We start from the raw sequence: 85,719 nt of genomic DNA, 5'->3' as shown, positions 1-85,719 counted from the left end.
GAGACAGTTTGGTCCCTATCTTCCGTGGGCGTTGGATATTTGAGGAGATCTGTTCCTAGTACGAGAGGACCGGAATGGACGAACCACTGGTGTTCCTGTTGTCGCGCCAGCGGCATAGCAGGGTAGCTAAGTTCGGTACGGATAACCGCTGAAAGCATCTAAGCGGGAAGCCAACTTCAAGATGAGATATCCCCTGACGTTAAGTCAGCTAAAGACCCCTTGGAGACTACAAGGTTGATAGGCCGGGTGTGTAAGTGCAGTAATGCATGGAGCTTACCGGTACTAATCGGTCGTGAGGCTTAGCCACAATATTGGTGATCTTTGATTGCAGACCAGCGCTTTGGTTTTGTTTTGCTTGCATATAAATAAAATAAAAAAATAACTCGACGCATGAATGAGTAAGGTGTAAAAGCCTTCAGTTCTTTTTTTATATTTATACATCGAAATACAATTTTCGGTGGCGATGGCGTCAAGGTCACACCCGTTCCCATCCCGAACACGGAAGTTAAGCTTGACTGCGCCGATGGTACTGCATGGGTGACTGTGTGGGAGAGTAGGACGCCGCCGGATTCTTTTAACGCCCTGTCTTTAAGGTGATTTCACCTCGAAGACAGGGCGTTTTTTATTTGGAAAATAAAATCAGGGTTTTTTATGCCTCATGTCTTCTCTGTCTTTTTCATAGGTTTTTGAAAGGGGACCTCTGTCCAGGCGGTCAAAGCATCTGTCCTGCTCAGATTCATGGAGTTGATAGCAGTCTATCCGCTGATCATCGAACTTTGTTTCAAAGGTAAATTTTTCACCGCATCCGCTGAAAACCATGGCAGTAACCAGCAAAGATCCCAAAAAAGTTCTTTTTTTATTCATGATCCAGTCTCCTTTCTGTAAAGCTTTCAGGTATTTACGTTTTTCATTTTTTACTGGCAATATTGAAAATCCTGTGGATTTCTTCCAGAGTCGGGCGCAGTTTCTGCTGGAATGCAGGGGGGATCATGAGCATGGGGATTTTCCGGTTTTGCGGCATGGACGAATTCATGCTTCCCGGAAAAGACGTTTCCATAAGAAGATCCAGAAGGTTCCCACTTCTGCCTTCCGCATCCAGATGCTCTGTGGCCTGCAGAAAAAGGGTATGAAGAACTACCTGAACTTCTTCCATTTCTGCGGCGTCGGAGGTGTCACAGCGTGTTTTTGAAATCATACAGCGACATGCCATGGGCCGGTGGGTGTAAACCGTGCATTTTTTGTTTGAGGTGTCCAGAAGAGGACAGGGCCACCAGGAGGGATCAGCTTCATCTTCCGGGGGATTTTTTCCATCCATGTAGAGGGCTGCCATGCTATTCAGGCTAAGGCTGGGGTGCAGGCGAGGAAGTGCAGGATCTGTTTTTGCTGCTGCACTGATTTTTTCTGCTGTTTCAGTATTTATATGCGAAAGAATATATTCTGCCTCAAGGCTTGTGATTATGACATTGCGTGTGCAGCACAATGCGCAGCCCGGTGCGCAGGCTGAATGGAAATCATGAAAGGTTTTCTCCTGCAGGGCGTAAAGTTCGGCTAGGGCAGGCAGTGCTGGATGGGAGGTCATGGAAGCTCCTTGTTATGAATGAAGTAAAATAAGATGAAGCTTTGATGCTTTTATGGTAAAAAGTCAAGGCGGTTGCGGATACGGTTTTCTTTTTCCTTGACCTCAAGGGTTAAAGGAGGTAAAGAAAAAACCTGTTTCAGGCGCATAGCTCAGTTGGTAGAGCGCTACCCCGACACGGTAGAAGTCTCCGGTTCAAGTCCGGATGCGCCTACCATAAAATAATGAAAGCCCGGTATGGTGAAAACCTGCCGGGTTTTTTTGTCTGTGTGACTTGTATACATTATTTTATCTGAAATTATTTTGATTCCGTACAGCATGATCTTAATTAACTTTTTCACCACTTTGATGTCTTATGCAGTATTTGTATTCCACAAGTACAGTTTTTTCTTTTTGGGGACGGTTATTTGTTTTTTTCATCCTGTTCATCCGGCAGGGCCTTTATATTGAAAAGAGCCTTTTTAAATGGACTTTTCCAGTATGTTTGGATAAGATTTCAAAACTTAATGAAATGTTTTTTGCTTGTCATGATTATTATTCTGCTCGGAGGATTGTATACTGCATAAGTTTAAAATAGACAGCAGCCTTATACAGGGTAGTCTAAACCCGGTTCAAAGGAGATACCAATGCATTTTTTAAACAATCTTAAAGTTGGAAGGCGCATGGCTCTGGCCTTTGGCTTATTGACGCTCATTATCTTTTTTCTGGGTGGGCTTGGCTATGTGTCCTCCATAAGAACCGATAGTTCCGCAGATGAAATTGTGATGGTGCGCCTGCCCAGTCTGGATTCTGTGCTTGTCATGGAATATCAGCTGGAAAAGCTTATTTCTGCTCAGCGTATGCTATTAAATCCCAGAAATACTATGGAAGTTAGAACAATTGCCTATTCTAACATTGATGCAGCACGAAAAAGCTATGGAGAGGCTGCTGATCTCTATGCTCCTTTGCCTCAGACACCCGAAGAAAGTCGGGAGTGGCAGTCTTTTCTCGATGTTCTTTCTAAATGGCGAAGTGTCAATGATGTGTTTTTGTCCCAGTCCCAGGAGATCGATGCTACGGGCATTTTGAATGCTGATGAACTCCTTGGATATATACAGATGTTTCGTTCGGATCATTATGCTTTGATGAACCGGGTGGCAAATTATATTTTGCTTGGAGAATCCTTTGACGGCGGAGAAGATCACAGGGAATGCAATTTTGGTCGCTGGCTGGTCTCCTTTTCCACATCCAACAGAAACCTGCAGTCAGCCCTAAAATCGATGAATGAGCCCCACAGGAATTTCCATGAAAGTATCGTAAAAATCCGCAAATCCATGGAAGAGGGAGACAGGGACGGGGCTTTGAGGATTTTTAATGGGGAGATGCAGCCTGCTGCTGAAAGTGTTTTTGAAATTTTTTTTGTTTTTCTGGATGAAGCTTTTCAGGTTCAGGAGATGCAGGATGGCATGACCCGAATGCTGGTGGAAGAGATTTTGCCTTTACAGGAAAGGGCCATGGCTCATCTGGACAGGGTTGTGGAAATTAACAGAGAGATTGCCACACGGGAGGGGGCGGCACTGCAGGCCCTTTCGGAAAGAAACAAAAGACTGACCCTTGTGGCCCTATTTGTTGCCCTTGGTCTGTCGTTAAGCTTTGGTGTGATTATCACCCGCAGCATTGTGCTGCCTCTGGGGCAGAGTGGACGGATGTTTAAGTCCATTTCCGATGGAGACATGACCCGAACCGTACCCCCGGATCTTTTGAATAGAAAAGATGAGCTTGGGGATATGGGGCGGCAGATGGGAGAAATGGCAAACTCTCTTCGGGAAGTTTTTAGTCGCTTGAATGGCGGCGTAGAAACTCTGGCATCTTCTTCCACGGAGCTTTCCAGTATTTCCGAGCAGACAGCCCAGAGTGCCCAGGAATCCAGCACGCTTTCAGAAAGCGTGGCTGCAGCAGCAGAGGAAATGACCACTTCTGCTAAGGCCATGGCCCATAAAATGGAAGTTTCTTCGGGAAATCTCAACTCCGTGGCTTCGGCAATGGAGGAAATGACTTCTACCATAGGAGAGATTGCCACCAATACGGCAAAGGCCAACACCAGTACGGAAGAGTCCGTTAAGAGTATTGAAGGCTTTGCCCGGATGATGCAGGAGCTGGGAGGCGCTGCCCAGGAAATCGGTAAGGTGACGGAAACCATCAATGGGATTTCGGATCAGACCAACCTTCTGGCTTTAAATGCCACCATTGAAGCGGCCCGTGCCGGAGAGGCTGGTAAAGGTTTTGCCGTGGTTGCCGGAGAAATCAAGGAGCTTGCCGGTCAAACGGCCAGAGCTACCGGTGATATCCGGGAAAAAATTACGGGTATTCAGAGTGCTTCGGAAAGGGCTACGGCAGACATAGAAGGAATCGTCAGCGGCATTCAGAATGTCAATCATATTGTGGGAACCATTGCTGCGGCCATTGAAGAACAGTCCTCTGCCATCCGTGAAGTGGCGTCAAACATTGCGTCCGCATCTTCCATGGTGGAGGAGGCCAATGGTCAGAGTGGTGAAATGAATCAGGTGTCAGGAGAAATTGCCAGAGACATGGCTTCGGTGAGTGCGGCGGCCAGTCAGGTGGAAAGTGCCAGCAATCAGGTACAGGAAACGGTGCGGGAGCTTTCTGCGCTTTCCGAGGAAATCCGTGAAATGATGCGGCGTTTTAAGGTTTAAACAACAAGGGTCCGGCAATGCTTTGGGTCTGTTTACGCCTTTGACTGCCGGAAGTAAAATAAAGCGAAAAAGGCTGTTCCTTTAAAGGGGCAGCCTTTTTCTATTCTTGCATCGCTATTGTTTTTTTCTATCGCTTTTCTCTTTTTCATAGAAATACAGAATTTGCCCTGCCCTATTCCCCATGTTATCCCCGACCTGTCATTCATTATTTATTCAAAAATAAGGAGTTTCAATGCGTTACATTCAAAAAATCTTTATGTTGTCTTTTGTTATGATTTTTTCCTTTGTGGTTCAGGTGTATGCGGGAGAGTCCGTATCTTTTAAAGGAAAAAGTGGCACCCTGCAGATAGCCGGAGGAACGGCCCACATACCCGTTATGCGGGATCTTGCCCGTCTGGTCATGACAGAGGCACCCTCGGTTCGCATTGCCATTGCGGGTGGCGGGTCCGGCGTGGGCATCCAGAAGGTGGGAGAGGGCCTTGTGGATATCGGCAATTCAGGGCGAAGACCCACGGAGCGGGAAATTGAAAGCTATGGGCTTGTCCTCTACCGCTGGGCGCTGGATGGCGTGGCTCTGGCCGTCCACCCTTCCAATCCCGTAGATGGTCTGGATGCGGCCAGCCTTGCTGCCATTTACAAAGGGGAAATCAGGAACTGGAAAGAAGTGGGGGGGGCTGACAGAGCCATCACCCTCTATACCAGAGATGCTGCATCGGGCACCCGGGAAGTTTTCTGGACCCAGGCCCTTAAAAAGGGGGAGATCGTGGACACTGCCCATGTGGTGCCTTCCAATGGTGCCATGAAAACGGCCATAGCACAGGATCCCGGTGCCATTGGCTATGTATCCGTAGGTCATCTGGAACCGGGTATCAAGGGGCTTCGCTTTGACGGTGTTATGCCCGGAGTGGATACGGTGCTTTCCGGAGCCTACACCGTTTCCCGTGGTCTTTACAGCAGCACAAAGGGAGAGGCCACAGGACTGGCAGCAGATTTTCTGAATTATCTCTATACGCCTGAAGGACAGGCGATTATCCGGGAAAAGGGCTTTATCCCCGCAGGCAGGGACTGATTCCGGGCTGTTTAATAAAGGAACGCTCTTCTGGCATCCTGTGTACCGGATGCCCGCTGGACAGTCCTCTTATTTTTTTCGGATTCCGGTATAAATGGAAAAAATGCCCGGAAGGCGAAGCCGCCTTTCCGGGTAGAATTTTAAGCAGGGACAGTTTTTCTTAAAAATTGCGGTTTGAGAATCCTGTCCGGGGAGAAGGCATCAGGCAATGGCTAACCATTTTTTTCCAGCAAGGGAAAAGGGAGAAAAAATTTTTCTGCATTTCTGCGGATTTTCAGCATATTTCACCTTCTGTCTTGTGCTGCTGCTTTTTGGTTTTTTTCTTTTTTTTGCCTTTCCGCTTCTGAAGAGCGGTGGGTATTTCCTTTTGCTGGTGACACCCTGGCAGCCTCTGGCCGGTAATTACGGCATTGCCCCCATGATTGCTGGAACGGGTGTAATCAGTCTGCTGGCGGTATGCATTGCCTTTCCCGTATCACTGGGAGCGGCAGCTTTCTGTGAGGCGGATCTTGCCCATAAAAATCTTGTCCGCTGGATACGGCCTGTTTTTCAGCTCATGACGGGTATTCCCACGGTTGTTTATGGTTTTCTGGCGGTCTTTCTTCTGGTGCCTTTTCTCCGCAAGGCCATGGGAGGGTCCGGTTTTTCCATTCTTGCCGCATCCCTCATGCTGGCCCTTCTCATCGCCCCTACCATGATCCTCTTTTTTTCCGATGCCTTTCGTGCTGTCCCCAAAGAAGATCTGCGGGCCATGACAGCCATGGGAGCCCGTCCGGAAGAAAAGCTGGTTTTTTTGCTTCTGCCCCGGGCCAGAAGCGGTATTGTGGCGGGGCTGCTCCTTGCCGCAGGCCGGGCCGTGGGGGATACCCTCATCGCCCTGATGCTGGCAGGCAACAGTCTGGCCTTTCCTTCTTCCCTTACGGAACCGGCCCGCACCCTGACAGGCCACATTGCCCTTGTGATGGCTTCGGATACCCAAAGCCCTGAGTTCAGGTCCATTTTTGCCTGCGGCCTGACCCTTTATCTGATTACCACCCTGCTGATTTTTTTCTGCAGAAGGCTGATGGTTGCTGAAAGGGAAAATGGATGAAGGCTCCCCTGCGCATGGCCATAAGAAGTGCTGCCTTTGCTGCGGCACTGGGACTTTTTTTTATTGTTATTTTTCTGCTGGCAGCCCTTTTTGTGAAAGCACTGCCTGTGCTGGATATGCGCCTTCTCTTCGGGGATACGCCGCCCATGGAAGCCATCATGGGAGTACGGCCCGTATTTGACGGTCTTTTTCCTGCCATCTGCGGCACCCTGCTTCTGGTAATCTGTGCTGTGGTTCTGGCCCTTCCCATGGGCATGGGAGCCGGTATTCATCTGGCCCTGTCCGCCAGCCCCGGAACCCGCCGTCGCATCGGTTTCTGTGTGGATCTTCTTGCGGGGATGCCTTCCATTCTCATCGGGCTTCTGGGATTTTCCATCATCCTCTTTCTGTACCGTTACTTTCCCTTTATCACGCCGGGACTGCTGCCTGCAGCGGCTTCTCTGGCCTGCCTCATTCTTCCCTATCTCATCAGGGGAACCTGGCAGGCCATTCACACCCTGCCACCGGAACTGATGCGTACAGCCCTTTCTCTGGGTGCCAGCCCTGTGCAGGCGCTTCGTCATGTACTGCTTCCCGCTGCAAAACCCGGCCTTACGGGCTGCATCCTTCTTTCTGTTGGGCGTGCTGCCGAGGATACGGCCGTCATCCTTCTTACGGGCACCGTTGCTGCCTATGGTCTGCCATCGGGCTTCTGGGATCCCTTTGAGGCCCTGCCCTTTTTCATCTATACCACCGCTGCTGAATACTCCTCCCAGAGGGAGCTTGCCATGGGCTTTGCCGCATCCCTGATACTGGTGGGGCTTTGTGGCGGACTCTTCGGCCTTGCAGCATTGATCCGCAGAACCGTGCAGCTGAAAATTTTTACCGGAAAGTTGTCATGATGAACCAGAATATCAAAATCCGTATCCGGGACCTCCGTGTGGCCTATGGAAAAAGCCATGTTTTTTCAGGTGTCAGCCTTGATATACCGGAAGGCGCCATCACAGCGGTTACGGGACCGTCCGGAGTGGGTAAGTCCACCTTTCTTTTCAGCCTTAACCGTCTCCTTGAGGCAGAAAGTCAGGTGAGGGTTTCCGGAAGTATTCTTCTGGCCGGGGAAAGGGGCTGGCAGGATATCCATGCAGCATCCACGGATGTGTATGAACTGAGGCGGAAGGTGGCTGTGGTGTTTCAGAATCCCAATCCCCTTCCCATGGGCATTTTTGCCAATGTGGCCCTGCCCCTCAGGCTGAAGGGCATAGGGAGAAAGGCGGATCTGGAGGAAAGGGTTGTCAGGGCGCTGAAACAGGCCCATCTCTGGGAGGAGGTGGGACACAGACTTGGTTCCGATGCCCGCACCCTTTCGGGGGGGCAGCAGCAGCGGCTGTGCATTGCCCGAAGCCTTGTGATGCAGCCGGAAGTGCTGCTGCTGGATGAGCCGACATCTTCTCTGGATGCGGCGGCAGAGGCTGCCATTGAAAGCCTGCTTCTGGATCTGAAAAGAACCTGTACGCTGGTGCTGGTTTCCCATTCAAGAAGGCAGGTGGAAAGCCTTGCGGATCTGGAATTTTCCATGGGGCAAAGGGAAAAAAAGCCTGTTTTTCCTGAATGCTGACGGGAGCTCCAGGATCCTTTTGCCCTCACCCCGGCACTCGGGCCAGCAAGCTGCAGCACATTTATCAGACCCGGCTTACAGCCTGTGTTCCGGGTAAGGCCCCGGCCCTTCTGGCTTCGGGAGCCTCAGCCACCGCCCGGAGGAAGAGGGGAAGAAAAACAGCCATCCCCAAGGCACACAGACGGCGTACGGAATTTGCTTTAAGCTGACAGGTTCTTCCCGTCTGAGTGCCGGAGGGTGAGGGTCCATAAAGAATTTTCTTACAGGATGACACCTTCAAGACCCGCCTTATACCGTTCATTCACGGCAGGCCAGTGAATGATTTCAAAGAAGGCTTTGATGTAATCCGGTCGCCGGTTCTGGTATTTCAGGTAATAGGCGTGTTCCCAGACATCAAGGCCCAGCAGGGGGATTTTTTTGTACATGATGGGGCTGTCCTGATTGGGCAGGGGCAGGAGAGCGGGTTTGCCTTTTTCATCCAGAACCAGCCACATCCAGCCGGACCCGAAGAGACCGGCTGCACCTGTGCTAAAGTCCCTTTCAAAGTTTTCGTAGCTGCCGAAGGTGTCCTCAATGGCCTTGAGGATTTCTCCGCCGGGTTTTTCCCCGGTTTTCAGAATCTGCCAGAAAAGAGTATGATTGGCATGGCCGCCGCCATGGTTGCGGACGGCAGTTTTTATGGTTTCCGGAACGGTATCTATTCCTTTAAGGAGCTGGTGCAGGGTTTTTTGCTGAAGCTCCTTGTGGTTTTCAAGGGCAGCGTTGAGTTTGTCCACGTAGGTCTGGTGATGTTTTGTGTGGTGAATTTCCATGGTCCGTGCGTCAATATATGGTTCAAGCGCATCATATGCGTAGGGTATTTCAGGAAGTGTATGTAGCATGGTGTACCTCCTTGCCTTTGATGTTGACGTTCTGCATACTTTGTAACGCAAGAACAAGATAGGTTTATTTTTAGGCTTGTCAAAAAAAATTCAAACAAGAAAAGGATGGGGTATGGGAAGGGAGAATGATACAGGTCATCTGATCCGCAGCCGTTATGGTGCTGTGGCGCAGGGCAGGGAAAAAGGGTGCTGCGGGGAAGGCAGTGCCTGCGGAGGAGGTCTGGCGGCCATTGAGGCTTCCCGTCTTGGATACAGCAGAGAAGATGCCGCATCGGTTCCCCATGGAGCCGATCTGGGCCTTGGATGCGGCAATCCTCTGGCTCTGGCCGCTCTCAGGCCGGGGGAAGTGGTGCTGGATCTGGGGAGTGGCGCAGGGTTTGATGCCTTTCTGGCGGCAGAACGCGTGGGTAAAACGGGTTTTGTCATTGGGGTGGACATGACCCCGGAGATGGTGGAAAAGGCCAGATCCAATGCAAAAAAAGCCGGAAAGGTGCAGGTTTCTTTTCGTCTGGGTGAAATTGAATATCTGCCCGTGGCCGATGCTTCGGTGGATGTGATCATATCCAACTGCGTGCTTAATCTTTCTTCACATAAGGGGCAGGTTCTGAAGGAGGCTTTCCGGGTGCTGCGTTCGGGAGGAAGACTTGCCATTTCCGATGTGGTGCAGGTGAAAGCCTTTACTTCGGCCATGGAAGAGCATCCCGATGCCCTCTGCGCCTGAGTAACGGGCGCCATAGCGCCGGAGCTTCTGGAGAAGCTCCTTGAAGATGCTGGATTTACGGATATAGAGATTGTGGTACAGGAAGAAAGCCGGGAATTTATCCGGGACTGGGTGCCCGGCATGGATGCCGCAGCCTTTGTGCGTAGCGCAGGGATTCAGGCGAAAAAGCCCTGATCCGTAAGGAGTGCCGTGTCACCAGCAGACAGCCATGGTGCCTTGCACCTTGTGTTTTCATGTAAAATTTTTGGCATCCAGAAGGCTGTCGAATTTCACATGGATGGAATATTCGTAATCCATGTGGCAGAGTACACCCGTGACCTCTCCCTTGCAGACGACGGGCTGGGGATTGCCGGTATGGGGCAGCAGGAATTTCATGCCCAGACGGTTTCCGAGGAGCTGGCGGACGGCCTGACCATTGGCGGTTTTTACATAAAAGGACAGACCTCCCTGGGAAATGTCCGCCATGCGGCCCTGGGCAGGGGCCGTATCTTTCTGGCCAAGGGGCTGAAAAACGATGCTTCCCTGAACGGGAATGCGTTTATGGCTTCTCCGGTTGATGCCCTTGGCCTGTACCGTCTGGCCTTCCGATGGGGCAGAAATGGTGAAATCCCGCAGCTTGGGGCCAAGGCCCGGCAGGGTTTCGCTTAAAGAAAGCAGGGCATTTCTTGTGAATATTCTGCCTTCACCCGGCATCAGGGCCACAAGGGAGCTGGTGCAGACGCTGCTTTTGTAAAAGGTTTCTTCACCGGCAAAACTTCCCGGCCCGACCCGGCGCAGCACGACTTCCTGACCCGTATCGGATACGGAAACCAGATTCAGTGCCCCCTCATCCACAAAAAACAGGGTATCATTCATCTCTCCTTTCCGGAAAAGGACATCTCCCGGTGAAAAGGAGAAGGGGCTTGTGGCGAAGAAAAATGCGCTGCGTTCTTCCTGTTTGAGCTGGTTATACCAGTTTTTCCAGAGGTGAAGGTGTTTTCTGTCTATGGCCCTGTTCTTCTCTTCTTCTATAAGTTCTGCAGCCCGGACCACCAGATCAATGGCAAGGGCATCCACGTCCATCATCTGCTGGTACAGTCTTTCCGCATGATCAAACTTATGGGCCGCAGCACAGGCCTTGACCAGGGCGAAGAGAAGGTTCATGGCATCTTCCCTGCGGTCTGCGGCAAGCAGGGCTTTGACCTGATCTTCCTTTGTTTTCAGGCTTGCTTTCATGATTCGTCCTTGAGGGGCTTTCAGTCAGTTGCAAGCTTCAGTTTATAGCATATTTTCAGCCCTGAAAACATATTATTCCTCAGTAAATTTTGAGCCATCCCTGCTTAAAAAGGTGACGGCAAAACAGAAAAGGCTGACACCGAGGCTGACCCATATAATGGTGTGAAAACCCTGCTGGGAAGCGGCCTGCTCCATGATGCCCCCGGCACTTTCTCCCGTACTGTAGAGGGTGGCGTAAATGCCCACGCTGATCATGCCAAAAATAGATGGCAGCACGGATTTCACCGAGGAAAGAACGCCGGAGGTTTCCGGTCTGGCGTGGGACATGGTGAGGGTAAGTGGCCAGCCTCACCGCAGCCACCAGCTTCCCCTCACATCCAGATTGACAAGGCCTGCTTTTTCCGCAGCCCTGACCACGTCCCTGTATTCTTCCGTGGAAATGCGCCGTGCAATTTCAGGATGATCAAAGGCCCGGTAGGCAGGATTGTACTGGGCCATGATATTGACATAGGTGTTTTCCGGAAGATTCCTTGCAATCCACTCTATAATTTTCACAGAATCCTTTGTGTGCCCCGGCATTACAAGGTGCCTTATCATCAGGCCTTTTTTCATAATACCATCGGATTCAGGAAGGGCCGTTCCCACCTGCCTGTGCATTTCCAGTATGGCGCTGGCCGTTATTTCCCCGTAGCTGCCGGCACCCGCAGCATACTCCGAAGAGACGGAACTGTCCTTGAATTTAAAATCCGGAAGATAAATATCAACGGCTCCGTCCAGCAGAGAAAGCACTTCCATCCTTTCCCACCCGGACGTATTGTAAACCAGAGGCAGGCGAAGCCCCTTTTCTGCTGCCAGATCCAGCGCCCTCAGGATGGCGGCCGAGTAATGGGTTGGTGTAACAAGATTGATGTTATGGCAGCCTGCCCTTTGCATGGCAAGCATTCTGTCCGCCAGATTTTCATAGCTCTGACCCCTCCCCCGCCCGGCATGGCTGATTTCCCAGTTCTGACAGAATACACAGCGCAGATTGCAATGGGAGAAGAAAATGGTTCCGGACCCTCCCCTTCCCACAAGGGGCCTTTCTTCTCCGAAATGGGGACTGGCCGATGCAATGACCGGCAGCATACCCGGAGCCTGACAAAAGCCCTTCCCGCCACCGATGCGGTCTGCCCCGCACTGCCTCGGACAAAGGCGGCATTCTTTCATCAGGGACTCAAGGGCAGCGGCCCTTTCAGAAAGCTCTCCGCTCCTGTGCAGCCTGAGGTATCCCGGCTCTGCAACGGAAAATTTTTTTTCGTTACTCCCGGAAGCAGGAATTTCATCTGCCTCCGAAGCCATGGCAAAGGAACCCTTAAGGAAAAAAAGTGAAAGCCCCGTTTTCATACAGGCCTTTGCCGTTTTTTCCATAAAGGCCCTTCGGGTAAGCCGGGTGAGGAAAAAATTTTCCATGTTTCACCTCCAGGAAATATGGAAGAATTTTAAAAACACAGCCGTCAGAAAAAGCCCCAGTTTCACTGCAAACATGACCATGCAGGTGGCATACAGCCCGAGAACGGGAAGAAGCAGCACGCCTCCGACCATCCCCCCCAGCCAGCCGCCCATAAGATCGGCACCGTAAAAGAGTGCTGCCGTTCGGCTCTCGTCATTTTTTTCTTCCAGATAGAGCCGGTTTGCCAGTGGAAACTGAATTCCAGTAGTAAAACCGCAGAGCAGGGCAAGCAGAAGAAAAAGCCAGCTTGCCAGATGAGCGATTCCTCCCTGATTCACCAGAAACTGCACCCCTTCAATAAAAAAAGGAAGAAGACAGAGAAGCCCTGCCACTGCCACTTCCGTTTTAAAAAACAGGGAAAAGGTCTGTGAAGCGGATGTCATCCATTTTTCTGCAAGGGGTACGGCAAGTGCCGATCCGGCCATGAAAAAGGCCACCATGAGGCCGATCCATGAAAAAATATAGCCATAAATTGACTGAAAGGCAAAAATAAGAATAAGGGTGAACAGCATGGCGCATGTGCCGGTGGAAAAAACCGCAAGGGGGATGAAGGCATACATTTTTCTGCGGGACAGGGCCATGTAAAGACCGGAGGCCAGCAGCAGGGGAAAAAGAAGGAGAATGAGGCCACCCATGCGGATATGCTCCAGTTTACCATAAAATACGCCAAAGGCGGGGGCATAAAGGGAGTTCCAGTAGCCAATGCTGTAAAACATGCCAAGGGGCCTGAAATCTTCATTGATTGCCGTGCTGGCATCTTTGATGAAATGCTCAAACCAGTTTTTCCAGCCTTCATGCAGCGGCTGCTCCATGTGCCATGGCAGGGCCTGCATGGCTCCCATGCCCCTTTTATCCAGTACTTCAAGGGCCTTTTCTGCATCAAGTTTCAGAATGTCCGGGGATGCCGATGCCAGAAAAATCTTCTTCCCATCTCCGGGAAAGACCCGGATAAAGGGAAAGGCCTCACCAAGGGTATGGAAAATGCTGCTGCCAAGATCCCTGAGCTCCCGGTTCTGGTAGCCCATGGAACCGGGCAGGGTCAGCACCAGTATGCCGCCGGGTTCCAGCCTGTTTCGGGCAAGGGTAAAGAATTCTTTTGTGAAATAGCGGTTGGTCTGAAGGGTACCGGGTTCTGGAACACCAGAAAAAATAAGATCATAAAGGGTTGTGGATGAGGCCAGAAAGAGGCGGCCGTCGGATGCGTGAACCCTGACTTCAGGACGCTGAAGCTCTGCCCTTGTAAGGGGGGTGGTGAATATTTCCAGAAGCTCAAAAAGCATGGGATCAAGCTCTGTATAATCAATGGCTGTAACAACAGGATGCTTGAGAATTTCCGTAATCAGGCCTCCTGCACCGCCCCCCAGTATCATGACACGGGATGGAGAAGGATGGGCAAGAAGGGGCAGGTGGGCAAGTTTTTCCACAAAGGGGATATCCGGAATGGGCGTAATCAGAATTGGAGCACCGTCTTGAAAAAAAAGATACTGGCCCCTGTTCTCCAGCACGCAGAGGCTGCCGTAGGGAGAATTCCGGCAGATTTCAAGCCTGTGGGGCTGCCACTGGGCCTGAAGGCTTACATCATGGATGCGCTGGATCTGGCCGCCGGATATCAGCCAGATCAGACAAAAGAAGACGGGAGTGACCCAGAATGCTGTTCTTCTGCACAAAGGATCTTTTTTATACCACAGGAACACAAGGGCAAGGCAGAGAACCATATTGAAAAGAAAGATAAGGGAAACAGCCCTAAGGGTATGCCCCCAGGGGATCAGAAGCCAGGTGCAGACCAGGCCTCCAGCGATGGTTCCAAGGATTTCAAGCCCATAGACCCGTCCTCCCAGATTTTTCCTTTCATCATGGAAATGGGAAAGCAGTCGGCAGCTCTGGGTGAAAAGTGCGCCGTGCAGCATTCCGGCGGGCATGAGAAGGAAAAAAGAGGCCATGAACATGGCATAGAGGCCCATGCTTTCACCAATGGCAATGCCCATGATGCTTTTCAGCATCCCTGTCAGAGGTATGGTTACCAGAAGTGCGCTGCAGAATAAAAAGGTCAGAAGCACAAAGGTCTGTATGGTCTTTCCCGCCTCCGCCCCTTTTCTTCCGGCCAGAAGACACCCGGCAGCCTCAAAAAGCAGCCAGTTTGCCAGCACCATGGCAATGGAAAGCTCATTTCCTGAAAAAACACTGAGAAGTTCGCGGATAAGGAGTATTTCTGCCGTTATTCCGCTGAACCCCATGAGCAGGACTGCGCAGTAAATAAGGTGTTTCATGGAAAAGGCCTTGCTCCCTACTTAATTTTCTATGGATTCTCAAGCAATAGCTCCTGTATTATTGGCTTTTTTCCTGTGGCGTTCTCATAAGATCACCTCACCGTTTTTGATGTAGCCAGTCCGTGTACTCAAATAACTTTTTTGTCTAAAATAGCTTGTACAGCAGTAAGAAACATATTGAAACTGCCAGATCTGTTCTGATGAATATTCATATGCAGGGCAATCTCCCGGGCACATTCTGCCTTGCGTAAACCAGTTGAAAAATACCCTGCCTGTTTCAGCACACGTTCCAGGGCCTCCCAGGTACCACCGCTTATCGCATCAGGATTGCGATAGGGAGCTTTTTGGGGAATCGTAACCGGAACCTTTGGATAAGCGGCTTTGACTGCGTTCCAGTCTCCAAAATACCATGCTTCCAGTTCTTCTATGACAATACGGTTGGTAACATTAAAACGCTGTCCCTTGGCTGCGCTTGTTTTGGTAACAAAACCAGAACTGATGGCTGCTTGTTCCAGTTTGTGCTTAAGAACCGAACAGTCATCATCATCTCTGTCTACCAGCACTAGGACAGACCAATTTTCCGGCATCCATGAGCTATAGCCTTTCAGCCGTACAGGCAGTTGTTTCAGGAGATCGTCTTTGCATTGAAAACGAATGATCTGATAATCTGTTGCGTCAAGCATTTTGGGAAGCAGAAGCTCCAATGCTGCTTCCATGGAATATTCTTCCACAAAAACAAGCAGTTTTTCCAGCATTACTTGCCCCCCTTCCGCTTCTTTTTTCTGGGGGCACCGAAGTTGATAAGGGGATCACCAAAGCCAAAATGACCTTCCATCCAGAGGTGGCCAAGGCTTGTACCGGCTTGAAGCATTTCAGGAATTCCCTGTATCTCCGATGCTTTAACAGCATGGGTGAAGCCTTGCTCATCCCGGTAAAGAACCCGCACCTCTTCAGCTCTCATTGCATTAAGGAAGAAGGGAGAATGGCTGGTTACGAGAAGCTGCGTTTTTTCAGAAGCAGCCCTGCACTCCTCCGCCAGTTCAGGCAGCAGTCGGGGATGAAGGAAATTTTCCGGTTCTTCGATCCCTACAAATTGAGGGGGCTCAGGGTCATAAAGTACCGTTAAATAGGCCAGCATTTTCATTGTGCCATCAGATGCAAACTTTGAAAGTACCGGTTTTTCGAACGGGGCATCCTTGATCTGAAGGAGCAATCGTCCATCCGGCATCAGATCGGCATCCACCCGTTCCAGGCGAGGAATTCGCTTCCTGAGTATGGCAAATATCTGCTCCAGCCTTTCCGTATGGTTTTCCTTCAGATACTGGATGACATTGGGCAGGTTGTCACCATTCTTATTCAAACGATCCTGGGGCCCGGCTTCCGGCTGATTTCGGGTTTGATCAATGGATAAATAAGAGACATACCAATCCGTAATAAACTCACGCAATGCGGCCACACGGGGATGGTCTGAAAGCTGTCCCAGTGTATTCACTGCAATGAGATCCGGTGAACGCAAATTACTTTCTGCTCTTACATCATCGGCATCGGGTACTTCACCACTGACGGCACGTCCAATGCCTTTTTTAAACTCCAGAAAGCGAAACGGCTGGCCTTTGCTCCCCCGTCGCCATTGAAGCCACTCCTCCACCACCTCCGGCCCTTTGATTCCTTCATCTATAGCCAGGTGATAAGTAATAACAGGAGTCTTTGGAGCTTCACGATATTTCAGTTCAAAAACGATGGGGCCGCTTGCGCCACGGCTTTTCAGTTCCTTGCTCCTGCCCCTGCGATCCCATGCATGGCGCAGTCCATACTGGAAGCATTCAGACAGAAAATTAAATACATCAAAAATTGTTGATTTACCGCTTCCATTTGGCCCAAGAAGAACTGTCACGGGTGTCAGTCTGTCCAGGGTAATTTCTTTTAAAGCCCTGTAGTTCAGAACCTTTAAAGATTCTATTCTGGGAATGCCTTTTTCTTGATCCGCCATATCACTCCCGCTTTTTTTGGGTTTGTAAGTTGCAATTTCTGTATCCCTTTAGATTCTGAGCCATCCTATCGTATTCCATGCCCGGCAGGCCTTCAGGCCATTCCCGACAATTACCCGAAAATGATTCTCACCATGGATAAAACCATACCCAATGACTATGAAGGCATCAGGATTGTTTATCTTCTTGATTTTCTTATTGAATAGCTTTGGAATCCGGCAAAGGAAACAGATTGTCCCAAGTTTTCAGCTCCTTTGTCATCCTGCTGCCAACTTTGCGGCATCACTCCATAGGTATGGCGGGAGGGGTTCTTGCAAACGCCAAGTGATGCTGATTGGTTGACTTCCATAATGAGATTCCAGATTAACCGGGCCAAGATTTACAAATCCCATTGCCCGTTTATACTCATCTGTACTGTCTTCTCGAACAAATAAGATGATCTTTTTATTGCTTTTTTTGTGTTGCAGATAGGATAAGCCTTTTCCCCTATCTGGACGTGCCGAGTTCTGAGATTGCCAATGGAATAAAATTTCATTGATTGCATAATCATGGTAAAAAGTGGTTGGTGAAAATTTTTTATCTGTTTTTTGAAGGGTTACAAAAAGAAGTTCACAGTTTAGATGTTTGATTTCTACAACGCCTTCCCGACTCCCTGATTTTTTATCAAATCGGTTTATGCCAAAAGCTGCTAGAATTTGATCACGCGTGTATCTGGAGTGAATGTTTAAGGCGGATGGGAACCCTATATCCATTGGAAGTTCAATAGTTTCAATGTTTTTTAAAAGGTGATTTATGACATCTAGGCATTCTAAGCGTAGCTTATTGTCACGGATTAGTGCAGAAAGTGATTTTTCAAGAGTATCAAATCCAAAATCTTTGCCAGGTTTTTGCCAGAAATCATAATGGGCCATAAGCGCCATCTGATTTTCTATTTCATTAGAAGTATCCCATGTTCCACTTTTCATAAGTTGTTGAATAAAAAGTAAGTAAGAATGAGAACTGCATTGTAAAAGTCTATTCGATATACTACGAAACATTGCTTGTTCAATTTTTTTATTCAGGGTGTCATCCGCAAATCCTGCTTGTACACAAAGGCGTGACCAACCACCTCCACCATTTATTTTGATTTTATAGATATCTTCTAGGGAAACCTGTGGGTAGAGGGTCATGAAATTGGATAGAGTTAATTTGAGGTTTGTTTGACTAGGGTATCCACGTATCCACTTGATAAGTTTTTGTTTGTTTACAATAGCATTGCGAATGTTTTTAAGGATAACCTCTTTTGCTTGTTTCTGAAGAACAATGGAACAACCCAGAGGAAGATGGGGGAAATCATCTTGAACTTCATCAATGATCGAAATATGTTTTTTTCCAATAAGAGCTCTGAATTTATGGCTAAAATCATATTCTGCATGTGCGTTTCCTACAAAATCTAAAACTGTCAGGCAATCTTTTCCTTCAGAAAGTCGAAGCCCACGACCTAATTGTTGAAGAAAAATAGTAAGACTTTCTGTTGGTCGAAGAAAGAGAACTGTATCAATTTCAGGTATATCTACGCCTTCATTAAAAATATCGACGACACAGAGAATGTTTATTTCTCCTTTAACCAATTTTTCCCTTAGGCAGACGCGATCCTGAGAATTTAAACTGGTAAGCACTCCAGCCTTGAGCCCTTTCAGGCAAAATTTTTCTGCCATAAATTGAGCATGGTCTTGGGAAACACAGAAGGCAAGGGCTTTTATTTTGTGAATATTCCCGAGAATGTCCTCCATAGTACGGAGAATATGCCCAACTCGCTGGTCATTTGCCATGTAGATTCTCGTCAGCTCCGAGGGGAGATATTTTCCTTTTACCCACTTGACGTTGGACAGATCAACTGTATCGTCAACGCCAAAATATTGGAATGGGCAGAGGTGGCGTAGGTTTATTGCTTCGGGCAGGCGGAGTTCTGCAGCAATCGTGTTGCAAAAATCTTCACTAATGTCGGTTCCATCATGTCGCTCAGGTGTAGCCGTAAGGCCAAGAAGAATTTTTGGGGTAAAACGATTCAGTATAGGACGGTAACTATTTGCTGCAATATGGTGAACTTCATCCACAACAATATAGTCAAAATAGTCATGAGCTATATTCAGAGAATCAATACGGTTATTTAGCGTTTGCACCGATGCGAAGAGTTCTTTGTAATGGTCTGGCTCTACACCACCAACCCAGAGCTCACCAAAAGATCTTGTGCGTAAAACAGCTCGGAAGGTGGCCAGCGCCTGTCTAAGAATTTCTTCACGATGGGCAACAAATAGGAGTTTTGCAGAAGGATTTTTTTTATAAAAAGAGCGAAAGTCAAAGGCTGAAATAACAGTTTTTCCCGTGCCTGTTGCAGCTACGATTAAATTTTTATGACGGTGATGTATGGTTCGTTCAACAAAGAGGCGTTCAAGAATTTCTTTCTGGTAGGGATGGGGTTCAATATCAAAGAAAAATTGCGTTTCTTCAGAGTATGATCCGCTACCACGCTCGCTTTGAAGGGCTTTTTTGAGACGGGTACGGTGGGTTTCATTTCCTGCATGGTAAGTTTCAAAATCGTGAGATTGCCAATAAGTTTCAAAGGTGGATTTAAATTTTTTTATAATATGGGGAATTTCTTGTGTTGTTACTTTGAGATTCCATTCTAGGCCGTTTGTTAATGCGGAACGAGAAAGATTGGATGAACCAATATAGCCTGTATCAAAACCGCTTTTTCTATGAAAAAGGTAGGCTTTGGCATGAAGGCGTTCACGATCCGTGTTGTAACTGAGACGAACTTCTGTATTTGGTAGGCTGGCAAGAAAGTCTACGGCTTTTTGATCCGTTGCCCCCATATATGAGGTTGTAATGATTCTTATTTTTGTTCCGTTTGAAACAGCTTCTTTAAGAGTATCGGAAAAAATTCTAATGCCAGTCCACTTGATAAATGAAACCAACCAGCAGATTTCATCAGAAGATAGAATTTCACGCTTTAACTCAGATTCAAGAGAAATTCCTGTATTACTTCCCGTAAAAAGTTCACTTTGAGTAAGTCCCGTTTTTGGAGTAATTTTTAATACATGGGATTTTAAATTTGCTGAAATTGGATTAGACGTTTCAAAAAGAGCTGTGAGTATTTCTCCTTGTGATGCAAGGAGATTTTCTGAAATTTCAGCATTATTCAAATACTCAGCAAGCCATTTGACCAGTGCATTAGAAAGATCAATTTGTTTTAATACTTTATCTTCATTGCTGGGCAAATAATCAAAAGCAATCACCAGTACACGGGATAAAAAACGAGATAAGTATTCTGCCGCCTCAGCAGGGTCAAGTTTCTGTTTTTCGATGAAATAGGAGCCTTCAAGCTCTGCTAATCGTTTTTGAATTAGGCGTGTGACAAGAGATTCATAAATTCCAGATACTGTCATTCCTAGAGGCCTCGTGTTTCTAGTCTGATTTGTGCATAAATATGTGTTTTCAATTAAAATGGAATACCATCCTCATCTTCCTCCACACAGAGAACCGGAGTATATGAATCGGAAAGGGACTCTTCCTCTTTGATAAGCTCCCATAATTGATTTCTGTGCAACCACAGGGGATCGGCATTGTTCGCTATGAATTCATCCACAGGGATTCCGTCTATGGTTTCAGGTCTTTTGATTCTGACCTGTTTTCCATTGATGAAAATCCACTGGTATTTTTTCTGGCGCTCTTTTTTGGCTGCATTCCTTGCCTGTTTCTGTGCCTTTGTCAGTTTTTTCTTTATTTTTTTCACAGCAGAATGGACCATTATTTGATTGATAACAGAGCTTTTTAAAATAAATCATGGGGTCTTTTTGAAATCCCATCCCCCCTTCAAGCGGGTTCCTCAGCCAGTTTTCTTCCGGGCTATGATTCTTGCGTCTGGATTCTGTCATAGGATGCTCAGAAAATTTTTTCAAGGCTCTGCCCATGAAAAGCTTATTTCCGGCAGGACATGGCATTTTGGGAGGGGCAACCTTTGGTTTTTGTTTCCACGGAATAGCGGGGCACTGTGCATGGCGGCGTCTTGTCATAGAGTCACTTATCAGGTTGCTCAGAAGAGAGCCGCTTGGTTCAGAACTAAAATGAATACATATTCAGAATAATGGAAGCTCTGGTGATTTCACCCGCAAGTTTTCCCTTGAGAATCACGGGTAGAAGGCCGGTTTCGGAGCGGGACATGAGAAGCAGGGCATGGCGCAGGGTGTCATCAGGAGCAACCGAAGGCACATCCCTGTTCAGCATGGCGGTAACGCGCTGCTCCCATTGCCGGTCCTGGCGGATGGATGCAATGGTTTTTTCGGAGAAGGTGCCGAGAAAGCTGTTTTCATCATCCACCACAGGGAGTGCGGTTTTTCCGGTTTTTTTAAGGATATCTGCCGCCTGCCGGACGGAATTTCCGGCAGAAAGCAGGACAGGAACAGGAGTCATGAGGTGACGCACGGAGGCTTCATCCACCTTTGTACTGTGGATACATTCCAGAACCTGCTGATGGACGATTTCAAGACTGCCCTTCAGGATGGCCGATCCTGCTCCGGGGTGTCCGCCGCCGCCCAGTCTGCGCATCATGGCACCCAGATCCAGCTCCCTTGCGCTGCTGCGTGCAATGATGGCCATTTTTTCAGGCCCCATGGGAAAGATGCCGAAGGCCGCATCCAGCCCCTGAATGTCTTTGAACTGATGCACTACCGAGGGCAGCATGGTCAGTCCCTTTTCCACTTCAAGGGAAGAGATTCCGATTTTCAGGCTTCCGAGAGAAATGGTTTGGGCTTCGCCCAGCATACGCTGGAAAAGAGCCATGTGCCGGTCATCCAGCGCACTGTCCTGATAGGCGGCCACCACATGGAGGTCTGCCCCGTTTTCCAGCATGAAGCCCGCCATATGCACATCTCTGGCTGTTGTGGAAGGAAAGGAGAGGGAGCCTGTGTCATCATAGATGCCCAGAAGAAAAAGGGTAGCGTGAACGGGTGAAAATGCGCAGTCTCTGGCTTTCATTTCTTCAAGAAGAAGGGTAACAGCAGCCCCCGTTTCTTCCTGATGCAGCTCCGAAGCTTCGATGCTGCCCCGTCCGGGGTGATGATCCCATACGATGGTGCGGAGATCTTTTTGTCCGGCAAGGGTCTTCATGTTGTCAAGGCGCTCCCAGTTGGCAGTGTCCGTGACGGTGAGCTGACGGACATGGGAAAGATCAAGGCCTTTACGGGATTGCAGCCGGAGTATGTCCCAGTGTACGGAAACAAATTCCTGCACACCGGGCTGGAGCTGGGTTGGCAGAATCCGCAGGGCTTCCGGGTAGATAAAGGAGGCCGCCACCATGGAGGCCAGGGCATCAAAATCCGTATTGTTATGGCAGCTGATGATGTGCATGGGTCTCCGGTCTCCGGATATCTGAAAAAATGTTTGCAGCTGTTAATCAAGCCATGGTTGGCTTTGCAGCATGTTTAAATATTTAGAAATAAAAACTGCCTGGTTGTATCAGATTTTTTATCCTTGGCTGATGGCCCAATTGTATCTCAGTGCCGCTGATTGAGAAGCATTGCCAGCTCGTCTTCTCCCACACCGGCCACTTCCCTGGCCATGTTTTTGGCATGATCCGTAGTTTCATTGATTTTTTCATCCGCCTCCTTGATGCCTTCGGAAACATTTCCTAAATTGGCAGCCACATTCTCTGTGACAGTGGCCTGTTCTTCAATGGCGGAAGCAATGCTCAGAACCGTTTCACTGATGCTGTGGACGATGGCTGTAATTTTTTCCATGTCATCAATGGCATTGCCCGAAGACGTCTGCACGCTGCTGATCCTTGCCTTGATATCTTCTGTGGCCGTGGCGGTCTGTCTGGCAAGGCCTTTGATTTCATCGGCAACAACGGCAAATCCCTTTCCTGCCTCACCGGCCCTTGCCGCCTCTATGGTGGCATTGAGGGCCAGCAGATTGATCTGTGCGGATATATCCGTAATGATTTCCGTAAACTTTCCGATTTCCTGCGATGATGCACCCAACTGCTGCATCATCTTTCCTGTGGAGACAAGCTGATTTTCCGCATCCTGGGCGGTGCTGCGGGCCTTTTCCGAACTGCGGGCAATCTCTGAGATGGTGGCACTCATTTCTTCCGTTGCACCGGCTACGGATGAAAGATTTTCCGATGCCCTGTCCATGAGACCCGCCACATGGCCTGTGTCCTGAACCATGGTGATGGCGATTTCCTTTGCCCTTTTCTCCAGTTCTGCCTTCAGATGGTAATGGCAGTTTTCCGGTTTGTTCAGGCCGTTTTGGAGGGCAACGGCCATGGCATGGCAGGTTTTGTAGCCGCAGGAGTTGCAGTTGTACATGTCTTTGGTGCTGTGCTTGCCCATGCTGGCGTAGGCATCCTGTAGTTTTGCATCGGGAATATCCAGTTGAAAGGCGTGGCTGTTGCTTCTGTCTTCATATTTTCTGTCATAGAGTCCCTTTTTCCAGTAGCGGTTCAAAAGGGTTTCCAGATTTTTTCTGGTGCGCTCATCCCCACGAAAACCCTGCTTTTTGTATTTCTCCTTCATTTTCCGGCTGCGGGCTTCCACAAGGGATTCAATTTCATCGGGATGCAGGGTTTTACCCCGTGTTGCCGTGCCGCCATTGCAGCCCGTGTCGCAGTTCAGGCAGTCGATGAGCAGGGGAGCCTTGCCCGAAGCAATCATGGGAGCAAGGCCTTCAAGGTAGTGATAAACAACATGGGGGCCTTCGATTTTACGGGCTGCGGAAGCAATGTCCGGATTCCAGCGTTCCGCCGTGCGGAGAAGGCCACCGGGTGTGGAGAAAAGAACGGCCCGTTCTGCGGGCGGATTGTCGTATTCAAGGGCAGGGAAGGAGGAAAGGGAAATGCTGTTCTTCCGGAGATAATCCGCAATGGAGGAGAAGGTAACATTGTAATCCCCAAGGCCCGTTGCATGGAATTCCCGTTTTTTGGCCCAGCATGGAGAAATAACAGCAAATTTTGCGCCCCTGTATTCGGGATAGAATTCCTGCACCATCTTTATGGTATGGAGCATGGGGCTGTGGGCCGGAGCGAGATACGGGAGCAGTTCCGGATGGTAAATTTCAATGAAGGAAACAATGGCGGGGCAGGGCTGGGAAATGACGGCCTTTGGTTTTTTTGCTTCCATGTGTTCAAGGTAGCTGCGTATGGTGAGTTCCGCCCCGAAACTGACATCGAAAAAGGCCTGAACCCCAAGGGATTTCAGCCAGCCGTTGAGATTCAGATATTGTTCAGGAAAATTGGCGGCCACACCGGGGGCTACAATGGCAACGGTTTTTTCTTTTCGGGAAAGGGCTTCCATAAAAGGCGTGAAATCATCTACGCCATGGCGGGCATCGTGGGTGCAGGCAGTAAGGCACTGTCCGCATCCGATGCACAGATCCGGGATGCATGCCACATGGTCGCCGCTGGCATCATTGCAGTAATATACGGGGCAGACATAGACACAGGCATGACAGTTCACGCATTTTTCACTGTCCACCTCAATGATAGCAGGCAGTTTTTTCATAAAAGTATCCCTTTCCGTCTGTTTTTTTGTCAGGAGATGAAACCGCCTGTGGATCGGGCAGTTATCCATGATCTGCAGGGACAATATCCTGTGTCTGATGAAAAAAGGCAAAGGGTTTCTGGCAGGGGCCTGACTGGCAGTGAACGCTGTTTTGTAATCTGCCTGTCATGCCAGTGGTTTTCAGGGTAGATCCTCTGGCGTATGAAGCGGTTCTCTTGGTTTTTTATCTGAAAACGGATGTTTTTATTCAAAGACACCCGAAAAACGTCTTGATGCTTAAACGCTATGGCCTTATATTTTTGTTAAACGAATGGAGGTAATCAGATTGCCTTTTAAGTCAGGGCTTTGTGGATATCTTCGGCGGTCAGACCCTCCTGGGGCCATCGAAGGTTCTCTGTCTTTTCAAGATAAATGCCTGCCAGTTCATCCCCCAGCCATTGCCTTGCATCCATGGGATTGTGATGTTTGCTCTGGGAGCCGTCATAGGCTGTAGTGAGGTTTTTTTCAAGGAGGGCCTTGTAAAGGGAAAGGGCAGGCCGAAGCGGGGGAAGGTTGTTTTTTTCCCTCGTGGCATTGATACCCACGGGAATGGCGATGCCTGTGGGATCAAGGTCGCCAAAATAGAGAATTTCTGAGGCTTTAAGATCTGCTCTGATCTGCTCCAGCCCGTCATTGGCGGATTCGTTTACAGCTATCCTGAAGCCTTTACCGTACACCACGGCGGCAAAGGTGCTGAGGGTGCCATTGGCCTGACAGCAGCTCCAGTAGGTGTTGGCGTTCTCCACAACGAGAAGGGGTTTGCCAGAAAGAAGGGCCTTGTCCGGTGAAGGGCTCTGGAAGGGAAGGGGCTCCGGGCAGTAAAAGCAGTCCAGATCTTCAAGGGTGATTCTGCCACCAAAAAGTCCTTTGCGGGTGTGGCCATCCAAGGCCTTTTCATCTCCAAAAATCTGCAAAGCCCGCTCCCTGTGGGGGATTTTTTTTGCATCGGATTTTCGGTTCAACAGATAATGGTTGATCTTTTTTGCCAGCTCCAGTTCTGTTTCTTTTTTCAGACGAGGGGCAAAGGCGATCATGTGTCTGGGTTCCCAGGCGGTCAGGTTACGTAAATTGTAAAGATTGCTCTTTTTTTGTTCCATGGCCGCATCCTCTTCCGGCTTTAAGGCGGTGATATAGTCGGGGAGTTTGCTTATCTTATCAAAGGCTTTCTTCCCTTTGGGCATTTGCAGCCGTTTTTCTTTTTCAAGGGCCTGCAGAATTTCTAAAAGGCGCTTGGGAAGATCAAAATCTCCTATGGGGCTAAGGGACTCTTTTTTGATGACGTCAAGGAGAGGACGGGTCTTTATGCGTTTAACCTTGCTGGATTGTATCTCTTTCAGAACAGCTTCCTGCAGGATGTCTCCCATGGATAGCCTCCTTTATATTTTCTGATTACCACGAACTTTTGGCCGAAAAATTCAAGATTTTGCCACAGATATTGCGCTATGCTGCCCGCCAGAGTTTCATTTTATGAAAACAGGAAACCCTGGAGGAAGATATGGAAATTCAATCCGTCAGCACAACCCTTGTCACGCAGAAGCTTAAAGAAACAAAGGCATTTTATCTCTCGCACTTTGATGCCCGTCCGGCCTTTGACTGCGGCTGGTACGTGGTACTTCGCCTTGGAGCTTCCCCATCGGGGCCGGAAATCTGTCTTATGGAGCCCCAGGAAGGCATGGTGCCTTTTACCGGAGGAATTTTTCTCAATATCCTTGTGAGGGATGCGGATGCCATGTACGAGCGTCTTCATGATCAGGCGGGGCTGCCTGTCATCATGCCTCTGGAAGATCATCCATGGGGAGACAGGGGCTTTGGGCTTCTGGATCCCTCCGGTGCCCTTGTTTACTGCTACCACCCCATTCCCCCGGCAGCGGAGTTTCAGCAGTATATTCTTGACTGAGGATGGGGGAATGCATCGGGAGCTGTCAGCCGGGCTGCGGACAGCTCCCCGTTCACACGAAGCATGTTGGGAGTGCAGCCGAACCAGCGTCTGATTTCCCTGTTCAGATGGGCCTGATCTGAAAAACCGTGGTCAGCGGCAATATGGGCCAGGGGGATATCGGAGGAAGCGATGGCATATCCCGCCTTCCGGGCCCGGGCCAGACCCTTCCAGTAGCTGGGCGATGCCCCCGTGAACTGAACCATCTGCCTCCTGATGCTTCGCGGACTGAATGCCGTGGCCCTTTTTTTTCCCTCTGTCCCCAGTTCCGTCAGGTAGTCTGCAATCCAGCGGGGGGCAGGGTTTGCCAGCGAAACCATCTGCAGAAGCACACGCCCTATGGCATCGGGATCGGCTTCAAAACCGCAGCTGTGCGGATCTGGCAGGTATGGGGAGATGGACTGATCCCTGCACTTTGAGCCGGGGGCATCCTTTTCCCATGGAAAGGTGAGGCCCGGTGCAAGGCGGATGCCCACAAAACAGGTTTCTTCCGGGCAGGTCACAATTCTCGGAGAGGCATCCAGTCCGCTGCAGATAAGCTCTGGAGCCTTATTTTTCGGAATAATGGCAATCAGATCCCTGCAGCCATCGGGCCAGACAAGGGATCTGCCTTGGGGAAGGCACACCTTCCACGAACAGAGAACATCATCCATGGCTCACCTGTCTTTTCATTTTTTCCACATGCAGCTCCGTGATTTCAAGGCAGTTTCAGGAAGAGTCGTTGATCTTAAGGTTTTTTGTCTCCAGTGCGCCGTTTAAAAGCCATGCCTGATGAGGGTTCAGCTTTTAGGTTCATTTGATGCCGGAAGGGGGGCCGTATCAAACACCCTGAATCCCCCATTGCCGAAACAGTAAATCACATGCTGGCTGACCCTTGCCTCCGGGTATTCCTTTTGAAGCCCTTCCACATAGCCTGCCATCTGTTCCGTATCTTCAGGAATCAGGGTGAAGTTTTCAATGCTGGTATTGAATTTTTTAAAGGCGGCATTGGAAAAGTATTTGAACTCGATGACCATGCGAATGCCCGCAAAACATTCATTGAATTTGCCCACAAACTCCAGATCCGTCCTGCCTTTGGGGTAGGAGCGTTCCACATTCCAGGTGAACCAGCGGGAAAGATAGCGGGAACACAGCTCATAAAAGGTGGTGCGGTAGAAGTTCTCATTTACCTTGGTGAAAACGGCTTCGGGAAGCTGGGAAACGTATTCCTGCCAGTAGCCCGCAAACAGGGCTTTCAGGTCAAGGGTTTTAACAAAATGCTGCATCATGTCCCCGTAGCCGGTGGAAACGTCAATGCGGTGCAGCTCATTGAAGTATTCCACAAAGATTCTTCTCATGTTGAGGTTGGGGAGAGTGAGGGAAAAATCGTTTTTCCGGGTGAGCATGCCCAGATAAAAAAAGGAGATGGGGAAAAAACCCTTTTCAAAAAATTGGGACATGTTGAATTTCTGGGTGAGCAGGGTGTCGTCATAGTCAATGCTGTTTTCGGTTGTCAGCCGGGTGACAAAATCTTCTGTAAGCTCAGGGTTGGAGCCGGTGATTCTTTTGATCCACAGGATATCCGTTTTGAGGTTCATGTCCGTCAAGTGTTTGGGCATGGTTTTAAATTCACAGAGCCAGCTCAGAAAATACTGGAGAATGGTGGAATTATAAACGGCCTCACCTTCCGGGTTGATAAAATGATAGCCATTGTACTGATTTTTAATGACATCCTGGACCTCATTGCGGGTATCCGGGCGGATGTCATAGTCTTTGTAAATGTCATCGAGAAGTAAATCCACTTCAGACTGGGTGAAGCCGATCATGTTTTCAAACTTGGGGTTCAGGGTGATGAAGGTGGCAATGTTGAAGCCCGAAGCCAGTTCATCCATGGTAACGGGCAGAACGCCAGTGATGAAAACATTGTGGATGGCTCCGGTTTTTCTGCCCTCTTTTAAAAGCTTGAAAAAGGTTTTTAAAAAACCGTCATCGGCCATGAGCTGCTTATAAAGAAGGTCTTTATGACCTGTGATGAGCTGGTTGGCAAAATTGTCGTACTCATCAATGATGACATAGAGGGGATGGGGCCAGTCGGGTGAAAAATGATCCAACAGGCTTTGAAGATTGGCTGTGGCACTTGCCTCTGGGTCAAATGGCGGGCTGTTTTTAAGCCATGCATGGCAGTTTCGTATGAGGCTTTTAAGTTTTAAGTTAACAGTATGGTTGAAACTTTTTTCCATCACTTCCAGCTCACCCGTCTCAATGGTGGAAAAATCCAGATGCAGCACAAGCAGGGTATTGTGCAGGGGCGTTGGGTTTTTGCCTATCCATGTGTGGCCGAAAAGCTCTTCAAAGTTATCTTTGTATAAAACCGAATAGTAGGACTCCAGCATGGTGCAGAGCAGGGATTTTCCAAAACGCCTTGGACGCAGAAATACGGTATTTTTGACGGATTCCAGTTTTTCGATGTAGGCGGTTTTATCCACAAAGTATCCGTTTTCACGAACAATGGCCGCATAATTGGCTTCGCCGTAGAGGATTCTTTTTTTCATATTTTGCACCTTTTGGGGGTGAGGCAAAAGCTGTTTTTTGATTTGGTACGCATGGGATTAACGTTCGTCTGGTTCGGTATTCCGAGGGGAGGTGTTACGTACTAAAAAGATCATTTGCCATTCGACGTAGATAAAAATACCTGATCATTTTCATTAAGCCTGAAAGAGAAGATATTCTGTCGAGTGCGTTTCGATTTTATTAGTAGCTGTGGCCTTCCCGGAACTGAGACCAAAGGCCTGCCCCCGCAACAGGCTTTACAGTCCTGTGTTGCAGGGGCAGGTAATCTGTACTGTCCTTCAGATTTTTATTTTGCCTAAACTATAAGTCTTTGAAAAGTAAATAAATTAAGGTTGTGGCATAACTGTTGCCAAGCAAAAGGCTGAAATCAAAATCCCATTACTCGCTGGATTCAATATAGCCCGGATATGGAGAGGGGACCACCCATGGGCAGCTACCCTCGTGCCGGGTAAAGTTATTATCAACATAGTCTGTTATTGCGCACCATGGTTGATTTGATTCAAGGTCCCTTTGATCAAGCACGTATAGGTGTTTGTTTTCTCTATAGAGAATTTCCGCGGTTTGAGTTCCGTCACTTAACCAGATTCTGGATACGCCATGCTTGAGCGAACCATAATAATTGCCATGATCCACATTGGCATTTTCAATATCTGGATGTACGTGCCAGCAAGTCTGTACAATTTCAAACGGCGAAGACTGGTAGTCTCTCAGTCGAATATGTACTCCATGCTGTACAGTATAAAGATATGGAACTCTATACCAAAAACCCCCCTCTCCACGATCATCGCCAGCATATTCCAGTATCGAGTAATCCACATCCCAGCCGCAGTCTATACTCTGCAAGAGTTCAATTCTTTCCATATCATGGTCTGATTCCTTTTTTTGCTCTACATGTATGGAGACAGTATCTTCTGCGAGTTTTTTACCCGTCAAATCCCAAAGCTCTATGCGAGGGTACAATTTGTCGCCTGCACTAAGATTTGCATAAGTATGACTGACACTTGAGCGTTCTCCTGGCAGGGGTTTGTCTATTTGAGTATTACCGTCTCCAAAAATCCATCTGTATTCATAATAAGCTTCAGGAACGGCCATCGCTTCAAAATTCTGGGTAACTTCGCTGGCTCCACCGGTAAGTTCCCATACGAGTATGCGGGGGCCGGTTATGGTTACTTTAAAAGGAAACATTATGGGGACGGTTACCCGGGCGAGTTCGCTGGCTGTCTCTTTATCCTGTACTGTTACAAGCAAACTTAACCCTTCTTCAGCTACTTCTTTGAAAGTGTGCCTGATGGTGTATGTAGCCGTGCCGTTTTCACTGACAGGAACACTCGCCTGATCTTGGCTGATCTCGCCGTCAGCGCCGGTAAAACTCCATAATATTTCGATTTTATTTGTGTTTTTTGGTATGTCTTCAATGTTTAGGTAAAATGCGTACTCTTCATCCGGTAAGGCTTCATTTAAAGTATCCGGGTCAATACTGAGTGTTGCCTGACCAATTTGAACGGCCCAGAGTTTAGCTGAATATTTGCCGGGAAGATAAAACTGATGACTGACCAGGGTTTCGCTACCCTCTTCAGTGCTTTTCTGATGATCCACCATTATACTGGCGTTAACATAGTGCTCTTCACCATAGAATCCATCATTGGTTGCCAGTATATAAATGGTGTCTCCGGGGTTTAGGCTGTTGATTTGCCACGTCTGTAATTGCCACTGTTGGGGGGGACGGCCAGAAAGAAATGTGGTAAAGTCGGCTTCAGCAAACTCTTTTCCATCAGGAATCACAACAATATCGACTATAGACGGATCACCATCGACTGCTATTTCCATAAAAGCTTCTTCTGGAAGGTGCAGGATGTCATTGGCCTCTGCAACCTGAAAATTATAAAGGTACTCAGCACTCGCTGATGGTGGCAAATTAAAGTTAGCTGGTGGAAAAGAGCTGAGGTACATATTGGTAAGGGCAGTATCACGGGCAAACTGATGATACCACCAACCGAGGCTGCCACCAGTTTGGCTGGATGCGGCAAACTGGTTAAGCTGTGCTTTAGGTTCTCCCCGGGCTACAAACTCAATCAGTTCTCCAAAGTCCACACCCTGTTTACGCACAAGATGGTCAACAAAAGTTGCGCTCACATATTCATAGTCCCTCCCCCAGTCTGCTTTGATGCCGGTGGAATCAATGGGATAGCTGAGTAAATTGCCCTGTACGAGGGCGTCAAGGCCATCAAGGGTGAGATTGCCCCATGCTACATTATGTCCGGCGTATTCGGCGGTTGCTTCGATCCACCAGTAATCTCCGGTATTTTCCCAGCTCAGAAAACGGCGAATAGTGTAGTATTCGGCCTGGAAACGGTGAAAGAGTTCATGTCCGATGATAATGAGATCATTATTATTAATCGACCCATCAGTGAAAATTGATAGAGGAAGATGTACAGCACGGAATATTTTACCATATTGTGGTTGGTCACCATCGCCGATGCCACGCCAATCCTTAAGCAAATCTCCAGTAGCTGTCTGCCACACGCCACTTATTTTGACAGTGGTAGCCTGTGGAATGTCGAGAATTCTTGAGCCTGGTCGTTTTAATCCAGCATGGATATAATTTTGGTAAGCAACTTCAAGCAGCTCACCTGCATCCTGTACATATTTAGGATACTTGCTGTTGTAACCGGTCAGTCCAGCAGCAAGCGCAGGCTTTTGCCAGTTGTCTATATCACTACTGTCAGGTGTAGCATAGTTGCGGTACACGATACGGAAATTACCTTGAGGGGTCGTATAGGTACTGTAGGCAATCTTCTCTGCTATCCAGCCACTGGCTGCGACTGCACCAGTAACACCTACTCCGGTGGCGACTGCTGCTGGGCTGTATGCAGTCATTAACCCCGCTGCAGTGCCGACAAGGGCAATGTAACTAAGATGATCGGTATAAATATAAGCTGTTTGGGTTTCTTCATCTACCTGAAGCGGCAGGTCAACCCATAGGCCAGTATCGCTATCAAAGCGCTGGGCAAAAAGTTGCTCACCTGGACCATAGTCCGGATTGAGTCCATTTGTATTATACGCCATTGCTATTTCAATGGTTTTGTCAAGCTGAGTGAGCCCGTCTATGGTAATGTCTACTGCTACCCGGTTAAAGGGGTTAAGGCTGCTTGGTGGAGCATTATCAATAACATCAATGGTCAGATTGCGTGGTTGGTCAATAAGTCCTGCGGGTATGGTGAGCTTCAGAGTGTCCTCATACCCTATTACCTGCTCTGTACCGGATGGCTCAATGGTTTGGCTGGTTATGCGAATGGCTTTGGGTTTAGTTACATTGAAAGTAATGCGTGGTGCTTTGGAGTCTGTCGTTTGGATTTGAATAATGCCAGTGCTGCCTGGCACGGCGTTGGGTGGGATGAATATTTCTGCAATATCTTCTGTATATCCTTTTATAACAACAGGTTCTTCGTTAAATGTAGCCTCCAGGTTTGAAGATATTTGAATGAGCGACTCGCTGAATTGAAGGTAAACGGCACTTCCAGCCGGCCCACTGTCTGGAAAATACTGAACCAATGAAGGCAGAATTACTTTTTCTGGTTTGGATTCACTGTCTTTTGAAGTTGGTGAAGATGATCCACCATCACAAGCAATCATGACCAAAGCAAGGATAACTAATAAGCCTGTCCGTATGACTTGATCAGAAAAACTTCTGTGCGAATTAGAATCACTCATGGTTTTTCCTCCTTTTTGGACATTTTTTCTCATTTTCAAAAAAAATGAATTAAGCATACCTTATAGGAAGCTTTCAAAGCAACCCTCAGATCCGATCTGGAGGCTGATTTTTCGGAATAATGGCAGTCAGATCCCTGCAGCCATCGGGCCAGACAAGGGATTTGCCTTGGGGCAGGCATGTCTGCCATGAACAGATGACATCACCCATTGTTCACCTGTTTCTTTGTTTTTTCCACATTCAGCTCCGTGATTTCAAGGCAGTTGTAGGAAACGCCGTCGATCTCAAGTTTTTTATCCCCTTTGCGGATGGCGGTACGCAGTTCAAAAAGCTCTAAGGATTCCCGGTCATGGATGCCGGTGAAATAGACGCACTGAAGCCCCATGTTTCCCGCCACCTTGAGCTGGGCATCCACAAAGTCCGAGCGGTTGCAGACCCCTAAGGGATTGTCCAGAACGAGAAAGGCGGGAATTCTGCCCTCGGAAGCGCTGCTGCGTTTTTTTCGCATGGAGATGAGAAGTGTATAGAGCATGACGGCGATGGTAAGGGCCTCGCCGCCGGAACCGAGATCCTTTCCCACGGGCTCGTAGGTGCTGCCGGAGTCATCGCATTTCAGCATGCGGATGCCGAAATTCTCTTTGCCGGATGCGGCCCCCAGAAGCTGGTAGAGCAGTTCAGCGCCAAGGCCGTTGCCTGCTTTTGCATTGACTTCCGGCAGACGGTTCTGCTGCATGAGCTGGTGGAGCCAGTTTTCCACAGACTGGCGGAAGGCATCCTGATAACGGGCAAAATCCAGGCGGACACCGGCACGCAGAATGGGTTTTCCGCCGTAAATAAAAACGGTTTCCGGCAGAAGCTCTCTGGTTGCGGCCTGCAGTTTCTGGTGATAATCCCGGCTGTACTGAAGCAGCATATCCACAAGGTTGTCCATGAAGCGCTGGGTAATTTCCAGATCCGTTTCAATGTTACGGCCGATATCTTCGCAGCGCCGGATCAGGTCGTCGGCCTGATGGCCTAAGGATTCAGCATCGTGGCTTCTCAGGGCATCCACCACAGCGGGCAGTTCATGGCGACAGGCGTCATCCTGAAGGTGGGTCTGGAGACGGTCAAAGGCGCTCCGCATCCGCCTGCGGGCGCTTTCTCCGGCCTCACGATCCTTTCTTTCGGCTGCGGCCATTTCCCTTATCTCTTCCAGCAGCTTTCCGATGGAAGCCATCCTGTCTCCGGCCGGTTCCAAAAGGTCCGGCCATGGATGGCGGGGAGAATTTCCATCCCAGAGGGGCTCAAAGGACTGGTTTTCCGCCATGCCAATGCGAAGTTCCTGATGCCATTTTTCAAGATAGCGGAGTTTCTCTTTGAGGCGATGACTGCGGGAAGAAAGGGCTTCGCAGTCCGACTGCCGCTTTCTTTTTTCACTTTCCAGCTGGTACAAAAGGGCATCTGTATCCTGATCCTTGAGCTCTTCTTCCCCAAGATCCGGAGAAAAGCCTTTGGCTTTGCGTTCTGAAAGAAGGGCCTCGCTGCGGGCCTGATCCTTTTTTTTGTGTTCCAGTTCCGTTTCCATGCGGATGCGACGCTCTTTCAGTGCTTCCAGCTTTCCGGAAAGGATTTCAAGGTCTTCCTTCCGTTCCCTGAAGCTGCGCGCTGCCCAGTCTTTTGCTGTTTTTTCATCATAGGTATGGCTGCGGCCAAAAGCTCCGAATTCGGACTGAAGCCTTGCTATGCGTCCCTGAAGATCCTCAAATTCTTTCGTCAGAAGATCAATGCCAAGGCTATGGCCCATCTGCCTCAGGGTTTCCCTTGCCGCATGATGAAGATGATGCAGGGTCTGAAGGTCCATGGACAGGGCTTCTTCCTGCTCGGCAGCCGTAAGTTTTTTGTCCTCGGGCTGACTTATTTCTGAGGCCTTTTCGTCCAGCCTTTTGAGATCACTTTTGCATATGTGGATATCCATAAGAATTTGGCGGGTTTTTTCTTTCAGCTCCTCCAGAAGATTGCCTTCTGCTTTTATGGTTTTTTCCAAAGTTCTTTTTTCAAGAATCTTTTTTTCCCTTTCCTCCTGCCATGCTGCGAGATCCGCAAAGGATGTGAGCCAGGTGTTTACCTGCTGGTGTATCCGGGAAAGGTCTGCAAGCTGGTCTTTCAGATGGCGGTATCGGGATTCCAGATCGGCCTTTGAGACATTGAGGGCTTCCATGCCCGCCTCCGTTTCAGCGATGGCATTTCTGATGGCGGAAAGATTTTTTTCCTCCCTGCCCACCCGTTCACGCAGGGCCGCCACAGCTCCGACATCGGGAAAACGTTCCTGATAGGCGTGGAGATTTCGGCTTACGCCTTCCATGGCTTTCAGGGTGCTCCGGGTTTCTTCCCTTTCCCCTACCATCTTTTCCAGCGTTGTTTGGTAGTCATCCCTCACTTTTTCCATGTGCTGCCTGGAATAGACCTCGGGTGTCAGGGGGCGGATCAGGGTCTGTTCCACGGCATGGACCGCCTCGGGAGGGCATGGGGTGGAGATCACCACGGGCCGGTGCAGCCAGAAAGGCACCGGCATCTCAAGGATGCGTTCAATGATATCCGGACTGGACGCCATCATGCCCGTGAACCGGGCCGGATCGCCTTCGATGAAGCTGGCAAGGGTTTCCGGCGAAGGGTAGAGATCCGCAAGGTATTCGGGATAGGATTTAAGCTCTCCTGGTGAAATGCCCTTTTCATGGTAATGGGAAAGAAGGCGGCGGGTAAGGTCATCGGCGGCAAGGCCCCCTCCCTGCCCTAAGGCTTCCAGTTTTTCTTCCAGCTGAAGGGTTTGCCTTTCTTTTGTTCTGAGACGCTCCTCGCTGCGTGTCAGGGCAGCATCCAGCCTTGAAAGAAGCTCTGCGGAGCTGACTTCCATATCAAGGGTTCCGGAAATGCGCACAAGATGGGGATCTTCCAGAAGACGCCGCCGCAGATCCGCTTCTTCCTCCATGGCCCTGAGGGCTTCGGTCCGCTTGCTTTCTGCTTTGGAAGAGGCTTCCAGCAGGCTGCGCCATTTGCCGTCCATGGCCTTCAGGGCTTCTTCCCCGGCCCTCATTTCCTTTTCAACCATGGAGATGCGGTCTTCAAGGGCTGCTTTTTCCCCATGAAGACGGCTCAGGGCATCGGAAGGTCCTTCTCCGGGCTGAAGGGGCAGCAGGATAAGGCCTGCTTCGGCCCCCCGAATTCTGTGGTTCAGATCCTCAAGCGCCCTTTCAAGGGCTTTCTGAAGGCTTTCTTCTGTCTGCAGCTTATTTTCCAGAGACTTCTGATGCTGCCTTCTTTCTTCCTCTTCCCTGCACAGATTGTCCATGATTGTTTTCAGCCCGTGGCGGTCTGCACCGAGACGCAGATGGTACTGGGCCGCAAGGGTTTTCACCTTTTCCTGCAAGGGAGTGATTTCTTCGCCTGCTTCGGCGAGGGCTTTTTCCTTTGTGGCTGCTTCGGCCTGATTCTTTCGGATATCGGCCATGAAATCCGCAGCAAGAAGGGCGCTTTTTTCAGCCTTAAGCTCCTCGCTTTCCTTCATGGTATGCTGAAGGCTTTTTTCTCCCTCTTCCATTTCACAGGAGAGGTTGAAATGTTCCAGATAAAGGATATTGCTTCGGGTGGTTTCCAGATCGGTCTGAAGGGTTTTCAAAGAGCCTTCGGTTTCCCCCTGCTCCCTTTCAAGGGCTTCCATCTCTGTCCGGGAAGAAGCCTCTGCGCCATGGAGAAGGTGGCTGGCTTCTCCCAGCTGCATCCGCCATGCTTCAATGGCTTTTCCTGCGCTGCGCCAGAGGGCGGCGAAGGTGTCAAAATCGGCGATGCGTTCCTTTAAGCTCCGTACGGCCTGAAGCTGGGCCCGTTTTCTCGGCCGGTCCTTCATCTTGCTTAAGTCCTGATCCATGCGCTCACGCAGGTCTTTGGCCGCATCCATATCCGTCACGCAGCCAAGGAAGAAGCTTAAAAAATCCCCTTCGGATTTAAAACGGAAGGCATCCTTGATGCCCCCTTCCGTGCGGGCAAAATCCACCTGACGGTCAATGAGCCAGGGATCAAGCCCAAGCCCTTCCAGGGTTTCCTCCCATTCCTTCTGGCTTGTGGTCTGCTGGACAAGGGGGGCCATGAAATCCTTTAAGGCCTGATAGGGCTTTTCCTGATCTAAAAGTCCATCCCACTGGCTGCGGAGGGTGTCAAAAAAATCAGCGGACTGGGCCAGAAAAAAGCTGCGGTCCATGCGGTCCGGCGTGCTGCGGTGCCGGTAGAGAAGCTGGCCCAGAACCAGATGATCCACGGGTTTTGCCTCAAAGAGGGTGGGTTGCAGCACCATGGCCAGATCCAGCATGACAATGGCAGGACGGCCGGGAATCAGATACTGGTCCAGGCTTTTATCCCCGCCGGATTGCAGATGCTGTACAAAGCGTTGCTTTGAGGGGCTGAATACGCTGAGGATAAAGGATAAGAGGGTGGTTTTGCAGGTGCCGTTGGCGGCAAAAAGCACCCCATGGTCCGCATCGCCATCCTCCCGGAACACGGGCACAAAGCCATTGCGCAGAATGTTATCCCCTGCCTTGATATCGCTTACAAAAAACCTTTTGAGTCTAAACATGGGATTCTCCTTCCCCGGCCGCACTTCCGGCGGTGTTTTTTTCCTCCAGGGAAGCGGCCTTCACAATATCCCGGAAGGCATGGAAGGCATAGACAATACCTTCCCGAAGGGCGGTCTGATAGGCAGGGGTTGGTCTGTATTCCACCTCCCCCGGTGTTTCTTCAAAGGCCAGCAGATAGCCCGTTTCCACCATGTGATCCAGTACGATGGTGATCAGTTCCACCCAGCTCGTACCGCTGCCTGCCCTTTGCCTGTCCGGATTGTCTTCGGGCAGAAGCCGGAGGCGTTCGGCAACGCTTTTCACCTGGGGATGCAGCCTTGTTTCTCCATCGGGCAGGGCCAATTCCGCAAGGGCAAAACGCTTGAGGATATCCATGACATCCACAATGACAATGGCACCCAGATCCTCCACAGGAGCATCCAGATCCGCCTCCGTCGGAAAAAAGGCCGTGGCAATGGCGCAGTGAACGGGAAGGATTTCTGCGGCTTTGAGGTCACTTCTGGCAAGGAGCTTTCCGTAGTCCGTGAGGGTGGCGGCAAAAAAACTGTCCGAACGCCGGGCGGAAAGGCGAAGGCCTTTGTCTTCCAGGGCAAGGAGCCGCAGTTCCATGGCCTTCAGGCCCGTTTCCACCATCTGGCGGAAGCTTTCCTGGGACTGAAAACGCTGGAGGAGTTCGGCCATTTCGCTGGCAAAGGGGGCCATGGCCCTGCGGCTGCCGCTGCTGTGGATGAGGCTTAAATAAATCAGGCGGCTGGCCGCATGGAGGGATTCCGTATGGTTTTCCATAATGCAATGGATCCTGACTTGACTGGGCTGGTGATGAGGGTAAATCCGTTACAGCTTTATCGGCCAAGGGCAAGGGCTGTTTTCTGAACGGATTCATTGGAAGCATGTTCTTTAATGATTTTTTTAGCGATACTGGTTCTGGCAAGGGCGAGACATGCTTTTCTTAACTGGCTGACGGTTTGTAGGCGCTCGGTAATGGCTTTGGAACTCATATCAATTTTCATCAATCAACTCCTTCAGATAAAGGATATCATCCAGTGAGATTGGAAACCCGCTGCCTCAGCCGCAGTTCATGGCCCCGGTAGCGTCTTCCGCTTCCGAGATCCATGGTGATGCGGCTTTGCGGGTCGGGCATGTCCACATGGATGCCATACCTGTCTGCAATGCGTTTTTCCACAAGGCACTGAAATACGGCCATGGCCGCAGCCACGGGGAAAAGACCTTCTTTGGATTCTGTCAGGGCCTGTTCCAGAATCTGACTCAGTTTCATTTCTTTTTTGCGGTAAACATGATCGTGGATCAGATGAAAGGCCTCAAGCATCAGCTTTTCATTCAGTTCCGGCTGAAAACGCAGCATGGGTTCGCCGTCCACCTCGAAAATGACCTGATTCTGATCGCCCGGCGGGTTTTTCCGTTCCAGGGCGCGGTCGCAGGCCTCAATCACCGATGCCGGATCAAAAAGGGGTCTTCTTGCCGGAGGGTTCATGCGGGCGATGAACTCGCTTCCCATGCGGGCGGCGTTTTCCTCATCTAAAGAGAAAATCCTCTCCATGACCTCATCCATGCCGGGAAATACCCCTGGGGCCTCTTTTCTGAAAAGTTTGTGGCTGTGCTTCTGGTAGTCTTCGGGCAGGCTCTGTAACTGGCCGGAAAGCTTCATCAGCTGGTGGCTTAAGGCCTCAAGCTTATCGGCCAGCCTGTACAGGGTGCTGCTGTGGCCCCTGTATCCGCTGCCATGCAGGTTTTCGATGACAAGGTTGTGCAGCCGGTTGCCTTCCTTCTGGATATCCATGACCTGGTTGACCCCCTCTTCGGCCAGAGCCTGAATTCGGTCAAAGGCAAGGGCCTTGATGTTCCGGCTGATCTGACGGCGTACCGTTCGCACTTCTCCGGCTTTTCTGGCGCACTGCCTGCGGTTGCTTTCAGCCACGGCTATGGCGTCATCCAGATTGCCCCTTTCAATGAGCAGCTTGATGCGCAGGTTGCCGATGGCAGCGGCATCCAGGGCACTGGTTTCGTGCAGGCCGAAATAGGCGGTGTAGCCTTCTTCCGTGAGGGCAAAGAGGGCTTCGCTGCCTTCGCCCGTATAAACATTTTTGATGAGCCAGAAACGGCGGGTGCGGTAGCGTCCGGCATCTGCGTCAAAAAAGGGGCAGGAAAAGGGCAGGTAGCGGTGGGTCCGGTTGGTGAGATGATCAAATATTTTTGCGGTGACTTCCCCAAGGGCCTCATCGGAAAAAGATTTTTTCCCAGGGGTCATCTGCTGGCGGAGAAGGGGAAGGATTTTCTGCACCACCTCGCTGCGGGTGGCGCCGATCTGGTATTCGGTAAGCTCAGAGATGACATCCAGAATGGCGAATGCCGTCCACAGCAGATCCACCTGCCCCCAGATCTCCCCGCTGAAGGCCTCCTCCCCCTGGGCAAAACGCCGGGTTTCCAGCTCAAAAACGGGCCTGAGGATCAGGGCGGAATGCACAGCCCGGCTGACATCCGGCCCGAAACCCGGAGAGGAGGGGCCTTTCGATGCCTCAAAAGCCGCCGGGTCATCGGGTGTATCCGGAAGATTTTTTTTAACAAAGTCGATGAGTTCAAGCTGAATGGACATGGTTGTCTGCTTGCTTCCTTTCTCCTCAGGCAGGCATGGAAGATCACAGGCCTGTCCCTGCAGGCCAGGGGGCAGTCAGGGGCCTGATCTCGCAGGAGGCATGATATCATCGCAGCAGTCGAAAAAACATAGCCATCAGGCAACTTTTTTTACGTCATCCTCTGCTTCCAGCCAGACAGGTTCCATCATTCGGGCAAGGAGTATATCCTTTTCTTCCCATATGGCATTCAGCTCCTTCTGAAAGGATTCCCTGAAATCCCTGTCATTGAAATAGTCCCCCCGCAGTTCTTCATGGATGGCAAGGGTGCGGATGTGCATGCGGATCAGGGGAACATTACCGCAGATGAACTGCCAGAAAGAAGGCACGCCATGGGGATAGGCAAGGGTAACATCCACGATGGTGTTCATCTCCCTGCCCATGGCGGAAAGAACAAAGGCCGTTCCTGCGGACTTGGGCCTGAGCAGTCTCCGGAAGGGACTTTTCTGGCGGAGATGCTTGGCTTCGGTAATGCGGGTGCCTTCCACAAAATTCATGACAGAGACCGGGGTTGTGCGGAATTTTTCACAGGCTTTCCGGGTGGCTTCCAGATCCTTTCCCTTTTTATGGGGGTTTTTCAGGATATATTCCTTGGAGTAGCGTTTCATGAAGGGATAATCCTGTGCCCACCACACAAGGCCCATGACAGGCACCCAGATCAGTTCCTGTTTTAAAAAGAATTTAAGAAAGGGAATTTTGTCGTTCAAATTTCTCTGGAGTGCAAAGATGTCCACCCAGCTCTGGTGGTTGCAGAGAACCAGATACCAGCCTTCGGGTGAAAGGTTCTCACCGCCACGGATTTCCCAGCGGGTTCTGTGGAAAAGGGAAAAGATGAGGTTGTTCACCTGAATCCAGGAGGTGCTGATGCCGATGATCATGCGGGTGCAGACAAGGCGGCTGAGTTTAAGGGGGATCAGCACCTTGACAAGGGTGACGGCAATCAGGGGAATAAAAAGGATGAGGGTTGAAAGGGCAATGGCCGTAATAACCATACAGCCTTTGAGACGGGCAAGGGGGGTATGCATGGGGTATCCTTCATTTAGACAGTTTTTTTTGTCCCGCAAAATAAAGATTTCAAGGGAGGCTATTGATAGCACTGAAGGGCAGGTTTCTCAAGGTTTTTCAGGTGTTTTTTTATTTTTTTACGACAGGTTACGGGAATGTGGATAAACGCGGCAGTCCTTGCAGACCGTATAAATCACAACAAGGATGCCGGAAATATCAGCATCCTCGGGATGCGGCTCCTGCCATCCATCGCCACGTATCCGGCCACAGATGCTGCATCGTTGTCTGAGGTTTTTTGTGGTTTCTGAACCGTATTGAATATGCACGGATGCCGGGCGTTTTTCCGTTGCCAGAATTTCATGGCCTATGCGCAGCAGGCCCCCCTGTTCCACAGCGATGCGCATACGCATGAATCTTTTTACGTCGGGAGAGTCGCAGCGGTAGGGCCGTTCTATTTCTGTCCGGCGCAATCGGGCAAGCTGGAAGAGGGCCTCCAGCCACATTCTGGTTGCATCACCTGTTACATAATCCCAGACAGATCGGCCGCAGACATCCCCTGAAAAAACCTTTGCGGCCCCGTTTTCTTTTGCAAAACTGTCCCAGGCACCACCAACGGAGACAATACGATCTCCTTTATCCAGCAGATATTCCGTATCCGGTATGCTCATAAGGTCTCCTTTCTGGCCGGTGGTTTGTCGAAGTTTCTGTATACGGGTTCGGGGTCTGGCTCTCAGGCCTGTCTTTTATCGGATTGGGTTTTTCATATCCAGAACCATCCCATAAGAAAGTGTAATGTCACAGGTGAGGGAAATGAGGGGGCGGGTAAAAGGGGCTCCCTTTTGTAGAAAAAACGCCCTGTTTTATTCTCAGGAATCTTTCTTATCTGTCTTTTTGCAGAAAGACAATGCCCGGCCTTTTCGTGAAAGGCAGCTTTTTTAAAAGGGCCGTTTGCAGGGTGGTATTCCAGCGGAAAAGGGTATAAAAAAGATTTTTAAGTGTTCGGCATTCAGGCTGTGGAGGTTGTCTGTTGCCAGGTGAATGGCAGCGGAAACAGCGGCTGCGACGGATCAAACACTGGCGGACCCGCAGGGATTAACGCAGCACAAGCAACCCAGCTTGCATTTTATGAAATGCTGGAAATGGAATAACGAGGCATATCATGAGAATAGAATCGCTTCGCCTGAAAAATTTCAAGCTGTTTCAGGATGTCCGGATGTCTGGCATCTCCCCTTTCTGTGTGGTTGTCGGTGCAAACGGAACCGGTAAATCAACACTGTTTCAGGTGTTCGGCTTTCTGAAGGACTGCGTCTGGTCACCTACTTCCTTGAGTTGCGTAATACGGGGAGAAAGGTGGAAGTAGCGAGGGAAATCCTGCGCTAGGGGGAAGAAAATTTAAAAAAAATGGTAACTGTTCAGCACAGTTTTTCATATCATACCTGCAAGACAGATGCACAGGCTCCAAGCTATTTGCCCGTGACGCAATCTTATTCGGGAGCTTCTTGCCCTGTGCGGAAGCGGCAAAAACTCCCCGCCACAGGCAGGATAAGCTTTTTGATTGCCATAGCAGGCTTAAGCACGCTGCCTTTGTGGCGGCCCAGACAGTTTGCCGCTTCTTTCGCACAGGCCTGCAAAGCTCTGATCCGAAACGATTGCAATGTCACTTTCAAATAGCCCCGGAGCCTTGCAACAATACGAAGCTGCTGCAATTACAGCATTGGCAGTTCGAAATAAATTGTGCTGAATAATTACAAAAAAAATGAACCGATGAAAAAAGAGATAGTGTTCATTCTCAGCGAGGTTTTTTGATGGAAAATAAGGAAGAAAAACGGCCCCAGGGGGAGTTATTGCTGTATCAGGGGCAGGGGGCAGGCGGTCCGGTTCAGGTGCGGCTGGAAGGTGAGACCGTCTGGTTGAGCCAAAAGCTTATTGCGGAGCTTTTTCAAAAAGATGTTCGTACTATAAATGAACATATACAGAATATTTTCGATGATGAAGAATTACTGCCAGAGACAACTGTCCGGAAATTCCGGATAGTTCAAATGGAAGGTACAAGACAGGTAGGGCGCCTGATTGATCATTATAATCTGGAGATGATCCTTGCCGTTGGTTTTCGGGTTCGGTCCAGACGAGGTGCCCAGTTCAGAAAATGGGCAAATGAACGGATCTGTGAATATCTGGTCAAGGGCTTCACCATGGATGATGACCGGCTTAAGGGAACTGCGGGCATTACAGATTATTTTGATGAGCTTCTGGCTCGTATCCGGGAAATCCGTTCCAGCGAAGCAAGGGTTTACCTGATGATCAGAAATATTTTTGCTCTGGCCAGTGACTATCAGGAAGGGGAAAAACAAACACGGCTTTTTTTTGCTACCATGCAGAATAAGATGCACTATGCCGCTACCGGTCTTACAGCAGCGGAAATTGTAAAGAAGCGTGCCAATGCTGAATTGCCTAACATGGGGCTTACCAGCTGGAAAGGCTCACGGGTACTGAAAGCCGATGTGGGAACCGCCAAAAACTATCTGGACAAAGAAGAAATAGATACTCTGAATCGTATTACGGTCATGTTTCTGGATCAGGCTGAATTCCGTGCCCAGCGTCGCCAGACCATTCGAATGGCCGACTGGGAGCTTTTTCTCGATAAGTTCTTGAATGATGTTGAATTACCCGCTCTGGAAAATGCAGGGAACATGAAACATCAGCAGGCTCTGGATTATGCCAGTAGCCAATATGATCACTTTGCTGCAAAACGCCGCCTCGAAGTTCAGCAGCAGGCTGATCAGAACTACATCGAGGATCTGAAACGGTCCGCAGAGTTGCTCGTCAAAAAAAGAAGTAAAGGGGTCTGAAATCATGGGGGATGAAGTGGAGGTTGTTATTGCTGATTTTTCATAAACTTCCCTTACAGTAAGCTATCAGTATTATCCTTAATATCAAACCTCAGATTTGGAATGGTGGGGTATATTTCGATGCCTTATTCCACCACCGTAAGTCCGATTGCACAGATGAATGGATCTGGTGTATGATAAGTCCGTTATTTTTTTGACTTCCTCTCCCTCCCTTTTTCCGGCGGCCACAAAAGGTCTGCATCATTAAAGGTCTGCAATGGACGAAAAATGGCAGAACATTTCAGGGTATCAGATCCGGGAGCTTCTGTTTCAGAGTGCCCGTTCGGTCATTTTTCGTGCCACAAGGGAGGCGGATGCCCTTCCCGTCATCCTTAAATGCCTGAACCGGGACTACCCGTCCCCCGATGAGATCGCCCGCTTCAGACGGGAATATGAGATCGGGCTGAAACTCTCCGACCATGGGGGTATCCGGGTTCTGGGCTTTGAAAGATTCGGGAACTCCCACGCCATGGTGCAGGAGGATATGGGGGGAGAGACCCTGGAAGCCTTCCTTGCCTCCCGCAGCTTAAGCCTTGAAGAGCTTCTCTCCCTTGCCATCCGTATCGCACAAACCCTGGACCGCATCCACGGCCAGCAGGTCATACACAAGGATATCAATCCTTCCAATATTCTCTACAATCCGGAAACAGACAGCCTGCGTTTGATGGATTACGGTGTTTCCACGGAACTTTCCCGTGAGCATCAGGCCATCCTGAATCCCAATGTGCTGGAGGGAACCCTTGTCTGCATGTCGCCGGAGCAGACCGGACGCATGGGCCGGGCAGTGGATTACCGCAGTGATTTCTACGCCCTTGGGGCGACCTTCTATTTCATGTTTACGGGCCGTTTTCCCTTTGACTCCGAAGACCCCTTAGGGCTTGTGCACAGCCACATCGCAAAAATGCCGCTTCCTCCCCATCAGCTGAGACCTGAGATTCCCGAGGCCGTCTCCGCTGTCATCCTGAAACTTCTCGCAAAAATGGCGGAAGACAGGTACCAGTCCGTTTCAGGGATTGTTGCAGACCTTCAGAACTGTCTGGATCAGTGGCAGGCAAAGAAGCGTATCGATACCTTTCTTCCCGGTGGAGAGGATCTTTTTGAAAGGTTTGAAATTTCCCAGAAACTCTACGGACGCAGCGAGGCTCTGGGAAAAGCCCTTGAGATCTTCAGTGACCCTTACCAGAGAACGGGCATCCTGCTTGTGAGCGGGCCTGCCGGTATGGGAAAATCCGCCCTTGTCCGTGAAATCCGGAAACACGGGCTGGAGAAGGGGGGATTTTTTATTGAGGGTAAATTTGATCCTTTAAAACGCAGTGTGCCCTATGCCCCCATACTGGAGGCCCTCCGTGCGCTGATTATGACCCTGCTTGCCGATGGGGAGGATGCGCTTAGTATCTGGCGGGAAAAGATTCTGGAAGCTTTGGGAAACAATGCCGGTGTAATGAGTGATGTCATTCCTGAGCTGGTATGGCTCATTGGTTCCCAGCCCCCTGCTCCGGAGCTGTCTGCCTCTGAAACCAGAAACCGTTTCTGCCATGTGTTTCAGGACTTTCTCCGGGTGCTGGTCCGGGAAGGTCAGCCCCTTTTCATCTTTCTGGATGATATGCAGTGGGCCGATGCCGCATCCTTAAGCCTTTTGGAATACCTGATGACCGGCCCCGGCACCCGCCATCTTTTTTTCATTCTTGCCTACCGGGACAAGGATGTGGATGAAACCCATGCCCTGTCAGCCGTTCTGGAAAAAATCCGGAAGGCGGGTGTGCCTGTTGGGGCTGTGGTCCTCAGTCCCCTGAGTCCTGCCTCCGTGGAACAGCTCCTTGCCGATACCCTCCATTGCGAAAAGAAGGAGGTTCGCCCCCTTGCGGAGCGCTGTCTGGAAAAGACCCGGGGCAATCCCTTTTTTCTTAATCAGTTCCTTGAAACCCTCCACCTTGAAAAGCTGCTGGTCTTTGACAGGGAAAACAGGCGCTGGGTCTGGGATCTTTTTGGGATAGAAGGCCTTGGGATGACGGATAACGTCATTGATCTCATGGTGGCAAGGCTTGGGAAACTGCCCGAAGAAACCCAGGAAATTCTGCAGCTTGCCGCCTGCATCGGCAGTAGCTTTGACCTTGACGTCCTCTCCATTGTCCGGGAAAAACCCCTGACCAAAACCTTTTCGGAGCTGTGGCCTGCACTGAAGGCGGGGCTTGTGATGGCAACAGGGGATATTCCCGGTCCATTTACAGGAAGCGTGCTTCCGGTGGAGGGGCTTTCCCATGAAAGGGAAGGTGTTTCCAACCGCTACTGTTTCCTCCATGACCGGGTGCAGCAGGCCGCAGGCTCCATGATCCCGGAGAATCATAAAAAAACGGTACATGCCCGGGTGGGGCGTCTGCTGCTGGGCTCCCTTTCTTCCGAGGGGCAGGAGGAACACCTTTTTGAGATTGTAAACCATTTTAATCTGGGTCGTGACTGTCCGGAGGTTTTGGAAAAGGAAGGGGAAGGGCTCAGTGCCTTAAACCTTGCCGCCGGACGCAGGGCCAGAGCCTCTGCGGCCTTTGATGCGGCCTCGGACTATTTTCAACATGGAATCTCCTGGCTTCCTGAATCTCCGTGGGAAAAGCACTACGACCTTACCCTTGACCTTTATACGGCAGCCGCAGAGGCCTTTTACCTTACAGGCCAATATGAAGAAATGGAAGCCATGGCCCGGACAGTCACCCGCAATGCCCGCAGTTCGCTGGATCGGACCGGCGTGGTGATTACCCGCATGCATGCCTGTGCAGCAAAGAATCAGCCCCTTAAAACCATAGAAATTGCCCTTTCCTTTCTTAAAGATTCAGGCGTGAAGCTTCCTTCAGATCCGGGAGTCCCCCACCTGCTCGTGGGCCTTATAAAGACCCGCTACCTTCTGGCGGGCAGGTCCATGGAGGATCTTCTGGCCCTTCCTGCCATGGAAGATCCTGTAAAGGAGGCCGTGCTCCGGATCATGACCATGCTGGCTCCCACCGCCTATCTGGTAATGCCCCGGCTTTCTCCCGTTCTTTCCTTCAGAAGAATTGCTCTTCTTCTGAAACATGGCCTCTCACGGGAAGCCCCCTATGTCTTTGCCGGTTACGGGCTTATTCTCTGTGGCGTGATGGGCGATGTGGAGAAGGGCAATGATTTTGGAAAACTTGCCCAAAGGCTTGTGGAAAAGCTCCATGCCACCGAGATTGAGGGTCGGGTTGTTTTTGTCTGCAATGCCTTCATCCGCCACTGGAAGGAGCCTTTGGATGCCACGCTGGATGAATTGGCCAAAGCCTCCCGGCTCTGCCTTGACAGGGGAGATTTCGAATTTGCGGCCCTGTCCGCCATGGTCTATTGCCTGCACCTTTATGCCGCGGGAAAGCCCCTTGAAATGGTGGTGCATCAGATACAGCAGTACCGGGCCATGACTTCGGGCATCCGGCAGACCATTCCCCTCCATGTCATTGATGATTACTACAGAACAGCCCTGCTGCTCATGGGAAGGGATGCGGATACCGACGAGAGCTCCTGCGGAAAAAATCCTGAGCGAGGGCAGCCGGAAGGCAAAGACATCATGCCCCTTTTCCACAGGCATCTGAATCTTACCGTACAGGCCTATTTTTCCGGTGACCTTTGCAGGGCACTGGAGAGTGCGGAAATCGTGGAAAAGAACCTTGCGGGTGCCCGTTCTACCTTTGCCCTGCCTTTTTTTTACTTTTATGAATCCCTGATCCGGCTGGGCAGGCTGCCCTTGCTTTCGGGATCAGAAAAACGGCGTTTTTTAAGGAAGGTGGCTGCCAGTCAGAAAAAAATGAAGAAATGGGCAAAGCATGCTCCCATGAACCACCTTCACCGCTGGCATCTTGTGGAGGCCGAACGCTGCCGTATCCGGGGCAGCGTTCTTAACGCCATGGGCCATTACAGGGAGGCCATCGGGCTGGCCCGTGCCAGTGGTTTTCTTCAGGATGAGGCCCTTGCCAATGAGCTTTATGGGGAATTTCTCATGGGTGAGGGAGATGAGAAGCCTGCGGCCCTGTACATGAAAGAAGCCTATTATGCCTACACCCTCTGGGGAGCCAGAATGCGGACCGGGGCCATGGAACGCCGCCATCCCGGACTTCTGGCAGGTCTTGCGGTATCGGAAAGGCGTTTTGGGCCGATGACTTCCATCTCTTCCAGCTCTCTGGATACGGGAGGGGAAGCTCTGGATCTGATGAGCATCGTGAAAATTTCCCAGGCCCTTTCGGGTGAGGTGGATTATGCGAAGCTTTTGAAAAAAATCATGGGCTATCTCATTGAAAATGCCGGGGCGCAGCAGGGAGCTCTGATCCTGAAAGAAGGGGACAGTCTCATGGTGCAGGCCCTTGCGGCTTCCGATTCCGAACCTCTGGTTTTTCCCGATGGCCTTGCGCTGGATGCCTGCGACGTCCTTGTCCCTTCCATTGTGTATTACACGGCACGGACAGGCAGGGAGCTTGTGCTGGAAAACGCCTCGGGCGAGGGAATTTTTGCCCATGATACCCAGGTGGTTTACAAAAAGATCTTATCCCTTCTCTGTATGCCCATTATCCAGCAGGGAAAGCTGACAGGGCTTCTCTACCTTGAAAACAACGGGGCCAAAGGGGTTTTTACAGGGGATCGTGTGCAGGTTCTGAACATCCTTTGCGCCCAGGTGGGTATTTCCATTGAAAACGCGAAGCTTTACAGAAAACTCCATGAGTCCGAGAAAAAGTACCGGGGAATTTTTGAGCATGTGGCCGTGGGGATTTTTCAGGCATCCATGGGGGGACGTATCCTGACCATCAACCCGGCCATGGCAACAATCTGTGGCTATACATCCATGGAAGAAGCCCTTGAAAAGCATGGGGATGCGAAAAAGCAGTATGTGAATCCTGAAAAACGCAGCGAGTTTGTGGGACTTATTGAAAAACACGGCATTGTGCACAATTTTGAGACGGAAATGTACAGAAAAAACGGGGAGATCATGCAGGTATCCCTGTCTGCGGGCATGATTTATGACGAACATAAAAACCCCCTCTATATTCAGGGGATTCTGGAGGATGTCACCGCAAGGAAGGAGGCCGAGGCCTTCAGAATTGCCAAGGAGTCCGCTGAAGCGGCCAGTCAGGCCAAGACCCGTTTCCTTGCGGACATGAGCCATGAGATCCGAACACCCATGAATGCCATCCTCGGTATGGCCGACCTTCTGTGGGAAACCAGGCTGGATCATGAGCAGAAGCGCTTTGTGGATATTATCCGCAACGCCGGGGAAAGCCTTCTCCATCTTGTCAATGATATCCTTGATATCTCAAAGGTGGAGGCAGGGAAGCTGGAGCTTGAAAGAATTTCATTCCACCTTCCGGACCTGGTTGAAACGGTGTGCGAGGTGCTGGCCCTCAAGGTGCATGAAAAGCAGATCGAGTTTCTCTGTGACATCCACCCGGATCTGCCCTGGCAGCTTGTGGGTGATCCTGCCCGTCTGCGTCAGGTGCTGACCAACCTGATCGGCAATGCCATTAAATTCACCGAAGCGGGTGAGATTCTGGTGGCGGTGCGGGAAGAGAGCCGGGGAGAGAGGCTGGAAATTCTTTTTAGCGTTCAGGATTCAGGCATAGGGATTTCTGAGGAAGCCCAAGGGAGGCTGTTTCAGGATTTTCAGCAGGCCGATGCTGCCACCACCCGCAAATACGGAGGTACTGGCCTTGGGCTTGCCATCTGCAAGAAGCTTGTGGAGGCCATGGGTGGAAGGCTCTGGGTGGAAAGTGAACCCGGAAGGGGCAGTACCTTTGCCTTCACCTGTATTTTTGATCCGGATACAGTCGTTCACAATGTCAGGGATTTCCGGGCAGCAGGTCTTTCGGTTCTCCTTGCGGACGACCATGATGGCAGCAGAAGCATCCTTGGGAGAATGCTTGGGGAGTGGGGGGCAGAGGTGCTTGGCGTTGAAAGCGGAGAAGCGGTGCTGGAAGCCCTTTCCGCGAGATCCTTTGACCGCATTCTTCTGGATGCCCGGATGCCGGGCATGGACGGGTTCAGGACGGCGGAGAAGATTCTGGAGCTTTATGGAGACCTTGGCAATACGGTTATTCTGCTTACTTCCGATGGAATTTCTGAGCAGATATCAAAGGCCAGTCATTTGGGAATTCCCGTAAAACTGGTCAAGCCGGTGAAAGGCTCTGATCTGAAAATCATTTTTTCAGGGGCAGATATCTTAAAGGAAAAAGCTGCTGCCTCCCGGGCAGGGGAGGGTGCTTCCGAAGAAGGCCTGCGCCCCCTTTCCATTCTGCTGGTGGAGGATCATGTGGTCAATCAGACCCTCTTTGCCGTTAATCTGAAGAACATACCCCACAGGCTTGAGGTGGCGGCCAACGGGCGAGAAGGCTTTGAAAAATTTAAGGAAAGCGTCTTTGATCTGGTTTTTATGGATAAGGAAATGCCCGTCATGGACGGACTTGAGGCCGCACGGCATATACGGCAGTGGGAAAGGGAAAATGGAAAGCATGAAACCCCCATCATTGCCCTGACGGCCCATGCCCTGAAGGAGATGGAAGGGGAGCTTCTGGCTGCCGGATGCACCGCATACATGAGCAAACCCTTTAAAAAATCGGAGCTTCTGGGAATTTTGAAAACATATGCCCGATAAGCCCTTGGAAAAGGGGGCAGGGTGGGGGCAGAAAGCTGTAAAAGGTATTTTTTTTGAAACGATTGCAGCAGACGATCCGGGGAGGTGAGGGGATGATCGTGAGACTTTATGCCTATGCCCGCCTTCTTCTTTTTATGGGAGGGGTGCTTTTAGGCGTCCAGATTCCCGGCTTTCTGGACGCCTATGGTAAAAGTCTGGAGTCTCGTCTCCAGGAGTCCATGCGCAGTCTTGCCCTTTTTCAAAGGGATGCGGATCGTTATTTCGAAGGGGATCTTGGCCGCCTTATTGATCACTACGAAAAAACAGGAGATCCGGTTTTCCGGGATGGCGGTGCCAATATTGCTGCCATCAGAGAAAGGAAAAAGCTGCTTGAAAATGCCCTGATTGATTTCAGAAAAAGCGGGTTCAATGCCATTTGTCATCTGATCCTGCGTCCTGTAAAGGATGTCCGGGACAGTGTTTTTGAAACCTACACCCATGTGATCCGGCTGGATAGGGATGCTGTTTTTGCAGGCCTTGCGACGGGTCTTCTCACAGCCCTTTTTCCGGAAATGCTTTTGTCTGTTTTTCTTGTTTTTTTTGGAAAGCTCCGGAAGGGAGCAGGGAAAAAGCACTCGCTAATTTAGAAAGAGAGGTCTTTTCAGGTGTTACATATCTTTGTGGATGCCGATGCCTGCCCGGTAAAGGAAGAAATTTACCGGGTTGCCCGCCGTTACGGTCTTCCGGTGACTCTGGTTGCCAATGCTCCCATGCGGATTCCCCGTGAAAAGGGAATCGCTCTTCAGGTGGTGGGGGGGCGGTTTGATGAAGCGGATGACTGGATCGTTGAGAAAATTGAGGCCTTTGATATCCTCGTGACCGCCGATGTACTCCTTGCCGCCCGTTGCATTGCAAAAAATGCCTCCGTCCTTGGTCCTTCTGGAAAACCCTTTACGGAAAGCAATATCGGGGATGTGGTTGCCAGCCGCAACCTCCTTGCGGAGCTGCGCGGAGCCGGAGAAATCACAGGCGGACCAAAGCCCATGGGACCAAAGGACAGATCCCGCTTTCTCCAGAAACTTGATGAGATGATTCAGGCGATCCGGCGTCAGCCCACCACAAAACGGCCCATCCTGTGACCCAGATCCAGAGAAAGGGTTTCGAGAATACTGACGGAGTTGCCCACGGCATTGCTGTTTTTCTGGAGGTGGGCTGCGGTATGGCTTACCTTTTCCACCTCTTCTGCCATTTTTCCCGTATTTTCAAGGGTGCGGCCAATGCTTTCCTTCACCCTGTCAACCCCCTGACCAATACCTGCCATGGCTGTACTGAGATCCACGGCCTGATGCTGGCGGTTCTGCATATCCGCAGCCATGGCCTGCATCATGGTTTCAAGTTCTTCTGCCACAGCCACAATACCACCGATCTCTTCACCGGCTTCCCCTGCTGTACGGAGGATTTCATTGAGCCTGCCCCGGATTTCTCCGGTGGCTTCGGATGTTTTTCTGGAAAGCTCCTTGATTTCTGAAGCCACCACGGCAAATCCCCTGCCTGCGGCTCCGGCCCTTGCAGACTCTATGGTGGCATTTAAAGCCAGCAACTGGGTTTTATCCGCAATGTCTGTGATCAGATCCACCACACGATGAATACTTGCGGCAGCTCCTCCCAGTTTCTGCATACGCTGGCTGGCGGTTTCCGAACGGGAAAGGGTGGTTTTTGTTGTGTTCAGCACCTTTTCGCTCTGGGCTGCCACAAGGCCTACGGCTTCTTTCAGTTTGTCTGCAATTCCACGAACTTTATGGGTATCCGATTCCACGGAAAGGATGGCCTGCGTTACGGAGGCCATTTCATCGTCCAGATGGCCCATCTGTTTTGCAAGCCCGCATGTGCCCTTTTCAACGGCCTGGGATGTTTCAGCAAGCTCCCGGCCCACATGGCTGAAGGCCACGGCTTCCTTCTGAATGCCCTGTGCAATCAGCCCGATGGCTCCCACCTGTTTACGCAGCATCCCGAGAAAGGCATTGAAGGCCTTTGCCATCCGCCCCACTTCATCATGGGTCCATACCCTTACGCTGGCCGTAAGATCGCCGCCCCCTTCGGCTATTTCACGGAAACGGTAAGCCGTTTCCCGGAGGGGGCCGAAGATGCGGGATGTCATCCAACGGACAAAAAGAAAAAGCGTTATGCCCAGTACAAGACCTGTTCCGGCCATGGATTTTCCTGTCTGGAAAACGGCATCGGCATGTTCCATGCGCCGGGCATCCAGATGTCCTTTGATATCATCCATCCACAAATCGGCGCAGACTATCCAGTCCCACTCTGGAACCAGCCGGTAGGCCAGCAGTTTTTCCGCAGTCTCTCCGTCCTTTTCAAAGGAAAAGGAAAGGAAGCCGGTTTCCGAGGAGGCAGCCGCTTCCAGAATTTCATCCACCATATACCGGCCATGGCTGTCCTGAAAATGCCCCTTCTGCATCTTGCCCGTGAGTTCCGGAAGGCTGGCAGAAACATACATCATGCCCGTCGTATCCATTACCCAGAAACCATCCTGACCCTGTGCGCCAAAACGCATGGGCGAAAGGGCATTCACCGCATCCGTATAAAAATTGGCAGTGGATACAATGTGGGCAGCGGCAGCGGTCAGATCCTTAAGCTGTCGCTGTCTTTCATCCATGAGCTGGGATGCCATGGCATCAAGGGATATGGCTTCAAGGGAATGGAGCCCCCGGAAGGTCAGTCCGGCAGCGATTGCGAGGCAAAGTACCAGTACGCTTCCCACAAGAAGCTGAATTTTTCCTGCTATCCGCATTTCTTCTCCTTACATTCATGAACATATCATCAGAGCATCCATAGGAAAGAGCTCTGCGGACACTTAGGCTATCAAAGAGCAGGAAGGATGAGAAACCTGTTAGAAGTTTGTGAAAAGATCCCGAAGGCTGCTTCCATGGGTGGGCAGGAAAGAATGCAGGAATGACCAGATTTTAATCAGGCCCTTATATTCCCTGAACATGGTTTTTCTATCTTTGCGGCGGCAGAATCGGGAAAATAATTTTAAGGAAAGGAGCATGAAGATGGGTTTATCCATGATTGTTCTCGATGTGTATCAGCCCCACGAAGATGAACCTTATATGAATGCCCGGCAGAAGGCATGGTTCCGTGACCGTTTGCTGGAGCAGCGGGAATCGCTGGTGCAGGAGGCCCGCAGAAGACTCCGGGAGATCCGTGAAGCGGATATGGTAAGGGTTCCTGATATGCTGGACCGCAGCGTATCCGAAACATGGCGGGAGCAGGAGCTTCGGGTACAGGCCCGTTTCCGGGAAGTGCTGGACAGAAACACCGAAGCCCTTCGTCTTCTTGAAGAAGGCGATTACGGGTACTGCTGCCTGACGGGAGAGCCCATAGGTATTCCCCGGATGCTGGCCGTTCCCGATGCCCTTTTCAGCATTGAGGCCCAGCAGTTCAGGGAGAGAAGCGCAGGACAGATGGACCTGCTTTGTGGCTGATTCTTCAGGCCGCCGGATTCCGTAAGGCCCGGATTTCAGTCCCCTTGGTTTCAGCCAGCCCTTTTTCCATGGAAAAGGGCTTTTTGCTCACAAAAAACAAACAGAAATCATATTTTATTCTGACACTCCCTGCGTAAGGTGCCTTCCGATACTGGTGGAAAAAAACGGACAGAATGTCTGTTTTTTCCTGATAAAAAACCTTTACATCGGAGTGTCCGGATGAAGTTCTGGGGAATAAAATCCTTTATGGTATGTCTGTTTGCGGCTGCTGGAATCATGGGTGCCTTTCTGCCTGCCACCGGAGTACATGCGGGTGAAATCACCGTATATACTTCCTACGAGGAAGATGAGGCGGCAGCCTTCCTTGCCGCTGCCCGGCGGGATCTGCCGGATATCAAGGTGAACCTGCTGCGCCTTTCCACAGGAGACCTCCATGCCCGTATGCTGGCGGAATCCGCCAATCCCCGCCATGATGTGATCTGGGGCTGGGCTGTCACCAATATGGTTGATCCCCGGATTCTTAACATGCTGGAACCCTATCGGCCGCAAGGCATTGAAAAGGTGCCCGCACGGTTTCGGGATACAGAGAACCGCTGGTTTGCCACCACAGGATACATGGCTGCCTTCTGCGTGAACAATGAAGTGTTGAAGCGCAGAAATCTTCCCATGCCCACCTCATGGGAGGATCTGCTGAAGCCTGAATTCAAGGGCGAAGTGGTCATGCCCAACCCTGCCAGTTCCGGCACCGGTTATCTGCAGATTGCCTCCATCCTGCAGATGAAGGGAGAGGACAAGGGCTGGCGCTATCTGGAAGATCTGGATAAAAATATTGCCCAGTACATCAAAAGCGGTTCCCGGCCCTGCAATGCGGCCAGTGCCGGTGAATTTGCCGTGGGTGCCTCCTTTGCCCTCCGGGCCATCAAAAATATTGATGAAGGATTTCCCATTACCATGGTGATTCCTTCCGAGGGCGCGGGCAATGAGCTGGAAGCCACAGGTCTCATGAAATCTTCCCGCAATAAGAAGGATGCCAAGCGTTTCATTGACTGGGCACTTTCTGCCAATGCGGTGAACGAATACTACAGGTGGAAGGAAATTGTTACCGTAAGTGGCGGCACCATGCCGAAAAACTTTGTGGCTGCAGGCCTTCCCGAAGACATTGGCTCCGTGATGGTGGATATGGATTTTAACTGGTCTGCAACCAACAGGGACCGGATTCTCAACACCTGGCAGCAGCGTCTGGAACGCTAGAAAAAACAGGGCTGTACGGGCTTATTGCCTGTGCAGCTTTTTTGTTTTGCAATGGAAGGGAGAATGGGAGGGAAAAGCATGTCTCTGGAAATACGGAAAATAAGTAAATCCTTTGGTGGGGTGAAGGCGCTGGATGATGTCTCCCTAAGCGTGGAAACAGGAGAGATGATCTGCTTTCTCGGGCCTTCGGGCTGTGGAAAAACAACCCTGCTGAGAATCATTGCCGGTCTTGAGTATCCCGATGGAGGCAGTATGTATCTGGATGGGAGGGATTTATCCTCCCTTCCGGCAAGAAAACGCAATTTTGGTGTGGTATTTCAGTCCTATTCCCTTTTTCCCAATCTCAGTGCTGCCGCCAATGTGGCCTATGGCCTTGAGTGTCGCAGGTGGCCGGGTGAGAAAATCCGAAAAAGGGTGGAAGAAATGCTTGCCCTTGTGCACCTTGGGGACCATGCCCGTAAACTTCCTCACCAGCTTTCCGGCGGTCAGCAGCAGCGGGTGGCACTGGCAAGGGCACTTGCGCCGGAACCCTCCCTTCTGCTTCTGGATGAACCCCTTTCCGCACTGGACGCCCAGGTAAGGGAAGAGCTGCAGGAAGAAATACGGCGGGTGCAGCAGCATCTGAAAATTACCACGATCATGGTAACCCATGATCAGGAGGAAGCCCTCTCCATGGCCGACAGGGTAATGGTGATGAAAGACGGTACGGTGATGCAGACGGGACCACCCATGGACATTTACAAGAGGCCGGAAAATTCCTTTGTGGCCCGGTTCATCGGTAAAATGAATGTTCTTCCTGCCCAAAAGGAAATACCCTTTCAAAGCCATGTGGCCGCAGAAGGCAGCCGGCCGAGGATCATTGGAATCCGTCCTGAAGATGTGCAGATTGCCTGCTGCGGCAGGGAAGAGGGTACATTCAGCGGTGTTGTGGATCAGGTGGTACGGCTGGGTAACCTGACCCGTGTGAGCCTGCGGGTGGAAAGTACCGGGGGCAGGGAAAAAGATCTTCTGATTCTGTCGGAATTACAGGGCATGGGAGAGGGACTGGAAGTGGGCGCCAGCCTGCCCCTCTGCATTCAGCCGGAAAATGTGAGGGTACTGGAATGGCATTGAGCCGACAGGAAGATGAACCTTCCCCAAGACTGCTTTTCCGCAGGATGCTGACGATGATTTCTCCTGCTGTGTTTGTACGGAAAATGAAAGGGGCAGATGGAGAAGCTCTGCTCAGGGGACTGATGCCTTTGCTGGTGGCACTGCCCCTTGTTCTTTTTGTTCTCTACCCCATGGTGCATATCCTTGGCCGCAGTTTTCAGACTCCCGAAGGGGCAGGCTTTGGCAACTATATTTCCGTTATGGGAACATCCCGCTTTCTTGGGCTTGTGTACAACAGCTTTGCCGTTACCCTGATGACAACGGGAATTACCCTCATTCTGGCCTATGTTTATGCCTACGCCATACAGAGAACCCGCATTCCCTTTAAAAATGCCTTCCGACTCTTTGCCCTGATACCGGTTTTTGCCCCTTCTCTGGTGCAGGCCCAGGGACTGGTGCTGCTGCTGGGCCGCAATGGCCTGATCAACCGGACCTTTGGCACGGATTTTTCCATTTACGGGTACTGGGGTATTGTCATTGCCAGCGTTCTTTATGTGTTCCCCTATGCCTTTCTCATTTTTTCCGCCTCCCTTGCCATGGCAGACAATCGTCTCTATGAGTCTTCCCGCATTCTGGGAGCGGGCAGTGTAAGAACTTTTTTAAAAGTAACCCTGCCCTCTACCCGTTTTGCCGTTATGGCGTCGGGTTTTGTGGTCTTCACTCTGGTAATGACGGATTTTGGAAACCCCATGGTCATTGGCGGAGATTACAGTGTACTGGCAACGGAAGTCTATAATCAGGTGATAGGGCAGGCAAACTTTGAGATGGGAGCAGTGATCGGCATGGTTCTGCTGCTGCCCGTGGCACTGGCTGTTGCACTGGAAAAATGGCTGACCGGAGGCCGGAACATGGAAATTTCCGACCGGGCACAGCCCTTGCGCATCCAGCCCCATCTTCCAAGGGATCTCGCCTTTGGCAGCCTTGTCCTTCCCATGGCCTCGGTCATTATTGCTGTGGTGGGGGTGGTGATTTTTGCAAGCTTTACCCATCTCTGGCCCTATCGCATGGAGTTTTCCCTGCGTCATTACAATTTTGATGTGCAAAATGGCATTGCTCCCCTGTGGAACAGCATTTATATCGGGCTGATGGCAGCCGGTATCGGCGTCATTGCTGCGGGTCTGGGTGCATGGGTTACGGAACGCTGCCGTACATTCATGGACGGACCCTTGTATTTTCTCTGCATCGCGCCCGCAGCCATTCCCGGTATGGTGCTGGGCCTTGGCTATGTGCTGGCCTTCAACCATCCCTCCAGCCCCCTTGCCATGCTGTATGGATCGCTGCTGCTTCTGGCCGTCTGCAATGTTTACCATTACCATGCCCAGGGGTTTCTCATTGCCTCCACCAGCATGAAACAGATTGCAGGCACCTATGATGAGGCTTCCGCTGCTCTGGGCGGGTCTTTCATACGGACCCTGCGCAAAATCACCCTGCCCCTGATGTGGCCCACCCTTGTGGGCGTGGCCGTGTTTTTCTTCATGCGCAGCATGGTGACCCTGAGTGCGGTGATTTTTCTCATAACTCCTTCCACCCAGGTGGCGGCCGTTTCCGTTCTGATGCTGGAAGATCGGGGGGCTGTGAATCAGGCGGCTGCTTTTTCCGTGTGCATCATGGCCGTTGTGGTGGGTGTGCTTCTGGTGGCAAGGCTTCTGCTCAATGCCTTTGGGTACAGGCATATTTCTTTGATCCGTTAAGTTTCCGGGCATAAAATAAAGACAGAGCCGTGAAAACCATCCAGCATTGAAGATGAAATATTTATTTCATTTAAAGTAACTGTTCAGCACAGTTTTTCAGGTACCATACCTGCAAGGCAGATGCACAGGCCCCAGGCTATTTGCCCGTGACGCAATCTTATTCGGGAGCTTCTTGCCCTGTGCGGAAGCGGCAAAAACTCCCCGCCACAGGCAGGATAAACTTTTTATTACCATGGCAGGCCCTGGTACGCTGCCTTTGTGGCGGCTCAGACAGTTTGCCGCTTCTTTCGCACAGGCCTGCAAAGCTCTGATCCGAAACGATTGCAATGTCACTTGCAAATAGCCACGGAGCCTTGCAGCCGTAAGACGCTGCTGCAACTACAGCATTGGCAGTTCGGAATAAACTGTGCTGAATACTTACCATTTAAATACAATTCTCATATTCAGAGGATAAAGGATGTCCGGGTAACGTAAAGATCAGGAGGTTCTGTCCATGAGCCCTGTCAGGGGAATGATAAGAAAAGAGATGATCCCGGAAATGACGTCCATGTCTGCCCCAGATTCTTTACGGCAGGGGGGTATCCGATTTTATCCCCTTGCAGATACCATCACAGGGCGTATCCGGCTGTGGATTGTCCGTAAAGAAAGCGTTTCAGATCTTCTGCCCGGCAGACAGGGCTGGCTGGAAAATCTGGAAAATAAGGATTTAATATTAAAGAGCGATATGATGGACTTTGGCGTGGCTCTGGATGCCTTTGCCCATCTGCCCGAAGAAGGACGGCTGGTTTTTTTTCTGCACCCGGTAAGCATGGGGCATCCGGATTTTCCTGAATTTATGGCAGCCATTCTGGAAAAAAAAGCCGTTTCTTCCCGGCGCATTGTACTGGGGATTCAGGAAGAGGATCTTGAAACCCTCAGGGATATGTCCTTCACCGCCCTTTCCATTCATGCGGGAACAGGTCTGTGTATCTGCGGCGGTGGTGAAAAAAGCCTTTCTTTGCTCCACCTTGCAGGCCTGCGTCCGGATCTCTTTCTTCTGGAATCCTCGGCATTCAGGCAGCATGCATCGGGGCAGGACCATGCGGCGCTGATGGTGGGCATGCTCTCGGATGCCTGTCGCCGTATACAGTGCGTCTCCGGTGTGATCAATGTGAATAAAAAAAAGGACAGGCGTTATTTTAACGGACTTGGCTTTTCTCTGATGCAGGGAAATGCCGTTGCGCCGGCATCCTCCCTGCCTTCCGTGCACCATGTGGAAGAAAGCGGTGGCAGTCCTGACTGGCAGGTTTTTCCGGGCTGTCAGGGTTCCGGCGTGGGCCATCTGGCCAGCCCCGGAATCACTGCCCAGGCATCGGATACCGTTGAAGAAATCAGCCGGATACTGAAAAAACGTGCGCCAACGGACAGTATCTGTCTTCTGAAGGAAAAAAGCCCTGTGGGCCTTCTCATGCGCTATCATCTGGACAGGCACCTGAGCTCGCCCTACGGCAATGCCCTTTTTCTCAAAAAAAGCGTTGCCCGGATCATGGACACGGAACCCATGATCCGGGATGCAGGGACACCTCTGGATGAAGTGGCCCGTGCTGCTATGTCCCGCTCTGCGGAGCGTCTTTATGATGATATTCTGATTACGGAAGGCGGGCTTTATAAAGGAACGGTATCCGTTCGCAGCCTGCTGGATGCCATGGCCCGGATTCAGGTAGAAACCGCAAGGGGGGCAAATCCCTTAACGGGTCTGCCCGGCAATACCAGCATTGAAAAAACCATGGAGACATACCGCCGGGATCAGGTACGCATGAGTCTGATTTATGCGGATCTGGACCATTTTAAGGCCTATAATGACTGCTTTGGCTTTGAGGCCGGTGACCGTATGCTCAAGTTTACAAGCCGCCTGATACGGGAGAGCGTATCCCTCTGCTGTGGCAGAGATGCCTTTATCGGCCATGTGGGTGGGGATGATTTTGTCATTTTCACCCATCCGGCGGAGGCGGAAGCCTTTGCAAAGGATCTTACGGAAAAATTTGAGAGGGAAACACGGGTACTCTACCCGGATAAAATTTCTGATCATGGTTTTTTTCAAAGCAAATCCAGAGAGGGGGTCATCAGGCAGTATCCTCCTGTATCCATTTCTCTGGGTATTGTGGACTGTCAGTTTCATCCGGGCATGGATTCTTCGGAACTCAGTCTCCGTGTGGCCCAGATCAAAGGGTATGCCAAATCCCAGAAGGGAAACTCCTGGGTCCGCGACAGAAGACAGATTGCCTCTCCCGGGAAACCTTTTCTGGATAAAGGGGTTGCATGAGTTTTTTATCCGGATTGTTTTTAATGGGCAGCACCCTGACCGGCGTGCTGATTTTGGGGGCAGGCATCCTTTCGGATTCCTGGAATATCTCCTTTGCACCCCGTTTTTTTATGTTTTTTTCAGCGGCCTTTTTTCCATTGTTTTTTTATCACTGCATGGCCCTTCGCCAGCACCGGAAAGGGGCAAGGCTTCTTGCACGGAAGGAAAGGAGAATACGAAGCTGGCTTGCATCCATGCGGCAGCAGGAAAAGGAGCTTCTTGCAGGAAATCAGGCCCTGCTGCTCGCAGGACCGGACGGCCGCATTCAGAAAGCCTCTCTGCTGGCCACCCGCATGATCGGAAAAGATCCTTCAGGTCGTTTTATTTCCCAGTTTCCCGGTGCAAGGCCCGATCTTCAGGGCAATACCATCACGACCCATGTCAGGCCCGAAGGGAAAAAGACCCTCTGCTGGATTCCCCTTGCCATCACGAACAGAAAGTTGCGGATGGGGCTGGACATCACTGCCTATGCAGAAAAAGAAGTCCGCCTGAATACGGAAACCACACATCTCCGTGAACTGGCAGAACATAAATCCGATGAACTCATGATCCTCAGACGCCGCTTTCAGGAAATTTCCCAACTGGCAACACTGGGCCGCATGACAGCGGGCATATCCCATGATTTCAATAATATTCTTGCTTCCATTCTGGGAGCTTCCCAGCTGGCTGCAATGATAGAAGATGAAAAGCGCAAAGCCCACCATCTGGATACCATTGTCACCGCAGGATACCGGGCAAGGGATCTGATTCATCAGATACTTCACTTCAGCAGGCCCGATGGAAGGGGATTTCATACCTTTTCTTTGAAACCCCTCATCACGGAAAGCCTGCGTCTTATCCGGGCCTCACTTCCTGCCCACATCGCTGTTCGCTGTCAGAATGAGGCTGCGGATGCCTGTATCCATGGCAACCCCACCCGCCTTCACCAGCTCCTCATCAATCTTATGACCAATGGCTGCCACGCCATGGAAGATAATGGCGGTGTTCTTCACCTGAATATTGAGGGCTGTACAAGGGACGGGGCAGGGTGGGTGCGCATTTCCGTAAAAGATTCAGGCCACGGCATTGCAGAGGAGATCCGTCAGCGGATATTTGAGCCCTTTTTTACCACCCGTGCCAACAGGGAAGGCCATGGGATGGGCCTGTCCCTGGTCAGGGAAGTGGTTGAAGAGCATGGCGGCCTGATTACGGTGGAAAGCAGCCCCGGTGCCGGAGCCCTGTTCTGTATTGAGCTGCCCCATGCCGCAGAAAAGGAAGAAGGCAGGGAGATGGATCAAAAGCCCGTACAGGGCAGGGGCTTTGTTCTGATTGTGGAGGATGAGGGCTCACTGCTGGAAGTTCTCAAAGAAATGGTGCGTTCTCTGGGCTACGGGGTACACGGTGTCCAGAGTGGCGGAGAAGCCCTGTCATGGCTTCGGGAAAACAGCAGCCTTGTGGATTTTGTACTTCTGGATTACTCCATGCCCGCCATGAACGGTCTGAGGCTGGCCACCCAGATACGCAGGCTGTACCCGCACCCTTCCCTGATTCTCACAACGGGCTGCCCCCACTGGATCAAGCATAAGGAAATACCTGACTTCATATTGGAAAAACCTTTTTCCATGCATGAGCTTTCCTCTGTCCTGATGCAGGCCGGAGAGAAGGATGCCGTGATCCTGCATGCGGGATAGTTTACGGATCAGGACTCATGGTTTTGTAAAAATGGAAAGTTCTCCTGTTCCCGGCCAAAAAATCCAGACCACCCCATGCCGATTAGCCGGTCAGATTGGTACAGCACCCATGGTGTCCATTTCATATGAATAAATACGATCGGAATCGGTAAAGATCGTTTGACTTAGAGCGAATATTCCTCGTATATCGAGTAAGTTTTTTTAATATGGGAGGAGTGCGTTCAGCGTCCTCCCGTTTCGTCTCTGGCGGACGAGGTTGCAAAGCCAATACGTTTGTGGAGTTTTGAACATGAACGAAATGGCAGACCGCTGGTGGTCCATAAATGAGATCTGCAAAAACCACGGGGTCAGCAACGACAGCGTGTACAAGTGGATCGACAGGCATAACATGCCCGCGCACCGCATAGGACGCCTCTGGAAGTTCAAGAAAAGTCAGGTGGATGCATGGGTTGAATCCGGCGCTGCGGCGGAACCCGGATCGGGGGCTTCTCCCGCGCCAACCTCATGTATATGCGTGCCTTTGCCGAGGCCTGGCCGGACGAGCAAATTGTCCAACAGGCTGTTGGACAATTGCCCTGGGGCCATAACCTGGTGCTGCTGACCCGGCTGAAGCAACCGGAACAGCGTCTTTGCTATGCCCGGGCCGCCATCGAACATGGATGGTCGCGTAATGTGCTGAATATCCACATCGAGACCCGTCTTCTCGAACGCACCGGCAAGGCTCTTACCAACTTTACCGAATGCCTGCCTGCGCCGGGTAGTGATCTGGCCCGGGAATCGCTTAAAGATCCCTACCTGTTCGATTTTCTGGATGTCGGTAAAGAGGCCGAATGACAAGAAAGCCCTCCCGGAAAAAACAGCCCAAGGCCATCGCTTCCACCCAGTCGCTGTCTGCCTTTGTGAAATCCATACCGGCGGATTTCTGGCCATCGCCTATGAGCACATTGCCCGCAAGCTGGGGCAGAGCGCCGCAAGCCTTGATCTCGCCACCCTGAAGCATGACACCTTTTTCGGTCGGGAAAAGGAAAATCTGGTCTTTCCCATCGCCTTGGCCAATCTGGTGCTGCACGGCATCGACCAGCCCAACCTCTGGCACGGCAACACCCTCACCGGTCGCGCCACCTATGCGGCCCTGTTCGAGCAGGCCCCGAAAGTCTTCGACTACATCCTCACCAACCCGCCCTTCGGCGGTAAGGAGGGCAAGGATGCCCAGAAGCATTTCGCCTTTGAAACCAGTTCCACTCAGGTGTTGTTCGTGCAGGACATCCTGGGCGAACTGGCCCCGGATGGCACCTGCGCCATTCTGAAAACAGCCGGAGCAGCAAACTATGGCTGGGTCAGGGTCGTAAGATTTTCTTTTGGCTTGTCCTGTTCTTCTCTTCTGATCTTCCGCGTTAATGACCGGTCTCCGGGAACCAGAAAAAAAGCACCGGCCAGAGCGGTGAAGGGGGCCACGGCCAGAAGTCCGAAGCTTCCCAGTATGGTGTTGAGAAATTCTGCTGTCACGTAATTGAGGTTGAGCATATTTGCCATGGGAATGCCCTGGGCCATGAAGACCATGAGCAAAGAGAGGTAGCTGCTGGAGTAGGCCAGAAGCAGGGTGGTGCTCATGGTTCCCATGACGGCCCTTCCCACCCGGAAGCCGGAAAACATGGCTTCGCTGCGGCTGATCCGGGGATTCTGGGACACCACCTCATCCATGCTGGCGGCAATGTCCATGGCCAGATCCATCACCGCACCGGAGGCGGCCATGATGATGGTGGCAAGGAAGATGCGGGTGAGATCGAGATGGGCATAACCTGTGTACATCAGGGTTTCCGAAAAGGGCTTGATGGCACCGTGGAGCTGAAAAGCAGGGGCTACAAAAAGGGCAAGGAGGGCGGTGCAGAAAAGGCCCAGAAGGCAGCCCGCAAAGGCAGTGAAACCTTTTCGGTTCCATCCGGCCACAAGGAAAAGAATGGCCGCACTGAGCAGCATGACCACAAAAAGGGCCGTGATCATGGGATCCCAGCCCTTTAAAAAACCGGGAATGAGAATTTTCCAGACCATAAGACCCGTAAAGACAAAGGAAAGCAGGGCCCGCATTCCCGTCCATCCGGCAAATGCCACCAATAAAAAAGCAAAGCTACCCGCCAGCCAGGCCTGCATATCCAGACGGTAATGATCCATGACCTGGGCATGACGGATGCGGTCTCCATCCAGGGTCAGAACCAGAAGCACCCGGTCACCAGCCTGATACAGGCGGTCGAGATCCAGTTTTCCAAGGAGATGGTTGGCAGAATGCACACGTTCTCCCTTCATATCCCCGGAAACAATGCGCAGGACAAGATTCTGGCTGCCCGTACGCACCATGCCGTACTGACGCAGAAAGGCATTGTCCACCTCCACCACTTCCCCGCGGCAGCGCAGGGAAGTGGGATCTTTGCGTTCCTCAAAGCCCGTTGGCAGAAGAAAAAGAAGGAGAGTCAGGAGGAAGAAAAAGCTCACAAGAAGGATTTCTGAACGGGTTTTGCTTTTGTGCATGGTCGTTCTCCGGTACTGCGTATTCAAAAAAGGCAGGGAATGCCGCACATTCCCTGCCATGATCATTTTTTATCAAAGGGGATAAGGTATCAGAATCCGGCTGCCGCAGCCTGACGGATCTCCCCAGTTTCGGGAGCTGCATCCGCATAACGGGGGCTGAAGCCCATGGTGGAAAGCAGTTTCTTTCCAAGATCGGACTGGTGATAGTAGCCGTTGAACACCTCTTCCCCAACACCCATGGCCGAGGTGATAACCGGCGCACCCGTGTGGGAGTAGGAGGTCCAGGCTATGCCTGCCTTCTGGTTCAGGATGTGGGTTACCTTGATGCTGAAGGGATCATAGTCACCATAAAGAAGATAAGATTCGCCCTTCCCCTTTTCCCGGAGTCCGGCCATGCTGTGCACAAAGGCTTCCCTCAGACTGCGGATTTCGTAGTCTTTCAGTCCCATGGGGCCGGTGCCGTCAAACTTCAGGCCGAAATTGGCCTCCACAAGGGGAATCATGTCTTCAAAGGAGGCTTTGCCCTGATGGCTTTTTCTGTAGTCCGCAAGCATATCTTCAAAACGCTGGAAGGATATTTTCTGATTTTTCAGGATTTCGTGGGCAGACTCGTATTTGGTTCCTGCAAAGCCGATGGTCATGCCACCGCATTCATGGTCGCCTGTCACCACAATGAGGGTGTCTTTGGGATGTTTTTTGGCAAAGGCAAGGGCTTCGTCAATGGCCGCATCAAAGGCCAGGGTGTCGTGGATGGTGGCTGCGGCATCGTTGGCATGGCTGGCCCAGTCGATCTTGCCGCCTTCCACCATCATGAAAAAGCCCCTGGAGTTGTTCAAAAGCTCGATTCCCTTGCGGGTGAATTCCGCAAGGGAAATATCTTCTTTGGTAGCATCCATGGCATAGGGAAGGGCTTTGCCATCGGGCAGGTTTGCATTCCAGGCGATGAGTTTCTGGCCGGGCTTGGCTTTTTCAAAGGACCTACGGTCTGTGGCGATGGTGTAGCCGTTTCTGCGGGCTTTTTCCAGGGCATCTCCCCTGGGAGCCTTGGATCTTGTCCCTTCCGGATCTCTGAGTCCTCCGCCACCGAAATAATCAAAACCGCTGTCCGCAAGGTCATGGGCGATTTCGTGGTACATGCTGCGGTGGGGCTGGTGGGCGTAAAAGGCCGCAGGCGTTGCGTGGTCGATGGAAACGCTGGAAACGATACCCACCTTCATGCCCCTTTCCTTCGCCATCTGGGCGATGCTGCGGACGGGTTTGAGATTCGGGTCCATGCCGATAAAGCCGATGTTGGTGGTGAAACCCGAAGCAAGGGCGGTGGCCGAAGCCGCGGAACCGATGATGAAGCGGTCGTTGGCGTAGGTGGTGGTGACACCCTGGGCCGGAAAGGTATTCATGGTCATTTTCACATCGCCATAGGCCTTTCCTTCCATGGCGGCAAGGAAGGCTTCCGGCGCCTGGCGGTGGGGAATGCCGAGGCCGTCTCCCACAAACAGGAAGACATATTTTGCGGGTTTTCCCCTGTGCAGGGGGGAGTCTGCCAAGGCAGGCAGACTGAGGCAGAAAAGACAGCAGGCCAATGCAGAAAGCAGGCAGGATACTTTTTTCCCTCCGGCCTTTCTGGAACGAAAAATGGACATGGTGATTCTCCCTTATGGGTCATTAAAAATGAAAACAGCCTTGAGAATCAAACACCAGTAATGTTGTGCGAATGTTTGAAGAAGGTTTTTTTTGCATAAGGTAAGGTTTTAAATAATCATGACTGCCTTTTTCTTTGATCAGGATTCTTTGGATATTTATCTGGAAAAATCTGGAGGCATGAGGATGAAGAGATGAGCTACCGCACCCAGATTTCCACCCGCCGGTTTCTGGCCCTTCCTGAAGGCGTTTCATTGGAAGCCACGGGCAGCTCCTGACCGACACCAAGGGCCTCAACCGTGTACACTCCCCGGGCTTTCAGGGCATCTGCCACCACCTGAGCCCGTTTCAGGGACAATTCCTGATTGTAGGCATAGGCGCCATGGCTGTCAGCAAAGCCCGCAAGCAGTACTTCCCTGCCATGGTTTTCCGGTTTTTCAAGGAAGGCAATCACCCGTTGCAGATCCCGCATGCCCCGGCTGTCCAGTTCAAAAACATTGGATCGGAAGCGGAAGTTGAGGGAAAGCCGTAACCCACCCTGAACAGCCTTGGCATAGGCTTCCACAGGAGGGCTGATCTGGGTCGTGGCATCTCCGGGCGGGACAAGACCAGCAAAGGTTTTGATGCTGAGATCCACAAAGCCCGTATCCGCAGCTTTTTTCTGGCCTTCATCGGAAAGGGCGTAGTGGATGAAATCCAGCACATGGGGATTGGCCGGGGCCGCAGCCGTGTACAGATACAGCCTGCGGGACAGGGGATAGTCTTCCGTGGCTACGGTGAAGAAGGTGGGAAAGATGGCTCCCCCGGCCTCCGTACCCACGGCAAGGGCTTTGGCGCGGTTGACATAGGGCAGGCCCGTAAAGCCGATACCGTTGATATCTCTGGTCACGGAATCGGAAAGAAGGGCATTGGATTCAAAACGTCTTGCTCCTTCGTGAAGTTTTCTTTTATCCAGCACCAAGCCCTTGAAGGTGTCGTAGGTGCCGGACTTATCGTCTCTGGCATAGACTTCGATCCCACCGTTCAGGCGGCTTCCCGTTTCTTCCCATCGCCTTATCCGTCCTTCAAAGATATCGGCAATGGCATCCACGGAAAGGGTTTCCAGGCTGTTGGCCGGATGGGTGATGATGGCAATGCCGTCCAGCCCCACCACATGCTCCGAAGCCACGGCCTTCATGTCTCCCAGATGCTGAAGGGCAAGAATCTCACGGTCTCTGATTTCACGGGAGGACATGCCGATGTCGCAGCTTCCATCCTTTAAGGAAGCAAAACCCGTGGAAGAACCATGGGCTTTGATTTCCACCGTAAGCCTTTTTCCTGCCAACATGCCGGAAACCTCCTGCTCCTCCGGAGAGTTTCCTTTTTCCGTACGAATGTTTTCTGCACCCAGTTTCTCAAGATACCCGACTGCCAGATCCGGAGCATACTTTGCTCCGATGGTGTTGGAGCCGTGGAGACGCAGGATCACTTCATGTTTTGTAATATCAGGCTCAAGGGTGAGGATTTCAGAGCTTCCTGACATGAACCATGCGGATTTTTCTGTGAATCCTTCGGCCTTTGCCGTTAGGATAAAATGCTGCACACGGATATCGGAAAACCGGGCTCTGCCGTCTGCATCCGTGCTTTTCCGGAGCTGTACGTTTTTGTCTGTGAGGGTGATTTCTACCCCGGACAGGGGCAGGCCTTCCGGTGTGACAGTCCGGATACTGAAGTGTCCCGGTGTTTTGGCCGGGTCTTCCGTTGCGGAGATGGATCTGGCTTCGGAAGAGCCTCCCTGAATCTGAAAAAAGATAAGACCTGTAAAGATCAGGACAGCAGTCAGAAAAATGAGTATGGTCAAAGATTCTCTGTCGCGCAGCATCATGTTTCTCCCCGTACGTGAGCATTTTTTCATAAAAGCACACAAGCACCGCAGGCTTACAGGGGCAGTATTCAGTTTTTATGAGCGGACCGTTTGAAGTTCATGGACCCTGTCTTTGGTTACCTGTCAGATAAAGTATTATGGTTTCGTAACTGTTCAGCACAGTTTTCCAAGTACCATAGCTGCAAGACAGACGCACAGGCCCCAGGCTATTTGCCCGTGACGCAATCCGGCACTCAAGCTGAAAAACGCAAGCCCCTTTACGGGAGCAGAAATGCCTATGGATCTTGAGTGCCGGATTGGGGAGTTTTTTGCCCTGTGCGGAAGCGGAAAAACCTCCCCGCCACAGGCAGGATAAGCTTTTTGATTACCATGGCAGGCTTCAGCACGCTGCCTTTGTGGCGGCTCAGACAGTTTGCCGCTTCTTATTAGCACTCCGGCACTCAAGCCTGAAAAAGCTTATTGTTTTTTATAGTAGGCTTTGGGTTTTTGGCTTGAGTGCCGGACAAAGCTCTGATCCGAAACGATTGCAATGTCACTTGCAAATAGCCGCGGAGCCTTGCAACAGTACAAAGCTGCTGCAACTACAGTATTGGCAGTGCGGAATAAACTGTGCTGAATAATTACATGGTTTCAAGGTTTTTTTAACTATTGTAATGTTTTTGCCAGATCGTAAAGGAGGTTTTTTTGAACAGACAGAAAAAAGTAATTTTATCCTCCCAGCCTCCACAGCCAAAGGGGAGGCCCCGCCTGGAGTTTTCACGCTCGCCCGCCCGCTGGGTGACAGCCTGTCTTTTTTTGCCTTCACCCTCTGGATGACCTTACGTTTCGGCTGGACAGCGGAAGACGTCTTCTGGGCTTTCTGGGTGACATCCTTTCTGTCAACGCTTCTGATTCTGCTTGCCTGCCTTGGTCTCTATCCCTTCTTTCCCCATGCCTTTACCGCAGAAGATCCGGCAGGAGAACGTCTTACGGGCTCCCAAAAATTTCAAGCTTTTGCGGTTCTTTTTTTCATCTGCGCCGTCTGTTTCACATGGGTGCATTATATGGCCGCCCTCCTTGCCGAAGCCTTTACGGAAAACCCCCAGGATCGTTTTACCCCTCAGGCCATTTCAGCCATGGCAACAGCATACTGGCCCGTTCTTTTGACGGGGCTTTTTCTCAGGCTGGAGGATTTTTTTCTGATCTGCCTGCGTTTCATGGAGGAAAAGGACGTCCCTGATCCGGAAGACCCTTACGCCGTATTCCGTTTTTTCCAAAAATCCGCAAAACCTGAACTTCTGCCCCTCCGGAGCAGGAGACCTCAGGAAATCCCACATCCCACAAAAGGAGAGTCCCCATGGAAGAACAACCGGCAAAGGTGTTTAACGAATGGGGCATGCTGATTTTCACCCCCCTACTGATATCGGGCTTTTTTATGGGTACATGGTGGTGGATGGCATGCTTGTTGGCATGTGGCCGTTTTGTTGGCGGTAGTAAGTCTGCCCTTTCAATGATTCGCAGGGTCATTTCTCGTAAGGACAGGCAGTCTCAATTCTGGTATGCTTGTTGCTAAAGTCTTAATTTTATCAGCGGAGATGGCCCATGAAACTGTTTTTTAAGTCAGAATTTAAAGGGTTGATGGTGAAGGAAAGTATTGCAGAAACATTCTAAGAAAGGAAAAGGTCATGAAGAAAAAACGGGTTCAGGTGAAGGGGTGTTTCAGAAAAAATATGGTGGTACTTCTGGGGGTAATGATGGTTTTTTGTGTTGCAGGAGCTGTTCAGGCAGCCCAGAAGCGAGAACGGTTTCAGGAGGTAGAAGGAAGCAGTGGTTCCATTGTCCGGGACAATAACACAGGTCTTGAATGGCAGCGCTGCCCCCATGGTCAGAGCTGGACAGGTTCAGGATGTAGCGGAACTCCCTGGCAAGGAAAGTGGGATGATGCAGTGCGGATAAAAGCTCCGGGTGGATTTCGGGTTCCGTCCATTGATGAGCTGAAAACTCTTGCCCCATATGATGAAAGTATTTTTCCTGGAGGTGCCTTATTTTGGTCTTCCTCGCCCGACGCCGGCCGCAGTGACGGTGCGGTGTGGCACCTCCATTTCGGCTACGGCGTTGTCGCCAGCGGCAGCAAGGGCTACTACGGCCAGCTCCGCCTCGTGCGTGCCGGACAGTGATTCTGGCTTTTGGCCAGCAAGGGTAGGATTCCCCCATGAAATTATAAAAGGCAAGGGAATTTATTGATAAAAGAAAGGTTTTACGGTTTTTTCAGGACTGTAGAACCTTTTTTCTTCAAAAAAATTGCCTTTTTTTCAGGGGGGTCTTACAAAACCTGATAAGACCATAAGCATATCTGTTTCGAAGATATTTTTAACAATAAAGGCGGTCGGATCTTTTTCCCTATCATGGCAACTTTGTTGTCATATGTGCTTTTTTCTTGGTGGCAACGAGGTAGTCTTTTTTATTTATCACAGGGCCATAATCCGCAGGAACAGGCAATCCTCATTCTGGTATGCTTGTTGCAAAAAATCTTAATTCTATCAGCGAACATGGCCCATGAAACTGTTTTTTTAAGGGTCAGAATCAAAAGCTTTGATGTCGAAACTGCTGAAGAATCATTTTTAAAAAGGAAAAGACCATGAAGAAAAAAACGATTCAGGAGAAGGGGGCTTTCAGAAATAATTTACTGCTTTCTCTGGGAATACTGGTGTTTTTCTGTATTGCAGGAGCCGTACAGGCAGCGGAAAAACCCCAGCCGCCTCCCCGGTTTCAGGAGGTAGAAGGAAGCAATGGCTCCATTGTCCGGGACAATAACACAGGTCTTGAATGGCATCGCTGTGCCTATGGTGAGAGCTGGACAGGTTCAGGCTGTAGCGGAACTATCTGGGAAGGAAAGTGGGATGATGCCGTGCGGATAACAGCTTCGGGTGGATTTCGGCTCCCGACCATTGATGAGCTGAAAACTCTTGCCCCATATGATCTAAGTATTTTTCCTGGTGATTACTACTTTTGGTCTTCCTCGCCCGATGTCGGCCATAGTAACTTTGCGTGGGGCCTCCATTTCAACGATGGCCGTGTCCACTACTACGGCCGCAAGCCCAACTACGGCCAGGTGCGCCTTGTGCGTGTCGGCCAGTGATTTTGGTTTTTTTGCAAAAAAAAATGACTTCCAGAGAGTTGTAGGCATGCCCATGGTTACCCCATATCCCGGAGATTATCGCAATCATGCTGCGGGGTGAGCAGCCGGAATCCGTCATCAAGATATCGCTGTGGCCCTTCTGATCGGGATACATTTCTTCCATTCACCGCGTATCAAAGGAGAACGTGATGACAGCAGCCATGCAGTCCGCCCCCCGTAATGACCGGATCTACTTCTGTGCCCCGGTTAACGCACTGGTGGAGGGGATCTACCAGCAGAAAATTCCCCTTGCCGAGATCAAGCAGCACGGCGACTTTGGCCTGGGTACCTTTGACCATCTGGATGGTGAGATGGTGATGCTGGATAACGAGATCTACCAGATCACTTCTGACGGCAAGGCTGCACAGGTGTCTGACGACGCCCTGACCCCTTTTTCCTGCGTGGCCTTTTATCGTCCGGTGAGTCATGACCGGCTTGAGAAGGCCTGCAATTATCCCGCATTTCTGGACTGGCTGAACAGCCTGCTCCCTTCCCCCAACATCTTCTACGCCATCCGGGTAGATGGCCGCTTCAGCCGGATCAGGGTCCGTTCCGTGCCCCGTCAGGAAAACTACCGTCCGCTGGCTGAAGTGGCAAAGGATCAGCCGGTTTTTGAGTACACAGATACTGAAGGCTCCCTGGTGGGCTTTTACACGCCGCCCTTCATGGGATCGCTGAGTGTTCCCGGCATGCACCTGCACTTTCTCTCCGCAGACCGGAAAAGCGGCGGTCACCTGCTGGAATGCTGCCCCGACGGCATCACCGCAGGCATACAGTTTCTGACCACGCTGGAGCTGGGGCTGCCGATGAGTTTTGATTACCTGACCTGCGATTTTCAGCGGGATACGGAAAAGGATCTGGAGAGTGCGGAGCGCTAAGATGGAAGGCATGAGGTTCAGGTGAATTTTTATTGGTCTTCCAGTTTCCAGTGCCTGCGCTCAGCAGTATGGCGCTTGTCTGGATCGTGTTCGTGGGCTGCGGTGATAAGATCTTTAATGATGACGTTTGGCCGGTTCGTGCCAGACAGCAGGATATTTGGTTTCCTGGTTATTTCGTCTGAATCAGCGAGTGCCAATGCCATTCGGGTCATATTTTAATCGGAATGCAAAGCGGTAAAGGGCAGCCTTCACGTTGTTAGTTTTACTCCGGCCTTTGTCATGGGCAAATGGTGGTGGATGGTAAGCTTGTTGGCATGTGGCAGCTATGTTGGCGGTAGCAGGTCTGCTCGTTCAACCTTAGCAGGGCCATTATCCGTATATATAGGCAATCCTTATTATGGTATGCTTGTTGCAAAAGCTTATTATATCAGCGAAGATGGCCTATAGAATTGTTTTTTAAGGGTCAGAATTAAAAGGTTTTATGGCGAAGGAGAGTATTGCAGAAACAATTAAGAAAGGAAAAGACCATGAAGAAAAATACGGTTCAGGTGAAGGGGTGTTACAGGGAAAATATGGTGGTTTTTCTTGGGGTGATGATGGTTTTCTGTGTTGCAGGAGTTGTGCAGGCAGCCGGAAAACCGGATTTTTCCCGGTTTCCAGAGGTTGCCGGAAGTAATGGCTCCATTGTTCGGGACAATACCACAGGGCTTGAATGGCAGCGCTGTCCCTATGGTCAAAGCTGGACAGGTTCAGGCTGTAGCGGAACAGCTTGGAGAGGAAAATGGGATGATGCAGTGCGGATAACAGCTTCGGATGGATTCCGGGTTCCAACCTTTAATGAGCTGAAAACCCTGGCCCCACATGATACAAATATTTTTCCTGGTGGTGGCTGGTTTTGGTCTTCCTCGCCCCATGCCAACTATAGTAACTCTGCGTGGTTCCTCTCTTTCTGCAGCGGTCATGACCACTACGGCAGCAAGAGAGGCAACTACCGGGTCCGTCTCGTGCGTTTCGGACAGTGATTTTGGTTTTTTTCCAGTGAAAATTGGAATCTTCATGAATTTATACTCTGCACGGTCATTTTTGAAATAAAGTGATGAGCATCGTGGTTGTTTATTACTTTCTGCCCTCACCCCTGGCCCCTCTCCCACAGGTGATGGCTTCATTAAAAAAATCAGAACAACAGTCCAATTTTCAGATGTTTCACCGATGGGCATCTGGAGTATATAAGGGGCAAGGGAGCTTGTTAACAAAAGAAAGGCTTTACGGTTTTTTAAGAACTGTGGAGCCTTTTTTTTAGGTGTGTCCGTCACCGAATTCCGGCTCCCCCATCTGGCCTATGCTCCGGAGATTGCCGGAACCATGCTGCGGCGTCAGCAGACCGAAGCCATCATCACATGTCGGCCCGGAATCTGCGGTGCGGGTCAGGAGGGTGTCTTTTCCGGGTGCAGGCCTTACCTGGGCCGGTCTTGTGTACCGTTTTGGTTCAGAGGAAACGTGAACGGTTCCCACGTGGAGAAAGGGGCGGGATATTTTTAAGCTTTTTTCTGACAGAAGAGCTTTTTATAATTATTTTGCCATCAAAAAAAGCCTTTGATTACCTTTTTCCACACCCAATCCCAACTTTGTGCCAATACGGATCAAACATATTTCCTTTACCTTTTCATGGAACAGGGGCTTATGGCCCTTTGCTGAAAAATTCCGGTAAAAAAAGATTCACCCCCTGCTCCATGAAAGGAAAGACCATGGCCAGAGCCGATCTCCATGTCCACTCCATGTATTCCGAACGCCCTGCCAACTGGTTTCTTCAGCGTATCGGTGCTTCCGAATCCTATACCCGGCCGGAAAGTATTTATGAGCAGGCCATGGCAAGGGGTATGGATTTTGTCACGGTAACGGATCACAACTGCATGGAAGCAGCCCTTATTCTTAAGGAAAAATACCCGGCAAAAGCCTTTACAGGAGTGGAATCCACCACCTATTTTCCGGAAAACGGCTGCAAGATCCATCTGCTGCTCTATGGCCTGACGGAATCGGATTTTAAGGATGTGCAGAAGGCCAGAAAGGATATTTATCAGCTTCGGGAACTGGTTCGGGAAAGGAATATCGCCCATTCCGTAGCCCATGCCACCTATTCCATCAATGGCAGGCTTTCGCTGGATATGCTTGAGAAACTGATGCTTCTTTTCAATGTTTTTGAGGGTGTCAATGGTGCCCGGAGCATGGCATCCAATACCACCTGGACGGCGGCATTGCGTTCCCTGACACCGGAGCGCATGGAAGGCCTGAAAAAAAAGCACGGCATTCTTCCCATGGGAGAAAAATCCTGGATCAAGGGCTTTACGGGTGGCTCCGATGACCATTCCGGACTTTTCATCGCCAAGGCCTGTACCTGTGCGGATGGGTCCAGTCCCGAAGCCTTTCTGCAAGCCCTGAAAAAGCGGGAGAGTCTGGCCGAGGGAAAGCACAATGATGCCAAATCCCTTGCCTTTGCCCTGTATAAGATCGCCTATGATTTTTCCATGACCGAAAGCACGCCCCTGCACCGTTCTGCCCTGTCCCGTCTGGGGGATGCCATCCTGCGGTCTGAAACAGGGCCGGGGGATGAGGCGGGATTGGTGGATAAAGGCGGAGAAGAAGGGCAGATCCGTCTGCTCCTTGCAGCCCTCAGTGAAGATCCGGGGCCGGATATGGGAGATCCCGATCCCGGCCTGTGGCTTGAGGGTGTTTATGATAAAATAACCAAGGTTTCCGATGCTTTTTTCAGAAACATTCTCCTTTCCATCGTCAATGATCTGCGTCAGGGGAATTTTGATCACTGTATCCGTAATTTTTCTTCCCTGCTTCCCGGCATCTTCCTGTCCATTCCCTTTTTCATGACCTTGCGTCACATGCAGGATGGCCGCAGGCTGCTGGAAGATCTCAGGGGAAACTACCTTGACAGCCGGGATTACGGGAAAAAAATTCTGTGGTTTACGGATACCTTCCATGAAATGAACGGGGTGGCTGCCACCCTGCGGGAAATAGCAGGAAAAGCACAGAGGGAGGGGCTTCCCATACGCATTGTGACAAGTCTGCCCTCCGGGTCTGCCCGGACAGGGTCTGATTTTTCGCCGGAGACCCTCACGGATCTCAGCACATTTCTGCGTTTTCCCCTGCCTTATTATGAAAATATAGAAATCCGGGTGCCTTCCATCCTTAGGGCCATCCAGAAACTGGGGGCCTTTGAGGTGGATGAAATCTGTATTTCCACCCCCGGTCCGGTGGGTCTGCTGGGGCTTTTGCTGGCGAAGCTTCTCAACCTGCCCTGTAAGGCCGTGTACCATACGGATTTTGCGGCCCAGACAAGGGCCATTACAGGCAGTGAGTCCCTTTGTGACGTTGTGGATAATGCCGTGCGTCTCTTTTATTCCTTTGCCGATGAGATTCTTGTACCCAGCAGGATCTATATGGATATCCTTGCAGACAGGGGGCTGGAACCTTCCAGAATGCGTCTTTTTCTCAGGGCCGTGGATACGGAACTCTTTGCCCCGCACGACGAAGCCCGCAGCAGAATGATGCGGCAATATGGCATTGGGGCAGGAAAAATACTGCTCTATACGGGAAGAATTTCCAAAGACAAGAACATTGGGGAAATCCTTGAAATGCACAGGTGCATGCAGGCAAAGGGTCACAATGTTCATATGCTGCTGGCAGGGGATGGTCCGGACCTTGAAAACCTGAAAAAAGAGACCGCTGCAAATCCTGCCATTACATTCACGGGCCGTATTCCAAGGGAGGAACTGCCAGTGCTTTACAGCGGGGCAGATCTGCTGCTTTTCCCCAGCACCACGGATACCTTTGGCATGGTGGTGCTGGAGGCTCAGGCCTGTGGCCTGCCGGTCTTTGTATCCGATAAGGGAGGTCCCATGGAGATTGTGCTGCCGGGGAAAACCGGAGAAGTGCTTCCTGCAGGAAATATGGATGCATGGGTGATGGCCCTGTCCTCCTTTTTGAGACGCATGGATATTCAGCCCCTGACCCATGCCCGCATGCGCAGTGCTGCCCGTAAACGGGGCCTTGAATATTCATGGGAAAATGCCCTTGAGACAATTTTTTCCGGAGAAAATACAGAGGTATATGAGAAAGCGGATCTTCCTGCGGCATGAATTTCTGGCAGGGTAGGGCGGGGAGTCGTTCTTATCTGTTTTTCCAATAATCAGGCTTTCTGCGAAGATGCATTACCGCCATAATCTGGATCTTATTTTCAAATATTCGGTAAAGAATTCCGTATGGGAATCTGCTTGTGACACAACGCCTTGTTTTTGTGTCAAGTTCTGTCCAGGCATATGGATGATCACATATTAACCTGATTGTCGCATAGACTTCTTCGGAAAATCTTAAGCCTAAACCCGACTGACAATTTTCATAGTATTCAATTGCAGCAAAGAACTCTCTTTCAGCGGCTTCATGAAAACCATATTTCATTGTGTAAATCTTTTCTTTATTTTTTCAAAGACTTCTTCGCCGGGAATGAGCTTTGCTTCCCCACGTTTTAATTCCTGACATCTTCGCTCGACTTCTTCAGACCATGCCTGATCTATATCGGAGCGGGCCGATAAGTTGGTGCTGATAAGCAGTTTGTCTATCAGCAGCAGTCGGTCATTGATTGGAAGATTAAGGGCCTGCTCGTATATTTTTTCAGCGGATTCTGTCATGTGCCGATCCTCCTTTTGAAGTCATTATATTTTTTTAATGATTTCAGTTCAAGCTGAAATTTTCAGGAAGACTGTCATAACAGAAAAGCCATGAAAATTTCATTAAAGAGCAATGAAGGAGGTGTAAAAGATGAGGTGATGCAGTTCTGACCCATCTTCATGAACGGAGGTTTCTTTGTACTGCCTCAAGAATCCCCCCGGCCTTTTTATGGAAAAACCCGCCGGAGACCTTTCCCCTGAAGCCCTTCGCCAGCTCCTTGAAATTCCCCCCGGAGACGAAAACCTTACCGCGTTTCAGCCCTTTGCTGCGGGCGATATTAGCTGTGGCGTGGAAAATGAGTTTCAGGCTCTGGTGGAAGGAAGGGCCGAAGACGTGGATCTCGCCTGCATGATCCGGGAATCCAATTTCTATAAGAATATCCTGAAAAGAAGTCTTTCAGGGGAGGTTCCGGAAGAATATGCCCAAAGCATGGAAAGGTTTCTTTCGGACAACAGGGATCAGATATGGGAAAACTCCTGGGTCCGCTTTCCTGAAAAAAAACTTTCCGCCTATGCCCTGCACCTTTTTCACATGGATCTGCGGGCGGATAAGAAAAAAAGCGACAGCCCCCTGCGCAGTGATGTCCATCACTTTGTTTTCACCCATAAACAGGAAAGCTGGGTAAGGGTTCCCATCAGCTATCTGCTTAAACTGGCGCTGGCGGATATCATCGGCAGATCACCGGACATGCATCCCATTCTGAAGGTTACGGCCAGCAGAATGATGGATCATTTTTTAAGCGATAATACCTCACCGGAAGTCCTTTCCTTTCATCCTGTCAATCTCACTTCGGGCAAAGGTGCGGCAGATGCCCTTGCGGGAGAAACCCTGAAACGCTTCCTTTTGTGCCAGCTGCTTCTGGCCCATGCCAATGAGGCCTTCGGACTTCTGGAAACGGGGCAGAAGGCGGCCCTGTATTTTGCCTCCCACCCGCCCCTCAGGCAGAAAGCCCTGAATGATATGATTTCCGATGGCTTTTACCGGGAACTTTTCATGAATCCCTGCCTTTCCGGCTGGGATCAGGGCGAATCCAAAAAAGGTTATATGGGACTCTGCCATGAGGTGCTTTCCCGCAGTCAGCTCAATGCCGTTAAAAAGCTCAAGGAATGCGGTATCATTGCAAGAAATCTTGTGGTTTTGCCCAATACCTCCAACATCTGCCTTGCCAACAACGGCACCCACATTTCCATGGGCAGCCGCAGGCTCTCGCGGCTCATGGCCGATCCCGCCGTACCCCTTGGGCAAAGGGATGAAAAATGGATGGGTGATTTCATCACCAAAATAACAGAGCATTTTCTGCCCCTTTTCGTAGGAACCTATTCCGCAACGCCCTACCGCTTGGAGTTTGAGGATTTTCATCCTGAGCAGGTTCTCGGTTTTCTGCCCCATGAGCTGGATTTCACCCACCTGCGCATGCTCTGGCGGCGCTGGAAGAAAAAGGCAAAAAATCATATTGCGGGCAGGTCCCTTACCCCCTTCGGACCGCCATGGCTGGACAGAAATATCCGTAAGGCATTCCGCTTCAAGGGGGATCTTGTACCGGATTTCAGGCTTCTGGATTATCCCGTGGCCCTGCTCAGTACGCCCAGTTCGCCTGCACTGGACGGCAGATCCGGCAATCAGGAGCTTTTACTGAAGGATCTTGGGGATTCCGGAGCCTTTGATCCGCGCATGTCCATGTACCTTCCCTATCGCATCAGGCACTTTGATAAAATGGGTTTTTCCGGATTTGAAGGCCGCCTGTACAGCACCTTTCCCGCCATCGGCCACGACATGGGCAAAGCCGCCCTGATCGAGGCCCATGGTGCAGCGGATCTGATGGAAGATCTCCGCATGCGCCTTGCCCATCCGGGGTTTTCTGCTTCTGCGAGGCTTCAGACCCTCATTCAGGAAGATACGGGAGGGAAGAGGCCGGAAAAACAGCCTGCGGAAGTTTTTAACCGTGCTGCGGAAACCTGTTACCGCACCCGGCTGAAAGAGGCCCATATCCGTGAAGCTGTCCGTTATTTTGCAGAAGATCTGTCCCGCCTTGAAAACTGGGCCTTGTTCAGGGATGCCGCCTCAAGGGATGCCCTGGCCTCCATCACCAGCAAGGGGAGTGTTTCCGGCATCATTGCTTCCCTGAACCGCAGGCAGGACATCAGTCTTTTTACATCCAAAGAGAGGCTGGCCCTGATTCAGCTCCTCATTCTTTCCACATACAACGATAAAAAACACTTTGAGGCTTCTCCATGAGTTTCTCCCACCACTATCTGGAACGCCATACGGGAAAGAAAATAAAGGAAAAATTCTTTGCCGATCCTCTGGTGCGTTTTCTCTACCATGAAGTCCGGGAGAATGCCCCGTGGCTCTTTTCTGCCTTCACCTCCCCTGTGGCAAGTCGCATTCTGGGGGCCGTGAATTACGACCTTCCCTTTTCATCGGCAAAAAGGCTTGGGCAGATGATCCGGGATCTTGAAATAAAAATGGAAGAATGTCTGGAACCGGCCTCCCTTTGTAACCCCAGAGCACTTTTTGAAAGAAAGATTCTCTATGAAATATACAGGCCCATGGTCGAAGATCCTTTAGCCATTGTTTCGCCTTCGGACAGCCGCATGCTGCCCCTGAATCTTTCTCCATCGGCCCTGATTCCCGTGAAGGGAAAATTTTTTGACTTACCGGAGCTTTGCGGAAACCGGCCATGGCATGCTGTTTTTTTGGACGGGAAGGCCGCCGTCTTTCGCCTCACGCCGGATAAATACCATTACAACCATGTACCGGTCAGCGGGCGGGTGGAGGAAATATTCATGACGGACGGGCGTTGCCATGCCTGCCATCCCGATGCCGTGGTGCGGGAGGTCAGCCCCTTTTCCCGAAACCGCAGGCTCATTACCCTCATCAACACCGATGTACCCGGTGGCAGCGGGATGGGTCTTGTGGCCATGGCCGAAGTGGTGGCCCTCATGATCGGTGGTATCCGTCAGGCCTGCAGCGAAAGGGCTTACGATCATCCCAAAGCACTTCTTCCCGGCATGTTCGTCCATAGGGGGTGCCCCAAAAGTCTGTTTTATCCGGGCAGCTCCACCGTTGTTCTTTTGTTTGAAAAGGATCGTATGGAATTTGACAGGGATCTTGTATCCAACAGCCTGCGCAGGGATGTAACAAGCTGTTTCAGCAAAGGCTTTGGCTTAAGCCTTGTGGAAACCGAGGTTAGGGTGAGGGAAAGCATAGGAAGGGGTTTACAGGCGTAGGTCTGTTTTTTTCACCTTGGGTGAGAATATTTTTATGGACCCCTCACCCCCCCCGCACACAGGCAAAAGAAACCATGGCATTATAAAAAGCTATGCAGAAGGCCTGTGTGCCGGGCAGGCAACCCTCCCAGAGGGAGAGGGGGCCTTGAGGATGGCAGTTTTGCTCCCCGTTCCAGCGGACGGTGGTAGAGGCTTTCATTGAATGTCGAAAGGAAGATTCATGTTTTCATTGTTTTTTATGCTTGTTCTGGCCATTATCCTGCTGGTTCCTGCCATCTGGGGGGTGCGCAGTCTGCCATCGGAGAAGTATCAGATGCTGGCTGCCTGTCCTGTGCAGCACCTTGAAAACGGTTTGTGGAAGGGCATGAATCTTACCTGGTACGGATTGCTGAGCGCATCGGCCTATGTTCTGGGTACGGCTCTGGGGCTTGTGCTTCTCCGGGCATCGGGAGCGCCTTTGTGGGCCTGCGGCCTCACTGCCATGGTGCTGCTTTGTATCTGTGTTCCCGCATCCCGCTGGATTGCAAGGATTGTTGAGGGCAAGCGCCATACCTTTACCGTTGGGGGAGCTTCCTTTCTGGGAATACTTCTGGCTCCATGGGTTCTGGTCTGCGTGAATATGCTGATCACCCGTTACGGGTATCCGTCAATTCCGGCGGTTTCCGCACTGGCTGCCATGGCCCTGGCCTATACCTGCGGGGAAGGCATGGGAAGACTTGCCTGCCTGAGTTTCGGCTGCTGCTATGGGAAACCCATCCGCAGTCTTTCTCCTGAAATGGCCCGGTTTTTTAAGCCCATGGCCATCATTTTTCATGGGAAAACCAAAAAAATCAGCTATGCCCACCAGTCAGACGGAGAAGCTGTCCTGCCGGTTCAGGCCCTCACCCTCTTTATCCATATCTTCCTCTGTCTCGCAGGTCTGGGGCTTTTTCTTGGCGGAAAGCCCCTGTGGGCACTCTTTCTGTGCCTTGGTGGTACCCAGATCTGGCGTGTGCTTTCCGAATTCCTTCGGGCGGATTACAGGGGAGAGCAGGTTTTTTCTGCCTATCAGATCATGGCCCTTTCCACGCTTCCCTATATCTTTTTATGCCTGAAACTCCCTGTTTTTTCTGAAAAGATGGTCTTTGTACCGGATCTTAAGGCCGGGGTGGCCCTGCTCTGGACACCGGAAGTATTGACAGGACTTTTTATCCTCTGGATTCTTACTTTTTTCTATACGGGCCGCAGTACGGTCACGGGTTCTGAGTTACGTTTTTTTGTTCATGGAGACAGGGTATAAATTTTTTTGAATATCAATTTTATACTCTCTGTGGCATCTCTCCAGCTTTTTTCAGGCAGAGTACAGTTTCAATAGTTCATCATCCAGACCATAACGAATTAGTTCGATCCGGTCATAGCTCCGGGAGATAGAATCACCGGTAACGACCGGAACCTGAAACGGGAAAAAGGCAGGGTTGTTTAAAAGGAGCCCCATGGGTATTTTTGCCTCAGGTGTTGCCAGAAGTGCGGATTCGAATATGAGGCCTGCAGACCTGGCATCTTCGATTTTTAGCACAGGGTTTTTTCCATAGCATCCTTTGACCTGTAAATCCTTCAACACACCCCATGCAACAAAGGAGCGTATGACGTAGCGGGCATAGCGGCTGACGGTTTCTCTGTCTCCATACTGTTCTTTTAAACGGGTAGAAATCTGTTTATGGGTCACCTGATCCTGCAGGGCCAGAAGGCGACCCGTCTGGCGGGCAACATTAAACCAGAAAGGATAGGCGGCAGAGATCATTGCCCAGTGTGCTGCAAGTTCAAGGGATGGATGTTCACGAAGAAAGGTAAGGGCAGCATCTCTGAATAAAAGCAGTTCCTGATCCGGAGAAACCCAGATATTCATGAGTATATTGACAGCCTGTGACCTGGAGGTCTTGCCCCGCTCTTCTTCAGCCCCGCTTCCTTTTTTTTCAGAAAGGTAATCATGGAGTTCCTGCCGGACAGCTTTCTGGTCAAGCCCTGCCATCAGCAGATTAACGGTTTTCTGCATCCAGTCGAAACGGATTGTCTGTTTGATACCGATGGTTTCGTGGCGCTTGCCCATTAACTTGTCTTTCTTTCAAATTTTATCAGGGGAACGATGACTTCTTCAATGGATGCACCGCCATGGCCTACAATCTTATCCCCCTGCCTTACAAATGCATCACGGCCACCCGCTATCAGAGGAAAATAACCCGACGGCAATCCGGTCGGTTTCCATTCATGAGCAAAGGGAAAGCTTTCTGCTACCCGATACCTCAGTTCTGGTGTGGGATAGACACGAACCCGCTCTCCACGGGTTTCGGCAATCGCACCCTCAGAAGGTCTTCCTCTGCCTTCACACTGGATGTTGCCGTGATCGGAAGTCAGCCAGACTTCATAACCATCATCCTGTAACCGGTCGATCAGGGTCGCAAGAAATCCGTGCTGGCACCATTGTCGGATCTGGTTGTGCATCCCGGCTGAACCAAGCTGCATACCGTGCATAATTTTATCCACCTTGTCCACAACAAGCCCCACCACTCGGGTTTTGCCCGGATGGATCAAATCTTCAAGCAGGGCAGATACATCTCCGTCTCCCAGCCCACGCTGGTAAACCACATCCTGACGGGAGATTCCATGGTTTTCCCAGAACTGCTTCCAGAGCTTTTCCTCATTGCCCGTTGAGTGTATGGATGTTGGAAAAAAGATGGGTGGTTTTCCTGAAAAAACCGCCTGCCTTGATACGGATGTCAGAGTTGGTATCCACGCAAAGACTGCGGATTCACGCATGAGCAGATGATTGTTTTGTGCTTGCAGAACAGGGCGGATACTTACCCACTGATCCAGAGGTAGGCCATCAACTACAAGCAGGGCAATGCGCCCCTTGGCCGATACTTCAATTACCTGTGCCAGACGACGGGGTACATGGTGCAGCATGGCGGGCTGTGTTGGTGGCAGGGTGCTCAGGCCGGAATAATGTGCATCCAGCCAGCTCGCAAAGCAAAGATTCAGGGTATCCCCCAGCCCATGAAGCCGTGCCTGATAAGATTCATTGCAACTACAATGAACCAGTGAAGAGAGTTCTGCCCATTTCAGGGCAAAAGCAATCCAGCCGGAGTGCCGTGTTTCTGCTGTGGGCCATTCTTTTTCGATGAGCTCAAACAGACGGGAAAACCGAAGGTCGGTATCATCATGACCGGGTATGACAATGCCGCTTCGGATCCATGAACCGGCATCCGCTTCCATACCCTGGGCTTCTATGGGTGACAATTTTCCTTCCAGAAAAAGATTGTCAATGTAAATCCTGATATCCTGATGACCAAAGGGCAGGTGGGCAGGCCCGGAATAAAGTAAATTTAATGGTTCACTGATAAATGAAGACAATTTTTCAGAAACTGTTTTGATACCGTGTTCATCGACTTTTATCCCTGCCAGAAACACCGGCCAGCGTTCCTGAAGAAAAGCAAAAAAAGCCTTATCATCGGGCACCACTTCTGAAAGGGGCCAGCTCCTGAACGCATCATTTTTTAGAATCTCTATGAGCCTGTCAGCAAGTTCTTCAGGCATTCTGACCTTGCCATAATGCAGCCTGAGAAGGGTATGAAACAGCGCCACATCTTCTGTTATAAGCTCTGGGGCAATACCAAAGACATGGCGGAGGATAAAATCCTTTGTGGCCCTATCTCCCATGCGCTCTGGCTGCAATCTGTGCTGGGCATCAAAGAGTTTATCAAGAAGTGTTCTGTCAAGTTTTTCAATAACCGGGTAGCTCATGCTGGGAAAAAGATCACCAAGATTGAAGGCAAGCTGTCGCCCTGCCTGGAGCAGGTCATAGGGCAAAGATTCCAGATCCGCATCATCAAGACGAAGAATCACCACAAGATCGGTGTGCTCTCCCCGGTCCCAAATGGAGCGGAACCTTGATTCATAGGCATATCTGAACTCAACGGGGTCATTGAATTCAATCAGCTCGAATCCACGATCACGAAGTTCCATCCCCATTTTTTCTTCTGTCAGCAGGCAATCCGGATCAGCAACCAGGGTCAGCCTACTGACATGGGGAATAAAATCTTTTAGTATAGAGTCTCTCCAGCTTTTCATTTCTCAGTTTTTCTGTGTTTTTTCAATTTTCATCATCAGCAAAGGCCTTACTTCCGGTATTGTCTCCTGCGCTGAGAGCAGTTCCTCTTTCCATTGATTTTCTTCTGCTTTAAGACGGGAAAGTCTGAACTGCCTGACTTCCGGGAGGCCTACCCGTTTAATGGCCGTTCTCCGTGAGGCAAAGGATACAGCTGCCCGCTCCTTTTCATGGGTTAAGGATGCAAGGTGGGCCTGCTCAAGGCTATGAAAAATTTCCTGCCCGGCCTGCTCAATGGCTTCCTGCAAAAGCAGATGGGCTTTTGTGGAATCATCCTGATTCAGCATATTCAGTACCTTGATTTCTGCTGTGGGCAGGGTGTCCCAGATATGCCTGGCAGTGGGCATAAACAGCCTGCCTTCCTCGCTTAAGAATGCACAGGCATGAGCCTTCCGTATCATTGGGATTCGGATAAACTGCATTTTATGGAGCATTTCAATCTGAAGACGGATCTCAAACAGCCCCCATAAACCTGAAATGGTGGCTGGCAATCCATTTATTCTTACGCATGGGATGGGCTGCCCGGCGGCAATCTGTGGCAAATTCAGGGCCAATCCACGGATACGGCTGTTTTCAAGGTTCAGAAGACAAGACCTGTCGGAAAGGGGCTCAGACTCCCTCTGCCTGAATAAACAGCCATTCATCTCTTCACCATCGGGCCAACTCAGCTTCCACCCATTGGCATTTTTGATGGCATCTCCACCCTTTAAATGGAGATAACTGAGAGTCATCTGCTCAACCCATTCCGGCAGGGGATGTGCCTGCAGGCTTGCTGCCGCATCTATATCCGGAGTTTCCTTTATGCCATAAACGGGGCTGTGCTCCCGCAGTTCCACCCTTTCCTGTTCTATGGCAGAAAGCATATTTTCTACTTCAGGGCTGATTTCCCGGTTTTCCATCACAATACGGGTCATCATCTGCTCATAAAGCTCTCCTGCCATTGGAGTGTCCAGAATGTCGTGGGTCTTGTCGATTCCGGTATCTTCGAGAATAACGGAAAGCTTTTCCTCAATCACTTCCAGCACACGGGACTCAACGGAGTTTTGGAAAACAAAGTTGAAAGCCCGGACAATCTTTGGCTGACCAATACGATCCACACGGCCGATGCGCTGTTCCACCCGCATCGGATTCCATGGAAGGTCATAATTGATGACCACATGGGCAAACTGCAGGTTCAAACCCTCCCCCCCTGCGTCCGTAGAAATCATTATCCGTGCTTCTTCGGCAAAGCTGCGCTGCTCTTTTTTTCGCTCTTCCATTTCCATGGAACCATTGATGGTGGCACAGATAAAACCTCGTTCCTGCAAAAATTCCTGCAGCATCTTCTGAGTGCCGATGAATTCCGTAAAAATAAGGAGCTTGAGATGATCATCCTTTTCTTCGCCCTGAAGCTGATAAATCAGCTCCATCAGACGAAGTACCTTGGCATCAGGCCCTGCGGTTTCAACCTGTTTTGCCAGTGATAAAAGGTAGTGAACCTGTTCCACTTCGTTTTTTCTGCCGGGTTCATTCACATCCAGCAGTTCATCGAGAAGCTCCTGACCCGTCAAGTCCTCAAGATCTTCAATCAGCAGTTCAATGCCGGATCTGTCCTGATCCTTCATGTCTTCAAGTTTTTCAAGGCGTCTTTCAAGGGTTGAACGAATGGCCCTTGTACTGGAAGATGCGATCCTCTGTAGCAGAATCATAAGGAAGACAATGAATGGGGAACGGTTATGCAGTGCCAGATTATAACCGAACCTGACATAATCTGTCACTTCTTCGTAAAGCTTCAACTGATCCGGGAAGTTGTTCAGGTCAACGGCCAGTGTGCGTGTGGTTCTTGGCTTG

The 85,719-nt window shown here is 50.7% G+C and carries 64 protein-coding genes, 1 tRNA gene, 2 rRNA genes and 1 pseudogene (1 of these 68 cut by a window edge); 35 read left to right on the top strand and 33 right to left on the bottom strand.

All coding sequences use genetic code 11. The annotated features are described in order from the left end of the window. Window positions 1–307, top strand: a 23S ribosomal RNA gene (locus LZ24_RS06200); the annotation flags it as partial. A gap of 146 nt (window positions 308–453) precedes the next feature. Next, a 5S ribosomal RNA gene (gene rrf, locus LZ24_RS06195) occupies window positions 454–570 on the top strand. 69 nt (window positions 571–639) lie between these two features. On the opposite strand, the gene LZ24_RS06190 is transcribed toward rrf, so the two are convergent. Both LZ24_RS06190 and LZ24_RS06185 read right to left on the bottom strand, forming a co-directional pair. Beyond that, window positions 640–864 (bottom strand): hypothetical protein, encoded by a 225-nt coding sequence (locus tag LZ24_RS06190; RefSeq protein WP_144683560.1) that lies wholly within the window; start codon window positions 862–864, stop codon window positions 640–642. Window positions 865–907: 43 nt separating this feature from the next. Next, a complete protein-coding gene (locus tag LZ24_RS06185) occupies window positions 908–1,579 on the bottom strand; it encodes a YkgJ family cysteine cluster protein (protein ID WP_144683557.1) in 672 nt (223 codons plus the stop codon). 138 nt (window positions 1,580–1,717) lie between these two features. Between LZ24_RS06185 and LZ24_RS06180 the strand changes: the two genes are divergently transcribed. From LZ24_RS06180 to LZ24_RS06155, 6 genes are all read left to right on the top strand, one after another. After that, window positions 1,718–1,793 (top strand) — tRNA-Val (locus tag LZ24_RS06180). A 409-nt stretch (window positions 1,794–2,202) separates the two neighbouring features. After that, window positions 2,203–4,269 (top strand): methyl-accepting chemotaxis protein, encoded by a 2,067-nt coding sequence (locus LZ24_RS06175; RefSeq protein ID WP_144683554.1) that lies wholly within the window; start codon window positions 2,203–2,205, stop codon window positions 4,267–4,269. Window positions 4,270–4,501: 232 nt separating this feature from the next. Next, window positions 4,502–5,338 (top strand): phosphate ABC transporter substrate-binding protein, encoded by an 837-nt coding sequence (locus tag LZ24_RS06170; RefSeq protein WP_144683551.1) that lies wholly within the window; start codon window positions 4,502–4,504, stop codon window positions 5,336–5,338. 208 nt (window positions 5,339–5,546) lie between these two features. Further along, entirely contained in the window at window positions 5,547–6,428 is an 882-nt protein-coding gene (locus LZ24_RS06165) for a PstC family ABC transporter permease (RefSeq protein ID WP_144683548.1), read from the top strand. Next, complete coding sequence (locus tag LZ24_RS06160; RefSeq protein ID WP_144683546.1) at window positions 6,425–7,309, top strand: PstA family ABC transporter permease; 885 nt, start codon at window positions 6,425–6,427, stop codon at window positions 7,307–7,309. The genes LZ24_RS06165 and LZ24_RS06160 overlap by 4 nt, the downstream gene beginning before the upstream one ends. After that, window positions 7,306–8,022, top strand: a complete 717-nt coding sequence (locus LZ24_RS06155; protein ID WP_246118532.1) for a phosphate ABC transporter ATP-binding protein — start codon at window positions 7,306–7,308, stop codon at window positions 8,020–8,022. Before LZ24_RS06160 ends, LZ24_RS06155 begins: the two co-directional genes overlap by 4 nt. A 260-nt stretch (window positions 8,023–8,282) precedes the next feature. Here the strand turns inward: LZ24_RS06155 and LZ24_RS06150 are convergent, their stop codons facing one another. Next, window positions 8,283–8,903 (bottom strand): superoxide dismutase, encoded by a 621-nt coding sequence (locus LZ24_RS06150; protein ID WP_144683543.1) that lies wholly within the window; start codon window positions 8,901–8,903, stop codon window positions 8,283–8,285. Window positions 8,904–9,015: 112 nt separating this feature from the next. Here LZ24_RS06150 and arsM point away from each other — a divergent pair, with 112 nt between their 5' ends. Further along, complete coding sequence (arsM, locus tag LZ24_RS06145; RefSeq protein ID WP_222427558.1) at window positions 9,016–9,624, top strand: arsenite methyltransferase; 609 nt, start codon at window positions 9,016–9,018, stop codon at window positions 9,622–9,624. A gap of 231 nt (window positions 9,625–9,855) precedes the next feature. Here the strand turns inward: arsM and LZ24_RS06140 are convergent, their stop codons facing one another. The 6 genes from LZ24_RS06140 to LZ24_RS06115 form a co-directional block, all read right to left on the bottom strand. After that, window positions 9,856–10,839, bottom strand: coding sequence for a cyclic nucleotide-binding domain-containing protein (locus tag LZ24_RS06140; protein ID WP_144683537.1), 984 nt, complete (start codon window positions 10,837–10,839; stop codon window positions 9,856–9,858). Between the two features lie 72 nt (window positions 10,840–10,911). Then, window positions 10,912–11,166 (bottom strand): hypothetical protein, encoded by a 255-nt coding sequence (locus LZ24_RS06135; RefSeq protein WP_222427557.1) that lies wholly within the window; start codon window positions 11,164–11,166, stop codon window positions 10,912–10,914. Between the two features lie 21 nt (window positions 11,167–11,187). Beyond that, window positions 11,188–12,288 carry a radical SAM protein gene (locus LZ24_RS06130; RefSeq protein WP_144683531.1) on the bottom strand — a complete coding sequence of 367 codons (1,101 nt, stop codon included), beginning with the start codon at window positions 12,286–12,288 and terminating at the stop codon, window positions 11,188–11,190. Between the two features lie 3 nt (window positions 12,289–12,291). Next, window positions 12,292–14,595 carry a spermidine synthase gene (locus tag LZ24_RS06125; RefSeq protein ID WP_144683528.1) on the bottom strand — a complete coding sequence of 768 codons (2,304 nt, stop codon included), beginning with the start codon at window positions 14,593–14,595 and terminating at the stop codon, window positions 12,292–12,294. 128 nt (window positions 14,596–14,723) lie between these two features. Beyond that, complete coding sequence (locus tag LZ24_RS06120) at window positions 14,724–15,350, bottom strand: DUF4276 family protein (RefSeq protein ID WP_144683525.1); 627 nt, start codon at window positions 15,348–15,350, stop codon at window positions 14,724–14,726. Continuing rightward, a complete protein-coding gene (locus LZ24_RS06115) occupies window positions 15,350–16,585 on the bottom strand; it encodes an AAA family ATPase (RefSeq protein WP_144683522.1) in 1,236 nt (411 codons plus the stop codon). Before LZ24_RS06115 ends, LZ24_RS06120 begins: the two co-directional genes overlap by 1 nt. Here LZ24_RS06115 and LZ24_RS06110 point away from each other — a divergent pair. Continuing rightward, the gene (locus LZ24_RS06110) at window positions 16,574–16,789 is read left to right on the top strand and encodes a hypothetical protein (RefSeq protein WP_144683519.1); all 216 of its coding nucleotides are present in this window, start codon (window positions 16,574–16,576) and stop codon (window positions 16,787–16,789) included. The genes LZ24_RS06115 and LZ24_RS06110 overlap by 12 nt on opposite strands. A 51-nt stretch (window positions 16,790–16,840) precedes the next feature. Here LZ24_RS06110 and LZ24_RS06105 read toward each other — a convergent pair whose 3' ends face one another. The 6 genes from LZ24_RS06105 to LZ24_RS06085 all read right to left on the bottom strand — a co-directional run bounded on the left by LZ24_RS06105 (window position 16,841) and on the right by LZ24_RS06085 (window position 25,527). Further along, complete coding sequence (locus LZ24_RS06105; RefSeq protein ID WP_144683516.1) at window positions 16,841–20,011, bottom strand: DUF3427 domain-containing protein; 3,171 nt, start codon at window positions 20,009–20,011, stop codon at window positions 16,841–16,843. 53 nt (window positions 20,012–20,064) lie between these two features. Then, entirely contained in the window at window positions 20,065–20,211 is a 147-nt protein-coding gene (locus tag LZ24_RS17555) for a hypothetical protein (RefSeq protein WP_222427556.1), read from the bottom strand. 19 nt (window positions 20,212–20,230) lie between these two features. Next, window positions 20,231–20,638 carry a hypothetical protein gene (locus tag LZ24_RS17550; protein WP_222427555.1) on the bottom strand — a complete coding sequence of 136 codons (408 nt, stop codon included), beginning with the start codon at window positions 20,636–20,638 and terminating at the stop codon, window positions 20,231–20,233. A gap of 46 nt (window positions 20,639–20,684) precedes the next feature. Continuing rightward, a complete protein-coding gene (locus tag LZ24_RS06095) occupies window positions 20,685–21,971 on the bottom strand; it encodes a CBS domain-containing protein (RefSeq protein WP_144683510.1) in 1,287 nt (428 codons plus the stop codon). 146 nt (window positions 21,972–22,117) lie between these two features. After that, window positions 22,118–24,124 (bottom strand): methyl-accepting chemotaxis protein, encoded by a 2,007-nt coding sequence (locus LZ24_RS06090; protein ID WP_186442969.1) that lies wholly within the window; start codon window positions 24,122–24,124, stop codon window positions 22,118–22,120. Between the two features lie 332 nt (window positions 24,125–24,456). Then, complete coding sequence (locus LZ24_RS06085) at window positions 24,457–25,527, bottom strand: Wadjet anti-phage system protein JetD domain-containing protein (RefSeq protein ID WP_144683504.1); 1,071 nt, start codon at window positions 25,525–25,527, stop codon at window positions 24,457–24,459. Between the two features lie 131 nt (window positions 25,528–25,658). Here LZ24_RS06085 and LZ24_RS06080 point away from each other — a divergent pair, with 131 nt between their 5' ends. After that, on the top strand, window positions 25,659–26,060 hold the full coding sequence (locus tag LZ24_RS06080) for a VOC family protein (RefSeq protein ID WP_144683503.1): 402 nt from the start codon (window positions 25,659–25,661) through the stop codon (window positions 26,058–26,060). Here the strand turns inward: LZ24_RS06080 and LZ24_RS06075 are convergent. The 9 genes from LZ24_RS06075 to LZ24_RS06040 form a co-directional block, all read right to left on the bottom strand. Next, window positions 26,039–26,752, bottom strand: a complete 714-nt coding sequence (locus tag LZ24_RS06075; RefSeq protein ID WP_144683500.1) for a helix-turn-helix domain-containing protein — start codon at window positions 26,750–26,752, stop codon at window positions 26,039–26,041. The two genes, LZ24_RS06080 and LZ24_RS06075, sit on opposite strands and share 22 nt — an antisense overlap. A 126-nt stretch (window positions 26,753–26,878) precedes the next feature. Continuing rightward, window positions 26,879–28,630, bottom strand: a complete 1,752-nt coding sequence (locus tag LZ24_RS06070) for an AAA family ATPase (protein WP_144683498.1) — start codon at window positions 28,628–28,630, stop codon at window positions 26,879–26,881. A 397-nt stretch (window positions 28,631–29,027) separates the two neighbouring features. Beyond that, window positions 29,028–32,360 carry a hypothetical protein gene (locus LZ24_RS06065; RefSeq protein WP_144683495.1) on the bottom strand — a complete coding sequence of 1,111 codons (3,333 nt, stop codon included), beginning with the start codon at window positions 32,358–32,360 and terminating at the stop codon, window positions 29,028–29,030. A gap of 200 nt (window positions 32,361–32,560) precedes the next feature. Further along, complete coding sequence (locus tag LZ24_RS06060) at window positions 32,561–36,961, bottom strand: coiled-coil domain-containing protein (RefSeq protein ID WP_144683492.1); 4,401 nt, start codon at window positions 36,959–36,961, stop codon at window positions 32,561–32,563. Then, a complete protein-coding gene (locus LZ24_RS06055) occupies window positions 36,954–37,748 on the bottom strand; it encodes a hypothetical protein (RefSeq protein ID WP_144683489.1) in 795 nt (264 codons plus the stop codon). The genes LZ24_RS06060 and LZ24_RS06055 overlap by 8 nt, the downstream gene beginning before the upstream one ends. A gap of 56 nt (window positions 37,749–37,804) precedes the next feature. Further along, entirely contained in the window at window positions 37,805–37,972 is a 168-nt protein-coding gene (locus LZ24_RS17175; protein WP_186442968.1) for a hypothetical protein, read from the bottom strand. 26 nt (window positions 37,973–37,998) lie between these two features. Further along, window positions 37,999–39,573: a hypothetical protein gene (locus tag LZ24_RS06050; protein WP_144683486.1), complete on the bottom strand. Its 1,575-nt coding sequence runs from the start codon at window positions 39,571–39,573 to the stop codon at window positions 37,999–38,001. A gap of 135 nt (window positions 39,574–39,708) precedes the next feature. Next, a complete protein-coding gene (locus tag LZ24_RS06045; RefSeq protein WP_144683483.1) occupies window positions 39,709–40,635 on the bottom strand; it encodes an acyltransferase in 927 nt (308 codons plus the stop codon). A 117-nt stretch (window positions 40,636–40,752) separates the two neighbouring features. Continuing rightward, the gene (locus LZ24_RS06040) at window positions 40,753–41,283 is read right to left on the bottom strand and encodes a hypothetical protein (protein WP_144683480.1); all 531 of its coding nucleotides are present in this window, start codon (window positions 41,281–41,283) and stop codon (window positions 40,753–40,755) included. 491 nt (window positions 41,284–41,774) lie between these two features. Between LZ24_RS06040 and LZ24_RS18050 the strand changes: the two genes are divergently transcribed. From LZ24_RS18050 to LZ24_RS06015, 5 genes are all read left to right on the top strand, one after another. After that, window positions 41,775–41,975 carry an AAA family ATPase gene (locus tag LZ24_RS18050; protein ID WP_144683477.1) on the top strand — a complete coding sequence of 67 codons (201 nt, stop codon included), beginning with the start codon at window positions 41,775–41,777 and terminating at the stop codon, window positions 41,973–41,975. A 445-nt stretch (window positions 41,976–42,420) separates the two neighbouring features. Beyond that, window positions 42,421–43,464 carry a virulence RhuM family protein gene (locus LZ24_RS06030; RefSeq protein ID WP_144683474.1) on the top strand — a complete coding sequence of 348 codons (1,044 nt, stop codon included), beginning with the start codon at window positions 42,421–42,423 and terminating at the stop codon, window positions 43,462–43,464. 256 nt (window positions 43,465–43,720) lie between these two features. Continuing rightward, window positions 43,721–50,137 carry a response regulator gene (locus LZ24_RS06025; RefSeq protein ID WP_144683471.1) on the top strand — a complete coding sequence of 2,139 codons (6,417 nt, stop codon included), beginning with the start codon at window positions 43,721–43,723 and terminating at the stop codon, window positions 50,135–50,137. Between the two features lie 53 nt (window positions 50,138–50,190). Then, on the top strand, window positions 50,191–50,763 hold the full coding sequence (locus tag LZ24_RS06020; RefSeq protein ID WP_222427553.1) for a DUF2937 family protein: 573 nt from the start codon (window positions 50,191–50,193) through the stop codon (window positions 50,761–50,763). An 18-nt stretch (window positions 50,764–50,781) separates the two neighbouring features. Next, complete coding sequence (locus LZ24_RS06015) at window positions 50,782–51,255, top strand: YaiI/YqxD family protein (RefSeq protein ID WP_144683465.1); 474 nt, start codon at window positions 50,782–50,784, stop codon at window positions 51,253–51,255. Here the strand turns inward: LZ24_RS06015 and LZ24_RS06010 are convergent. Then, on the bottom strand, window positions 51,225–52,922 hold the full coding sequence (locus LZ24_RS06010) for a methyl-accepting chemotaxis protein (RefSeq protein ID WP_144683463.1): 1,698 nt from the start codon (window positions 52,920–52,922) through the stop codon (window positions 51,225–51,227). The genes LZ24_RS06015 and LZ24_RS06010 overlap by 31 nt on opposite strands. A 262-nt stretch (window positions 52,923–53,184) precedes the next feature. Here LZ24_RS06010 and LZ24_RS06005 point away from each other — a divergent pair, with 262 nt between their 5' ends. From LZ24_RS06005 to LZ24_RS05965, 9 genes and pseudogenes are all read left to right on the top strand, one after another. Beyond that, window positions 53,185–53,616 carry a TraR/DksA family transcriptional regulator gene (locus LZ24_RS06005; protein ID WP_222427552.1) on the top strand — a complete coding sequence of 144 codons (432 nt, stop codon included), beginning with the start codon at window positions 53,185–53,187 and terminating at the stop codon, window positions 53,614–53,616. A 246-nt stretch (window positions 53,617–53,862) separates the two neighbouring features. Beyond that, window positions 53,863–54,867, top strand: a complete 1,005-nt coding sequence (locus LZ24_RS06000) for an ABC transporter substrate-binding protein (protein WP_144683572.1) — start codon at window positions 53,863–53,865, stop codon at window positions 54,865–54,867. Between the two features lie 63 nt (window positions 54,868–54,930). Further along, complete coding sequence (locus LZ24_RS05995; protein ID WP_222427551.1) at window positions 54,931–55,980, top strand: ABC transporter ATP-binding protein; 1,050 nt, start codon at window positions 54,931–54,933, stop codon at window positions 55,978–55,980. Further along, window positions 55,971–57,710 carry an ABC transporter permease subunit gene (locus LZ24_RS05990; protein WP_144683454.1) on the top strand — a complete coding sequence of 580 codons (1,740 nt, stop codon included), beginning with the start codon at window positions 55,971–55,973 and terminating at the stop codon, window positions 57,708–57,710. The genes LZ24_RS05995 and LZ24_RS05990 overlap by 10 nt, the downstream gene beginning before the upstream one ends. A 547-nt stretch (window positions 57,711–58,257) precedes the next feature. Then, the gene (locus LZ24_RS05985) at window positions 58,258–60,012 is read left to right on the top strand and encodes a GGDEF domain-containing protein (protein ID WP_186442966.1); all 1,755 of its coding nucleotides are present in this window, start codon (window positions 58,258–58,260) and stop codon (window positions 60,010–60,012) included. After that, entirely contained in the window at window positions 60,009–61,721 is a 1,713-nt protein-coding gene (locus LZ24_RS05980) for a hybrid sensor histidine kinase/response regulator (protein WP_144683448.1), read from the top strand. Before LZ24_RS05985 ends, LZ24_RS05980 begins: the two co-directional genes overlap by 4 nt. A 289-nt stretch (window positions 61,722–62,010) precedes the next feature. Continuing rightward, window positions 62,011–62,322, top strand: a complete 312-nt coding sequence (locus tag LZ24_RS18135; protein ID WP_144683445.1) for a helix-turn-helix domain-containing protein — start codon at window positions 62,011–62,013, stop codon at window positions 62,320–62,322. Then, window positions 62,226–62,555 (top strand): DUF1016 N-terminal domain-containing protein, encoded by a 330-nt coding sequence (locus LZ24_RS05970; RefSeq protein WP_246118531.1) that lies wholly within the window; start codon window positions 62,226–62,228, stop codon window positions 62,553–62,555. Before LZ24_RS18135 ends, LZ24_RS05970 begins: the two co-directional genes overlap by 97 nt. Next, a pseudogene (locus LZ24_RS05965) lies at window positions 62,533–62,979 on the top strand (N-6 DNA methylase); the annotation flags it as partial. The gene LZ24_RS05970 and the pseudogene LZ24_RS05965, both read left to right, overlap by 23 nt. Window positions 62,980–63,047: 68 nt before the next feature. Here LZ24_RS05965 and LZ24_RS05960 read toward each other — a convergent pair. From LZ24_RS05960 to LZ24_RS05950, 3 genes are all read right to left on the bottom strand, one after another. After that, on the bottom strand, window positions 63,048–64,244 hold the full coding sequence (locus tag LZ24_RS05960) for a YibE/F family protein (RefSeq protein ID WP_144683442.1): 1,197 nt from the start codon (window positions 64,242–64,244) through the stop codon (window positions 63,048–63,050). 89 nt (window positions 64,245–64,333) lie between these two features. After that, window positions 64,334–65,884 carry an alkaline phosphatase gene (locus LZ24_RS05955; RefSeq protein ID WP_144683439.1) on the bottom strand — a complete coding sequence of 517 codons (1,551 nt, stop codon included), beginning with the start codon at window positions 65,882–65,884 and terminating at the stop codon, window positions 64,334–64,336. A gap of 197 nt (window positions 65,885–66,081) precedes the next feature. Next, window positions 66,082–67,746, bottom strand: a complete 1,665-nt coding sequence (locus LZ24_RS05950; protein WP_186442965.1) for a substrate-binding domain-containing protein — start codon at window positions 67,744–67,746, stop codon at window positions 66,082–66,084. Window positions 67,747–68,609: 863 nt separating this feature from the next. On the opposite strand from LZ24_RS05950, the gene LZ24_RS05945 reads away from it, so the two are divergent. The 7 genes from LZ24_RS05945 to LZ24_RS05915 all read left to right on the top strand — a co-directional run bounded on the left by LZ24_RS05945 (window position 68,610) and on the right by LZ24_RS05915 (window position 75,929). Continuing rightward, window positions 68,610–69,128: a hypothetical protein gene (locus tag LZ24_RS05945; RefSeq protein WP_144683432.1), complete on the top strand. Its 519-nt coding sequence runs from the start codon at window positions 68,610–68,612 to the stop codon at window positions 69,126–69,128. 282 nt (window positions 69,129–69,410) lie between these two features. Next, the gene (locus LZ24_RS05940; protein ID WP_144683429.1) at window positions 69,411–69,902 is read left to right on the top strand and encodes an Lcl C-terminal domain-containing protein; all 492 of its coding nucleotides are present in this window, start codon (window positions 69,411–69,413) and stop codon (window positions 69,900–69,902) included. Between the two features lie 461 nt (window positions 69,903–70,363). Then, on the top strand, window positions 70,364–70,864 hold the full coding sequence (locus tag LZ24_RS05935) for an Lcl C-terminal domain-containing protein (RefSeq protein ID WP_144683426.1): 501 nt from the start codon (window positions 70,364–70,366) through the stop codon (window positions 70,862–70,864). 188 nt (window positions 70,865–71,052) lie between these two features. Then, window positions 71,053–71,781, top strand: coding sequence for an acetolactate decarboxylase (gene budA, locus LZ24_RS05930; RefSeq protein ID WP_222427549.1), 729 nt, complete (start codon window positions 71,053–71,055; stop codon window positions 71,779–71,781). Window positions 71,782–72,308: 527 nt separating this feature from the next. Further along, window positions 72,309–72,803 carry an Lcl C-terminal domain-containing protein gene (locus tag LZ24_RS05925; RefSeq protein WP_144683423.1) on the top strand — a complete coding sequence of 165 codons (495 nt, stop codon included), beginning with the start codon at window positions 72,309–72,311 and terminating at the stop codon, window positions 72,801–72,803. Between the two features lie 280 nt (window positions 72,804–73,083). Then, window positions 73,084–73,320: a hypothetical protein gene (locus LZ24_RS17545; protein WP_222427548.1), complete on the top strand. Its 237-nt coding sequence runs from the start codon at window positions 73,084–73,086 to the stop codon at window positions 73,318–73,320. A 206-nt stretch (window positions 73,321–73,526) separates the two neighbouring features. Further along, window positions 73,527–75,929, top strand: a complete 2,403-nt coding sequence (locus LZ24_RS05915) for a glycosyltransferase (protein ID WP_186442964.1) — start codon at window positions 73,527–73,529, stop codon at window positions 75,927–75,929. 31 nt (window positions 75,930–75,960) lie between these two features. On the opposite strand, the gene LZ24_RS18045 is transcribed toward LZ24_RS05915, so the two are convergent. Continuing rightward, window positions 75,961–76,248, bottom strand: coding sequence for a type II toxin-antitoxin system RelE/ParE family toxin (locus tag LZ24_RS18045; RefSeq protein WP_144683417.1), 288 nt, complete (start codon window positions 76,246–76,248; stop codon window positions 75,961–75,963). Further along, window positions 76,245–76,478 (bottom strand): addiction module protein, encoded by a 234-nt coding sequence (locus LZ24_RS05905; RefSeq protein WP_144683414.1) that lies wholly within the window; start codon window positions 76,476–76,478, stop codon window positions 76,245–76,247. The genes LZ24_RS18045 and LZ24_RS05905 overlap by 4 nt, the downstream gene beginning before the upstream one ends. 175 nt (window positions 76,479–76,653) lie before the next feature. Here LZ24_RS05905 and LZ24_RS05900 point away from each other — a divergent pair, with 175 nt between their 5' ends. The 3 genes from LZ24_RS05900 to LZ24_RS05890 all read left to right on the top strand — a co-directional run bounded on the left by LZ24_RS05900 (window position 76,654) and on the right by LZ24_RS05890 (window position 81,027). After that, window positions 76,654–78,753: a hypothetical protein gene (locus tag LZ24_RS05900; RefSeq protein WP_144683411.1), complete on the top strand. Its 2,100-nt coding sequence runs from the start codon at window positions 76,654–76,656 to the stop codon at window positions 78,751–78,753. After that, window positions 78,750–79,748, top strand: a complete 999-nt coding sequence (locus tag LZ24_RS05895) for a phosphatidylserine decarboxylase (protein ID WP_144683408.1) — start codon at window positions 78,750–78,752, stop codon at window positions 79,746–79,748. Before LZ24_RS05900 ends, LZ24_RS05895 begins: the two co-directional genes overlap by 4 nt. Window positions 79,749–79,968: 220 nt before the next feature. Beyond that, window positions 79,969–81,027, top strand: coding sequence for a prolipoprotein diacylglyceryl transferase family protein (locus LZ24_RS05890; protein ID WP_186442963.1), 1,059 nt, complete (start codon window positions 79,969–79,971; stop codon window positions 81,025–81,027). 51 nt (window positions 81,028–81,078) lie between these two features. Here LZ24_RS05890 and LZ24_RS05885 read toward each other — a convergent pair whose 3' ends face one another. The 3 genes in view from LZ24_RS05885 to LZ24_RS05875 are tightly spaced (at most 3 nt apart) and all read right to left on the bottom strand, a layout consistent with a single transcriptional unit that may run on beyond the window. Next, complete coding sequence (locus tag LZ24_RS05885) at window positions 81,079–81,834, bottom strand: hypothetical protein (RefSeq protein ID WP_144683401.1); 756 nt, start codon at window positions 81,832–81,834, stop codon at window positions 81,079–81,081. Beyond that, window positions 81,834–83,852, bottom strand: a complete 2,019-nt coding sequence (gene pglZ / locus LZ24_RS05880) for a BREX-3 system phosphatase PglZ (protein ID WP_144683398.1) — start codon at window positions 83,850–83,852, stop codon at window positions 81,834–81,836. Before pglZ ends, LZ24_RS05885 begins: the two co-directional genes overlap by 1 nt. 3 nt (window positions 83,853–83,855) lie before the next feature. Beyond that, window positions 83,856–85,719: the 3' portion of a DEAD/DEAH box helicase gene (locus tag LZ24_RS05875; RefSeq protein WP_246118530.1), read on the bottom strand. The gene runs 881 nt beyond the window's last position; only the last 1,864 of its 2,745 coding nucleotides appear in the window; its start codon lies off the right edge, out of view — the gene reads right to left on this strand; its stop codon occupies window positions 83,856–83,858.

It is taken from the genome of Desulfobotulus alkaliphilus, assembly GCF_007830435.1.
Classification (GTDB): Bacteria; Desulfobacterota; Desulfobacteria; order Desulfobacterales; family ASO4-4; genus Desulfobotulus; species Desulfobotulus alkaliphilus.
The sequence above is the reverse complement of the archived record's forward strand: the minus strand, read 5'-3'. Positions and strand labels throughout refer to the sequence as shown.

What these genes read in the sequence shown, in the direction of transcription:
- arsM (WP_222427558.1), top strand. Translation starts at nt 9,016, where the DNA reads ATGGGAAGGGAGAATGATACAGGTCATCTGATCCGCAGCCGTTATGGT.
- LZ24_RS05895 (WP_144683408.1), top strand. Translation starts at nt 78,750, where the DNA reads ATGAGTTTCTCCCACCACTATCTGGAACGCCATACGGGAAAGAAAATA.
- LZ24_RS06095 (WP_144683510.1), bottom strand. Translation starts at nt 21,971, where the DNA reads ATGCACATCATCAGCTGCCATAACAATACGGATTTTGATGCCCTGGCC.
- LZ24_RS18045 (WP_144683417.1), bottom strand. Translation starts at nt 76,248, where the DNA reads ATGAAATATGGTTTTCATGAAGCCGCTGAAAGAGAGTTCTTTGCTGCA.
- LZ24_RS06120 (WP_144683525.1), bottom strand. Translation starts at nt 15,350, where the DNA reads ATGCTGGAAAAACTGCTTGTTTTTGTGGAAGAATATTCCATGGAAGCA.
- LZ24_RS05885 (WP_144683401.1), bottom strand. Translation starts at nt 81,834, where the DNA reads ATGGGCAAGCGCCACGAAACCATCGGTATCAAACAGACAATCCGTTTC.
- LZ24_RS17550 (WP_222427555.1), bottom strand. Translation starts at nt 20,638, where the DNA reads ATGACAAGACGCCGCCATGCACAGTGCCCCGCTATTCCGTGGAAACAA.
- LZ24_RS06085 (WP_144683504.1), bottom strand. Translation starts at nt 25,527, where the DNA reads ATGGGAGACATCCTGCAGGAAGCTGTTCTGAAAGAGATACAATCCAGC.
- LZ24_RS06055 (WP_144683489.1), bottom strand. Translation starts at nt 37,748, where the DNA reads ATGGAAAACCATACGGAATCCCTCCATGCGGCCAGCCGCCTGATTTAT.
- LZ24_RS05905 (WP_144683414.1), bottom strand. Translation starts at nt 76,478, where the DNA reads ATGACAGAATCCGCTGAAAAAATATACGAGCAGGCCCTTAATCTTCCA.
- LZ24_RS06155 (WP_246118532.1), top strand. Translation starts at nt 7,306, where the DNA reads ATGATGAACCAGAATATCAAAATCCGTATCCGGGACCTCCGTGTGGCC.
- LZ24_RS05915 (WP_186442964.1), top strand. Translation starts at nt 73,527, where the DNA reads ATGGCCAGAGCCGATCTCCATGTCCACTCCATGTATTCCGAACGCCCT.
- LZ24_RS06160 (WP_144683546.1), top strand. Translation starts at nt 6,425, where the DNA reads ATGAAGGCTCCCCTGCGCATGGCCATAAGAAGTGCTGCCTTTGCTGCG.
- LZ24_RS05890 (WP_186442963.1), top strand. Translation starts at nt 79,969, where the DNA reads ATGTTTTCATTGTTTTTTATGCTTGTTCTGGCCATTATCCTGCTGGTT.
- LZ24_RS06010 (WP_144683463.1), bottom strand. Translation starts at nt 52,922, where the DNA reads ATGCGGATAGCAGGAAAAATTCAGCTTCTTGTGGGAAGCGTACTGGTA.
- LZ24_RS06105 (WP_144683516.1), bottom strand. Translation starts at nt 20,011, where the DNA reads ATGACAGTATCTGGAATTTATGAATCTCTTGTCACACGCCTAATTCAA.
- LZ24_RS06170 (WP_144683551.1), top strand. Translation starts at nt 4,502, where the DNA reads ATGCGTTACATTCAAAAAATCTTTATGTTGTCTTTTGTTATGATTTTT.
- LZ24_RS06130 (WP_144683531.1), bottom strand. Translation starts at nt 12,288, where the DNA reads ATGGAAAATTTTTTCCTCACCCGGCTTACCCGAAGGGCCTTTATGGAA.
- LZ24_RS06080 (WP_144683503.1), top strand. Translation starts at nt 25,659, where the DNA reads ATGGAAATTCAATCCGTCAGCACAACCCTTGTCACGCAGAAGCTTAAA.
- LZ24_RS17175 (WP_186442968.1), bottom strand. Translation starts at nt 37,972, where the DNA reads ATGAAAATTGATATGAGTTCCAAAGCCATTACCGAGCGCCTACAAACC.
- LZ24_RS06135 (WP_222427557.1), bottom strand. Translation starts at nt 11,166, where the DNA reads ATGTCCCACGCCAGACCGGAAACCTCCGGCGTTCTTTCCTCGGTGAAA.
- LZ24_RS05980 (WP_144683448.1), top strand. Translation starts at nt 60,009, where the DNA reads ATGAGTTTTTTATCCGGATTGTTTTTAATGGGCAGCACCCTGACCGGC.
- LZ24_RS06185 (WP_144683557.1), bottom strand. Translation starts at nt 1,579, where the DNA reads ATGACCTCCCATCCAGCACTGCCTGCCCTAGCCGAACTTTACGCCCTG.
- budA (WP_222427549.1), top strand. Translation starts at nt 71,053, where the DNA reads ATGACAGCAGCCATGCAGTCCGCCCCCCGTAATGACCGGATCTACTTC.
- LZ24_RS06065 (WP_144683495.1), bottom strand. Translation starts at nt 32,360, where the DNA reads ATGAGTGATTCTAATTCGCACAGAAGTTTTTCTGATCAAGTCATACGG.
- LZ24_RS05935 (WP_144683426.1), top strand. Translation starts at nt 70,364, where the DNA reads ATGAAGAAAAAAACGATTCAGGAGAAGGGGGCTTTCAGAAATAATTTA.
- LZ24_RS05925 (WP_144683423.1), top strand. Translation starts at nt 72,309, where the DNA reads ATGAAGAAAAATACGGTTCAGGTGAAGGGGTGTTACAGGGAAAATATG.
- LZ24_RS06050 (WP_144683486.1), bottom strand. Translation starts at nt 39,573, where the DNA reads ATGTCCATTCAGCTTGAACTCATCGACTTTGTTAAAAAAAATCTTCCG.
- LZ24_RS05950 (WP_186442965.1), bottom strand. Translation starts at nt 67,746, where the DNA reads ATGATGCTGCGCGACAGAGAATCTTTGACCATACTCATTTTTCTGACT.
- LZ24_RS06165 (WP_144683548.1), top strand. Translation starts at nt 5,547, where the DNA reads ATGGCTAACCATTTTTTTCCAGCAAGGGAAAAGGGAGAAAAAATTTTT.
- LZ24_RS06090 (WP_186442969.1), bottom strand. Translation starts at nt 24,124, where the DNA reads ATGAAAAAACTGCCTGCTATCATTGAGGTGGACAGTGAAAAATGCGTG.
- LZ24_RS06115 (WP_144683522.1), bottom strand. Translation starts at nt 16,585, where the DNA reads ATGGCGGATCAAGAAAAAGGCATTCCCAGAATAGAATCTTTAAAGGTT.
- LZ24_RS06175 (WP_144683554.1), top strand. Translation starts at nt 2,203, where the DNA reads ATGCATTTTTTAAACAATCTTAAAGTTGGAAGGCGCATGGCTCTGGCC.
- LZ24_RS06070 (WP_144683498.1), bottom strand. Translation starts at nt 28,630, where the DNA reads ATGAAAAAAAGAATCCTCTACGGCGAAGCCAATTATGCGGCCATTGTT.
- pglZ (WP_144683398.1), bottom strand. Translation starts at nt 83,852, where the DNA reads ATGAAAAGCTGGAGAGACTCTATACTAAAAGATTTTATTCCCCATGTC.
- LZ24_RS06060 (WP_144683492.1), bottom strand. Translation starts at nt 36,961, where the DNA reads ATGTTTAGACTCAAAAGGTTTTTTGTAAGCGATATCAAGGCAGGGGAT.
- LZ24_RS06025 (WP_144683471.1), top strand. Translation starts at nt 43,721, where the DNA reads ATGGACGAAAAATGGCAGAACATTTCAGGGTATCAGATCCGGGAGCTT.
- LZ24_RS06190 (WP_144683560.1), bottom strand. Translation starts at nt 864, where the DNA reads ATGAATAAAAAAAGAACTTTTTTGGGATCTTTGCTGGTTACTGCCATG.
- LZ24_RS18135 (WP_144683445.1), top strand. Translation starts at nt 62,011, where the DNA reads ATGAACGAAATGGCAGACCGCTGGTGGTCCATAAATGAGATCTGCAAA.
- LZ24_RS05940 (WP_144683429.1), top strand. Translation starts at nt 69,411, where the DNA reads ATGAAGAAAAAACGGGTTCAGGTGAAGGGGTGTTTCAGAAAAAATATG.
- LZ24_RS06000 (WP_144683572.1), top strand. Translation starts at nt 53,863, where the DNA reads ATGGTATGTCTGTTTGCGGCTGCTGGAATCATGGGTGCCTTTCTGCCT.
- LZ24_RS06030 (WP_144683474.1), top strand. Translation starts at nt 42,421, where the DNA reads ATGGAAAATAAGGAAGAAAAACGGCCCCAGGGGGAGTTATTGCTGTAT.
- LZ24_RS06150 (WP_144683543.1), bottom strand. Translation starts at nt 8,903, where the DNA reads ATGCTACATACACTTCCTGAAATACCCTACGCATATGATGCGCTTGAA.
- LZ24_RS06140 (WP_144683537.1), bottom strand. Translation starts at nt 10,839, where the DNA reads ATGAAAGCAAGCCTGAAAACAAAGGAAGATCAGGTCAAAGCCCTGCTT.
- LZ24_RS06125 (WP_144683528.1), bottom strand. Translation starts at nt 14,595, where the DNA reads ATGAAACACCTTATTTACTGCGCAGTCCTGCTCATGGGGTTCAGCGGA.
- LZ24_RS05995 (WP_222427551.1), top strand. Translation starts at nt 54,931, where the DNA reads ATGGGAGGGAAAAGCATGTCTCTGGAAATACGGAAAATAAGTAAATCC.
- LZ24_RS05990 (WP_144683454.1), top strand. Translation starts at nt 55,971, where the DNA reads ATGGCATTGAGCCGACAGGAAGATGAACCTTCCCCAAGACTGCTTTTC.
- LZ24_RS06005 (WP_222427552.1), top strand. Translation starts at nt 53,185, where the DNA reads ATGGGTTTATCCATGATTGTTCTCGATGTGTATCAGCCCCACGAAGAT.
- LZ24_RS05960 (WP_144683442.1), bottom strand. Translation starts at nt 64,244, where the DNA reads ATGCACAAAAGCAAAACCCGTTCAGAAATCCTTCTTGTGAGCTTTTTC.
- LZ24_RS05970 (WP_246118531.1), top strand. Translation starts at nt 62,226, where the DNA reads ATGTATATGCGTGCCTTTGCCGAGGCCTGGCCGGACGAGCAAATTGTC.
- LZ24_RS06045 (WP_144683483.1), bottom strand. Translation starts at nt 40,635, where the DNA reads ATGCATACCCCCCTTGCCCGTCTCAAAGGCTGTATGGTTATTACGGCC.
- LZ24_RS18050 (WP_144683477.1), top strand. Translation starts at nt 41,775, where the DNA reads ATGAGAATAGAATCGCTTCGCCTGAAAAATTTCAAGCTGTTTCAGGAT.
- LZ24_RS05955 (WP_144683439.1), bottom strand. Translation starts at nt 65,884, where the DNA reads ATGTCCATTTTTCGTTCCAGAAAGGCCGGAGGGAAAAAAGTATCCTGC.
- LZ24_RS06075 (WP_144683500.1), bottom strand. Translation starts at nt 26,752, where the DNA reads ATGGATGATGTTCTCTGTTCGTGGAAGGTGTGCCTTCCCCAAGGCAGA.
- LZ24_RS06040 (WP_144683480.1), bottom strand. Translation starts at nt 41,283, where the DNA reads ATGAGCATACCGGATACGGAATATCTGCTGGATAAAGGAGATCGTATT.
- LZ24_RS05985 (WP_186442966.1), top strand. Translation starts at nt 58,258, where the DNA reads ATGTCTGCCCCAGATTCTTTACGGCAGGGGGGTATCCGATTTTATCCC.